This is a genomic window from Actinocorallia longicatena, assembly GCF_039534125.1.
GTDB lineage: Bacteria > Actinomycetota > Actinomycetes > Streptosporangiales > Streptosporangiaceae > Actinocorallia > Actinocorallia longicatena.
The window spans coordinates 1-85,679 of sequence record NZ_BAAAUV010000030.1 but is presented as its reverse complement, the minus strand read 5'-3'; the positions used below and the strand labels follow the sequence as shown (position 1 = coordinate 85,679).

The 85,679-nt window shown below is 71.4% G+C and carries 27 protein-coding genes, 1 tRNA gene and 1 pseudogene; 16 read left to right on the top strand and 13 right to left on the bottom strand.

The annotated features are described in order from the left end of the window. Positions 1-35 precede the first annotated feature (35 nt). From ABD785_RS35310 to ABD785_RS35295, 4 genes are all read left to right on the top strand, one after another. A complete protein-coding gene (locus ABD785_RS35310; RefSeq protein WP_344837374.1) occupies positions 36-41,447 on the top strand; it encodes a non-ribosomal peptide synthase/polyketide synthase in 41,412 nt (13,803 codons plus the stop codon). A 34-nt stretch (positions 41,448-41,481) separates the two neighbouring features. After that, positions 41,482-50,883 carry an amino acid adenylation domain-containing protein gene (locus ABD785_RS35305; RefSeq protein WP_344837371.1) on the top strand — a complete coding sequence of 3,134 codons (9,402 nt, stop codon included), beginning with the start codon at positions 41,482-41,484 and terminating at the stop codon, positions 50,881-50,883. A gap of 104 nt (positions 50,884-50,987) precedes the next feature. Continuing rightward, positions 50,988-51,200, top strand: coding sequence for an MbtH family protein (locus ABD785_RS35300; RefSeq protein ID WP_344837368.1), 213 nt, complete (start codon positions 50,988-50,990; stop codon positions 51,198-51,200). Positions 51,201-51,297: 97 nt separating this feature from the next. After that, entirely contained in the window at positions 51,298-55,092 is a 3,795-nt protein-coding gene (locus ABD785_RS35295) for an SDR family NAD(P)-dependent oxidoreductase (RefSeq protein WP_344837366.1), read from the top strand. Between the two features lie 113 nt (positions 55,093-55,205). Here ABD785_RS35295 and ABD785_RS35290 read toward each other — a convergent pair whose 3' ends face one another. The 3 genes from ABD785_RS35290 to ABD785_RS35280 form a co-directional block, all read right to left on the bottom strand. Next, complete coding sequence (locus tag ABD785_RS35290; protein WP_344837363.1) at positions 55,206-57,173, bottom strand: ABC transporter ATP-binding protein; 1,968 nt, start codon at positions 57,171-57,173, stop codon at positions 55,206-55,208. Positions 57,174-57,215: 42 nt separating this feature from the next. Further along, complete coding sequence (locus tag ABD785_RS35285; protein ID WP_344837360.1) at positions 57,216-58,019, bottom strand: alpha/beta fold hydrolase; 804 nt, start codon at positions 58,017-58,019, stop codon at positions 57,216-57,218. 79 nt (positions 58,020-58,098) lie between these two features. After that, on the bottom strand, positions 58,099-59,031 hold the full coding sequence (locus ABD785_RS35280; protein WP_344837357.1) for a TauD/TfdA family dioxygenase: 933 nt from the start codon (positions 59,029-59,031) through the stop codon (positions 58,099-58,101). Positions 59,032-59,250: 219 nt separating this feature from the next. Between ABD785_RS35280 and ABD785_RS35275 the strand changes: the two genes are divergently transcribed. Together ABD785_RS35275 and ABD785_RS35270 are read left to right on the top strand one after the other, a co-directional pair. Further along, positions 59,251-60,840 (top strand): MBL fold metallo-hydrolase, encoded by a 1,590-nt coding sequence (locus tag ABD785_RS35275; protein ID WP_344837356.1) that lies wholly within the window; start codon positions 59,251-59,253, stop codon positions 60,838-60,840. 199 nt (positions 60,841-61,039) lie between these two features. Further along, a complete protein-coding gene (locus ABD785_RS35270) occupies positions 61,040-62,011 on the top strand; it encodes a ParB/RepB/Spo0J family partition protein (protein ID WP_344837355.1) in 972 nt (323 codons plus the stop codon). A gap of 33 nt (positions 62,012-62,044) precedes the next feature. Here ABD785_RS35270 and ABD785_RS35265 read toward each other — a convergent pair whose 3' ends face one another. Next, entirely contained in the window at positions 62,045-62,974 is a 930-nt protein-coding gene (locus ABD785_RS35265) for a ParB/RepB/Spo0J family partition protein (protein WP_344837353.1), read from the bottom strand. 473 nt (positions 62,975-63,447) lie between these two features. On the opposite strand from ABD785_RS35265, the gene ABD785_RS35260 reads away from it, so the two are divergent. Then, positions 63,448-64,437 carry a ParB/RepB/Spo0J family partition protein gene (locus tag ABD785_RS35260; protein WP_344837351.1) on the top strand — a complete coding sequence of 330 codons (990 nt, stop codon included), beginning with the start codon at positions 63,448-63,450 and terminating at the stop codon, positions 64,435-64,437. Between the two features lie 69 nt (positions 64,438-64,506). Here ABD785_RS35260 and ABD785_RS35255 read toward each other — a convergent pair. Then, a tRNA-Leu gene (locus tag ABD785_RS35255) sits at positions 64,507-64,579 on the bottom strand. A gap of 273 nt (positions 64,580-64,852) precedes the next feature. Between ABD785_RS35255 and ABD785_RS35250 the strand changes: the two genes are divergently transcribed. After that, on the top strand, positions 64,853-67,105 hold the full coding sequence (locus ABD785_RS35250) for an aminotransferase class I/II-fold pyridoxal phosphate-dependent enzyme (protein ID WP_344837348.1): 2,253 nt from the start codon (positions 64,853-64,855) through the stop codon (positions 67,103-67,105). Between the two features lie 86 nt (positions 67,106-67,191). On the opposite strand, the gene ABD785_RS35245 is transcribed toward ABD785_RS35250, so the two are convergent. Further along, positions 67,192-68,145: a Rieske 2Fe-2S domain-containing protein gene (locus ABD785_RS35245; RefSeq protein ID WP_344837345.1), complete on the bottom strand. Its 954-nt coding sequence runs from the start codon at positions 68,143-68,145 to the stop codon at positions 67,192-67,194. Further along, complete coding sequence (locus ABD785_RS35240) at positions 68,142-69,251, bottom strand: NAD(P)H-dependent amine dehydrogenase family protein (RefSeq protein ID WP_344837344.1); 1,110 nt, start codon at positions 69,249-69,251, stop codon at positions 68,142-68,144. Before ABD785_RS35240 ends, ABD785_RS35245 begins: the two co-directional genes overlap by 4 nt. 49 nt (positions 69,252-69,300) lie before the next feature. On the opposite strand from ABD785_RS35240, the gene ABD785_RS35235 reads away from it, so the two are divergent. The 6 genes from ABD785_RS35235 (at position 69,301) to ABD785_RS35210 (ending at position 76,520) form a co-directional block, all read left to right on the top strand. Then, complete coding sequence (locus tag ABD785_RS35235) at positions 69,301-69,909, top strand: TetR/AcrR family transcriptional regulator (RefSeq protein WP_344837342.1); 609 nt, start codon at positions 69,301-69,303, stop codon at positions 69,907-69,909. A 31-nt stretch (positions 69,910-69,940) separates the two neighbouring features. Next, positions 69,941-70,549, top strand: a complete 609-nt coding sequence (locus ABD785_RS35230; protein WP_344837338.1) for a TetR/AcrR family transcriptional regulator — start codon at positions 69,941-69,943, stop codon at positions 70,547-70,549. Positions 70,550-70,852: 303 nt separating this feature from the next. Then, complete coding sequence (locus tag ABD785_RS35225) at positions 70,853-72,673, top strand: hydroxysqualene dehydroxylase (protein WP_344837336.1); 1,821 nt, start codon at positions 70,853-70,855, stop codon at positions 72,671-72,673. Positions 72,674-72,797: 124 nt separating this feature from the next. Then, positions 72,798-73,940 carry a PucR family transcriptional regulator gene (locus ABD785_RS35220; protein WP_344837334.1) on the top strand — a complete coding sequence of 381 codons (1,143 nt, stop codon included), beginning with the start codon at positions 72,798-72,800 and terminating at the stop codon, positions 73,938-73,940. A gap of 31 nt (positions 73,941-73,971) precedes the next feature. After that, entirely contained in the window at positions 73,972-75,135 is a 1,164-nt protein-coding gene (locus ABD785_RS35215) for an acyl-CoA dehydrogenase family protein (protein ID WP_344837331.1), read from the top strand. Between the two features lie 50 nt (positions 75,136-75,185). Continuing rightward, the gene (locus ABD785_RS35210) at positions 75,186-76,520 is read left to right on the top strand and encodes an oxygenase MpaB family protein (protein ID WP_344837328.1); all 1,335 of its coding nucleotides are present in this window, start codon (positions 75,186-75,188) and stop codon (positions 76,518-76,520) included. Between the two features lie 12 nt (positions 76,521-76,532). On the opposite strand, the gene ABD785_RS35205 is transcribed toward ABD785_RS35210, so the two are convergent. From ABD785_RS35205 to ABD785_RS35195, 3 genes are all read right to left on the bottom strand, one after another. Further along, a complete protein-coding gene (locus tag ABD785_RS35205) occupies positions 76,533-77,111 on the bottom strand; it encodes a hypothetical protein (protein ID WP_344837325.1) in 579 nt (192 codons plus the stop codon). 15 nt (positions 77,112-77,126) lie between these two features. After that, positions 77,127-77,789: a 2OG-Fe(II) oxygenase gene (locus ABD785_RS35200; RefSeq protein ID WP_344837323.1), complete on the bottom strand. Its 663-nt coding sequence runs from the start codon at positions 77,787-77,789 to the stop codon at positions 77,127-77,129. A gap of 114 nt (positions 77,790-77,903) precedes the next feature. Continuing rightward, positions 77,904-79,877 (bottom strand): cytochrome P450, encoded by a 1,974-nt coding sequence (locus tag ABD785_RS35195; RefSeq protein ID WP_344837320.1) that lies wholly within the window; start codon positions 79,875-79,877, stop codon positions 77,904-77,906. Between the two features lie 896 nt (positions 79,878-80,773). On the opposite strand from ABD785_RS35195, the gene ABD785_RS35190 reads away from it, so the two are divergent. After that, the gene (locus ABD785_RS35190; RefSeq protein WP_344837315.1) at positions 80,774-82,495 is read left to right on the top strand and encodes a hypothetical protein; all 1,722 of its coding nucleotides are present in this window, start codon (positions 80,774-80,776) and stop codon (positions 82,493-82,495) included. Positions 82,496-82,597: 102 nt separating this feature from the next. On the opposite strand, the gene ABD785_RS35185 is transcribed toward ABD785_RS35190, so the two are convergent. Then, on the bottom strand, positions 82,598-83,026 hold the full coding sequence (locus tag ABD785_RS35185) for a hypothetical protein (protein WP_344837312.1): 429 nt from the start codon (positions 83,024-83,026) through the stop codon (positions 82,598-82,600). 7 nt (positions 83,027-83,033) lie between these two features. Beyond that, the gene (locus ABD785_RS35180) at positions 83,034-83,912 is read right to left on the bottom strand and encodes an IS5 family transposase (protein ID WP_344837309.1); all 879 of its coding nucleotides are present in this window, start codon (positions 83,910-83,912) and stop codon (positions 83,034-83,036) included. A 245-nt stretch (positions 83,913-84,157) separates the two neighbouring features. Between ABD785_RS35180 and ABD785_RS35175 the strand changes: the two genes are divergently transcribed. Next, on the top strand, positions 84,158-85,369 hold the full coding sequence (locus ABD785_RS35175; protein ID WP_344837304.1) for an alpha/beta hydrolase family protein: 1,212 nt from the start codon (positions 84,158-84,160) through the stop codon (positions 85,367-85,369). Here ABD785_RS35175 and ABD785_RS35170 read toward each other — a convergent pair. Further along, a pseudogene (locus ABD785_RS35170) lies at positions 85,348-85,584 on the bottom strand (transposase family protein); the annotation flags it as partial. The gene ABD785_RS35175 and the pseudogene ABD785_RS35170 overlap by 22 nt on opposite strands. Between the last annotated feature and the right edge of the window lie 95 nt (positions 85,585-85,679).

The following is an 85,679-nucleotide window of genomic DNA, read 5'->3' as shown; positions in this document are numbered from 1 at the left end:
TCGGTGTGGCGACGACCGAGCTGACCGGCGGCACCGTGACGATCGGCCGCCCGGTGGACAACACCCGCCTCTACGTGCTCGATGACGGGCTGCTTCCGGTGGCGCCGGGCGTGGTCGGTGAGCTCTATGTCGCGGGCGCGCAGCTCGCCCGGGGCTATGTGGGCCGGGCCGCCTTGACCGCTCAGCGCTTCGTGGCCTGCCCGTTCGAGACGAACGAGCGGATGTACCGCACCGGTGACCTGGCCAGATGGACCGCCGATGGCCAGATCGTCTTCGCCGGTCGCGCCGACGACCAGGTGAAGGTGCGCGGCTACCGGATCGAGCCCGGTGAGATCGCGTCGGTCCTGGCCGGGCATCCGTCGGTGGCGCAGGCCGCGGTGATCGCCCTGGACGAGCGCCTGGTCGCCTACGTGGTGCCCGCGGAGAGCGCGGCACCCGTCGCGGACCTGCGCTCCCACCTGGCCGGGAGCCTGCCGGACTACATGGTCCCCGCCGCGATCGTCACCCTGGACGCCCTGCCCCTGACGGCCAACGGCAAGCTCGACCGGGCGGCGCTGCCCGATCCCGGCGAGCCCGCCACCACCAAGGCCGCGGACGAGCCCGCCAACGAGACCGAGACGGCCCTCGCGGCGATCTTCGCCGAGGTCCTCGGCCGCGACTCCGTCGGCAGGGACGACGACTTCTTCGACCTCGGCGGCCACTCGCTGCTGGCGATCCGGCTCCTGTCGCGGATCCGGGCGAGGCTCGGCGCCGACGTCCGGATCCGGATGCTGTTCGAGAGCCCGACCGTCTCCGCGCTGGCGGCCCGCCTGACGGGCACCGGCACGAACCCGTCCAGGATCGCCCTGCGCGCGGGGGTCAGGCCGGACCGGGTGCCGCTCTCCTCCGAGCAGCGGCGGATGTGGTTCCTGTCCCAGATGGACGGCCCGGACCCGACCTACAACGTGTCCCTGCTGATGCGCCTCACCGGCGACCTGGACGCCGACGCGCTCCGCGCCGCGGTCCGCGACCTGCTCGTCAGGCACGAGCCGCTCAGGACCGTGTTCGAGGTCGCCGACGACGGCGAGCCCTGCCAGCGTGTCCTCGACCCGGAAGGCCTGGACTGGGACGTCGAGTACACCGACGTCGCCACCGAGGACCTGACCGCAGCGGTCCGGCGGGCCGGCGGGCACGCCTTCGACCTGTCCGCGGAGATCCCGATCCGCGCGTCCCTGTTCCGGGTCGACCCGGAGACGCACGCGCTGCTGCTGGTCCTGCACCACATCGCCAGCGACGGCTGGTCGCGCGGCCCGCTGACCCGCGACCTGTCCGCCGCCTACACCGCCCGCAGGCAGGGCGGGGCTCCGGAATGGGCGCCGCTCCCGGTCCAGTACGCCGACTACGCACTGTGGCAGCGCGACCTGCTGGGCGACGAGAGCGATCCCGGCAGCGTCCTGGCGAAGCAGGTCCGCCACTGGCTCACGACGCTCGCCGGGGCTCCGGAGGAACTGAGCCTGCCCGTGGACCGGCCGCGCCCCGCGGTGTCGGCCCACCGCGGCCACCGGGTGCCGCTGCGGATCCCGGCCGAGGCGCACCGGCGGCTGCGGGACGTCTCCCGCGCAGAGGGCGTGACCGTCTTCATGACGTTGCAGGCCGCGCTCGCGGTCACCCTGTCGCGGCTCGGCGCCGGGACCGACATCCCGATCGGGACCGCGGTGGCAGGGCGCACCGACGAGGCGCTCAACGACCTCATCGGCTTCTTCATCAACACCCTGGTCATCCGCACCGACCTGTCCGGCGACCCGGAGTTCCGGGAGGTGCTCGAGCGGGTCAGGGAGGCCAGCCTCGGCGCCATGGCCCACCAGGACGTGCCGTTCGAGCGGCTGGTGGAGGAGCTGGCGCCGTCCCGTTCACTGGCCCGCCACCCGCTCTACCAGGTCATGCTGACCCTGCACGACGCCGAGCGCGGCACCCCGGAACTGCCCGGGCTGACCGTCACCGGCGAGTCGGTCACCGGCGACGGCACCGCCATCCCGGCCCGCTTCGACCTGGATGTCGCCCTCATCGAGACGTTCGACGACCAGGGCGACCCGGCCGGGCTCCAGGGCAGCGTCACCGCCGACGCGGGCCTGTTCGACGAGGCGACCGCGGAACGGATCGCGGACTGGTACGGCCGGGTACTGGAGACGGCCCTGGCGGCCGTCGAGATCAGGCTGCACGCCATCGATCTGCTCGACGCTCCGCGGCGCCGTCAGGTGCTGGAGGAGTGGAACGACACGGCCGCCGAGCTTCCGCCGGGGAACGCGGTGGAGCTGTTCGCGGCGCGTGCGGTGGAGGTTCCGGACGCGGTCGCGGTGGCCGCCGAGGGTGTCGAGGTGTCGTATCGGGAGCTGGATGAGGCCTCTGCCCGGCTGGCCCGTTTCCTGGTGGGTCAGGGTGTGGGTGCTGAGTCGGTTGTCGGGCTCTGTTTGCCTGCGGGTCGGGATCTGGTGACGGCGCTCCTCGCGGTCTGGAAGGCGGGTGCTGGTTATGTGCCGATCGATCCGCAGTATCCGGTGGAGCGGATCTCGTTCATGCTGGCCGACAGCGGTGCGGTCCTGCTGCTGACCGATGAGGAGACATCGGGGGATCTTCCCGTTTCGGGAGCGGCCCGGATGGTGTTGCTGGATGATCCGCTGACTGTGATGCAGGTGGGCGCGGAGCCGGTGACGGCTCCCGAGATCGAGGTGTGTCCGGACGGTCTGGCGTATGTGATCTACACGTCGGGTTCGACGGGGATGCCGAAGGGCGTCGCGGTCACGCATGGAGGTCTGGCGAACTACGTCTCTTGGGCTGCTGACGCCTACGGCATGGCGGCAGGCGGTGGATCTCCGCTGCACTCCTCGATCGCGTTCGACCTGACGGTGACCAGTGTCGTGGTGCCGCTGATCTCGGGTGCGGCGGTCGTGGTCGGTGCCTCCGGCGACGTCGAGGGCCTGGCGGATGTCCTGCGGGACGGCGGCGGGTTCGGCCTGGTGAAGGCGGTCCCCGCGCATCTGGCGCTGCTGTCGGAGTCGCTTTCCGATGACGAGGTGGCGAGTGCCGCCCGGACGTGGGTCGTGGGTGGTGAGGCGTTGCCGGGTTCGCTCGTGGCCTCGTGGTTGGGGCGGGCGCCGGGTTCGACGATTGTAAACGAGTACGGTCCGACCGAGACCGTGGTCGGTTGTTGTGTGTTCGAGGTGGTGGCGGGTCAGGAGCTGGGTGCTTCGGTGCCGATAGGCCGTCCGATCGCCAACACGCGTCTGTTCGTGCTGGACGAGGGCTTGAACCCTGTTCCTCCGGGTGTGGCGGGGGAGCTGTACATCGCGGGTGCTCAGCTGGCCCGGGGCTATGTCGGCCGTCCTGGTCTGACGGGTGAGCGGTTCGTGGCGAATCCGTTCGGCCCGGGTGAGCGGATGTACCGCACCGGGGACCTGGCGAAGTGGACCGCCGAGGGGGTGCTGGAGTTCCTGGGGCGTGCGGACGAGCAGGTGAAGGTCCGTGGATACCGGATCGAACCCGGCGAGATCGAAGCCGTCCTGACCGCGCATCCGGCCGTGGCACAAGCCGCTGTGATCGTCCGTGAGGAGAGGCTGATCGCCTACGCCGTCCCCGTCGACGGCGAGGACCTCTCCCTGGAGCAGGTGCGGGAGCAGACCGCCGCCCGGCTGCCCGAATACATGCGGCCATCGGCGTTCGTCGCACTGCCCGCCCTGCCGCTGACCTCCAACGGCAAGCTCGACCGGGCCGCGCTGCCCGCACCCGAGGCCGCCGCCGGGCAGGGCCGCGGACCGGCGACGGTGCTGGAAGAGCTGCTGTGCGGGCTCTGCGCCCAGATCCTCGGCGTGGAGTCGGTCGGCGTCGACGACAGCTTCTTCGACCTCGGCGGGCACTCCCTGCTCGCGGTGCGGCTGATCTCCAGGATCCGGGCCGTGCTGGGCGTCGAACTGCCGCTGCGGGCGCTGTTCGAGGCGCCGACCGTCGAGCAGATGGCCGCCCGGCTGAACGAGACCGGCGGGACCACGGCCAGGCCGGCCGTCCGGGCCGTGCCGCGCCCCGAGCGGGTGCCCCTGTCGTTCGCGCAGCTCCGGCTGTGGTTCCTGTCCCGGCTCGAGGAGTCGGGCACCACTTACAACCAGCCGACCGCGGTGCGGCTCGGCGGCGACCTCGACGAGGCCGCACTGAACGCCGCCCTGCGCGACGTCCTCGACCGGCACGAATCCCTCCGCACGATCTTCCCGTCCGCCGACGGCATGCCCTACCAGCGGATCCTCGCTCCCGAGGAGCTGGACTGGGCGGTCGAGACCGTCGAGGTGGAACCCGATGACCTGGCGGACGCGGTCGCCGCGGCCTCGGCGCACGTCTTCGACCTCGAACGCGAGGTGCCGATCCGCTCCTGGCTGTTCCGCGCCGGCGCCGGCGACGCCGTCCTGGTGGTGCTGCTCCACCACATCGCGACCGACGGCTGGTCAGCGGGCCCGCTCGCCCGCGACCTCTCCGCCGCCTACGCGGCGCGCTCGGAAGGCGCGGCCCCGGCGTGGGAGCCGCTGCCGGTGCAGTACGCCGACTACGCGCTCTGGCAGCGCGACCTGCTCGGCGACGAGGACGACCCGGACAGCCCGCTGTCCCGGCAGACGGCCTACTGGCGGGAGACGCTGGCGGGCGCGCCGGAGGAACTGAGCCTCCCGGTCAGCCGTCCCCGCCCCGCCACCGCGGGCAACCGCGGTCACCGGGTGCCGCTCGACCTGCCGGTCGAGGTCCACCAGCGGCTCGTGGACCTGGCCCGCGCCGAGGGCGTCACGACGTTCATGGTGGTGCAGGCCGCGGTCGCCGTGCTGCTGTCGAGGCTCGGCGCCGGCACGGACATCCCGATCGGCTCCGCCGTCGCCGGCCGCTCCGACGAGGCACTGAACGACCTCGTCGGGTTCTTCGTCAACACCCTGGTCATCCGCACCGACCTGGCCGGGGATCCGGAGTTCCGTGAGGTGCTGTCCCGGGTGCGGGAGACCACGCTGGGGGCGCTGGCCCATCAGGACGTGCCGTTCGAGCGCCTGGTCGAGGAGCTGGCGCCCTCGCGGTCGCTGTCCCGCCACCCGCTGTTCCAGGTCATGCTCACGGTGCAGAACAACGAGCGTCCCGTCGCCGGGCTGCCGGGCGTGCGGACCGATGAGGTCCCCTCCACCGGGGACGGCACGGTCGCCGCCCGCTTCGACCTCGAGGTGACGGTCGGCGAGACCTTCGACGAGCACGGCGGCCCCGCGGGGCTGCGGGGCTCGGTGACGGCCGGCGCCGACCTGTTCGACCTCGCCTCGGTGGGCGTGCTCGCCGAACGGCTGGAACGCGTGCTGGCCGCGGTCACCGCCGACCCCTCCGCCCGAGTGCGGGCGGTCCCCGTCCTGGACGGCGACGAGCGTGATCTTCTCCTGCACGGCTGGAACGACACCGCGGCCGACGTTCCGGCCGGGAGCGTCGCGGAGTCGTTCGAGCGTCAGGTGGCGTCCCGGCCGGACGCGGTCGCCGTCGTCGCCGACGGCGTGTCGCTGACGTACGCGGAGCTGGCGGGCCGGTCGGACCGGATCGCCGGACGGCTGCGGGCAGCGGGCGTCGGCGCCGAGACGATCGTGGGCCTGTGCCTGCCCCGTGGCGTTCGGATGGTCGCGGCGATCCTGGGCGTGTGGAAGGCGGGAGCGGCCTACGTGCCGCTGGACCCGCAGCTTCCGACGGAGCGCCTCGACTTCCTGGTCGCCGACAGCGGCGCCCGGCTCGTCCTCGCCGAGGAGGCCGAGCCGGTTCCGGTGACGGTTCCGGTCATCACCGTCGACGAGGCACTGACAGCAGATCCGGTGGCGCCCGTTCCGGTGCTGCCCGGCCAGCTCGCGTACGTGATCTACACGTCGGGGTCGACGGGTCTGCCCAAGGGCGTCGCGATCTCGCATGGTTCGCTGGCCAACCTCGCGTCCGTCTTCGCGGTGGAGCCTGGCGTGGGCGTGCTGCAGTTCGCGTCGTTCAGTTTCGACGCCTCGGTGCTGGACGTCGCGGTGGCGCTGAGCTCCGGTGCGTCCCTGGTCGTGGCGGGGGACCGGGAGCGTCAGGAACCGGGCCTGCTGGCGGAGCTCCCGGTGCAGGCGGCGAGCGTCGTGCCGTCGCTGCTGCGGGTGCTGGACGCCGCGACGCTGCCCGAGGTGTCGCGGCTGCTGGTGGGTGCCGAGGCCATCGACGAGGCGACGGCGCGGGAGTGGGCGCGGGGCCGTGAGCTGGTCAACACCTACGGGCCGACCGAGACCACGGTGATGGTGGCCTCCGGAGCGGTGGACGTGGACCGTCCGGGCACGGTGCCGTTCGGCCGCCCGATCGCCAACACCCGGCTGTACGTGCTGGACGAGGCGTTGCAGCCGGTCCCGGCGGGCGTGGCCGGTGCGCTGTACGTGGCCGGAGTCCAGGTGGCGCGCGGGTACGCGGGCCGTCCGGGGCTGACGGGCGAGCGGTTCGTCGCCTGCCCGTACGGGGCGGGGGAGCGGATGTACCGCACCGGCGACCTGGCCCGATGGACCTCCGACGGCCAGCTCGTCTTCGCCGGGCGCTCCGACGAACAGGTCAAGATCCGCGGCTTCCGGGTGGAGCCCGGCGAGATCGAGGCCGTGCTCACGGGCCATCCGTCGGTGGACCAGGCCGCGGTGATCGTCCGGGAGGACCGGCTGGTCGCCTACGTCGTCGGCGACGTGTCCGAGCTCCGCTCCTACGCGGCTCAGCGGCTGCCGGAGTACATGATCCCGGCCGCGTTCGTGGAGCTGGCGGTGCTGCCGCTGACCGTGAACGGCAAGCTCGACCGCAGGGCCCTGCCCGCCCCCGAGTACGACCGGCCCGAGAGCCGCGGTCCGGTGACGGTGCAGGAGGAGATCCTCTGCCAGGTGTTCGCCGAGGTCCTCGGCATCGATGCGGTGGGCGTCGACGACAATTTCTTCGAGCTGGGCGGGCATTCGCTGCTGGCGGTGTCGCTGGTGGAGCGGCTGCGGGTCGCGGGTGTGCCGGTGTCGGTGCGGGCGCTGTTCGAGGCTCCGACGCCCGCGGGTCTGGCGGGGGCGGCTGCTCCGGAGGCGGTGCCGGTTCCGGAGAACCTGATCCCGGACGGTGCCGGGCGGATCACGCCGGAGATGCTGCCGCTGGTGGCCCTGTCCCAGCCCGAGATCGACCGGGTCGTGGCCTCCGTGGAGGGCGGCGCGCCGAACGTCGCGGACGTCTACCCGCTGGCGCCCATGCAGGAGGGCCTGCTCTTCCACCACCTGCTGGCCGACGGCGGCGACGACGCCTACGTGACCGTGCGCGTCCTGGAGTTCGACTCCCCGGCCAGGCTGGACCGGTTCGCGGCCGGCCTCCAGCAGATGGTCGACCGGCACGACATCTACCGCACCGGTGTGGTGTGGGAAGGGGTGTCCGAACCGGTCCAGGTCGTCTGGCGCAGGGCCCTCCTGCCGGTGCGGACGGTCGAGCTGTCCGGCCCCGCCGAGGACAGGGCCGCCGCCCTGACGGCGGCCGCCGGAACGGTGATGGACCTGAGCCGTGCTCCGCTGATGGACCTGCACGTCGCGCCGCTTGGTGACGGCCGCGTCCTGGCCCTCCTGCGGATGCACCACATGACCCAGGACCACCTCGGCATGGACGTGCTCCTCGGCGAGCTGCACAAGGTCCTGTCCGGTCGCGGCTCCGAGCTCGCTCCGGCACGGCCGTTCCGGAACTTCATCGCCCAGGCGCGTGGCGGGGTGACCCGCGAGGAGCACGAACGTCACTTCAGCGCGCTGCTGGGGGACGTGACCGAGACGACCGCCCCGTTCGGCCTCGTCGACGTGCGCGGCGACGGCTCGGGCGTCGTGTCGGCGACCGCGCCCCTGCCCGAACGGGTCGAGGCGGACCTCCTGCGGGTGGCGCGGTCCCTGGGCGTCAGCCCGGCGACGGTGATGCACGTGGTGTGGGCGCGGGTGCTGGGATCGCTCTCCGCCCGCGACGACGTGGTCTTCGGGACCGTCCTGTTCGGCCGGATGAACGCCGGAGCGGGCGCCGACCAGGTGCTCGGCCCGTTCATCAACACCCTGCCGGTGCGGATGAGCACCCGGATCAGCGTCCGCACCGCGGTGGAGCGGATGCGCGACCAGCTCGCCGCGCTGCTGGAGCACGAGCACGCGCCGCTCGCGGTGGCGCAGCGGGCCTCCGGGCTCGTCGGCGACGCCCCCCTGTTCACCTCGCTGTTCAACTACCGGCGCGGCGACCGGCGCCGGGCGGAGGAGACCGGGCGCGAGAGCGTCGAGGGCATCCGCAGCGTGCTCACCGAGGACCGCACGAACTATCCGCTGGTCGTGTCGGTGAACGACGGCGGCGAGGGCATGAGCTTCACCGTCCAGGTGGCCGGCTCGATCGACGCCTCCGCGATCTGCCGGATGCTGTGCGCCGCGACCGAGCGGATCGTCTCCCTCGCCGAGCTCGCCCCGGACGGCGACCTGGACGGCGTGCCCGTGCTGGACGACGCCGACCGCGAGCTGCTGCTCCACGGCTGGAACGAGCGTGCGGCAGAGGCCCCCGGCGACGGCGTCGTCGAGCTTTTCGAGCGGCAGGCCGCGGCCCGTCCCGAAGCGGTCGCGGTGACCTCGGGCGAGGAATCGCTGACCTACGGCGAGCTGGACGGCCGGGCGAACCGGCTGGCCCGGCACCTGCGCGGGTCCGGCGTCGTCACCGGGTCACTGGTCGGCGTGGTGCTCGAACGCGGCCTCGACGTCGTCGTGTCGCTGCTGGCGGTGCTGAAGGCCGGCGCCGGGTACGTCCCGCTCGATCCGCGTTCGCCCGCGGGGCGGATCGCGACGGTCCTGGCGGACGCCGAGGTCACCGCGGTGATCACCCAGGAGAGCGGCGGGCAGGCGATCGAGGGCCCGGCGCCCGTGGTGGTCCTCGACGGCGAGGGGACCGCGGAGCTGCTCGCGGGGCTGCCGGACGGTCCGCTGTCCCTGCCCGTCGCACCGGAGCAGACCGCCTACGTGCTGTACACCTCGGGTTCGACCGGCACCCCGAAGGGGGTCATGGTCACCCACCGGAACGTGGTGGCGCTGCTGGCCGCGACGGAGGACACCTTCGCCCTGGACGCCGAAGACGTGTGGAGCTGCTTCCACTCCTTCGCGTTCGACTACTCGGTGTGGGAACTGTGGGTGCCGCTGATGCGGGGCGCCCGGGTGGTGGTCGTCTCCTACGAGGTGTCCCGCAACCCGGAGGAGTTCGCCCGGCTCGTGGAACGCGAGGGCGTGACGGTCCTGAGCCAGACGCCGTCGGGCTTCTCCCAGCTCCAGGCCGTCCAGGCGGGGCCGCCGCCGTCGGTGCGGCTCGTGGTGTTCGGCGGCGAGGCGCTGGAGCCGTCGCGGGTGGCCGGCTGGCGGACCGGAGCGGGTCCCCGGCTGGTCAACATGTACGGGATCACCGAGACGACCGTGCACTCGACCCACCGGGAACTGACCGGCACCGAGTCCGGCAGCGTCATCGGACGCGGGCTGCCGGGCACCGCGCTGTACGTGCTGGACGACCGGCTGCAGCCCGTCACGCCGGGCGTGGTCGGGCAGGTGTACGTCGCGGGAGCGCAGGTCACCCGCGGGTACATGGGCGAGGCGGGGCTGACGGGCGGGCGGTTCGTGGCCTGCCCGTTCGGCAGCGGGCAGCGGATGTACCGCACCGGTGACCTCGCAAAGTGGACCGCGGACGGGCAGCTCGTCTTCGCCGGCCGCGCCGACGACCAGGTGAAGATCCGCGGCTTCCGGATCGAGCCGGGCGAGATCGAGGCGGTGCTGGCCGGGCATCCGTCGGTGGAGCAGGCCGCGGTGATCGCGCGGGAGGACCGGCTGGTCGCCTACCTCGTTCCGGCCAGGGAGACGGTCTCCGTCGCCGACCTGTGGGAGCACGCCAGGCTGAGCCTGCCCGAATACATGATCCCGGTGGCCGCTGTGACGCTGCCGGAGCTGCCGCTCACCGTCAACGGAAAGCTCGCCAAAGCGCTGCTGCCCGCACCGGAGTTCCACCGGGCCGCGAGCCGGGGCCCGGTCACGGTGCGGGAGGAGATCCTCTGCCGGATCTTCGCCGACGTGCTGGGCCTCGACTCCGTCGGCATGGACGACAACTTCTTCGAGCTGGGCGGCCACTCGCTGCTGGCGGTGTCGCTGGTGCAGCGGCTGCGCGCCGCGGGCGTCCCGGTGTCGGTGCGCGCGCTGTTCGACGCCCCGACCCCGTCCGGGCTGGCCGACGCGGCCGCACCCGAGGCCGTGCCGGTCCCGGCGAACCTGATCCCCGAGGGCGCCGAGCGGATCACGCCGGAGATGCTGCCGCTGGTGTCGCTGTCCCAGCCGGAGATCGACCGCCTGGTGGGACTGGTCGAGGGCGGCGCCCCGAACGTGGCGGACGTCTACCCGATGGCGCCGCTCCAGGAGGGCCTGCTCTTCCACCACCTGCTCGCCGACGGCGGCGTCGACGCCTATCTGACCGCCCGGGTGATCGAGTTCGATTCCCGGACGCTGCTGGACGCGTTCGTGGCGGCGTTGCAGCAGGTCATGGACCGGCACGACATCTACCGCACCGGCGTGGTGTGGGAGGGGGTGTCCGAGCCGGTCCAGGTGGTCTGGCGCCGCGCCCGGCTGTCCGTGGACCTGGTCGAACTCGCCGATCCCGGCACCGACCCGGCCGAGGCGCTGAACAGGGCGGTCGGCTCGGCGATGGACCTGAGCCGGGCCCCGCTGATGGACATGCACATCACCGAGGCCGGCGACGGCCGGTGGCTGGGCCTGCTGCGGATGCACCACATGACCCAGGACCACCTGGGCATGGACGTGCTCCTCGAGGAACTGCGCGAGGTGATGCTCGGGCGCGGTTCCGAGCTGGCGCCCGCACGGCCGTTCCGGAACTTCATCGCTCAGGTCCGCGGCGGTGCGCCGGACGCGGAGCACGAGCGGTACTTCACCGGCCTGCTGGGCGACGTGACCGAGACGACCGCGCCGTACGGCCTGGTCGACGTGCGCGGCGACGGCTCCGGCGTCGTGTCGCTGACCGAGCCCCTGCCCGAGCAGGTCGAGACCGGTCTCCTGAGGGTGGCGCGGTCGCTGGGCGTCAGCCCGGCGACGGTGATGCACGTGGTGTGGGCGCGGGTGCTGGGCGCGCTGTCCGGCCGGGACGACGTGGTGTTCGGGACGGTGCTGTTCGGCCGGATGAACGCCGGTGAGAACGCCGACCAGGTCCTCGGCCCGTTCTTCAACACGCTGCCCGTGCGGATGGGGACCCGGCTCGGCGCCCGCGCCGCCGTGGAAGCGATGCAGGCCCAGCTCGCGGCCCTGCTGGAGCACGAGCACGCCCCCCTCGCCACGGCGCAGCGGGCCTCGGCCCTGCCCGCGAACGCCCCGCTGTTCAGCTCGATGTTCAACTACCGGCACGGCAGCCGGCGGCAGAGCGAGAACACCGGGCGCGAGAGCGTGGAGGGCATCAGGATGGTGCTCTTCCGGGAGCGCACGAACTACCCGCTGACCGTGGCGGTGAACGACGAGGGCGACAGCCTGAGCATCACCGTCCAGGTGGTGGACTCGATCGATCCCCACGCCCTGTGCCGGATGCTGTGCACGGCGACCGAGCGGATCGTGTCCCTGCTGGAGAACGAGCCGGACGGGCCCCTGCACACGGTCAGCGTGCTGGACGACGCGGAACGCGATCTGCTGGTGCATGGCTGGAATGACACGGCGTCCGGGGCTCCGGCCGAGAGCGTCGTGGAGGCGTTCGGGCGTCATGTGGTGGAGCGGCCGGATGCGGTGGCGGTGGTCGCTGATGGGGTGTCGGTGACGTATGCGGAGCTTGCCGATCAGGCGGATCGGATCGCCGGGTGGTTGGGTGCGGCGGGGGTGGGTGCGGAGTCGGTCGTCGGGTTGTGTCTGCCGCGTGGTGTGGGGATGGTCGCGGCGATTCTGGGTGTGTGGAGGGTGGGGGCGGCGTATGTGCCGTTGGATCCGCAGCTTCCTGCCGAGCGTTTCGACTTCCTGGTGGCCGACAGCGGGGCCGGTCTGGTCCTGACCGATCTTGATGAGGCGTTGGCGTCCGATCCTGCGGCGCCCGTTGCGGTGTTGCCTGGTCGGCTGGCGTATGTGATCTATACGTCGGGGTCGACGGGTGTGCCGAAGGGTGTCGGGGTGTCGCATGGTTCGCTGGCGAACCTGGCGGCGGTGTTCGCGGTGGAGCCCGGGGTGGGTGTGCTGCAGTTCGCGTCGTTCAGTTTCGACGCCTCGGTGCTGGACGTCGCGGTGGCGCTGAGCAGCGGTGCGTCGCTGGTGATCGCGGGGGACAGGGAGCGTCAGGAACCTGGTCTGCTGGCCGGGCTCCCGGTGCAGGCGGCCAGCGTCGTGCCTTCGCTGCTGAGGGTGCTCGACCCGTCCGCGCTGCCCGAGGTGTCGCGTCTCCTGGTGGGTGCCGAGGCGATCGACGAGGCGACCGCGCGGACCTGGGGTGAGGGCCGTGAGCTGGTCAACACCTATGGGCCGACCGAGGCGACGGTGATGGTGGCCTCGGGCGCGGTGGACGTGGACCGTCCCGGTGTGGTGCCGTTCGGGCGTCCGATCGCCAACACCCGGCTCTACGTGCTGGACGAGGCGCTCCTGCCCGTTCCGGCCGGTGTCGCGGGTGAGCTGTACGTGGCCGGTGTGCAGGTGGCGCGCGGCTATGTGGGCCGGGCCGCCCTGACGGGTGAGCGGTTCGTGGCCTGCCCGTTCGGTTCCGGTGAGCGGATGTACCGCACGGGTGACCTGGCGAAGTGGACGGCCGACGGGCAGCTCGTGTTCGCGGGACGGTCGGACCAGCAGGTCAAGATCAGAGGGTTCCGGGTGGAGCCGGGCGAGATCGAGGCCGTCCTGGCGGGGCACCCGGCGGTCGATCAGGTCGCGGTGATCGCACGTGAGGACCGGCTGGTCGCCTACGTCGTCGGCGAGGCAGCCGACCTGCGCGCCCACGCGGCGCTGCATCTGCCCGAGTACATGGTCCCGTCCGCGTTCGTGACGCTGGACGCCCTCCCGCTGACCGTCAACGGCAAGCTCGACCGGGCCGCCCTGCCCGCCCCCGAGCGCATCGGAGGCGGCGGCCGGGGACCGGAGACCGTCCAGGAGGAACTGCTGTGCGGCGCGTTCGCGCAGATCCTCGGCGTGGAGTCGGTCGGCGTCGACGACGGCTTCTTCGACCTCGGCGGCCACTCCCTGCTCGCCGTCCGGCTGATCTCGCGGGTGCGCGCGGTGCTGGGCGTGGAACTGCCGCTGCGCGTGCTGTTCGAGGCGCCGACCCCGGCCCTGCTGGCGGCGCGCCTCGCCGCGACCGCGGACGGCGGGCCCAGGGCCGCTCTGCGGGCGGCCCCTCGACCCGAGCGGATCCCGCTGTCGTTCGCGCAGCGCCGCCTGTGGTTCCTGGCCCAGCTCGAAGGGCCGAACGCCAGCTACAACAACCCGATGATGCTGCGACTGCCCGCCGACGTGGACGTCGCGGTGCTCGAGGCGGCCCTCCGGGACGTCCTCGGCCGCCACGAGGCACTACGGACGGTGTTCCCGCAGGTCGACGGCGAGCCGTACCAGCGGATCCTCGACCTGGACGAGCTCGACTGGGGCATCGAGCAGGTCGACATCGCCGCCGGTGAACTGGCCGGAGCGGTCGCGGAGGCGTCCCGGTACGCCTTCGACTTCGCGGTGCAGGTGCCGGTCAGGGCCTGGCTGTTCCGGCCGGGAACGGAGGACCCGACCCTGGTGCTGCTGCTGCACCACATCGCGACCGACGGCTGGTCCATGGCCCCCCTGGGCCGGGACGTGTCGGCGGCGTACGAGGCGCGCGGGCGCGGCGAGGCTCCGGTGTGGGAGCCGCTGCCCGTCCAGTACGCCGACTACGCGCTCTGGCAGCGCGACCTGCTCGGAGCGGAGGACGATCCGGACAGCCTGATCGCGGGTCAGCTCGGCTACTGGCGCGGCGTGCTCGCCGGGGTGCCGGAGGAGCTGAGCCTGCCTGCGGACCGGCCGCGGCCCGCGGTGGCGAGCCACCTCGGGCACAAGGTGCCGTTGCGGGTCCCGGCCGAGGTGCATCGCCGGATCGCCGACCTCGCTCGCGAGGAGGGCGTCACCGTCTTCATGGTGCTCCAGACGGCCCTCACCGTGATGCTGTCGCGGCTCGGCGCCGGCACGGACATCCCGATCGGCTCGCCTGTGGCGGGCCGTACCGACGAGGCGCTGGACGATCTGATCGGCTGTTTCGTCAACATGCTCGTGATCCGTGCCGATCTGTCGGGTGATCCGGACTTCCGGCAGGCGCTCGCCGTCGTGCGGGAGGCGAGCCTGGGTGCGATGGCCCATCAGGACGTTCCGTTCGAACGTCTGGTGGAGGAGCTGGCGCCGTCCCGCTCGATGGCCCGCCACCCGCTCGTCCAGGTCGTCATGACCTCCGCGGACACCGGTGTCCGGCGGGTCGAGTCGGAGCTGCGGGACGACCCCTCCGGTCTGGACGGCGCCGCGCAGACGATGGTGAAGTTCGACTTCTACGTGTCGGTCGCCGAGACCTTCGACGAGGACGGCCGTCCGGCGGGAGTCCGCGGCGCGGTCACGGTCGCAGCCGACCTGTTCGACGAGTCCACGGCCCGCCGCGCGACCGCCTGGTTCGTTCGGGTGCTGGAGGCGGTGGCCGCGGAGCCGGGGCTGCCGCTGCACCGGGTGCCGGTGGTCGACGAGGCCGAACGCGACCTGGTCGTGCGGGCCTGGAACGACACGGCCGCGCCGAGGCCGGACGCGAGCGTGGTGGAGCTGTTCGAGCGCCAGGCCGGGCTGCGTCCGGACGCGGTGGCGCTGGTGGCCGAGGGGCTGCCGGTCACGTACGCGGAACTGGACGTCCAGGCGAGCCGGCTGGCCCGGTACCTGACCGGTTCCGGGGTGGGCGCGGAGTCGGTGGTCGGGCTGTGCCTGCCGTCGGGCGCGGCGATGGTCGCGGCGATCCTGGGCGTGTGGAAGGCGGGCGCCGCCTATCTGCCGGTCGACGCGGAGCTTCCGGTGGAGCGGCTGGCGTTCCTGCTGGCCGACAGCGGAGCGTCGGTGCTCGTGGGGGCGGAGGAGGTCCTGGACGACCTGCCCGCAGGACGGATCCCGATGGTCGCCATCGACGATCCGATGATCCTGGCCGGTGGGGACTCCCGGCTCGCGGCGCCCGCGCTCGTGGCGGACGGCTTGGCGTATGTGATCTACACGTCGGGTTCGACGGGCGTGCCCAAGGGCGTCGCGGTGTCGCAGGGTTCGCTGGCGAACTATGTGACGTCGGTGTCGCAGCGGTTGGAGTGGACCGGATCGCGGATGCGGTACGGGCTGTTGCAGCCGCAGGTGACGGACCTGGGGAACACGGTGCTGTTCTCCGCGCTGGCGACGGGCGCTCAGGTGCACATCCTGGATCCCGGTGCGGTCGTGGACGCGGAGGCCGTCGCCGAGTACGTGCGGCGGGAGCGGATCGACGCGGTGAAGCTGGTGCCGTCGCATGCGATGGCGATCGGTGCCGAGCGGCTTCCGCTGGGGCATTCGCTGGTGCTGGGCGGTGAGGCCGCGCGTCCGGAGTGGGTGGAGGAGCTGGTCTCTGCCGGTTTCCGGGTGTTCAACCACTACGGCCCGACCGAGACGACCGTCGGTGTCGCGACGACGGAACTCACCGGCGGCACCGTGGCGATCGGCCGCCCCCTCGACAACACCCGTCTCTACGTGCTGGATGAGGGGCTGCTCCCGGTCGCGCCGGGCGTCACCGGTGAGCTTTACGTCGCGGGCGCCCAGCTCGCGCGGGGTTACGTCGGCCGGGCCGCGCTGACGGGTGAGCGCTTCGCCGCCTGCCCGTTCGGCTCCGGTGAGCGGATGTACCGCACGGGCGACCTGGCGAAGTGGACCTCCGACGGCCGGATCGTCTTCGCCGGTCGTGCCGACGACCAGGTGAAGGTGCGCGGCTACCGGATCGAGCCCGGAGAGGTCGCCTCGGTCCTGACAAGCCATCCCTCGGTGGCGCAGGCCGCCGTGGTCGCGCTCGACGAGCGGCTGGTCGCCTATGTGGTGGCGGCGGATGAGCTGTCGGCCGAGGCGGTCCGTGCCCATGTCGCGGAGCGGCTGCCGGAGTACATGGTCCCGGCCACGGTCGTCGAGCTGGAGGCGCTGCCGCTGACCGGCAACGGCAAGCTCGATCGCAAGGCCCTGCCCGCCCCCGACTACGCCGACCGGGGCGCCGTGGTGAAGCGGCCGCCGACCACTCCCGAGGAGACCGCCCTCTGCGAGGCCTTCGCCCTCGTCCTCGGCATCGAGGAGATCGGCCTCGACGACGACTTCTTCGACCTCGGCGGGCACTCCCTGCTCGCCGTGCGGCTGGTGTCGCGGATCCGGGCCACGCTCGGCCTCGAGATCGAGATCCGGCTGCTGTTCGAGGCGCCGACGGTGGCGCAGCTCGCCGTCCGGCTGACGGACGCCACGGAGCGGGCCCGGGTCGCGTTGCGCGCCATGGAACGTCCGGAGCGGATCCCGTTGTCGTTCGCCCAGCGCCGCCTCTGGTTCCTGACCCAGCTCGAAGGCCCCAACGCGACCTACAACAGCCCGATCCCGATGCGGCTGCCCGGTGACGTCGACACCGCCGTGCTCAACGCGGCCCTGCGCGACGTGATCGGCCGCCACGAGACCCTGCGGACGATCTTCCCGGCGGTCGACGGCGAGCCTTACCAGCACATCCTCGGGATGGACGAGCTCGACTGGGCCGTCGAGCAGGTCGAGGTGCCCGCGGAGGAACTGCACGAGGCAGCGGCCGAGGTGTCGCGGTACGCCTTCGACTTCTCCGTCGAGGTGCCGATCCGGGCATGGTTGTTCCGCTCGGGCGCCGAGGACCCGACGCTCGTGCTTCTCCTGCACCACATCGCCACGGACGGCTGGTCGATGGCGCCCCTGGCCCGCGACCTGTCCGTGGCGTTCGCGGCCCGTTCCCGGGGCGAGGCCCCGGTGTGGGAGCCGCTGCCCGTCCAGTACGCCGACTACGCGATCTGGCAGCAGGAACTGCTGGGCGAGGCGGACGACCCGGAGAGTCTCCTGTCGCGGCAGGTCGCCTACTGGCGTGAGGCGCTGGCGGGCTCGCCCGAGGAACTGAACCTTCCCGCGGACCGGCCGCGCCCGGCGGTGGCCGGCCGCCGAGGCCACCTGGCTCCGTTGCAGGTGCCCGCCGAAGTGCATCAGCGGCTGGCCGAGCTGGCCCGTGCCGAGGGTGTCACGATGTTCATGGTGGTGCAGGCTGCTCTGGCGGTGACGCTGTCGAGGCTTGGCGCGGGCACGGATGTTCCGATCGGTTCGGGTGTGGCGGGGCGTTCGGACGAGGCGTTGAACGATCTGGTCGGGTTCTTTGTGAACTCGCTGGTGGTCCGGACCGATCTGTCGGGTGATCCGGACTTCCGTGAGGTGTTGTCGCGGGTCCGTGAGACGACGCTCGGCGCCCTCGCCCATCAGGACGTGCCGTTCGAGCGCCTGGTCGAGGAGCTCACCCCGGTGCGGTCGCTGTCGCGGCACCCGCTGTTCCAGGTCGTCCTCACCCTGCAGAACGTCGACCGGGCCGTTCTCGACCTGCCCGGAGCGCGGGCCAGTGACGCGGCGGTCCTCGAAGCCGCGGTCCGCTGCGACGTGGACGTGATGGTCGGAGAGGTCTTCGACGCTCAGGGACGTCCGGCCGGGCTCCGGGGAAAGCTGACGGTGGCGGCCGACCTGTTCGAGCCGTCGATGGCGCAGCGGTTCTCGGACTGGCTCGTCCGCGTGCTGGCCACCGTGGCCGCGGAGCCCGAGACGCCGGTCCGTACGGTGCCGATGCTGGAGACCGCCGAACGCGACGTGCTGCTGCGGGACTGGAACGACACGGCCGCCGACGTCGCGGCGGGCACCGTGCTGGAGCTGTTCGACCGTCAGGTCGCGGCGAACCCGGAAGCCACGGCCGTGCTCTCCGACGGCGCGACGCTGACCTTCGGTGAACTGGACGCCCGGGCGAACCGGCTCGCCGGATACCTGCATCGTCTGGGTGTGGGCGCGGAGTCGCTGGTCGCGGTGGTCCTGCCGCGTGGTGTGGATCTGGCGGTGGCGCTGCTGGGCGTGCTCAAGGCGGGTGCCGCTTATCTGCCGATCGATGTGACGCTGCCCGCCGAACGGGTCGGGTTCATGATCGCTGATAGCCGGGCGATCGTGGTGGTGAGCACCGGTGATCTGCTGGACGATCTGCCGTCGGCCGGTGTGCTGATGGTCGACGTCGAGGATGTCTCCGGATCGGCGGAGGCTCTTGAGGTTTCCGTTCGCCCTGATGCCCTGGCGTATGTGATCTACACGTCGGGTTCGACGGGTGTGCCGAAGGGCGTTGCGGTTTCTCATCGCAGTGCGGTGAACCTCGTGACGGCTCAGACTGATCGTTTCGCGGTCGGTGTGGGGGATCGGGTGTTGCAGTTCGCCTCACCCAGCTTCGACGCCGCCGTCTCCGAAGTTCTGGTCACCTGGTGTTCTGGTGCTTCGCTGGTGGTCGCGGACGCCGATCGGTTGCTTCCGGGTAATGGTCTGGTCGAGGTGCTCGCCGGTTTCGGTGTCTCGCATGTGACGTTGCCGCCTGCTGCTTTGGCCGTGCTCGACCCGGCGGATCTAAGTTCGGTGCGGACCCTGGTGTCTGCTGGTGAAGCTCTTGATCCCGCTCTGGTGGGGCCGTGGTCTGAGGGCAGGCGTCTGATCAACGCCTACGGTCCGACGGAGACGACGGTCTGCGCGACCATGTCGCTGCCGCTGACAGCGGGCAACGCCCCCGTGATCGGCCACCCGATCGCCAACGGCCGGGTGTTCGTGCTGGATGAGGCGTTGCAGCCGGTTCCGGTCGGGGTGCCGGGTGACCTGTACATCTCCGGAGTCCTTCTGGCCCGTGGCTATGTGGGTCGTGCGGGTCTGACCGGTGAGCGTTTCGTGGCGTCTCCGTTCAATGCCGGTGAGCGGATGTACCGGACCGGCGACCTGGTGAAGTGGACCGCCGACGGGCAGTTGATGTTCGCCGGTCGCGTGGACGACCAGGTGAAGGTCCGTGGGTTCCGGATCGAGCCGGGTGAGATCGAGTCGGTCCTGTCGGCTTACCCGGGTGTGGTCCAGGCGGCTGTGGTCGTCCGTGACGAGCGGCTGGTCGCCTATCTGGTCGGCGAGGATCTTCCGGTCGATCTGGTGCGGGAGCACGTCGGCCGGCGGCTGCCGGAGTACATGATTCCGTCGGTGTTCGTCGTTCTCTCGGCGCTGCCGCTGACGAGTAGCGGGAAGATCGATCGTAAGGCGCTGCCCGCCCCTGACTACGTGGGTGCCGGTAGCGCGGGCGAGGGCAGGGCTCCTGCCACGGTGCAGGAAGAGCTGCTCTGCGACGCGTTCGCCCAGGTTCTCGGTCTGGAGTCCGTCGGTGTGGACGATGGTTTCTTCGACTTGGGTGGTCACTCTCTGCTGGCGGCGCGTCTGGTGTCGAGGATTCGTGCGGCGCTCGGTGTCGAGGTGGAGATCCGGACTCTGTTCGAGGCTCCGACGGTCGCTCAGCTCGCCGCGAGGATCGCGGAGAGCACGGCGCAGGCTCGGGTGGCGTTGAGCGCGGTGGAGCGTCCGGAGCGGATTCCGCTGTCGTTCGCCCAGCGCCGCCTGTGGTTCCTCGACCAGCTCGAAGGCCCCAACCCGACCTACAACAGCCCGATCCCGATGCGGCTGCCCGCCGACATGGACGTCACGGTGCTCAACGCCGTCCTGCGGGACGTGATCGGCCGCCACGAGTCCCTGCGGACGATCTTCCCCTCGGTCGACGGCGAGCCCTACCAGCGCATCCTCGGGATGGACGAGCTGGACTGGGCCGTCGACGAGGTCGAGGTGACCGAGGCGGACCTGCCGGCGGCGGTCGCCGAGGTGTCGCAGTACGCCTTCGACTTCTCCAGCGAGGTGCCGATCCGGGCATGGTTGTTCCGCTCGGGCGCCGAGGACCCGACGCTCGTGCTTCTCCTGCACCACATCGCGACCGACGGCTGGTCGATGGCGCCCCTGGCCCGTGATCTCTCGGTGGCGTTCGCGGCCCGTTCCCGGGGCGAGGCCCCGGTGTGGGAGCCGCTGCCCGTCCAGTACGCCGACTACGCCATCTGGCAGCGCGAGCTCCTCGGCGAGGAGTCCGACCCGGAGAGCCTGCTGTCGCGTCAGGTCGCCTACTGGCGGGAGGCGCTGGCGGGAGCCCCTGAGGAGCTGGTGTTCCCGGCCGACCGGCCGCGCCCGGCGGTGGCGAGCCACCGCGGCCATGCCGCACCGCTGCGGATATCGGCGGAGGTCCATCAGCACCTGGTGGACCTGGCCCGCGCGGAGGGCGTCACCACCTTCATGGTGATCCAGGCCGCCCTGGCGGTGACGCTGTCGAGGCTCGGCGCGGGCACCGACATCCCGATCGGCTCCGGTGTGGCGGGACGCTCGGACGAGGCGCTCAACGACCTGATCGGGTTCTTCGTGAACTCGCTGGTCATCCGCACCGACCTGTCGGGAGAGCCCGACTTCCGCGAGGTGCTGTCCCGGGTGCGGGAGACCACGCTGGGGGCGATGGCCCACCAGGACGTGCCGTTCGAGCGTCTGGTGGAGGAACTCACTCCTTCACGGTCCCTGTCGCGGCACCCGCTGTTCCAGGTCGTCCTCACCCTGCAGAACGTCGACCGGGCCGTCCTCGATCTGCCGGGCGCACGGGCCGGCGACGTCACGGCCCCCGACGCGGCGGTCCGCTGCGACCTCGACCTGATGGTCGGCGAGCTGTTCGACGCCGACGGCCGTCCCGCGGGCCTTCGAGGAAAACTCACCGTGGCGGCCGACCTGTTCGAGCCGATCATGGCTCAGCGGTTCTCGGACTGGCTGTCGCGCGTGCTGGCCCTGCTCGTCGCCCGGCCGGAGGCCCCGGTCCACACGGTGCCCGTGCTCGAGGCCGCCGAACGCGACGTGCTGCTGCGGGACTGGAACGACACGGCGGCGGCGCTCCCGGCCGCGACCGTGCTGGACCTCTTCGACGCACAGGTCACGGCCGCTCCGGACGCCCCGGCCGTGCTCTCCGACGGCGCGACGCTGACCTTCGGTGAACTGGACGCCCGCGCGAACCGGCTCGCCGGATACCTGCATCGCCTGGGTGTCGGCACGGAGTCGCTGGTCGCGGTCGTCCTGCCGCGTGGCGTCGACCTCGCGGTGGCGCTGCTGGGCGTGCTGAAGACGGGCGCCGCTTATCTGCCGATCGATGTGACGCTGCCCGCGGAACGCGTCGGCTTCATGATCGCTGACAGTCGGGCGATCGTCGTGCTGGGCTCTGCGGACGTCCTCGACGATCTGCCGTCGACCGGTGTGCTGACCGTGGACATCGCGGATGTCTCCGGCCCCTCGGATGCCCTCGAAGTGACCGTTCGCCCGGACGCCTTGGCGTATGTGATTTACACGTCGGGTTCGACGGGTGTGCCGAAGGGTGTGGCGGTTTCTCATCGCAGTGCGGTGAATCTGGTGGTGGCTCAGGCTGATCGTTTCGCGGTTGGTGTGGGGGATCGGGTGTTGCAGTTCGCGTCTCCGAGCTTCGATGCCGCCGTGTCCGAGGTTCTGGTGACGTGGTGTTCGGGTGCTTCGCTGGTGGTCGCGGATGCGGACAGGTTGTTGCCGGGCAATGGTCTGGTCGGGGTGTTGTCCGGGTTCGGTGTCTCGCATGTGACGTTGCCGCCTGCGGCTTTGGCGGTGTTGGATCCGGCGGATCTTAGTTCGGTGCGGACCCTGGTGTCCGCCGGTGAGGCCCTGGATCCGGGTCTGGTGGGTCCGTGGTCCGCAGGCAGGCGCCTGATCAACGCCTATGGTCCGACGGAGACGACGGTCTGCGCGACCATGTCGCTGCCGCTGACGGAGGGCGACGCCCCCGTGATCGGCCACCCGATCGGCAACGGCCGGGTGTTCGTGCTGGACGGGGCGCTACAGCCGGTCCCGGTCGGCGTGCCCGGCGACCTGTACGTCTCCGGAGTCCTTCTGGCTCGCGGTTACGTGGGCCGTGCCGGGCTGACCGCCGAACGTTTCGTGGCGTCCCCGTTCAACGCCGGTGAGCGGATGTACCGGACCGGCGACCTGGTGAAGTGGACCGCCGACGGGCAGTTGGTGTTCGCCGGTCGCGTGGACGACCAGGTGAAGGTCCGTGGTTTCCGGATCGAGCTGGGAGAGGTCGAGACGGTCCTGTCGGCTTACCCGGGCGTGGTCCAGGCGGCCGCGGTCGTCCGTGACGAGCGGCTGATCGCCTACCTCGTCGGCGAGGACCTTCCGATCGATCTGGTGCGGGAGCACAGCGGACGACGGCTGCCCGAATACATGATCCCGTCCGCGTTCGTCGTCCTGCCCGCCCTGCCCCTGACGAGCAGCGGAAAGATCGACCGCAAGGCCCTCCCCGCCCCGGACCACTCCGGGACCGGCCTGAACGCGAGCCGCGGCCCGATCACCGTGCAGGAAGAACTGCTCTGCGACGCCTTCGCCCACGTCCTCGGCCTGGACTCCATCGGCGTCGACGACGGCTTCTTCGACCTCGGCGGCCACTCCCTGCTGGCCGCCCGTCTCGTGTCGCGGATCCGGGCCACGCTCGGCGTCGAGGTCGAGATCCGGACCCTGTTCGAGGCCCCGACCGTCGCCCGGCTCGCCGCCAAGATCACCGAAGGCACGGAACGGGCACGGGTCGCGCTCACCGCGGTCGAACGCCCGGAACGGATCCCGCTGTCCTTCGCCCAGCGCCGCCTGTGGTTCCTCGCCCAGCTCGAAGGCCCCAACCCGACCTACAACAACCCGATCACCCTGCGCCTGGACGGCGACGCCGACATCCCCGCGCTGAACGCGGCCCTGCGTGACGTGATCGGCCGCCACGAGTCCCTGCGGACGATCTTCCCCTCGGTGGACGGCGAGCCCCACCAGCACATCCTCGGGATGGACGAGCTGGACTGGGCCGTCGACGAGGTCGAGGTGACCGAGGCGGACCTCCCGGCGGCCCTGGCCGAGGCGTCCGGGTACGGCTTCGACTTCGCGGCGCGGGTGCCGATCCGGGCCTGGCTGTTCCGCCCGGGCCCGGACGAGTGCGTCCTGTTGCTGCTGCTGCACCACATCGCGACCGACGGCTGGTCGATGGCGCCTCTGGCCCGCGACCTGTCGACGGCGTACGAGGCGCGCAGGCGCGGCGAGGCTCCCGTGTGGGAGCCGCTGCCCGTCCAGTACGCCGACTACGCCATCTGGCAGCGCGACCTGCTCGGCGACCCGGACGACCCGGAGAGCCCGCTGTCCCGGCAGACGGCCTACTGGCGGGAGACGCTGGCGGGAGCGCCGGAGGAGCTGACCCTTCCCGCGGACCGGCCGCGCCCGGCCGTGGCGAGCCACCGCGGCTACGTGGCCCCGCTGCGGGTGCCGGCCGACGTGCACGAACGGCTGGCGGACCTGGCCAGGGCCGAAGGCGTCACCATGTTCATGGTCGTGCAGGCCGCCCTGGCGGTCACCCTGTCCCGGCTGGGAGCGGGCACCGACATCCCGATCGGCTCCGGCGCCGCGGGACGCTCCGACGAGGCCCTGAACGATCTCGTCGGGTTCTTCGTCAACACCCTGGTCGTGCGCACGGACCTGTCGGGCGATCCGGAGTTCCGGCAGGTCCTGTCCCGCGTCAGGGAGGCGACCCTGGGGGCCCTCGCCCACCAGGACGTGCCGTTCGAGCGGCTGGTGGAGGAGCTGGCGCCGTCCCGGTCGCTGGCCCGGCACCCCCTGTTCCAGGTGATGCTGACCTTGCAGAACGTCGAACGGTCCGGAGTCGGCCTGGCGGGCGTCCGAGGCGCGGGAGCGCCGCGGGAGACCGGTACGGACGCCTCCACCTCGGTGAAGTTCGACCTCGAGGTGACCGCCGGCGAGGTGTTCGGCGACGACGGCCGTCCGGCGGGCCTGCGCGGATCGCTGACCGTGTCGGTGGATCTGTTCGACCGCCCGGCCGCCGAGGCGCTGACGCACCGTCTGGTGCGGGTGCTGGAAGCGGTCGCGGAGACCCCGGACACGCGCCTGACCGGCATCGAGATCGTCGACACCGACGAGCGCGCCCGGCTCCTCCACGCCTGGAACACCCCCGCCGCCGTCCCGGAGGCCACGCTCACCGAGCTGTTCGCCCGCCGGGTGGCGGCCGATCCGGGCGCGGTCGCGGTGACCGCCGACGGGACGTCACTGACCTACGCCGAGCTGGACGACCGGGCCGGCCGCCTCGCCGCGCACCTGCGTGACCTGGGCGTGGGCACCGGTTCCATGGTGGGCGTGGTGCTCGAACGCGGCGCGGACACGGTGGTGTCGCTGCTCGCGGTGGTGAAGGCGGGCGCGGCCTATGTGCCGGTCGATCCGCGGCTGCCGGTGGAGCGGGTCGGCGTGGTGCTGTCGGACGCCCGGGTCGCCGCGGTGCTGACCTCCCGGGCCTGCGCCGCGCTGGTGCCCGAGCACGTCCTGGCACCGATCGTGGTGCTGGACGGCGCGGCCCTGCCCGAGACGCCGCTGACGGTTCCGGTGCCGCCGGACGCGGCCGCCTATGTGATCTACACGTCGGGTTCGACGGGGACGCCGAAGGGCGTGGTGGTCACGCACCGCAACGTGGTCGGCCTGCTGGAGGCCGCCGGTGATCTGCTGTCGCTGGATTCTGCGGACGTGTGGAGCTGCTTCCACTCGTTCGGGTTCGACGTGTCGGTGTGGGAGATGTGGGGGGCGCTGCTGCACGGTGCCCGTCTCGTGGTGGTGCCCTACGAGGTCTCGCGCAGCCCGCGAGAGTTCGCGGATCTGATCGAACACGAGGGCGTGACGGTCCTCAGCCAGACGCCGTCGGCCTTCTACCAGCTACCGGCGGTGCCCGGGTCGGTGCGTCTCGTCGTGTTCGCGGGCGAGGCACTGGAGCCGTCACGCGTCTACGAGTGGCTGGACGGCCCTCGCCTGGTCAACATGTACGGGATCACCGAGACCACGGTCCACTCCACCCATTGGAGCCTGACCGGCGACGAGTCCGGAAGTGTGGTGGGGCGCGGACTGCCCGGCACGTCGATGCTCGTGCTCGACGAGCGGCTGCAGCCCGTCCCGCCCGGTGTGATCGGCGAACTCTACGTGGCGGGCGTGCAGGTGTCGCGGGGCTACCTGGGGCGTCCGGGCCTGACGGGTGAGCGGTTCGTGGCCCACCCGTTCGGCTCGGCCGGGGAGCGGATGTACCGTTCGGGCGACCTCGCGAAGTGGTCGGCCGACGGTCAGCTCGTGTTCGTGGGGCGTGCCGACGCGCAGGTGAAGCTGCGCGGCTTCCGGATCGAGCCCGGTGAGGTCGAGGCGGTCCTGGCCGCGCTTCCCGGGGTGGCGCAGGCCGCGGTGATCGTCCGTGAGGACGCGCCGGGGGACAGGCGCCTGGTCGGCTACGTCGCCGGCGAGGTCTCCGGCGAGCATGCACGGGCCGCCGTCGCCCAGGCGCTGCCGGAGTACATGGTGCCCTCGGCGGTCGTCGTGGTGCCGGTGCTGCCGCTGACCGTCAACGGGAAGCTCGACCGGCGGGCCCTCCCCGCCCCCGAATACGCAGGGGGCGGCGGCCGGCCGCCCGCGACCGTCCAGGAGGAACTGCTGTGCGACGTGTTCGCGCAGATCCTCGGCGTGGAGTCGGTGGGCGTCGACGACGGCTTCTTCACCCTCGGCGGACACTCGCTGCTCGCCGTCCGGCTGATCTCCCGGATCCGCGTCGTGTTCGGTGTGGACCTGCCGCTGCGGACCCTGTTCGAGGCGCCGACCGTCGCCCAGCTCGCCGCCCGGCTCGCCGGACCGGACGCCGTGGTGGCGCGGCGGGCCCTGCGCGCCGGGGCACGGCCGCGGCAGGTGCCGCTGTCGTTCGCCCAACGGCGCCTGTGGTTCCTCACCCAGCTCGAGGGACCGAACGCCAACTACAACAGCCCCATCACGATGCGGCTCCCCGGAGACGTCGACACCGCCGTGCTCAACGCCGCCCTCCGCGACGTGCTCGGCCGCCACGAGTCCCTGCGGACGATCTTCCCCTCGGTGGACGGCGAGCCCTACCAGCGCGTTCTCGGCCTGGACGAGCTCGACTGGGCCGTCGACGAGATCGAGGTGACCGGGGCGGAACTGCGTCCGGCGGTGGCCTCGGCCTCGCGCCACACCTTCGACTTCGCCGTCGAGGTGCCGGTTCGGGCGTGGCTGTTCCGGACCGGCGCCGAGGACCCGACCCTGGTGCTCCTGCTGCACCACATCGCGACGGACGGCTGGTCGATGGCGCCCCTGGCCCGCGACCTGTCCGTGGCCTACGCGGCGCGGTCGCGGGGTGAGGCCCCGGTGTGGGAGCCGCTGCCCGTCCAGTACGCGGACTACGCGATCTGGCAGCGTGAGCTGCTCGGCGAGGAGTCCGACCCCGGCAGCCTGCTGTCGCGGCAGGTCGGCTACTGGCGGGAGACGCTCGCGGGTGCGCCCGAGGAGCTGAGCCTTCCGGTGGACCGGCCGCGCCCGGCGGTGGCGGGCCACCGAGGCCATGTGGCACAGGTCCGGGTGCCGGCCGAGGCGCATCAGAGCCTGGTGGAGCTGGCCCGGGCCGAGGGCGTCACGATGTTCATGGTCGTGCAGGCCGCGCTGGCGGTGACGCTGTCGAGGCTCGGTGCGGGCACGGACGTTCCGATCGGAGCGGCCGTCGCCGGCCGTTCGGACGAGGCGCTCAACGACCTGGTCGGGTTCTTCGTGAACTCGCTGGTCATCCGCACCGACCTGTCCGGTGATCCGGACTTCCGTGAGGTGCTGGCCCGGGTCCGTGAGGCCAGCTTGGGGGCGATGGCCCACCAGGACGTGCCGTTCGAGCGGCTCGTCGAGGAGCTGGCGCCGTCGCGGTCGCTGGCCCGGCATCCGCTGTTCCAGGTGGTCCTGACGTTGCAGAACGTCGGCCGGGCCGTCCTGGAGCTGCCGGGAGCGCGGCCGAGCGACGCCTCGGTGGTCGAGGCGACCGTCCGGTGCGACGTGGACGTGATGGTCGGCGAGGTCTTCGACGCCGAAGGCCGTCCGGCCGGGCTGCGCGGCTCGATCACCGTCGCGGCGGACCTGTTCGACGCGACGAAGGCCCAGCGGTTCTCGGACTGGCTGGCGCTGGTCCTGACCGCCGTGGCCGCCGAGCCGGAGACACGCGTCCGTGCGGTGCCGGTCCTCGCAGCCGCGGAACGCGACCTGCTGGTGGAGGAGTGGAACGACACGGCGGCCGAGGTCGCGGCCGGAAACGTCCTGGAGCTGTTCGACGCCCGGGTCGCGGTCGCGCCTGAGGCGACGGCCCTGCTCGCGGACGGGGTGTCGCTGTCCTTCGGCGAGCTGGACGCCCGCGCGAACCGGCTCGCCGGGTACTTGGGGCGTCTGGGCGTGGGCGCCGAGTCGCTGGTGGCGGTGCTGCTGCCGCGTGGTGTGGATCTGGCGGTGGCGCTGCTGGGCGTGCTGAAGACGGGTGCCGCTTATCTGCCGATCGATGTGACGCTGCCCGCTGAGCGGGTCGGGTTCATGATCGCCGACAGTGGGGCGATCGTGGTGCTGAGCTGCGGAGACGTGCTGGACGATCTGCCGTCGGCCGGTGTGCTGACGGTCGATGTCGCCGATGTGTCCGGCCCGTCGGAGCCCGTCGCGGTGTCCGTTCGCCCTGACGCCTTGGCGTATGTGATTTATACGTCGGGTTCGACGGGTGTGCCGAAGGGTGTGGCGGTTTCTCATCGCAGTGCGGTGAACCTGGTGGTGGCTCAGGCTGATCGTTTCGCGGTCGGTGTGGGGGACAGGGTGCTGCAGTTCGCCTCACCCAGCTTCGACGCCGCCGTCTCCGAGGTCCTGGTCACCTGGTGTTCCGGTGCTTCGCTGGTGGTCGCGGATGCGGACAGGTTGTTGCCGGGCAATGGTCTGGTCGAGGTGCTGTCCGGTTTCGAGGTCTCGCATGTGACGTTGCCGCCCGCAGCGCTGGCGGTGTTGGATCCGGCGGATCTGGGTTCGGTGCGGACCCTGGTGTCTGCTGGTGAGGCCCTTGATCCGGGTCTGGTGGGGCCGTGGTCTCAGGGCAGGCGTCTGATCAACGCCTATGGTCCGACGGAGACGACGGTGTGCGCGACCATGTCGCTGCCGCTTGCCGCCGGTGATGCTCCGGTGATCGGTCAGCCGATCGCGAACGGTCGGGTGTTCGTGCTGGATGAGGCGTTGCAGCCGGTTCCGGTTGGGGTGCCGGGTGATCTGTACGTCTCCGGTGTTCTGCTGGCTCGTGGCTATGTGGGCCGTGCGGGTCTGACCGGTGAGCGTTTCGTGGCGTCTCCGTTCGGCACGGGTGAGCGGATGTACCGGACCGGTGACCTGGTGAAGTGGACCCCCGAGGGCCAGCTGGTGTTCGCCGGTCGGGTGGATGACCAGGTGAAGGTCCGTGGTTTCCGGATCGAGCTGGGTGAGGTCGAGTCGACCCTGTCGGCTTACCCGGGCGTGGTTCAGGCCGCGGCCGTCGTCCGTGACGACAGGCTGGTCGCCTACCTCGTCGGCGAGGAACTCTCCCTCGAAGCGGTACGCGAGCGCGCCGCCCGCCGCCTGCCCGAGTACATGATCCCGTCGGCGTTCGTCGTCCTGCCCGCCCTGCCCCTGACGAGCAGCGGGAAGATCGACCGCAAGGCCCTGCCCGCCCCGGACTACGCGGGCACGGGAGGTGCCGGTGCGCGCCGGGGCCCGATCACCGTCCAGGAAGAGCTGCTCTGCGACGCCTTCGCCCAGGTCCTCGGCCTGAACTCCGTCGGCGTCGACGACGACTTCTTCGACCTCGGCGGCCACTCCCTCCTGGCGGCCCGCCTGGTGTCGCGGATCCGTGCCGCCCTCGGTGTGGAGGTGGAGATCCGGACTCTGTTCGAGGCCCCGACGGTCGCTCAGCTCGCCGCGAGGATCGCGGAGAGCACGGCGCAGGCTCGGGTCGCCCTGGCGGCGGTGGAGCGTCCGGAGCGGATCCCCCTGTCGTTCGCCCAGCGCCGCCTGTGGTTCCTCGACCAGCTCGAAGGCCCCAACCCGACCTACAACAGCCCGGTCCCGATGCGGCTGCCCGCCGACGTCGACATCGCCGCGCTGAACGCGGCCCTGCGTGACGTGATCGGCCGCCACGAGTCCCTGCGGACGATCTTCCCCTCGGTCGACGGCGAGCCCCACCAGCACATCCTCGGGATGGACGAGCTGAACTGGGCCGTCGACGAGGTCGAGGTGACCGAGGCGGACCTCCCGGCGGCCCTGGCCGAGGCGTCGAGGCACGCCTTCGACTTCTCCGCCGAAGCGCCGATCCGGGCCTGGCTGTTCCGCACCGGCGCCGACGACCTGACACTGATGCTCCTGCTGCACCACATCGCGACGGACGGCTGGTCGATGGCGCCCCTGGCCCGCGACCTGTCCGTGGCGTTCGCGGCCCGTTCGCGGGGCGAAGTCCCGGTGTGGGAGCCGCTGCCCGTCCAGTACGCCGACTACGCGATCTGGCAGCGGGAACTCCTCGGCGAGGAGTCCGACCCCGGCAGCCTCCTGTCGCGGCAGGTCGCCTACTGGCGGGAGGCGCTCGCGGGGACCCCCGAGGAGCTGGTCTTCCCGGCCGACCGGCCGCGCCCGGCGGTGGCGAGCCACCGCGGCCATGCCGCGCCGCTGCGGGTCCCGGCCGACGTGCACCGGCAGCTCACCGAGCTGGCCAGGGCCGAGGGCGTCACCACCTTCATGGTGATCCAGGCCGCCCTCGCGGTCACCCTGTCCCGCCTCGGCGCGGGCGACGACATCCCCGTCGGCTCCGGTGTGGCCGGCCGTTCGGACGAGGCGCTCAACGACCTCGTCGGGTTCTTCGTGAACTCGCTGGTCATCCGCACCGACCTCGCGGGGGATCCCGACTTCCGTGAGGTGCTCTCGCGGGTCCGTGAGACGACCCTCGGCGCCCTCGCCCACCAGGACGTGCCGTTCGAGCGCCTCGTCGAGGAGCTCACCCCGGAGCGTTCGCTGTCCCGGCACCCGCTGTTCCAGGTCGTCCTCACCCTGCAGAACGTCGACCGGGCCGTCCTTGATCTGCCGGGCGCACGGCCCAGCGACGCGGCGACGCCCGAAGCGGCGGTCCGCTGCGACCTGGACGTGATGGTCGGCGAGGTCTTCGACGCCGAAGGCCGTCCGGCCGGGCTGCGCGGCTCGATCACCGTCGCCGCGGACCTGTTCGAACCGTCGATGGCCCAGCGGTTCTCCGGCTGGCTGACCCGGGTCCTGTCCACCGTCGTCGTGGAGCCCGAGACGCCGGTCCACAGGGTGCCTGTGCTCGGCGCCGCCGAACGCGACGTGCTGCTGGGCGACTGGAACGACACGGCCACCGACGTCGCCGCCACCACCGTGCTGGACCTGTTCGACCGTCAGGTCGCGGCGGACCCCGGCGCCCCGGCCGTGCTCGCGGACGGCCTGTCGCTCTCCTTCGCCGAGCTGGACGCCCGCGCGAACCGGCTCGCCGGTCACCTCAGCCGCCTGGGCGTGGGCATCGAGTCGCTGGTCGCGGTCGTCCTGCCGCGCGGCGTGGATCTCGCGGTGGCGCTGCTGGGCGTGCTGAAGACGGGCGCCGCCTACCTGCCCATCGACGTCACCCTGCCGCCGGAACGCGTCGGATTCATGATCGCCGACAGCAAGGCCATCGTGCTGCTGAGCACGGGGGACCTCCTGGACGATCTGCCGCCGGCCGGTGTGCTGACGGTCGACGTCGAGGACGTCTCGGGCTCCTCGGACGCCCTGTCCCCGGTGGCGCGACCGGACGCACTGGCCTATGTGATCTACACGTCCGGGTCGACGGGCGTCCCCAAGGGCGTCGCGGTCTCCCACCGCAGCGCGGTCAACCTCGTCGCCGCACAGGCCGATCGGTTCGCGGTCGGCGCGGGGGACCGGGTGCTGCAGTTCGCCTCCCCGAGCTTCGACGCCGCCGTCTCCGAGGTCCTGGTCACCTGGTGCTCCGGAGCCGCCCTGGTCGTCGCCGACGCGGACCGGCTCCTGCCGGGCAACGGCCTCGTCGAGGTGCTCGCCGGTTTCGAGGTCTCCCACGTGACGCTGCCGCCCGCGGCGCTGGCCGTGCTCGACCCGACGGACCTGGGCACCGTGCGGACCCTCGTCTCCGCCGGAGAGGCCCTCGACCCCGGCCTGGTGGAGCCGTGGTCCGCCGGCAGGCGCCTGATCAACGCCTACGGCCCGACCGAGACCACCGTGTGCGCGTCGATGTCCCTGCCGCTCGCGGCGGGCGACGCCCCCGTGATCGGCCTCCCGATCGCCAACGGCCGGGTGTACGTGCTCGACGAGAGGTTGCAGCCGGTCCCGGCCGGAGTGCCGGGCGACCTGTACGTCTCCGGTGTCCTCCTGGCCCGCGGCTATGTCGGCCGGGCCGGGCTGACGGCCGAGCGGTTCGTGGCGTCCCCCTTCGGCGACGGCGAGCGCATGTACCGGACCGGCGACCTCGTGAAGTGGACCCCCGACGGGCAGCTGGCGTTCGCCGGCCGCGCCGACGACCAGGTCAAGGTGCGCGGCTTCCGGATCGAGCCGGGTGAGATCGAAGCGGTCCTGGCCGCCCACCCGGGCGTCGTCCAGGCCGTCGCGGTCGTCCGCGACGACAGGCTGGTCGCCTACCTCGTCGGCGAGGAACTCTCCCTCGAAGCGGTACGCGAGCACGCCGCCCGGCGCCTGCCGGAGTACATGATCCCGTCCGGGTTCGTCGTCCTGCCCGCCCTGCCGCTGACCAGCAGCGGAAAGATCGACCGCAAGGCCCTGCCCGCCCCCGACCCCGTGGGAGGCGGAAGCACGGGAGCGAGCCGCGGCCCGATCACCGTGCAGGAAGAACTGCTCTGCGACGCCTTCGCCCAGGTCCTCGGCCTGGACTCCGTCGGCGTCGACGACGGCTTCTTCGACCTGGGCGGCCACTCCCTGCTGGCGGCCCGTCTGGTGTCGCGGATCCGGGCCACGCTCGGTGTCGAGGTGGAGATCCGCACCCTGTTCGAGGCCCCGACCGTCGCCCGGCTCGCAGCCCGCATCGCGGACGGCACGGGCCGGGCCAGGACGGCGCTCCAGGCCCTGGAACGCCCGGAACGCATCCCCCTGTCCTACGCCCAGCGCCGCCTGTGGTTCCTCACCCAGCTCGAAGGCCCGAACGCCACCTACAACAACCCGATCACCCTGCGCCTGGACGGCGCCATCGACGTCACGGCCCTGAACACCGCCCTGCGCGACGTGATCGGACGCCACGAACCGCTCCGCACCGTCTTCCCCGCGGTCGACGGCGAGCCCCACCAGCACATCGTGGACCCGGACGACCTGGACTGGACGGTCGAGACCGTCGAGGTCGACGCCGCAGAGCTCACCGGAGCCGTGTCCGACGTCGCCGGATACGCCTTCGACCTGTCGCGGGAAGTGCCGATCAAGGCCTGGCTGTTCCGCACGGAACACGACGCATGCGTCCTCGTGCTGCTGGTCCACCACATCGCGACCGACGGCTGGTCGACCGGCCCCCTGAGCCGCGACATCTCGGCCGCCTACACCGCCCGCGCTCAGGGCGAGGCCCCCGTCTGGGAACCGCTGCCCGTCCAGTACGCCGACTACGCGATCTGGCAGCGGGAACTCCTCGGTGACGAGGACGACCCGGGCAGCCTGCTCTCCCAGCAGGTCGCGCACTGGCGGCGGACCCTGGCCGGAGCGCCCGAGGAACTGACCCTCCCGGCCGACCGGCCCCGCCCCGCCACCATGAGCCACCGCGGATTCGGGGTACCGCTCCAGATCCCGGCCGAGGTGCACCGGCGGCTCGCCGCCCTGGCCAGGGCCGAGGGCGTCACCACCTTCATGGTCGTCCAGGCCGCTCTCGCGGTGACCCTGTCGCGGCTCGGCGCCGGAACGGACGTCCCGATCGGCACCAGCGTCGCCGGACGCTCCGACGAGGCGCTCAACGACCTCGTCGGGTTCTTCGTCAACACCCTGGTCGTCCGCACGGACCTGTCGGGCGATCCGGAGTTCCGGCAGGTCCTGTCCCGCGTCCGGGAGACGACCCTCAGCGCGCTCGCCCACCAGGACGTGCCGTTCGAGCGGCTGGTCGAGGAGCTGGCGCCCTCCCGGTCGCTGGCCCGGCACCCGCTGTTCCAGGTGATGCTGACGTTCCAGAACATCGAACGGGCCGTCGTGCGAGAGGACACCGGGTCGAGTGACACCGGGTCGAGTGACACCGGGCCGAGGGAAACCGGACCCGTGCGGGCGCCCGCGAAGTTCGACCTGGACGTGTCGGTCGGCGAGGTCTTCGACGACCAGGGCCGCCCCGCCGGACTGCGCGGATCGCTGATCGCGGCCGAGGACCTGTTCGACGCGGAGACGGCCACCCTGCTGGCCACCCGGCTGGCCAGGGTCCTGGACGCGGTCACCGCCGAGCCGGACGTCCGCGTCCGCGAGGTCCGGGTGATCGACACGGCCGAGCGGAACCTCCTGCTGCGCGGCTGGAACGACACGGCCGCCGAGACCCCGGCCGCCGGGATGCTGGAGCTGTTCGACGCCCAGGTGGCGGCCTCCCCGGACGCCGTGGCCGTCGTCGCGGACGGAATCTCCGTCACCTATGCCGAGCTCTCGGCGCGGGCGGATCGGGTGGCCGGTTCCCTGGTCGCGTCGGGTGCGGGGGCCGAGTCGGTCGTCGGGCTGTGCCTGCCGCCGGGTGTGCCGACGGTCGCGGCGATCCTGGGGGTGTGGCGGGCCGGCGGCGCGTATCTGCCGCTGGACGCCAGGCTGCCGGCCGAGCGCCGCGAGTTCATGGTCGCCGACAGCGGAGCGCTGCTGGTGCTCACCGAGGAACCGTCGGCTGACAGCGGGCCCGTGCCCGTCCTCCCGGTGACGGGGGCGCGGCTCGCCTACGTCATCTACACCTCCGGCTCGACGGGCGTGCCGAAGGGTGTCGCGGTCACGCACGGGGCGCTGGCGAACTACGTGACCTCGGTGTCACGGCGTCTGGAGTGGACCGGGGCGCAGATGCGTTATGGCCTGCTCCAGCCGCAGGTCACCGACCTGGGGAACACGGTGCTGTTCTCCGCGCTGGCCACGGGTGCGCAGGTGCACATCCTTGATCCGGATGTCGTCGTCGATGCCGCGGCCGTGGCGGAGTACGTGCGGCGGGAGCGGATCGACGCGGTGAAGCTGGTGCCGTCGCACGCCATGGCGATCGAGGCCGAGCGGCTTCCGCTGGGTCACTCCCTGGTCCTCGGCGGCGAGGCCGCGCGCCCCGACTGGGTGCGGGAACTGGTCTCCGGAGGCTTCCGGGTGTTCAACCACTACGGCCCGACCGAGACGACCGTCGGTGTCGCGACCACGGAACTCACCGGCGGCACCGTGACGATCGGCCGCCCGGTCGGCAACACCCGCCTCTACGTGCTCGACGACGCCCTGCAGCCGGTCGCCCCGGGCGTCACCGGCGAGCTCTACGTCGCGGGCGCCCAGCTCGCGCGGGGCTACGTGGGCCGGACCGCCTTGACCGGTGAACGGTTCGTGGCCTGCCCGTTCGGCTCCGGGGAGCGGATGTACCGCACCGGCGACCTGGCGAAGTGGACCGCCGACGGCCAGATCGTCTTCGCCGGTCGTGCGGATGACCAGGTGAAGGTCCGCGGCTACCGGATCGAGCCCGGCGAGATCGCCTCGGCCCTGACCGGGCACCCCGCGATCTCCCAGGCGGCCGTCGTCGTCAAGGACGAACGCCTCGTCGCCTACGTCGTCGCCCTCGCCGAACCGTCCACCGCCGCCATCCTCGAGCACGCCGCCCGGCACCTGCCCGAGTACATGGTCCCCGCCGCGATCGTCCTGCTGGACGCCCTGCCCCTGACGGCCAACGGCAAGCTCGACCGGGCGGCCCTGCCCGACCCCGAGTACGCCGGAAGCGGCGGCCGGAGCCCGGTCTCCGTGCGCGAGGAACTCCTGTGCGGCCTGTTCGCCCAGGTCCTCGGCCTGGACGCGGTCGGCGTCGACGACGGATTCTTCGACCTGGGCGGCCACTCCCTCCTCGCGGTCAGGCTGGTCTCGCGGGTACGGACGGTGCTGGGCGTGGAACTGCCGTTGCGGACGCTGTTCGAAACGCCCACGGTCGCGGGCCTGGCCCGCCGCCTCGCCGAATCGAAGATCGCCCGGCGGCGGCCGCTGCGCCCGGCCGCCCGGCCCGAACGCATCGCCCTGTCCTTCGCCCAGCGCCGCCTGTGGTTCCTGGGCGAGCTGTCGGGCCCGAGCGCGACCTACAACAACCCGGTCGTGGCCAGGCTCGGCGCCGACCTGGACATCCCCGCCTTCGACGCCGCACTGCGCGACGTGATCGGACGCCACGAGTCCCTGCGCACCGTCTTCCCCGCGCTCGACGGCGAGCCCTACCAGCACATCGTGGACCCCGACGACCTGGACTGGGCCCTCGAAGTGCTCGAGGTCGACGCCGCGGACGTGCCGCGGAAGGTCGCCGAGGCGTCGGCGTACGCGTTCGACCTGGCGCGGGAGACACCGATCAAGGCCTGGCTGTTCCGCTCCGGAGCCGACGACCCGGTGCTGGTCCTGCTGATGCACCACATCGCGACCGACGGCTGGTCCACCGGCCCGCTCGCCCGCGACCTGTCCACCGCCTACGCCGCACGCGCACGCGGCACGGCCCCCGAATGGGCGCCGCTGCCCGTCCAGTACGCCGACTACGCGCTCTGGCAGCGCGAGCTGCTGGGCGAGGAGGCCGACCCCGACAGCCCGCTGGCCGAGCAGGTGGGCTACTGGCGGCGCGCCCTCGAAGGCGCCCCCGAGGAACTCGCGCTGCCGGCCGACCGGCCCCGCCCGGCGACCGCCGGCTACCGCGGCCACCGGGTGTCCCTGGACCTGCCGGCCGAGGTGCACCAGCGGCTCGTGGACCTGGCCCGCGCCGAGGGCGTCACGACGTTCATGGTCCTGCAGGCCGCCGTCGCGGTGCTGCTGTCCCGCCTGGGCGCCGGTACCGACATCCCCATCGGATCGGCCGTCGCCGGACGCTCCGACGAGGCGCTCAACGATCTCGTCGGCTTCTTCGTGAACTCCCTGGTGATCCGCACCGACCTGGCCGGGGATCCGGAGTTCCGTGAGGTGCTGTCCCGGGTGCGGGAGACCACGTTGGAGGCGCTGGCCCATCAGGACGTGCCGTTCGAGCGCCTGGTGGAGGAGCTGGCTCCGTCGCGGTCGCTGTCGCGGCATCCGCTGTTCCAGGTGATGCTGACGGTGCAGAACAACGAGCGCGCCGTCGCGGAGCTGCCGGGCGCACGGGCCGACGCCCTGACGGCCGGTGGCGACGGCACGGTCGCCGCCCGCTTCGACCTCGAGGTGACGGTCGGCGAGACCTTCGACGAGCGGGGCCGCGCCGCGGGACTGCGCGGTGCCGTGACGGCCAGCCTGGACCTGTTCGACCTCGCCTCGGTGAGCATGCTCGCCGAGCGGCTGGAGCGGGTGCTCACCGAGGTGACGGCTGCTCCGGAGCTGCGGGTGCTGGCGGTGCCGGTGCTGGAGGAGGCCGAGCGTGATCTTCTCCTGCGCGGGTGGAACGACACGGCGTCCGAGGTTCCGGACGAGAGTGTCGTGGAGGCGTTCGGGCGTCATGCGGTGGAGCGGCCGGATCAGGCCGCGGTGGTCGCCGACGGCGTGTCGGTGACGTACGCGGAGCTCGATGGTCAGGCGGCCCGGATCGCCGGGTGGCTCGCTGCGGCGGGCGCGGGCGCCGAGTCGGTGGTGGGTCTGCGTCTTCCCCGTGGCGCGGGGATGGTCGCGGCGATCCTGGGTGTATGGAAGGCGGGAGCGGCCTATGTGCCGCTGGACCCGCGGCTTCCGGCCGAGCGTCTCGACTTCCTGATCGCCGACAGCGGGACCCGGCTGGTCCTGACCGATCTCGACGAGGCCCTTTCCGCCGATCCGGTCGTGGCCGCTCCGGTGTCGCCCGGTCAGCTGGCGTATGTGATCTACACGTCGGGGTCGACGGGTGTGCCGAAGGGCGTCGCGGTCTCGCATGGTTCGCTGGCCAACCTGGCGTCCGTGTTCGCGGTGGAGCCGGGTGTGGGCGTGCTGCAGTTCGCGTCGTTCGGTTTCGACGCCTCGGTGCTGGATGTCGCGGTGGCACTCGGTTCCGGTGCCGCTCTGGTGGTGGCGGGGGATCGGGAGCGTCAGGAGCCCGGTCTGCTGGCGGGGCTTCCGGTGCAGGCGGCGAGCGTCGTACCGTCCCTGCTGCGGGTCATCGAACCTTCCGTCCTGCCCGAGGTGTCGCGGCTGCTGGTCGGCGCCGAGGCCATCGACGAGGCGACCGCCCGGGCCTGGGCCGAAGGCCGGGAGCTGATCAACACCTACGGGCCGACCGAGACCACGGTGATGGTCGCCTCGGCGCCGGTCGACACGGAACGTCCCGGCACGGTGCCGTTCGGGCGCCCGATCGCCAACACCCGGCTGTACGTGCTGGACGAGGCGCTGCAGCCGGTCCCGGCCGGGGTGGCGGGCGAGCTCTACGTCGCGGGCGTCCAGGTGGCGCGCGGGTACACCGGCCGTCCGGGGCTGACGGGTGAACGGTTCGTGGCCTGCCCGTACGGGGCGGGGGAGCGGATGTACCGCACCGGCGACCTGGCGAAGTGGACGGCCGACGGGCAGCTCGTGTTCGCCGGGCGGTCGGACCAGCAGGTCAAGATCCGCGGGTTCCGGGTCGAGCCGGGCGAGATCGAGGCGGTCCTGACCGGGCACCCGGACGTGGCCGGGGCAGCGGTGCTCGTCCGAGACGAGCGGCTGGTCGCCTACGTCGTCGGCGAGGCAGCCGACCTGCGCGCCCACGCGGCGCTGCATCTGCCCGAGTACATGGTCCCGTCCGCGTTCGTGACGCTGGACGCCCTCCCGCTGACCGTCAACGGCAAGCTCGACCGGGCCGCCCTGCCCGACCCCGAATACACCGGGGCCGAACGCCGAGGCCCCTCCACGGTGCAGGAGGAACTGCTGTGCGGCGCGTTCGCGCAGATCCTCGGCGTGGAGTCGGTCGGTGTCGACGACGACTTCTTCGACCTCGGCGGGCACTCCCTCCTCGCGGTCCGGCTGGTGTCCCGCATCCGCGCCACCCTCGGCGTCGAGATCGCGATCCGCACCCTGTTCGAGACGCCGACCGTGGCCGGCCTGGCCGCGGGGCTGACCGGCGGCACGGAGCCCGGCCGGGCGGTCCTGCGGGCGGCGGAACGGCCCGAGCACATCCCGCTGTCGTTCGCCCAGCGGCGGCTGTGGTTCGTCGGGCAGCTCGAAGGCCCGAGCCCGACCTACAACATGCCGATGGTCCTGCGGCTCGGCGCCGACACCGACCCGGAGACCCTGAACGCGGCCCTCCGCGACGTCCTCGGCCGCCACGAGCCGCTCCGCACGGTGTTCGCCGTCGCCGACGGCGAACCGCACCAGCGGATCCTCGACCTCGACGCTCTCGACTGGAACCTCGACGTCGCCGACGTCACCGCGGCGGACCTGCCCGCACGGATCGCCGAAGCCGCCCGGCACGCCTTCGACCTGGAACACGAGGTGCCGATCCGCGCCTGGCTGTTCCGGACCGCGTCCGAAGGCCCCACGCTCGTGCTCCTCCTGCACCACATCGCCAGCGACGGCTGGTCGGAGGCGCCGCTGAGCCGCGACCTGGCCGAGGCCTACACGGCGCGATCCTGCGGCGAGGCCCCCACCTGGGAGCCGCTGCCCGTCCAGTACGCCGACTACGCGCTCTGGCAGCGCGAACTCCTCGGCACGGAGGACGACCCGGACAGCCTGATCTCCGGTCAGCTCGGCTACTGGCGCGGCGTGCTCGCCGGGGTGCCGGAGGAACTGAGCCTGCCTGCGGACCGGCCGCGCCCCGCGGTGGCGAGCCACCTCGGGCACACCACGCACTGGCGGATCCCCGCCGACGTGCACCGCCGGATCGCCGACCTCGCTCGCGAGGAGGGCGTCACCGTCTTCATGGTGCTCCAGACGGCGCTCACCGTGATGCTGTCGCGGCTCGGCGCCGGCACGGACATCCCGATCGGCTCGCCTGTGGCGGGCCGTACCGACGAGGCGCTGGACGATCTGATCGGCTGTTTCGTCAACATGCTCGTGATCCGTGCCGATCTGTCGGGTGATCCGGACTTCCGGCAGGCGCTCGCCGTCGTGCGGGAGGCGAGCCTGGGTGCGATGGCCCATCAGGACGTTCCGTTCGAACGGCTGGTGGAGGAGCTGGCGCCGTCCCGCTCGATGGCCCGCCACCCGCTCGTCCAGGTCGTCATGACCTCGGCCGACGCCGGAGGCAGGCGGATCGAGCCGGGCACCGGCGGCGACGTCGCCGAGACCCGCGACTCCGCTCCGGCCATGGTGAAGTTCGACTTCTACGTCCCCGTCACCGAGACCTTCGACGAGGACGGCCGCCCGGCCGGAGTCCGCGGCGCCGTGACGGTCGCAGCCGACCTGTTCGACGAGTCCACGGCCCGCCGCGCGGTCACCTGGTTCGTCCAGGTGCTGGAAGCGGTGGCCGCCGACCCCGGCCTGCGGCTCCACCAGGTGCCGGTCGTCGACGAGGCCGAACGCGACCTGGTCGTGCGGGCCTGGAACGACACGGCCGCGCCGAGCCCGGACGCGACCATGGTGGAGCTGTTCGAACGCCGGGCCGCGGAGCTCCCCGACGCGGTGGCCCTGGTGGCCGGCGGCGTGCCGATGACCTACGCCGAGCTGGACGCCCGGGCGAGCACGCTGGCCCGGTACCTGACCGGCCAGGGTGTGGGCGCCGAGTCGGTGGTCGGGCTCTGCCTGCCGCGGGGTGAGGAGATGGTCGCGGCCATCCTGGGCGTGTGGAAGGCGGGTGCCGCCTATCTGCCGGTCGACGCGGAACTCCCCGTGGAGCGGCTGGCGTTCGTGCTGGCCGACAGCGGTGCTTCGCTGCTGCTGGGTGCCGAGGAGGTTCTCGGGGATCTGCCCGCGGGACGGGTACCGATGGTCGCCATCGACGACCCCATGGTCCAGGCCTGCTCCGGCGAACGGACGCCCTCCCGGCCGATGCCCGCGGACCAGGCGGCGTACGTCATCTACACCTCCGGCTCGACGGGCGTGCCCAAGGGCGTCGCGATCACCCACGGGGCGCTGGCGAACTACGTGACCTCGGTGTCGAGGCGCCTGGAGTGGACCGGGGCGCAGACGCGGTACGGGCTGTTGCAGCCACAGGTCACCGACCTGGGGAACACGGTGCTGTTCTCCGCGCTGGCGACCGGCGCCCAGGTGCACATCCTCGACCCGGACACGGTGATCGACGCCGAGGCGGTCGCGGAGTACGTGCGGCGGGAGCGGATCGACGCGGTGAAGCTGGTGCCGTCGCACGCGATGGCGATCGAGGCCGAGCGGCTTCCGCTGGGCCACTCCCTGGTGCTGGGCGGTGAGGCGGCACGTCCCGAATGGGTGGAGGAGTCGCTCGCCGCCGGGCTGCGGGTGTTCAACCACTACGGCCCGACCGAGACGACCGTCGGTGTCGCGACCACGGAACTCACCGGCGGCACCGTGACGATCGGCCGCCCGCTCGGCAACACCCGCCTCTACGTGCTCGACGACGCCCTGCAGCCGGTCGCCCCGGGCGTCACCGGCGAGCTCTACGTCGCGGGCGCCCAGCTGGCCCGCGGCTACATCGGCCGGCCGGCCCTGACAGGACAGCGCTTCATCGCCTGCCCGTTCGGCACCGGGGAGCGGATGTACCGCACCGGCGACCTGGCGAAGTGGACCACCGACGGCGAGATCGTCTTCGCCGGTCGCGCCGACGACCAGGTGAAGGTGCGTGGTTACCGGATCGAGCCCGGAGAGGTCGCGTCGGTCCTGACCGGGCATCCCTCGGTGGCCCAGGCCGCTGTGATCGCCCTGGACGAGCGGCTGGTCGCCTACGTCGTCCCCACAGAGGACCTGACCGCCGAAGCGGTCCGCGAGCACGTCGCCCAGTATCTGCCGGAGTACATGGTCCCGGCCGCGATCGTCACCCTGGACGCCCTGCCGCTGACCGGCAACGGCAAACTCGACCGCAGGGCCCTGCCCGCCCCCGGCCACGTCGGCGAGACGGCGGAGAAGCGCCCCCCCACCACACCCGAGCAGGCCGCCCTCTGCGAGGCCTTCGCCCTCGTCCTCGGCATCGAGGAGATCGGCCTCGACGACGACTTCTTCGACCTCGGCGGGCACTCCCTGCTCGCCGTGCGCCTCGTCACCCGGATCCGTGCCGTCCTCGGCATCGACCTCGAGATCCGCACCGTGTTCGAAGCCGCGACCCCCGCACTGCTCGCCGAGCGGCTCGGGACCCGAAAGACCGCACGGCCGGCACTGCGTCCGATGCGCACAGACAACGACTGACCAGAGCGCCGAGCGCGGCGACGGGGAGGACCACGTGGCGGACACCGAAGTCGCGGACATCGAAGCCGGGACGCACGAGCTGATGGCAGGTCAGCTCGGCGTCTGGTACGCCCAGCAGCTCGCACCGCACAGCGACGCCTTCATCTGCAGCGAGTACCACGAGATCACCGGCGACCTGGACACCGGCCTCATGGTGCGGGCCGTCCAGCTCACCCTGGACGAGGCCCAGGCCTACCGGCTGCGGTTCCGGATCGTCGACGGTGAGCCGCGCCAGTACGTCGGCGGCGACGGCCATGACGAGATCCACGTGATCGACCTCAGCGACCGGCCCGACCCGGCAGCCGCCGCCAGGGAATGGATGCGCGACGACGCCGCCCGCCCGATCGACCTGCTCACCGGCCCGCTGTTCCGCCAGGCCGTCCTCCGTGTCGGCGAGCGGCGGCACTACTGGTACCAGCGCTTCCACCACATCGCCGTCGACGGCTACAGCAGCGCGGTGTTCGCCGCCAGGGTCGCCGCCCACTACACGGCCCTGACCGAGGGACGGGAACCGGCCGGCGCACCGCTGGAACCGCTGTCGGTCCTCCTCGACGACGACCGGTCCTACCTCTCCTCCGAGGACGTCGGCAGGGACCGCCGCTACTGGCTCGGCCGCCTGGCCGACCTGCCCGAACCACGGCGGACCGGCCGGCCGGCGTCCCGCCTCCTGCCCGCCCGGTCGCTCCGGCACACGTGCTCCGTCGAGGCCGGCGTCGCGGCGGAACTGCGGAAGGTCGCCGCCCGCAGCGGCACGAGCCTCGCCGGGCTGCTCGTCGCCGCGACCGCGATCTACCAGAGCCGGCTCACCGGCGAGCGGGACATCGTCCTCGGCGTCCCGGTCCTCGGCCGCACCCCGGGGACCCGGGAGCTGCGGACCGTCGGTGAGACCACGAACCTGATGCCCGTCCGGCTGGACGTGCGGCCGCGGGACTCCGTCGCCGACCTCGTCAGGCAGACCACCCAGACGGTCGGCTCGGCCCTGCCCCACCACCGTTACCGCTACGAGCAGCTCCTCCGCGACCTCGGACTGCCCGACGGCAGGGCGCTGTACTCGATGAAGCCCAACATCGTGACCTTCGACCATCCCGCGCGGTTCGGCGACTGCGTCTCCGTCGCCCGGAGCCTCACCGGCGGGCCCGTCGACGACATCGGCATCGACGTGCACGACCACACCGGGACCGGCGCCCTCCACATGGACGTCGACGTGAACCCCGGCCTCCACGACGCCGCCCACGGAGCGGAGGTGGCCCGGCGGTTCCTGCGCGTCCTGGAATCCGTCGCCGCCGCGCCCGCCGAGCCGATCGGCCGGATCGGGCTCCTCGACGACGGCGAGCGCCGCCGTGTGCTGACGGACTGGAACGCCACCGCCGCCCCGGTCCCCGCCGCGACCGTCCTGGACCTGTTCGACCGTCAGGTCAGGACCGCCCCGGACGCACCCGCCGTCCTCGCGGACGGGGAGTCCCTGACCTACGCGCAGGTGGCCGAACGCGCCGGACGGCTCGCCGGGCACCTGCGCCGGTCCGGGGTCGGCGCGGAGTCGCTGGTCGCGGTGGCGCTGCCCCGCGGAGTGGACCTCGTGGTGGCGCTGCTGGGCGTGCTGAAGGCGGGCGCCGCGTATCTGCCCGTCGACGTGACCCTGCCGGCCGAACGCATCGCATTCATGATCGCCGACAGCCGGGCGATCGCGGTCCTCGGCTCCGGCGAGGTCCTGGACGATCTGCTGCCGCCCGGCGTCCTGACGATCGACGCGGACGACGTGCGCGGACCGTCGGGGGAGCCGGAGGCGGAGGTCCGGCCGGGCCAGCTCGCCTACGTCATCTACACCTCGGGATCGACCGGCGTGCCCAAGGGCGTCGCGGTGACCCACGAGGGCATGGTCAACCTCGCGTCCGCCCAGGCGAGGACGCTCGGCGTGCGGCCGGGCGACCGGGTGCTCCAGTTCGCGTCCGCCGGCTTCGACGCGGCCGGCTGGGAACTGCTGATGGCCTGGTGCGCGGGCGCGGCCCTCGTCGTCACCGCGCCGGGCCGGCTGCTGGCGGGGGACGAGCTGACCGAGGTCGTGCGCCGGTTCGAGGTCACCCACGCCACGCTGCCCCCCGCGGTCCTGGCGGCCCTCGACCCGGACGCCCTCGCCACGGTGCGGACGCTGGTGTCGGCGGGGGAGGCCCTCGACCGGGACCTCGTGGCGCGGTGGTCGCCCGGAAGGAATCTGATCAACGCCTACGGCCCGACCGAGACGACCGTCTGCGCGTCGATGTCGGCGCCGCTGGCCGCCGGGGACGAGCCGGTGATCGGCGGCCCGGTGACCAACACCCGCGCGTTCGTCCTCGATGACGCCCTGTCGCCGGTCCCGCCCGGCGTCGCCGGCGAACTGTACGTGGCCGGAGTGCAGCTCGCGCGCGGGTACGTGGGCCGTCCCGGGCTCACGGGCGAACGGTTCGTCGCCTGCCCGTGGGGCTCCGGCGAGCGCATGTACCGCACCGGTGACGTCGTCTCCTGGACGCCCGGCGGCGATCTGACGTTCGGCGGCCGGGTCGACGACCAGGTGAAGATCCGCGGATTCCGGATCGAGCCCGGCGAGATCGAGGCCGTCCTGGCCTCCCATCCGGCGGTGGCCAGGGCCACGATCGTCGTCCGCCAGGACCGGCTGATCGCCTACGTCGTCCCCGCGCCCGACGCCCCGTCACTCGACGGCGTCCGCGAGCACGCGGCCCGCAGCCTGCCCGACCACATGGTGCCGTCCGCGATCGTCATGCTGACGGCCCTGCCCCTGACCAGCAACGGCAAGGTCGACCGGAACGCCCTGCCCGCGCTGGAGACGATGACGGGACAGGGCCGCGGCCCGTCCGGGGCACACGAGGAACTGCTGTGCGACGCGTTCGCCGACCTCCTCGGCCTCGACCAGGTCGGCGTCGACGACGGCTTCTTCGACCTCGGCGGGCACTCCCTGCTCGCGGCACGGCTGGTGTCGCGGATCCGGAGCACGTTCGGCGCCGAGATCGAGATCCGTACCCTGTTCGAGAACCCGACCGTCGCCGGGCTGGCCGGGCTGCTCACCGAGCCGGCCACCGGACCGGCCAGGGCGGTGCTCCGGGCGGGAGACCGCCCCGAACGGCCCCCGCTGTCCTCCGCGCAGCGCCGTCTGTGGTTCCTCGGGCAGCTCGAGGGCCCGAATCCGACCTACAACATGCCGATGATCGTGCGCCTGGACGCCGACCCCGACCTCGATGCGTTCCAGCAGGCGCTCCGCGACGTGATCGGCAGGCACGAGCCGCTGCGGACCGTCTACGCGATCGCCGACGGCGAGCCCTACCAGCGGATCCTCGACCCGGACGGCCTCGACTGGCACGCCGAGATCGTCGACGTGCCCCCCGGCGGCCTGGCCGGGGCGATCGCGGCCACGGCACGGCACGCCTTCGACCTGGCGACCGACCTCCCGATCCGCGCCTGGGTGTTCCGGGTGGCGGGCGGCGAGAGCGTCGCCGTCCTGCAGATGCACCACATCGCCAGCGACGGATGGTCGATGGGGCCCCTCGACCGCGACCTTTCGGCGGCCTACGCGGCGCGCCGCCGGGGCAGGGCGCCCGCCTGGGAGCCGCTGCCGGTGCAGTACGCCGACTACGCGCTCTGGCAGCGCGACCTGCTGGGCGAGGAGGAGGACCCGCAGAGCCTGCTGTCGCGCCAGATGCGGTACTGGCGGAAGACCCTCGCCGGGATCCCGGAGGAACTGGCCCTGCCGATGGACCGGCCCCGTCCGGCGGTGGCGAGCCACCGCGGCCACACGGTTCCGTGGCGGGTTCCGCCGGAGCTGCACGAGCGGATCGTCCGGCTGGCCCGCGCCGAGGGCGTCACCGCGTTCATGGTGTTGCAGGCCGCGTTGACCGTGGTGCTGTCGCGGTTCGGTGCGGGGACCGACGTCCCGATCGGTTCGCCGACCGCAGGCCGCACCGACGAGGCCCTGGACGGCCTGGTCGGCTGCTTCCTCAACACCCTGGTCATCCGCGCCGATCTGTCGGACGACCCGGACTTCCGGCAGATCCTCTCCCGGGTGCGGGAGGCGAGCCTCGGCGCGATGGCCCACCAGGACGTGCCGTTCGAGCGCCTGGTCGAGGAGCTGGCACCGGCCCGGTCACTGGCCCGGCACCCGCTCGTCCAGGTCGTCATGACCGACACCAGCCGCACCACGTCCGACGGCTTCACGGAGTTCGGCGAGGCCGCCGTCATCTCGGCGAAGTTCGACCTGTGGGTCCAGGTGGCGGAGGAGTTCGACGGCGACGGCCGCCCGGCCGGGGTCGACGGCACGGTGACGGTGGCCGTCGACCTGTTCGACACGGTCGTCGCCGACCGGGTCGCGGGCTGGTTCCTGCGGGTCCTGGAAGCGCTGTCCGCGGAGCCGGAGACACGGCTGGGCGAGGTCCGGCTGGAGAACGCGGAGGAGCGGGACCTGGTGGTGCGCGGCTGGAACGCCACGGCCGCCCCGGTCCCGGAGTCCAGCGTGGTGGAGCTGTTCGACGCCCAGGTCGCCGCGCGGGCGGTCGCCGATCCGGTGGCGGTGGCCCTGGTCGCCGATGGCGCTTCGGTGACGTACGCGCAGCTCGACGCTCACGCCAACCGGCTGGCCCGGTATCTGGTCGATCAGGGTGTGGGTGCGGAGTCGGTGGTGGGTCTGTGTCTGCCGCGGGGTGAGGAGATGGTCGCGGCGATTCTGGGTGTGTGGAAGGCGGGTGCCGCTTATCTGCCCGTGGACGCGAAGCTCCCCGTGGAGCGGCTGGCGTTCGTGCTGGCCGACAGTGGTGCTTCGCTGCTGCTGGGTGCCGAGGAGGTTCTCGGGGATCTGCCCGCGGGACGGGTACCGATGGTCGCCATCGACGACCCCATGGTCCTCGCCTGCGGGGATACCGCTCTGGCGACGCCACCGATCGACCCGGCGCAACTCGCGTATGTGATCTACACGTCGGGTTCGACGGGTGTGCCGAAGGGCGTCGCGGTCACGCACGGGGCGCTGGCGAACTACGTGACGTCGGTGTCGCGGCGTCTGGAGTGGACCGGACCGGAGATGCGGTATGGCCTGCTCCAGCCGCAGGTCACCGACCTGGGGAACACCGTGCTGTTCTCCGCGTTGGCGTCCGGTGGCCAGGTGCACATTCTCGATCCGGACACGGTGATCGACGCCGAGGCGGTCGCGGAGTATGTGCGGCGGGAGCGGATCGATGCGGTGAAGCTGGTGCCGTCGCATGCGATGGCGATCGAGGCTGAGCGGCTTCCGCTGGGCCATTCCCTGGTGCTGGGTGGTGAGGCTGCTCGTGCGGAGTGGGTGGAGGAGGCGCTTGCGGCTGGGTTGCGGGTGTTCAACCATTACGGTCCCACTGAGACCACGGTCGGTGTGGCGACGACCGAGCTGACCGGCGGCACCGTGACGATCGGCCGCCCGGTGGACAACACCCGCCTCTACGTGCTCGATGACGGGCTGCTTCCAGTGGCGCCGGGCGTGGTCGGTGAGCTCTATGTCGCGGGCGCGCAGCTCGCCCGGGGTTATGTGGGCCGGGCCGCCTTGACCGCTCAGCGCTTCGTGGCCTGCCCGTTCGAGACGAACGAGCGGATGTACCGTACGGGCGATCTGGTGAGGTGGACCGCTGATGGCAGGCTCGTCTTCGCCGGTCGTGCCGACGATCAGGTGAAGGTGCGGGGTTACCGGATCGAGCCCGGTGAGATCGCTTCGGTCCTGACCGGGCATCCCTCGGTGGCGCAGGCCGCGGTGATCGCCCTGGACGAGCGCCTGGTCGCCTACGTGGTGCCCGCCGACGACCTGTCGGCCGAGGTGGTCCGCGAGCATGTCGCCCAGTATCTGCCGGAGTACATGGTCCCGGCCGCGATCGTCGTCCTGGACGCCCTGCCGCTGACCGGCAACGGCAAGCTCGACCGCAAGGCCCTGCCCGCCCCGGACCTCACCGGCCACACCGACTCCGGCACCCGCCCGCCCAGCACCGTCGAACAGGCCCTCCTCTGCGACGCCTTCGCCCAGATCCTCGGCGTCGAGACCGCCGGCATCGACGACGACTTCTTCGACCTCGGTGGTCACTCCCTCCTGGCCGTCCGTCTCGTCTCGCGGATCCGTGCGGTCCTGGGCGTCGATGTCGACATCCGGACGATCTTCGAGGCGCCGACCGTCGCCGAGCTCGCCACCCGCCTGGCGGAGGCCGGAACGGGCCGGGCGGCGATCACCGCGGGAGAACGCCCCGAACGGATTCCGCTGTCGTTCGCCCAGCGCCGCCTGTGGTTCCTCGCCCAGCTCGACGGCCCGAGCGCGACCTACAACAACCCGATCACCCTCCACCTGCCCACCGGGACCGACGCCGCCGCACTGAACGCCGCCCTCCGCGACGTCATCGGCCGCCACGAGTCGCTGCGCACGGTCTTCCCGGCCGTCGACGGCGAGCCCCACCAGCACATCCTCCCCATGGACTCCCTCGACTGGGCCCTCGAGACCCTCGACGTCCCCGCCGCGGAACTCCCCGCCAGAACGGCCGAAGTGTCCCGCCACGCCTTCGACCTCGCCACCGAAGCGCCCATCAGGGCCTGGCTGCTCCGCTCCGGACCGGACCGGAACGTGCTGGTCATCCTTCTGCACCACATCGCGACCGACGGCTGGTCGATGGGACCGTTCGGCCGCGACCTCGCGACCGCCTGCACCGCCCGGCTGAACGGCGACGCCCCCGAATGGGAGCCGCTGCCCGTCCAGTACGCCGACTACTCCCTCTGGCAGCGCGAGCTGCTCAGCGACGGCGACGACCCCGGCAGCCTCCTCGCCCGCCAGGTCGGCTACTGGCGCCGCGCCCTCGACGGCGCACCGGAGGAACTGACCCTGCCCGCGGACCGGCCCCGTCCCGCCGTGGCGAGCCACCGCGGGCAGCAGATCCCCTTCGCCCTGCCCGCCGAGGCGCACCGGCGCCTGGTGACCCTGGCCAGAAGCGAGGGCGTCACCCTCTTCATGGCCCTCCAGGCCGCCCTGGCCGTCACCCTCTCCCGGCTCGGCGCCGGCACGGACGTCCCGATCGGCTCCGCCGTCGTCGGCCGCATGGACGAGGCCCTCGACGACCTCGTCGGATTCTTCGTCAACACCCTGGTCATCCGCACCGACCTGGCCGGAGACCCCGAGTTCCGCGAGGTGCTGTCCCGGGTGCGGGAGACCACCCTCGGGGCCCTGGCCCACCAGGACGTCCCGTTCGAGCGCCTGGTCGAGGAACTGGCACCCACAAGATCACAGGCCCGCCACCCGCTGTTCCAGGTGGTGCTCACCCTCCAGGACACCGATCGCCTGGTCGTCGACCTCCAGGGGGAGCGGCTCACCGGCGGCACCGCACTGGACGGCACAGGAACGGTCGCGGCCCGCTTCGACGTGGAGGTGGCCGTGGGCGAACTGTTCGACGGCGGCCTCCCCGCCGGGCTGCGGGGCTCGCTCGTCGCGAGCGAGGACCTGTTCGACCCCGGCACCGCCCGGGCGCTCGCCCAGCGCTTCGTCCGGGTGCTGGAGGCCGTCACCGAGCGGCCGGAACTGCGGCTCGGCGACGTGCCGGTACTGGCGCCCGACGAACACGACCGGCTCGTCCACGAGGGGAACGGCCCCCCGGCGCAGACCGGTGCTGACCACCTCGCCGAGCTGTTCGAGCGGCAGGCCGCGGCCACCCCCGAAGCCGTCGCGGTGGTCGCGGACGGGACGTCACTGACCTACCGGGAACTCGACGAGGCCGCGAACCGGCTGGCCCGCCGTCTCATCGAAGCAGGGGTCGGGCCGGAGTCGATGGTCGCCGTCGTGATGGAACGCGGCGCCGGCGTGGTCACCGCCCTGCTGGCCGTCGTGAAGGCGGGCGCGGCGTACGTGCCGATCGACCCGCGCTCGCCCGCCCGGCGGGTCGGCGCGGTGCTGTCGGACGCGGCGCCCGCCGCGGTGCTGGCCACGGCCTCCTGCGCGCCACTCCTCCCGCGGAAGGACCCGGCCCCGGTCATCGTGATCGACGACCCGGAGACGGCGGGGGAACTCGCCCGGCTCTCCGCGGCGCGGCCCGCACCGGCGGCGCGCGAACCGGAGCACGCCGCCTACGTGATCTACACCTCGGGCTCGACCGGCACCCCCAAGGGCGTCGTGGTCGGCCACCGCAACGTGCTGTCGATGCTGGCCGCGACCCGGGAGACCCTGCGACCGGCCGCCGGCGACGTGTGGAGCTGCTTCCACTCCTTTGCCTTCGACTTCTCGGTCTGGGAGATGTGGGGGGCGCTGCTGCACGGCGCCCGCCTCGTGGTGGTGCCCTACGAGGTCTCGCGCAGCCCGCGGGAGTTCGCCGACCTCATCGAACGCGAGGGCGTGACGGTCCTGAGCCAGACGCCGTCGGCCTTCCACCAGCTCCCGCGGATCCCGGAACCGGTGCGCCTGGTCGTCTTCGGCGGCGAGGCGCTGGAACCGTCACGGGTCAGCGACCGCCTGGACGGCCCCCGCCTGGTGAACATGTACGGGATCACCGAGACGACGGTCCACTCGACCCACTGGCAGGTGACCGGCGACGAGAGGGGAAGCGTGGTGGGCCGCGGCCTGCCGGGGACGTCGATGTACGTGCTCGACGAGCGGCTGAGGCCCGTCCCGCCCGGAGTGGTCGGCGACCTGTACGTGGCCGGACCGCAGGTCTCCCGGGGATACCTGGGCCGGCCGGGGCTGACCGGCGAGCGGTTCGTCGCCTGCCCCTACCGGCGGGGCGAGCGGATGTACCGCTCCGGCGACCTGGCCAGATGGTCGCCCGACGGGCGGCTCGTCTACGCCGGCCGGGCGGACGCCCAGGTGAAGATCCGGGGATTCCGGATCGAGCCCGGTGAGATCGCCGCGGTGCTGGCCGGGCATCCGGCCGTCGAGCAGGCGGCGGTGACCGTCCGGGACGAGCGGCTGGTCGCCTACCTGGTGCCCGCAGGCCCGGAACTGCCCGTCGGGGAGATCCGTGAGCACGCCGCCCATCGGCTGCCGGAGCACATGGTCCCGGCCGCGATCGTCGAGCTGGACGCGCTGCCGCTGACCACCAACGGCAAGCTCGACACCGCGGCCCTGCCCGCCCCCGACTACGGCCGCGGCAGGGCCGCGGTGAGACGGGAGCCCACCACACCCGAGCAGGCCGGGCTCTGCGAGGCCTTCGCGGAGGTCCTCGGCCTGGACGCGGTCGGCATCGACGACAACTTCTTCCATCTCGGCGGCCACTCCCTGCTCGTGGTCCGCCTCGCCGCCCGTCTCAGGACCACGCTCGGCGCCGATCTCGAGATCCGGACGGTCTTCGACCACCCCACCCCGGCCGAGCTCGCGGGAAGGCTCCGTACCGGGACGTCCGACCGTCCCGCGCTGCGCCCGATGCCCCGCGGCTGACCCCTCTGAGGGGCGTTCAACTGCATTGAACGAATGGTTGATGGGCCGCCGGGAATCGGTGATAGTTAATTCGGCCTTATAGCGGAGAGATAGGGGATGGTCCGGTGCCGAATCCGTTTGAGGATCCCGATGCGAGTTATCTGGTTCTGGTGAACGACGAGGGCCAGCATTCGCTGTGGCCCGTATTCATCGACGTTCCCGAGGGCTGGGCATCGGTATTCGGAGAGGCGTCGCGAGACGACTGCCTCGAATACATCGAGAAGTCCTGGACCGATCTGCGTCCGAAGAGCCTTATCGAAGCGATGAAGGCGCAGTAGCGACCGAACGCGCAAGCACGTGAGACGCCGGCGCCCCGCAGGGGTCGCCGGCGTCTCGCCGTTTCCAGCTTCGAGCACGCGATGACGGGAGAACGACATGACAGCATCCGATCCGGTCGGCCGGGCCCTGCTCGAGGACATCGCCGGCGCCGTACGGGACGTTCCGGGCGTCCTCGACGCGGTGGCGGTCGCCCGCAGACGCGTCCGGCCCCGGACCGCCCCGGCCGTCCCGGCGCCCCGGCCCGCCGCCGAGCACGACCCGGGCGGCCCCGCCGCCGACCTGGACGGCGGCCCGCTGGAGGTTCCGGAGGACTGGCCGGAGAACCTCCAGGAAGCGCTGCGGACGGCCGCCGAGCAGGCCCCGGGCAAGGGCACCGTCTTCATCACCCGCGACCACGACGACACCCTCCAGACCTACGCCGCGCTGCTCTCCGAGGCCGAACGGGTGCTCGCGGGCCTCCGCTCGGCGGGACTGCGCCCCGGCGACGCCGCGCTCTTCCAGTTCGACGGCAACCGCGCGTTCCTCACCACCTTCTGGGCCTGTGTGCTCGGCGGATTCGTCCCGACCCCGGTCGCCGTCGCCACGACGTACGAGGCCCCGAACGAGACCAACCGCAAGCTGCACAACGCCTGGACCCTGCTCGGCCGGCCGGTCCTGATCACCGAGGCGGCGACCGCCGGAACCCTCGCCTCCGTACGGCGGCTCTGGTCCGAGCCGGACGTGCGGATCCTCACCTTCGAGGAGCTGGCCGCCCACGGCCCGGACACCGCCTGGTACCCGGCGGAGCCCGGCACCCCCGTGCTCAACCTCCTCACCTCAGGCAGCACCGGCGTCCCCAAGTGCGTGCAGCACACCCACGCGAGCGTCACGGCCCGGTCGCTGGCCGTCGCGCGGCACTGCGGGCTCGGCCCGGACGACGTCAGCCTGATCTGGATGCCCTACGACCATGTGACCGTCGCCTTCTACAACGTCCGCGACGTGTTCCTGAAGTGCCTGCACGTCAACGCCAAGATCGAGCACTTCCTCGCCGATCCGCTGCTCTGGCTGGAGTGGGCCGACCGCTACCGCGCGACCGCCACCTGGGCGCCGAACTTCGCCTTCGCCCTCGTCAACGAGCACGCCGAGGCGATCAGGGAACGTCCCGCCTGGGACCTGTCCCGGCTGCGCGAGATCGTCAACGGCGGGGAACCGGTCATCGCCGCGACCGCCCACCGCTTTCTCGAGCTCCTCGCCCCGCATGGGCTCCCGGCCGACGCCATGCGGCCCGCCTGGGGGATGTCCGAGACCTGCTCCGGCGTCACCTACACCCGCCAGCACCGCGACGACCCGGCCGCGGGGACCGTCACCATCGATCCGGCGTCGCTCGGCGGGACGGTCCGCGAGGCCGCCCCGGGGGAGGAGCACGCGGTCGTGCTCTCCGCCGTCGGGCGGCCGATCCCCGGCGTCGAGATCCGCGTGGTCGCCGACGACGGCACCGTGCTGCCCGAGTACCGGGTCGGCGAATTGCTCATCCGCGGCCGCACGATGATGCGCGGCTACCACGCCAACGCCGAGGCCAACCGGGAGGCCTTCACCGACGACGGCTGGATGCGCACCGGCGACCTCGCGTTCGTCCGCGGCGGAGAGCTGGTGATCGCCGGACGGAAGAAGGACCAGATCATCGTCCGCGGCATCAACTACATGGCCCACGAGATCGAGCACGTCGCCGAGGGGGTGGACGGTGTCCGGGTCACCTTCGCCGCCGCCGCCGGGATCCGCGAGCCCGGCGCGGACTCCGACCGGCTCGCGATCTTCTTCGTGCCGGAGCGCTGGGACACCGAGGAACTGGACCGGACGGCCGCCGAGGTCCGCGCGACCCTGGTGACCGAGAGCGGGCTGGCCCCCGACCTGCTGGTGCCCGTCACCGAGGCGGAGTTCCCCAAGACCGGCAGCGGGAAGATCCAGCGGGCGGCGCTCGTCGCCGCGTTCCGCGAAGGCCGGTTCACCGACCGGGTGCTCGGGTCCGGCCCGCGGGAGGAGACCGACGGCTGGCTCTTCCGCCGCGAGTGGGCGGAGCTGCCGCCCGCGGCCGGGACCGCCGCCGCGGCCGGGGTGCGGCTCGTCCTCGCCGAGGACGAGGACCTCGAGCGGCTCGGCCTCGGCCCGTCCGTGGTGACCGCGCGCCGCGGCGCCTACGGCACCGACGGCCCCCGCCGTCACCGGGTCACCGCCGACGACCGCGGCGAGCTGCGGCGCCTGCTCACCGAGGTGACCGCCGCCCACGGCCCGATCACCGAGATCGTCTTCGCCCTGCCGCTGTCGCAGCCCGGCCGCACGCCCCTCGCCCGGCTGACGGCAGTCACCGCCGAGTTCTCAGCGCTGGTCGCGGCCCTCGAGGAGACCGGCCTGAGCCCGCTGCTGCTGACCCTGACGGCGGGCTCGGTGCACGTGAGTCCCGGCGACCGGATCGATCTCGGCTCCGCCGCCCTTCCCGGCCTGCTGCGGACCGCGGCCGCCGAGGCCCCGCGGCTGGTCCTCCGGCAGGCCGACCTGCCCGCGGACCCGGGCGAGTGGGCCGCCGCCGTCCAGGGGGAGCTCGCCGACCGCGACCACTCCGGCGTCGTCGCGATCCGGGCGGGACGCCGTCTGCGGCCCCTGCTGTGCCCGGCCGACGACGACGGCCCCGCCGCAGACCCCCCGGCGCTGGTCACCGGCGGCCGATACCTGGTCACCGGCGGTCTCGGCGGGATCGGCTACGAGATCGCCCGGCGCCTGCTGACCGAGGAGAAGGCCGTCCTGCTGCTGGTCGGCCGCTCACCGGCGGGCAGGGTCGCGGGCCGCCTCGCCGAACTGGCCGCGCTCGGCGACGTCGAGTACCACCGGTGCGACGTCGCCGACCTCCCGGCCCTGCGCGCGGCCGTCGACGCGGCGGAGGCCCGCTGGGGCGGACCGCTCGACGGCGTCCTGCACCTCGCGGCGGCGGACGCGACCGGGCAGTGGGCTCACCTCGACCGGCACATGATCGCCAGAGAGTCCGCGGCGACCTTCGCCGAGCAGTACCGCGCGAAGGTCGCCGGGACGCTCGCCGTCGCGGAGATCCTCGAGACCCGCCCGGACGCCTCGCTGATCCTCTTCGGCTCGGTCAACGGCGAGTTCGGCGGGCACTCCTTCGGCGCCTACTCCGCGGCCAACAGCTTCGTCGCGGGCTTCGCCGAGCACTGGCACCACGAACGCCGCCGGACGGTGCACTGCCTGGCCTGGAGCATCTGGTCGGAGGTCGGCGTGAACCACGGACAGCCGACCGAGCCCGGCCGGCAGCGCGGCTTCCGGATCATCGGCACGGCCGACGGCCTGCGGGTCTTCCGCGAGGCCCTGGCCCGGCCGGGCCCCTACACCCTCCTCGGCCTCGACGTGCAGAACCCGGCGATCGTCGCGGAGCTCGTCCCGGACCGCCTGCTCGTCGCCGAGGTGCTCGTCGCCTACACCGGTGCCGGAGCGGACGCCGAGAGGATCCGCGCCGCCGTCGCCTCCCGGACGGGCGCCAGCCCCGTCCCCGTCCGCGTGGCCGCCGTGCCGAACATCCCGCGTGACGCCCGGGGCGAGACCGACGTCGCCCGGCTCCTGCTGGAGGCGGCGCCCCGCAGGACCGGCCGGACCGCCGGGGAACCGGCCACCGAACTGGAACTGCGCATCGCCCGGATCTGGTCGGAGGCGCTCGACCGGCCGGAGGTGGGACGCGACGAGTCGTTCTTCGAGCTCGGCGGGAACTCGATCAGGGCGTTCCGGCTGATCGCCCTCGTCAACGACGAGCTGGGCACCAAGGTAGGGCCGCGCGAGCTGTACGAGAACCCGACCGTGGCGGGGATGGCGACGGCCATCAACGAGCAGGCCGGAGTCCCGGCGGAGAGGTGAGAGGCCGGCGCCGCCCGTTCAACTGGCCTCCGGGCCGCAGTCGAACGGGCGGCGCCCGGCCGTGGAACACGAAGACGCCGGCACCCCCCGAGGGCGCCGGCGTCTCCGTGTTCTCAGCGGTGGAGCTCGTCAGCGGCGCCCGCGCGGGCGGCCGGGGTCCCCGAGCCGTTCCCGTTCTCCCGGCCGTACTGGATGCCGTACAGGTCCGCGTAGAGGCCACCGGCGGCGAGCAGTTCGTCGTGGGTGCCGCGCTCCCTGATCTGGCCGCCGTCGACGACCAGGATCTGGTGGGCCTCGCGGATCGTGGACAGCCGGTGCGCGATCACCAGGGAGGTCCGGCCCGCCAGCGCGGTCTGCAGGGCCCGCTGGATCGCCGCCTCGGACTCCGAGTCGAGATGCGCGGTCGCCTCGTCCAGGACCACGACGGGCGACGACTTCAGCAGCAGCCGGGCCAGCGCGAGCCGCTGCTTCTCGCCGCCGGAGAACCGGTGACCGCGGTCGCCGACCACCGTGTCCAGGCCGTCCGGCAGTGACGCGATCACGTCCCAGATCCGGGCGGCCTCACAGGCCTCGGTCAGCTCCCGCTCGGTGGCGTCCTCCCGGGCGTACAGCAGGTTGGCGCGGAGGGTGTCGTGGAACAGGTGCGCGTCCTGGGTGACGACCCCGATGGTGTCCATCAGGGAGTCGAGGGTCAGGTCGCGGACGTCCTCGCCGCCCACCCGGACGGTCCCCTCGGTGGCGTCGTACAGGCGCGGCACCAGCTGGGTGATGGTGGTCTTGCCCGCGCCGGACAGGCCCACGAGCGCGGTCAGCTTGCCCCCGGGCACCCGGAAGCTCACGTCCCGCAGCACCAGGGCGTCGCCCGCGCCCTTCTCCGCCTCGCCGCCGGGCCTGCCGTTCTTCCTGCCCCGCCGGCCCGCCGACTCCAGGGACCGCAGGGAGACGTCCGCGGCGTTCGGGTAGCGGAAGGAGACCCGGTCGAACTCGATGTCGGGCGCGCCCTCCTCGCCCGGGGTCCGGGCCAGGGGACGGGCGCCGGGCTTCTCCTTGATGAGGGGCTGCAGGTCGAGCACCTCGAAGAGCCGGTCGAAGCTGACCAGCGCGGTCAGCACGCTGACGTGCATGTTGGTCAGCTGGTTGATGGGGCCGAAGACCCGGCCCAGCAGGCCGGCCATGGCCACGATCGTGCCGATCTCCAGCGTGCCGTCGATGGCGAGACGGCCGCCGAAGCCGTAGAGCAGCGCGGTGGTCAGGCCGGTAAGCACGGCGATCGAGATGCCGAGCACCTGCCCCCAGGCCATCATCGTGGTCGCGATGTCCCTGACCGCGCCCGCCTTGCCGGCGAACGTCTCCGACTCCCGCTGCGGCTGCCCGTACAGCTTCGTCAGCTGGGCCCCGCCGATGTTGAACCGCTCGCCCATCATCGAGGCCATCTCCGCCTCGGTGTTCATCCGCTCGCGGGTGAGCCGCTCCAGCTTGGTGCTGACCCACTTGGTGGGCAGCAGGAACAGCGGGATCAGCACCAGCACGGCCAGCGTGAGCTGCCAGGACAGCACGAACATCGTGCCGAGGACCAGGACGAGCGTGAGCAGCGTCGAGGTGGTCTGGGACAGCAGCGTCGTCACCGCCTGCTGGGCGCCGAGCACGTCGGAGTTGAGGCGGTTGATCAGCGCTCCGGTCTCGGAGCGGGTGAAGAAGGCCAGCGGCTGTTTCTGCACGTGCGTGAACACGGTGGTGCGCAGGTCGTAGAGCAGCCCCTGGCCGACCCTGTTGGACAGCCAGGTCTGCAGGAACATGACGCCCGCGTCGAGCACCACGATCGCGGCGATCAGCAGGGCCAGCAGGACCACGACGTCGTCTTTCTTCGGGACGATGCCGTCGTCGATGACGAACTTGAGCAGGAGCGGCCCCAGGGCGATCGAGGCCGCGTGCAGCGCCGTCAGCACGATCACCGCGAGCAGTTGCCAGCGGTACCGCCAGGCGTAGGGGACGGTCCTGCGTAACGTGCCCGCGCGGACCTTGTGCTTCTTGACCTCGGGCCCGCCGATCCGTACCGGACCCGGGCCGCCCATCATTGCCATGTGAATCCCTTCATCGCCGGAGCCCGGCGATGCGTCAGCGGGTCAGTGTTTGTCGAGGAACTCGAGGATCGCGGTGTTGACCTCGTCGGGCCGCTCGAGGAAGCCGAGGTGGCCGCAGCCGGAGATCTCCACGAAGTCGCAGCCGGGGATGGCGTCGGCGGTCTCGGCCGCGAGGTGCGGGGGAGCGACCCCGTCATCGGTGAACGCGATCACCCGGCAGGGTGCGGTGATCTTGGACAGGTCGGGCCTGCGGTCCTCGATGGTCTCCACCCAGGTCTGGCCGCCGGCCTCCGCGCCCGTCTCCGCGGCCAGCTCGAAGATCTCCAGCCAGGTGGAGATGGTGGCGTCGTCGCGCTGCGTCGCGGGCGACAGCATCTTCTGCACGGTGTCGACCGCCTGGTAGGCGGCCGGAAGCCGGATGCCCTGCTCGACCAGCGCACGGTCGGCGAGCGTCTGGGCCCGCCGGACGGCGTCCGCCCGGGGCCGGGTCGCCACCAGAACGGCGCTGCGCACGAGCGAGGGGCTGTGGATGGCGAGCTCCTCGGCGATCATCGCGCCGAGGGAGGCGCCGACGATCCGGCACGGCCCCAGGTCCAGCGCCTCGATCAGGCCGCGGGTGTCGGCCACCATGTCGGCGAGCGTGTAGCGTCCCGGCGGCGCCGAGGACGGGGCGACGCCCCGGTTGTTGAAGGTGGTGGTCCGGTAGCCGGCCCGGTTCAGCGCGGGTGTCTGGTGCATGTTCCAGACGTGGCCGGCGGCGTTCTGCCCCATGATGAGGAGCACGTCCTCGCCCTGGCCGGTGCGCTCGTACGACAGCCGGATGCCGTTGCTGTCTAAAAGGGGCACGATTCTCCTCCGCTGCGCAGATCAGGATGGAAACGAAGTATCGCCATGTCGGGCCGGAGGCTGTCAACGTCCTCCGGGATCAGTCCGACATCGCCACGAGCACGCGTCGCGCGCCGTCGAAGGGACGCCGTCCGTGGGCGACGAGGACGTTGTCGATCAGCATCAGGTCGCCCGGCCGCCAGGGCACGTCGACGGCCAGTTCCAGGGCGCGCGTCTGGATCTGCTTGATGTAGGCGTCGGGGATGGGGGAGCCGTCGTCGAACGTCGCGTGCTGCGGGAACTCGTCGGGCTCGAGGATGTCGTAGAGCTCGGCGGCGGTGCGGTCGCCGAGGCCGGCCGGATGGAACTGGTCCGCCTGGTTGAACCAGACCTCCGCGCCGGTGACGGGGTGGCGCACGGTGGAGGGACGGCGCTGGATGATCCGGATGCCCTCCGGGCCCCACTCCCACTCCGACCCGGTGCCCTCGAGGAACCGCTCGACCTCGGCCCGGTCCCCGGTCTCGAAGGTGTCCATCCAGCTCTTCCCGAACCCGAAGCCGTCGTGCAGGTTCTGCACGTAGCGGACGCCTCCGGCGAAGGCCTCGCGGATCTCGTCGTCGAGCGACTCCAGCCACAGCTCACCGTCCAGGACGGGCGTCGCCCCGCCGCACGCGGGCGCGATCTGGCAGAAGAAGACCAGGCGGCTCGGCCAGCGGCGGGCATAGCTCATCTCGTTGTGCAGCGAGATCGTGAACTCCTGCGGATACTCCGTGGAGGTGTAGAGGTTGCGGCTCACCTTGGTGCGCGGCGAATTGCCGTGGACGTAGGGGAGCCGGTGCGGGACCACCTGGTCGAGCACGGGCTCGATGGTCTCGGGGGTCACGCCGAAGCCGCGGAAGACCACCGCCTTCCGCTCGGCGAGCAGCCGGGAGAGCGCGTCCTGCCCCTGCCCGGTGAGCCAGCCGGTGAGGTCCGTGCCGATGGTGTCGCTGGTGATCTCGTACGGGGTCCAGGTGCCCGCCGTGGTTTCCATCGATTCCCCCATCGCCGGTCCGGCCACCTCGGTCGGCCGGACATTCCGGGGACGGTATTTTCCATCGTCGTCCCCGCTATCCCAAACACGCAGTTGAACAATGCGTTCAAGTGACATTCCGGGATGTTGGCACAGGGCGCCGCCTCCGCCATAGTGACGCCGGACGCGGTGGGGAATTGTTCACCGCACATTGGCTGACCACTCCCGGTTGGAGGGCTCATGAGTGTCAGTGACGACCCGGTATTCCTGAGATCAAATGCGATCATCGAGCCGCTCGTCGATCGCTTCTACGCCTGGATGCACATCGTGGCGCCGGCGCAGGCTTCGCTGAACCTGGCCAAGGTCCAGGTACCCATGCTCCAGTCGTATCTGCAGAACCCGCAGGTGCACGTGGCCGCCAGCGTCAATCCGGCCCTGCGCGGCGGCTACTTCGTCAACGTCGAGGAATCGCGCAGCAACGAGGTCGCCGCCCTGCTCGACACGATCAAACGCGACCGGGCGGACATGCTCGCGTTCGCCGGCGCCATCGCCGAGGCGGACGATCTGCTCCGCCAGAGCGCGACGGGCTTCGACCTCACCCCGCTCTACCCCAAGCTCCCGTCGGCCCTGAACGGGCTGGTGGAACTGGCGTACGACACCGGCAACCAGGCGTCCATGCACCTGCTCGAGCCGGTGCTGTACACGAGCCCGTACTACGACGTCCGGCGTCAGTCGGTCCAGCTCTCGCTGGAGACCGGCATCGAGCGTCCGTTCATCCTCAGCACCCCGCGCCTGCCCCAGCCGGACGTGCTCGACCTGGAGATCCCGTTCAACCACGCGGGACTCGACGAGTTCTTCGCGGCCAGGATCGCGCCCTCCACGGTCGGCAGGCTCCGCGAGGCGCTCGAACTGGACGACGCGCAGACGGTGCAGCTGCGGCGGCTCCTCACCGACAAGCCGAGCCTGTCGCCCGACCGCGGCATCGAGTCCGGTGGCCGGGTCCGGTACTTCGGCCACGCCTGCCTGGTGCTCCAGTCGGCCGAGGCGACGATCGTCACCGACCCGTTCATCAGCGCCGACAACCGGCACGGTGACCGCTTCACCCTCGACGACCTGCCCGAGTACATCGACCTGGTGCTCATCACGCACGGGCACCAGGACCACATCGTGCTCGAGACGCTCTTCCAGCTCCGCAAGCGGATCGGCGCCGTCGTGGTGCCGCGCTCCTCGCGCGGCAACCTGTGCGACCCGTCGATCGGGCTGTACCTCAAGGCCCTGGGCTTCACCGTCATCGAGGTCGACGACTTCGACGAGGTCCCGATCCCCGGCGGCCGTGTCGTGGCCACGCCGTTCCTGGGCGAGCACTCCGACCTGGACATCCGCGCCAAGTCGACGTTCTTCGTCCAGATCGCCGACCACAACATCTACATCGGCGCCGACTCCTCGGGCATCGACCCGGTCCTGTACCGCTACGTGCGCAACCATCTCGGCGAGGTCGACATGGCCTTCCTCGGCATGGAGTGCGACGGTGCCCCGCTCACCTGGCTGTACCAGGGTCTGCTGACCCGTCCGGTGACCAAGCGGATGAGCGACTCGCGCAAGCTGTCGGGGTCCAACGCCAAGCAGGCCGCGGCCATCATGACCGAGCTCGGCGCGACCAAGGGCTACATCTACGCCATGGGCGAGGAGAGCTGGCAGGGTCACGTCATGGCGACGACCTACAACGAGGACACCTACCAGATCAAGCAGATCGAGGAGTTCCTCGGCTGGAGCTCCGAGAACGACATCACCGCCGAACACCTCTTCAACAAGCGTGAATGGCGCTGGTAGATCCGCGATAGGGGTGGGGATAGGGGTCGGCTAGGAGTGGCCGGCCCCCGGGCCCGGTGTTAGCTTCTGAGCCCGGTGTCCGCTTCTGACGACGCCTGAACGTAGACCTGCTGCTCCCGCTGAGACGTGGAGCGGCAGGTCTGACTGCTTTCCACCCCAGGCAAGAGCGGATCGTGAGGAGCTGGCGTTGGAGCCCGGCATGGTGGACCTCGAACGGCAGCCGGTCGTCGAGGTGGAGATCGGGTCACTGTCGGTGGAGGGCTCGCCCCGCAGCACGGGCGAGGACCCCGACCATGTGGCGGCGCTCCTCGGGGTGGACGTCACGCTGCCGCCGATCCTCGTGCACCGGGCGACGATGCGCGTCATCGACGGCCGGCACCGGTTGCGCGCCGCGCTGCTCCTCGGCAGGACAGTGATCGAGGCGCGGTTCTTCGACGGCGACGAGGCCGAGGCCTTCGTGCTGGCCGTCAGGGTCAACGTCGCGCACGGCCTCCCGCTGGCGCTGGCGGACCGCAAGCACGCCGCGGAGCGCATCGTCGCGTCGCACCCGCACTGGTCCGACCGGATGATCGCGTCGGTCTCCGGGATCTCGGCGGGGACCGTCGCCGAGCTGCGCGCGCGGAGCGGAGACTCCGGCCGGGAGGAGAGCCGCGTCGGCAGGGACGGCCGGGTGCGCCCGGTCACCGGAGCCGAGCGGCGCCGCAGAGCGGGCGAGATCATCAGGGCGAACCCGGACTATTCGCTGCGCCAGATCGCGCGGGAGGCGGGCATCTCGCCGGAGACCGCGCGGGACGTGAAGAACCGGCTCCTGCGCGGGGAGGACCCGGTCCCGGCACGGCGCGGGGGATCGGCCGTGCGGGACGAGGCGGTGGCGCCGCCCCGGCCGCCCGTCGAGACCGTCGGGCCACCGGCCGGCCGGACCCCCGGGCGGGACTGGACCGCGGTGGTGGAACGGCTGAAGGCCGACCCGTCGCTGCGGTTCAGCGAGAAGGGGCGCGATCTGCTGCGCCTGCTCGCCCTCCACACGGCCACCGCCGACGCCTGGGACGACCTCATCGACAGCGTCCCGGTGCACTGCGGTCCCGTCGTCGCCTACCTGGCCGGGGACTTCGCCCGGCTCTGGACGGACCTCGCGACCGGCGTCGAGCTCAACATCCCCGAGACCGGCTGACGGAACTCCAGTCCGGTCCCGGGGAGTCGCAGCCTAGGCCGACTCGCTGTGGGCGCGTCGTTTCAGGGCGTCCGCGAGCTGCGCCCACTCCTCGGCGAGCCCGAGGGCCAGCTCGGCGATCAGGGGGACGCAGTGCGCCGGGATCTGGGGCTCGAGGCCCGCCCAGTCGCGGGAGCTCAGCGAGCGGGAGTTGAGCCAGCGCAGCAGCAGCCGCCCGTTGTCGTTCAGCCGCAGGGACGGATCCCGCTGGAGCTTCTGCAGGATCACCTCCGGGTCGGGGGCCTGCTTGTTCGGTCTCAGCCTGCCCACCGTCGGAGGGGCCGCGTCGTCCTTCCGCTCCGCCAGCGTGAGCTTGGCGGGAACGGGGTCGTCACCCCGGGCCAGCCGGTCGCGCACGTCCATGGCGGTCGCGGGGGAGATGCCGGCCAGCTCGGCGATCTCCCGGAGCGAGGCACCGGGACGGGTCGCGAACAGCTCCCCGGCCAGCCTGCGCCCGGCCGCGGCGTTGATCGGGCGGCTGCGCCCGTCCCGGCCGACCCTGACGTCCTGCTGCGCGGCGGCGTCGGCCGAGTGGCTGCGGATGCGGGCGACCGTGGTGGAGGCGAGCCCCGCGGCCTCGGCGATGGCCCGGTCCGACCACTGCGGATGCGTCCTGAGGATGCGCTCCGCCGAGGCCTCGCGGTCGGCGAGGGATAAAGGCAGGCCGTGGGAGATGTTGGCCCTGACCCCGGCCACGAAGGCATCGGGAACGGCGCCGTCGAAGTACTGCACCCTGATCTCGGTGCGGCCGTTCATGATGGCCGCCTGCAGCCGGTGCATGCCGTCGATGACGCGCATCGTCTCGCGGTGCACGAGAATGGGCGGGAGATCCGCGTCGGCCTCGGCGAGCGCCCGGATGTGCTCCGCGCTCTCCCCGTTGAGCCGGGGCGAGTCGGCATGCCGGAGCAGGCCGATCGGGACCATCACAGGTTCTTCCCGGAAGAAGGCTTCCAGTCGTTTCTCGACCGACATCCCCATTATCGCTCCTCGTTCGACCATTCCTTGATTCGGCGGCTCCCCGCACCCCGGGGGAGGGCCGTACCGATCAACCGCTGCGTCCAAGTGATGGAATTCGGCGGTTGGACACCGCGCCCCGGTCCCATGGGGGGCGCATAACCGGAATGGTGGCATCGTCCCGGGGTTTCCGCATCCGTCTAATTGGTCGGGGGCCCAATGATCTCGCCGGACGTGAATTCATTTCAGTTGTCCGGGGCTCCGGGACCAGGCGTCGGCGTCCGGAGCCTGGTCAGCCCGCGGGCGGGGTTGGGCGCGTGCACAGGTCCGGCGACGGTAGGGGTGCGCCTAGGGGGCAACTGGGGGTGGAGGGTCGCGATCTTGAATGTTAGCGTTTCGCTACAAGATCGTTCGGAAGTCTCGCCGGTGGTGAGGAGCTGGAGTTGGAACCCCACGGCATCGCCGTCGAGGATCAGCCGGTGACAGAGGTCGAGATCGGAGCGCTCTCCACGGCGGGCTCGCCGCGGAGCGGCGGCGAGGACGACGACCATGTCGCGGCCTTGACAGCGGCCGGTGCCGCGTGGCCGCCGATCGTCGTGCACCGGCCGACCATGAGGGTCATCGACGGCCGTCACCGGCTCAGGGCCGCCGCGGCGATGGGCCGCGCGACGATCTCCGCGGTGTTCTTCGACGGCCCCGAGCCGGACGCGTTCGTGCTGGCCGTCCGGGAGAACGTGACCCATGGACTGCCGCTGACCATGGCCGATCGCAGACGCGCGGCCGAGTGCATCATCGCGTCGCATCCGCGCTGGTCGGACCGGATGATCGCCTCGGTCGCCGGTCTCTCGGCGGCGACGGTGGCCGAGGCGCGGGCGCGGGCCGGCGGCGCGGCCGCGGCGGCGGAGAGCCGCGTCGGCCAGGACGGCCGGGTCAGGCCGATCAACGGAGCGGTGGGACGCGGCCGCGCCGCGGAGATCATCAGAGCGAATCCCGGCTACTCCCTGCGGCGCATCGCACGGGAGGCCGGCATCTCCCCGGAGACCGCCCGCGACGTCAGGAACAGGCTCCTGCGCGGCGAGGACCCGCTCCGGCCGTGGGAGCGGGCGGGCGCGCGGACCCGTGAGCAGGGCGCGTCCGGCGGCCGCCCCGAGCCCGACGCCAAGGCCGTTCCGCTGGGCCGGGGCACGACACGGAGCCGGAACGCGGTGGTGGAGCGGCTGATGGCCGACCCCTCGCTGAGGTCCAACGAGAAGGGGCGGGCGCTGTTGCAGCTGCTCGCCCTGCACGCGGCGATCTCCGATGTCTGGGACGAGCTCATCGAGAGCGTCCCCGCCCACTGCAGTCCCATCGTCGCCGACCTGGCCGGCGATCTCGCCCTGCTCTGGTCGGAGTTCGAGGCCCGGGTGGAGCTCAAATTCGCGGAGACCGGCTGAGGCCGTCCGGGGGCCCGGGCCGTGGAGGCCCGGGCATTCTCAGAGAATTCTCATGTACCGGCGGACAGGTACCCCCGGTCGGATTCGAACCGACACGGTGACCCTTTTAAGGGGTCTGCCTCTGCCATTGGGCCACGGGGGCGGAGCGTGCGATCAAATGGTCACATTTCTCGCGTTATTTGCCCACCCCGAATGGCGTCCGCCTTTTTGGACGCCGAATAGGTTGAACCGTCAAATGAATTGCGGGCGTCAGGGCGTGCCGGAGGCGAGGACCGCGCGCGTTCGACCATGCCGTGGACGCAGTTGAACAGGTGTCCGGAACGACCCGTCCAGGCGGAGGTTGTCCTGACAGGCCGGATGATGGCTGAATGGTCCCCTCTTGTCCGTCAGGGTTCCAGGGGAACGGGGGTGCGCCGTGGAATCAGCGCGCACGGTCGCCGACTACGCCACGCTCGCCAGGAAGCGGCTCGACGGCCGGGTCTGGGACTTACTCCAGGGGGACGAGGCCACCACCGCGACCAACCTGGAGGCGTTCGAGCGGCTCCGGCTGCGGCCGTCGGTGCTGGCGGGGGTGGAGAGTCCGCAGACCGAGGTCAAGATCCTCGGCCGGACCTGGACCGCCCCGGTCTGTCTCGCCCCGCCCGCCGTCCCGGACGGCGTCCACCCCGAGCCCGAGATGTCCGCCGCCGCCGGCGCCGCGGCCGTCGGGACCCTGCCCCTGGTGGTGTCGTCGCCCGCCGGCCGGACGGCCGAGGAGATCGTGGAGCGGTCGGGCGGCACCCCGCTCTGGCTCCGGCTTTCGCTGCTGCGCGACCGCGAGGCGGTCCGCGAGCTCATGGGCCGCGCCGAGGACGCCGGATACGAGGCGCTCGTGCTGGCGGCCGACGATCCCGCGCTCGACTGGTCGGCCGTGGAACGCCTGTGCTCGGTCAGCCCGCTGCCCCTGCTGCTGATGGGCGTGATGAGCCCGGACGACGCCGTGCTCGCGGCCGAGTCGGGCATGGACGGGATCATCGTCTCCAACCAGGTCGGACGGCGGCTCGGCGGCGTCGCGGCCGGGGTGGAGGCGCTTCCCGGTATCGCCGCGGCCCTGGCCGGACGGACCCCGGTCCTGCTCGACGGCGGGATCCGGCGCGGCCGCGACGTCCTGGCCGCGCTGGCGCTCGGCGCCGACGCGGTCCTGCTGGGCCGACCGGTCCTGCACGGGCTGGCGGCCGAGGGCGCGGCGGGGGTCCGCGGCGTGCTCTCCCTTCTCCTGGACGACCTGCGCGAGACGATGGCGCTGGCCGGTGTCGGAGCGGTGACCGAGGCGGCGCCCGCCCTCGTCGGAGCGGCGCCCGCGGCGGTCCGGGAGATCACGCCCGCCGTCCGCGGGGGCGGGCTGACGCGAGCCGACCTCCACGCCAGCGTCGCCGATCCCGTGCTCGACACGATGAACTTCCTCAACGAGATCACGCTGCGGCATCCGGACGCGATCTCCTTCGCTCCCGGCCGTCCCTACGACGGTTTCTTCGACACCGAGCAGATCTTCGGCTACATCCGCGGCTATCTCGACCATGTGGCGGCCCGCGGCGCCACCCCCGCCCAGGTGCGGGAGGAGGTCTTCCAGTACGGCCCGGCCGCGGGACGGATCCGGGAACTGATCGCGCACTCGCTCTGGGCCGACGAGCAGATCGAGGTCGCCCCCGGGTCGATCGTGGTCACCGTCGGCTGCCAGGAGGCCATGTTCCTCGCGCTGCGGGCGCTGTTCACGGGACCGTCCGACGTGCTCATGGTCTCGAGCCCCTGCTACGTGGGGATCACCGGCGCGGCCCGCCTGCTGGACATCGGGCTGACGGCCGTCGAGGAGCACACGGACGGCCTGTCCGTCGAGGCGCTGGAGGCGGCGATCCTCGCGGAACGGGCGAGGGGCCGCCGTCCCAAGGCCCTCTACGTCGTGCCCGACCACTCCAATCCGTCCGGCGCGACGATGCCGCTGCGCACCCGTTTCGAACTCCTGGACCTGGCCGACCGCTACGACTTCCTGATCCTCGAGGACAGCCCGTACCGGCTGCTCGGCCCCGGCACCCGGGTCCCGACCCTCAAGTCCCTGGACCGCGCGCACCGGGTCGTCATGTTCGGCTCCTACTCCAAGACGATCTTCCCCGGCGCCCGTCTCGGCTTCGCGGTCGCCGACCAGGAGGTCGCCACCCCCGGCGGCACCGTCCTGCTCGCGGACGAGCTCGCCAAGATCAAGAGCATGATCACGGTCAACACCTCCCCGCTGAGCCAGGCGGCGGTCGCCGGCGCGCTCCTGGCGTCCGAGGGGCGGATCAGCGACCTCAACCGCGAGGCCGCCGCCTACTACGGCGACGCCACCCGCCACACGCTCCACTGCCTGGAGCTGACCTTCCCCGCGGACGTCCGCGCGGACCTCGGCCTCTCCTGGAGCACCCCCGAGGGCGGCTTCTTCCTGACCCTGACCGTCCCCTTCCCCGCCGACGACGCCGCCCTCTCCCGCTCGGCCCGCGAACACCAGGTCATCTGGACCCCGATGTCCTACTTCCACCCCGGCGGCGGCGGCACCCACATGATCCGCCTCTCCACCAGCTACCTCACCCACCAGGAGATCGAGACCGGCATCACCCGCCTAGCCGCCTTCATCACCTCCGAACTCGCCCCCCGGTGAATCGCGAAAGTGAACTCGCAGGGCCCGCCCCCTCCACGGCCTTCGCCGCCGACCACAGGTGCGGCCTCTGGAACCACTGACGCCGTTCAGGAGGCGCCGGGCGCGGAGTAGAAGCGGTCGAACCAGCGGCGGTAGGCGGCGATCGGGCCGTCGACCGCGGTCAGGCGCGGACGATCACGGTAGATCTTGTTCTCCCAGAGGGGAACATCCTGCGTGAACTGGAGGTTCGTGACCTTGGCGTTGAGCTCGGCGACGCTCGCGGTGAAGGCGGCGTCCTCGAGGGCGGCCATCGAGAAGCAGATGGTGATCTCGCTGATCTCGGCGTCGACGGGCGTCTGGGTGATGTAGGTGAGCATGTCGAGGGAGCCCTCGCGCACCTCGACGGCCACGGCGCCCGGGCCGCAGACGGTGGTGCGGGTGCGGACCTCGTATCCGGTGTCGGCCAGCGCGGTGACCTTGATGTTCTGGTCGACGGTCATCACATGGTCGGTGAAGGTCACCTCGAACACGTCGTCGTCCGGGGGCACCATGTCGTGCACGGCGTAGAAGTGCGACCGGTCGATGATGTTCTCCGTCAGCTCCTGGACGTGGACGCGGACCCGGTAGGTGTCGACGCGCCAGGGCGTCCAGGCACCCTCGCTCCGGTAGTGCGGCAGCGCGTAGGCCGGCGGGGCGCCCCCGGCATGGTGCCAGACGAAGAGCCTGCCGTTGAGCTCGCACACCGGCCAGGTCCCGGCCGAGACCCGGGGCGGGCGGCGGTCGAGCCGGGGGACCTCGGCGAGGAGCCCGTCGCCGTCGAACCGCCAGCCGTGGAAGGGGCACACGATCCCGTCGCCGCAGACGCGCCCGCCGACGCCCAGATGGGCGCCGAGGTGGGGGCAGTGGGCGTCGAAGACCCGGGCCCCGCCGTCCTCCCCGCGGAAGGCGACGAGCTCCCGGTCGAGATAGTGGAGCGTGGTGACCTCGCCGGTGACCAGGTCCTCGGAGGCGGCGACGGCGAACCAGCCGTCCGGGACGGCGGGGAAGGGGTAGCGGCTCACGACGGCTCCCCGGCGAAGCGGCCGCCGAACGCGCGCAGCGGGAGGTCGGCGGCGGTGACGAGGCCGGGCGGCGCGGCGACGACGGCCCGGACGGCGTTGAGCGCGGGCAGCCCCGTGACGGTCATGCCGACGGAGGCGAACGCCTCGGGCGAGGAGAAGTCGGTGCCCGGCCTGGGGAAGATCAGGTGCTTGCTGTAGATGCACGGATCGCCGTCGATCTGGGTGATGTAGCAGCCCTGGACGTCCCAGCGCGGCTCGGTGGACGGCGTCATCTGCCATTCCAGCCGCATCTCGATCCGGGTCGTCCCGCCGGAGACGCCGAGGTACTTCAGCACGCAGCCGCCGAGCGAGCCCTGCGGCAGCCGGTACCAGCCGAGGTCGACGTCCTTGGTGCAGGCGCCGAACTCGTAGGTGAACCGGACCTCGTCGAGGGGCAGCCCGAGGCAGTCGGCGATCAGCCGCACCCCGTCCTCGAAGACGCGGGTGTACTGCTCGACCATGCCGGGCAGCTCGGGTGCGTCCACGGGCAGGCCGAAGCCGACGGCCTTCCAGGTGTCGACGGAGTGGTGGCAGGAGACGTCGACCGACTCGACGCACGTCACCTTCTCGATGTCGGCGACGTCGGTCGCGTGCACGATGGTGAGGATCTGCGCCAGGCCGGGGTTCATGCCGGTGCCGTAGAAGGTCGAGCCGCCCCGGCGGCAGGCGTCCGCGAGGATCTCCGACTCGGTGCGGCCCGACGGGTGCCGGTGGTTGGCGTCGCGGTGGTGGCCGGTGACCCAGTCCGCCGTGGTGACGATGTTGATGCCGGCCTCCAGCACCCGCTCGTAGAGGCCGAGGTCGGGGAAGACGCCGTGGAAGGTCACGCAGTCGGGCGCGGCGGCGATGATCTCCTCGACCGTCCCGGTGGCCGTGACGCCCACCGCGGGCAGCCCGACGATCTCACCGGCGTCCCGGCCGATCTTGTCCGCCGAGTAGCAGTGCAGGCCGACGAGCTCGAGATCCGGATGCCGGCCGATCCGCTTGACCATCTCCGCCCCGACATTGCCGGTCGCCACCTGGAAGACCCGGATCCTGTGCGGAACGTCGCTTTCGGGAAGCTGCATATAACACGTTATAGTCCAAGTGATAGTTCGAGGGAAGGGTCCTGCCGTCGTGACGCATCCGCTGCCCGCCGTGGAGAACGGCCGCACCATCATCAGCCTCAACCGGCGGCTGACGGCGCAGGAGAGGGTACGGCGGGACCAGATCCTCGACGCGGTGCGGGCCCTCGCCCGAGAGGGCGGATACCAGGCCGCCACCATCCGGCAGGTCGCGGCCGTCGCGGGCACCACGCCCGCGACCGTCTACCGCTACTTCCCCTCCAAGGACCACCTGCTGCACCACATGATGATCGAATGGTCGGTCCAGACCATGGCCGAGCTGGCCGCCGCCGCCTACACCGGGACCGTGGCGGACCGGGTCAGCGCCGGATTCCAGGACGTCATCACCTGGGCCGCAGACGAGATCGCCCTGCTCAGCGCCGGAATCAGCGCGGTCAGCTCACCCGACCTCAGCGGCGACGGCCTGGCCGTCTGGCGCGAGGTCTTCACCGGCCTGGTCCGCACCATCCTCGACGACCCCACCTGGACGGACACCGAGGGCAAGGCCTTCACCCTCGGCCACGTCCTGCTGGCCTGCCTTCTCGACCTCACCGCGACCCGCACCACCCCCGCCGAGACGCGTGACCACATCGCGACGGCCGCCCGGCTGATCTTCCGCTGACCGGCGGGGGCGGGGCGTGCAGAATGTGAACGTGAGCTCCGAGACCCCCCGGCCGCTGCCCGGCCTCGCCGAACGGCTGCCGCCCCCGCCGGGGCCCGAGCTGTGGCCGTTCCTGGACGCCGCCGGCGTCTGCCTGGCCCGGCACGGCCTGTCGCGTACGTCGATGGTCGACATCTCCCGCGAGATGGGCGTCTCGCGCAGCACCGTCTACCGGCAGCTCACCTCGGTGGAGAACGCGGCCTGGCTGCTGCTGTCCAAGGAGCTGCACGCCTTCTACGACGCGCTCCCGGAGATCTTCGCCACCACGACCGGCCCCGACGTGGTGCTGAGGCCGCTGGCCGCGCTGCTGCGCGGTGCCTGGGCCAGCCCCATCATCGCCAAGGTGATGCGCGACGAGCCGGACTTCGTCGGCCGCGCCGTCAGCTTCCACGCCGGCCCCATGCTCGACCAGGGGGCGGAGATGCTCGCGCCGCTCTACCAGTCGCTCATGGACTCCGGCGGTATCCGCCGCCAGGATCCGCAGGTGCTGGCCCACTGGCTGCTGCGGACCTTCATGGTCCTGCTCCTGGCTCCGCCGCCGGGCGACCTGGACGCCCTGCTGGAGGGCGTGCTCCTGCCCGTTCTCGCACCGCCTTCCTGACCAGGCAATAACCGACGTTCATGTCGGTAACCGGACCGTAGCAGATGGTCGAGCGGGCCGACAGGGCCCGCACCGAAGATTTTGGCACCCGATTTCCAGCCGGGCGACGGCGACGATTTCCAAATATCCACTGGTAGGGGCCTATAGGCCTCTCCGCACGCAGGAACCTGCGGCGAGACAGTTGGAAAATTCTGTCCCATTTGCTCGCCTCAGGCCCTTGACGCCCTGCGGTCGGCTCTTCATAGTTGGGGCCGTTAACCGACGAGCGTGTCGGTTGCGTCCACCCCCTCTTAGAGGAGCGTCATGGAGGAGCACAACCCCCCGTCCGCAACTCCGGATGACGGCAGAGAGACCATCGGCCGCCGTGGCTTCGTCACGGGCGCGCTGGCGACCGCCGGTGCCGCGGCCGCGGTCGGCTTCGGCTCGTCGAGCCCGGCCTCGGCCGCCTCCCGCCGGTCGGGCAAGGCCGCCGCGGGCAAGAAGGTCGCCGTGTTCGGCGGCGGCATGGGCGGCCTGACCGTCGCCCACGAACTGGCCGAGCGCGGCTACCAGGTCACGATCTACGAGCGGAAGGCCTGGGGCGGCAAGTGCCGCAGCTTCCCCGTGCCGAACTCGGCGTCCGGCGGGCGCAAGGACCTGCCCGCCGAGCACGGCTTCCGGTTCTTCCCCGGCTTCTACCAGAACCTGCCGGAGACGATGTCGCGCGTCCCGCGGCCCGGCGGCGGCACCCTGAAGGACAACCTCGTCAAGGGCAGCGAGGAGGTGGCGTTCTACAACGGCACGAAGCTGGTGCTGCCCGCGCGAGGCAGCATCATCGGAACGCTGAGCCCCGACTCGCTGCTGACCTTCCTGCAGACGGCCGTCTCGGTGGTCGCGAACGTCCCGGCGTGGGAGGTCGCCTACTTCCTGGAGAAGATGATCGTCTTCGTCACCAGCGGGAAGCAGCGGCGGCTGAAGCAGTGGGAGAACATGAGCTTCGCCCAGTACGTCAAGGTCGAAGGCAAGTCCAAGCAGTACAACGAGCTGCTCGTCGACATGTTCACCAGCACCCTGGTCGCGGCTAAGGCCGACAAGGCCAACGCCCACACCATGGGCCTGATGGCCGAGGCCTGGGTCTACGCCACGCTCGGCCTCGGCGGCTACGGCGCCCCCGACCAGGTGCTCAACGCCCCCACCAACGAGGCGCTCATCGAGCCGTGGGTCGACCACCTCAAGAGCCTCGGCGTGAACTTCCAGATGGGCGCGACCCTCACCGAGCTGAGCATGGCCGGCGGGCAGATCAGCGGCGCGAAGGTGACGGGCGCCGGTGGGACCGTAGGCGTGCAGGCCGACCACTATGTGCTGGCCGTCCCGATCGAGCGGGCGCTGCCGCTGCTCAACAACGACATCCTCGCCGCCGACCCCAACCTGCGCATCCTGTCGAACCTCACGACCGACTGGATGAACGGGATCATGGTCTACCTGAGGTCGCCGATCAACCTGAGCAAGGGCCACGTCGCCTACGCGGGCCAGCCCTGGGCGCTCACCTCGATCAACCAGGCCCAGTTCTGGCCGAAGAACTTCGCGAACACCTACGGCAAGGGCGACGTCCGCGACTGCCTGTCGATCGACCTGTCCGCCTGGGACGTCCCCGGCATCCTCTACGGCAAGGCCGCGAAGGACTGCACCCCCGACCAGATCATCAAGGAGGTCCTGGCGCAGCTCCGCAAGGCCATCCCGTGGGGGCCGCTGGTCCTCAACGACCTCAACATCCACTCCACCTTCATCGACCCCGCCATCACCGGCGCGGGCACCCCGCAGGTCGCCAACGACGAGCCGCTGCTCATCAACAAGCCCAGCTCGTGGAACTACCGGCCCGAGTCCGCGACGGCCATCCCGAACCTGTTCCTGGCCGCCGACTACGTCCGCGCCGACATCAACCTCGCCACCATGGAGGGCGCCAACGAGGCGGGCCGCAAGGCCGCCAACGCCATCCTCGACGCCTCCGGCGAGGGCGGCGGCAGGGCGAAGCTGCTGAAGCTCTACCAGCCCACGGAGTTCAACGGCATCTACGCCGACGACGACGCCCGCTTCGCCGCGGGCAAGGCCAACTTCTTCGACATCCTCGACCCCTACAAGCCCTGACGGGCCTCCCTCCAGGGCCGCCCGCGGACCGGGTCGATCCGCGGGCGGCCCGCCTGCGAGGCCGCATCACGAACAGTGGCGGGCCCGCTCCGCCTTCGGCCCTCTGTGGAGGAGGACATCCATCGTGACCGACACCCTCATCCGATCCCGCGCCCTGACCTCGCTCGAATCCACCGCCCCGGAGATCGCCGACGCCGCCGTGGATCAGGCGGCACTGACCTGGACCGTCCCGCCGGGCCTGCGGCACGCCCTGCGCGAGGCGATCAGCGGTCTTCTCGACCCCGCACCGCACGGCGGCGCCTGGGCGCTCGCGCTGTTCCAGCGGATGGGGGCGCGCAGCGCGAACGACGGCATCCCCCTGAGCGACGTCCACCGCTGCCAGCAGGCCGCCACCGGGACGGCCGTCGAACTCCTGATCCGGCGGCTCCTGGAGGCTGGCGCCCCGGCCGATCCGCACGCCGTCGGACGGCTGATGCAGCGCGTCCTGGACGTCGCGGCCGACCTCAAGGAGGCGACCACGACCGGCTACCTGGCCGCCTCGAACGCCGAGCCCCCGGCCCACCACCGCAAACTGCTGGAACTCCTGCTGCGGCCCGGTGTCGACCCGGCCCGGCTGCGCCGCACCGCCGACCAGGCGCGATGGCCGCTGCCGCGCGGGCTCGCGGCCGTCGCCCTCTGCACCAGCCCTGGCTCGGCCACGCTGCGCGTGCCGCCCGACGTGCTGGCCCATCCGAGCCGTCACTTCCTCATCCTTCCCGACCCCGACGGCCCCGGCCGGCGTGAGCTGTTCGGCAAGATGCTCGACGGCCGGCCGGCGGCGATCGGGCCGACCGTCGGCCCGCTCCAGGCGCCGGTGTCCCTGCGCATCGCCCGGCAGACCCTCGATCTGGCCGGATCCGGGGCCGTCACCGTGGACCTGCCCGTCCGGTCGATGGACCACGTCCCCGACCTGGCCATCATGGGCGACCCGGAACTGACCCGGCGCCTGGCCGAACGGCGGCTCGCCCCGATCGCCGACCAGCCGCGACGCAAACGGGCCGTCCTGCTGCACACCCTGCTCGCCTCCTTCGAGTGCTGCTTCGCCACCCCGGTCGTCGCCGACCGGCTGCACGTCCACACCCAGACCGTCCGGTACCGGGTGCGCCAGCTCGAAGCGATCTTCGGGCCGTCCCTGCACGACCCCGACCAGGCCCTCGACTACATGCTCGCTCTCCGCGCCTGGGTGCTCATGAGCTCGCCCGCCGGAACCGGCCTCTGGCAGTCCTGACCGCCCGGCACCCCTCGAAAGGATCCGCACCATGCCCGCAACCCCAGGTCCCGCGGCGGAGCCGCCCTGGTCGTCCGGCCCCGACCTGCGGCTCCTGCGCGCGACCGCCCGCAAGTTCCTGGAGACCGAGGCCGTCCCGCACCGCGAACGCTGGGAGGAGCAGCGGCACATCGACCGCGACTTCTGGCGCAAAGCGGGTGATCTCGGCCTGCTGTGCTGCGCGGTCCCCGAACAGTACGGAGGCGGGGGAGGGACGATCGCCCACGACCTCGTCGTGATCGAGGAGCAGGCCCGCGCGCTCGAACTCGGCTGGGGCAACACGGTCCAGAGCGGGATCGTCGCCCACTACCTGCTGGCCTACGGCACCGAGCAGCAGAAGAACCGGTGCCTGCCCGCCCTGGCCTCCGGCGAGGCCGTCGCCGCGATCGCGATGACCGAGCCGGGCGCGGGCTCCGATCTGAAGGCCCTCACCACCCAGGCCGTCCGCGACGGCGACGACTACCTGGTCACCGGCACCAAGACCTTCATCAGCAACGGCGGCTCCGCCGATCTGGTCGTCCTCGCCGCGAAGACCGACCCGGACGCGGGGGCCAAGGGCGTCACGCTCCTGATCGCCGACGTCCGGGACGGCCAGGGCTTCCACCGCGGCCGCACCCTGCGCAAGCTCGGCCAGCACACCTCCGACACCGCCGAGCTGCACTTCGACCAGATGCGCCTGCCGGCCGGCGCCGTCCTGGGCGAGGTCGGCCGGGGCTTCGCCCACATGATGGAGCAGCTCCCGCAGGAACGCCTGTGCATCGCGACGATCGCCGTCGCCTCCATCGAGCGCGCCGTGGAGCTGGCCGTCGAGTACTCCCGGCAGCGCAGGGCGTTCGGCGGCACCCTGTTCGACCTCCAGAACACCCGCTTCGAACTGGCCGAGTGCGCGACCCTCGCCCGCGCGGGACGCGTCTTCCTCGACGACTGCGTCGCCCGGCACCTCGACGGCGCCCTCGACACGGCCACGGCGTCCATGGCGAAGTGGTGGCTCACCGATCTGCAGTGCCAGATCGTCGACCGTTGCCAGCAGCTCTTCGGCGGCTACGGCTACATGTGGGACTACCCCATCACCCGGATGGCCGCCGACGCCCGCGTCCAGCGCGTCTACGGCGGCGCCAACGAGCTCATGAAGGAGCTCATCGCACGCTCCCTGTAAGTCTCTCCATCCGACCACACCCCTGACAGCAGGCACCTCCTGGAGCGCGCATGTCGACGACCGCATCTCCCGCGGCCCCCGTCCACGACCATCCCTTCGACTACTACTACCGCGAGGGCATGGCCCTGAGGCCGGGACCGGAGGCGGCGGTCCCCTCGCCGCTGTGGCTCACCAAGCCGCACCATCGGCTGTTCTCCCCCTGGCTCCAGGTCCTCGACGAGCCCGTCCCCACCCCCATGAACCGGCTCTTCGACGACCATCGCTGGCAGGGCGACGAGCTCATGGACGCCGTGGTGCGGGCGTTCAGCGAGATCGGCATGGCCCGCGGCCGCCGCATGTTCGAGCAGGCCCTCGCCTGGGGCGTGGACACCGTCCCCGGCGCCCCGCAGGCACTGGTGGACCTGTTCGCCCAGCTGGAGGCACCGCCCGACTGGTTCGACGCCGCCGTCTGGGAGCGGGGCCGCCGGCTGTGGATCAACGCCTCGCTCGCCGGCAAGCTCACGATGATGCTCAGCGACGCGATGGGCACCTTCGTCGGCGCCGAGGTCTCCGCCGCCACCGGCCAGACCCGCCGCTTCCTGGCGGACTTCCGCCGCCGCGAACTGGAGACGGTGGCGTGGTTCTACCAGGTCACCCGTCCCGGTGCCGCCGAACGGCGCTCGCCGGTGTTCGAGAGCATCGTCCGGGTCCGCCTCATGCACGCCCAGGCCCGCTACGCGCTCCGCCTGGCCTGGGGACAGGAGCACTTCGCCCGGCACGGCAACCCGATCTCCGCCTCCATGACCATGGGCGCCGCCGTCACCTTCGCCCTCCTGCCGATCCTCTTCGACCATGCGCACGGCCGCCGCCGCACCCCGGCCGACCTGGACGCCGTCCTCATGTACTGGTCCTACATCGCCCACCTGATGGGAGTCCCGGACGAGCTCGTCCCCCGCACGTCGGCCGACGCCCTGCACATGGCCCACCACATGATCCTCACCGCGGGCGGCCCCACCCCCTGGACCGCGACCATGGTCGACGCCGCCTGCGACCACGTCCTCACCCGCAGGCCGCTGCTCCGCCGACTCCAGATCCACGCGCTCACCCCGGTGATCGCCCTGGTGTCCGCGCTCACCGGCGAGTCCCTGGTCCGCGCCCTGCTCCGGTCCTCACCTCTGGCGCGGATCCGGCTCCAGCCCTGGCAGCGCGCCGCGGAGGCCCTCGCCCACCTCAACGCCCGCGCCCGCGACGTCACCGACCGCCTTCCCGGCGCCGCCCGCAGAGCCAGGCGCCGGGCCCGCCACGGCGACCCCTGGCAGGAACGGGCCCTCCGCCAGGCCACCACCCTGGCCCGCCGCTCCGGCATCACCGGCACCCCCTACGACCACCACGACCTCTCCGTTTGACGGGTGAGGACCTCACATCCGGATCGGCGGCGGAGGTGGAGGCGGGAACGGGGGAGGAGACAGTGGAGGTGGAGGAGGTGGAGGAGGTGGAGGTGGAGGTGGCGGCGGAAGAATGGAGTCGCGAATGAACGCGCCGAACGAGGGTGCGTATTTGTCCGACGCCTCCGTCCACATCTCCAGGAACTCCGGAATCGTGAAGTCGACCTCCAGGACCCGGTACCAGGCGGTCCAGATGTCCTCGGGGAGCTGCCCGGACCTGTAGCTCAGATAGTTCGCCTCGTGCATGTCGAACTTGGTCAGCGCGTAGAGCTTCATCTTGTTGCGCTCGTGCGACGAAGTGCTGTAACCGCGCGTCGCGAAGTGCCATTCGAGCAGTTCGGGATCGTCTTTGAAGAAGATCATGCGCGCGTCGTTGTGCCTGGTGAGCAACGACTGGTAAGCCGCTTGCTCCAAGGTCTCCGAGGCCGCCCTGGTCTGAACGGTGATCTCCTTGTACTGGCGTGCGACATACAGATTCTGCAACCCGCCGAACACCAGCGCACTGGCAACCGACGCGAGCGAGGCGACCTGGAGGAGGACGTTGATGCTCACGGACCGCTCCGGACGTCAGCCATCGCCGTAGAGATGATCGTCCATGTCGGTGGGGCGGGCCGACTCGGGACTGGACGGAGTGAAGAAGCACATGGTGGCGACGACTCTCAGCCCGTCCTCACTCGCCAGGCTCCGCACGTAGTGGGGGTGGCGGCGCGCGTCGAAGAGCAGCAGATGACCGGCGGTCGGATGGATGACCGTGGGGTGGCGCTCGATGTCCTCGATGCAGGCGGCGTCGAGGTCGCGGGCCAGGACGAGCTCGCCCCCGGCGCCGGGAGGGAGGGTCGTCGCGTAGAGCAAGCCCTGGATCGGATTCGTGTCGACATGCGCCTCGTAGCGCATGGAAGTGCCGCGCTGCACATTGAGATTGACGCCGATCTTGTCCCTCGTCGCCGTCGAGACGGGTTCGGGTGAAATGCGCGACGCGAGTTCCCTGAACTCGTTCTCGTAGAGCTCGAACAGCCACGGAGCCAGCGCCCGCACCGTCTCGCCGTTCACCGTCGAGACCGGTAGCTCCGTGACGTCCGATCCTTCACGCGAGGAGACCGAGCGAGGAACGATGTTGCGGTCATGCGCATTCCCGAGGGCGATCGCGACGATTTCTTCCCGCCACCCCTCGGGAAGAAGAGGTGTCGTGTCGTAGATGTGCCATCCGAACAGGGAATCAACATCACCCACTGAGCCGTCCTCGTGTCATGAAGACCGAACTACTCGAATCCCCTTCAGATTATCATTCGCCTTTCCTGGCCATGTGCCACGAGCCCGGTGTCTTCGTCGGCCCGTGAGGGGCGTTCACCAGGTGACGGAGAGTTCCTCCGGGCCTCGGACGAGGCCCTTCGACGTCCAGGTGACGTCGCGGGAGGGATGGGTGAGGGAGAGGCCGGGGAGGCGCCGGACGAGTTCGGCGAGTGCGGCCTGCATCTCCATGCGGGCGAGGCCGGCGCCCAGGCAGAAGTGGGGGCCGTGGCCGAAGGACACGTGCGGGTTCTCCGGCCGGTCGATGACGAAGGAGTCGGGGTCGGGGAAGGTCCGCGGGTCCCGGTTGGCGGCGGCGAGCGCGGGCACGACGGCGTGGCCCTGCTCGATCGGCCCGGAGTGAAGGGCGACGGGGCAGGTGGCGAGCCGGGGCATGGCCATCTCGGCGGGCATGCAGTAGCGGAGCATCTCCTCGACGGCCGCGGGGATCCGGGACGGGTCCCGCACGAGGGCGGCGTAGAGGCCGGGCTGGGCGAGCATGGTGAAGACGCCCGCGGCGAGGGTCTTGGCGGTGGTCTCGTGCCCCGCGGTGACCATGTTCTTGACGAGGCTGACGAGTTCGCCCTCGGTGAGGGAGCCGTCCTCGTCGCGGGCCTGGATGAGCAGGTCGATGAGGGCGTCGCCGGGCTCCTCCGTGCGGATCGCGACGAACCCGGCGATGTAGTCGAGGAACTCGCGGACCGCGGTGGCGCGCTCACCGGCGGAGGACGTGGCGGTCGACAGCGAGGAGTCGGCCCAGGCGCGGAAGCGGGGGGCGTCCTTCGCGGGGACGCCGAGCAGTTCGCTGATGACCGTCACCGGCAGCGGGAAGGTGAGGGCCTCGACCAGGTCGGCGGGGGAGCCGGCGGAGATCATGTCGTCGACGAGCCGGTGGGCGATCTCCTCGACCCGCGGGCGCCAGCTCTCGATCCGCTTGGGCGTGAACGTCTTCGCCACGATCCGGCGCAGCCGTGAGTGCCGCGGGCCGTCCATGTTGAGCAGTGAGTCGCGGTCGTCGTTGATGTCGGTGCCGGCGACGAGCCGGGGCGAGCCCGCGTGCCGGTACAGCTCGCGGGTGAAGGCGGGATCGGCCAGCACCTGCTGCACGTCGGCGTGCCGGGTCGCGAGGGTGACGGTGTCGCCGCTGGGCAGGCTGAGCGGGCCCAGCGGGTCGGCCTCCTCCGGCCTGGACAGCAGCGGACGGGGCGTGGCGACGGGCTTGCGGCCGACGCCGCACAGGTAGTACCGGTCGAGTTCGTCGTCCGGGCCGCGGTCGGCCCAGTCGGCTCCCGGCTCGGTCTCGGGACGCCAGCCCGACAGCGGGACCACCCCCGGCTCCAGCAGGTCGAGCCCGGCGAAGAACCGCCCGACCTGCTCGGCGGAGCGGTGCGCTATCCCGGTCGTGGTGCCGCGGTACACCTCGGCCGAGGCGGAGGTGAGCTGGTCGTCTCCGGTGACGTGCGAGATGACCAGATAGCTGCCGGGAGCGAGCGCCGCGAGCAGGCTGTCGACGATCTCATCCGGGCCCTCGTCGTCGGCGAGGCAGTGCAGGACCGAGTTCATGAGCAGCCCGACCGGCTGGTCGAGATCGATGAGATCGAGCACCCCGGGATGGGCCAGCAGCGGCCCGGGCTCTCGCAGATCCGCCTTGATCACGCGGACGAGCGTGTCGTCGCTCTCCAGGATCGCCCGCCCGTGCGCCACGACGACCGGATCGTTGTCCACGTAGACGACCCGCGCCCCCGGATCGACCCCATGGACGATCTCGTGCACGTTCCCGCGGGTGGGCAGCCCGGCCCCGAGGTCCAGGAACTGCCGGATCCCCCGCGCCGACAGGAACCGCACCGACCGCCGCAGGAACGCCCGGTTCTGCGCGGCCAGCCGCGGTGTGAACGGCGCGATCCGCAGAATCTGCTCGGCCGCCTCCCGATCAGCGGCGAAGTGGTCCTTGCCTCCCAGGTAGAAGTCGTACATCCGGGCGACATTGGGAGTCGTCAGATCCACCGGCTCCACAGCCTTCTCACCCTCCACGCACCGCTCCCCACCTAGCCGTCTCCCCCCAAGATCCTAGTTCGCCCCCCGCCACTTATCTCCGATCTCCCCTCATTCCCCGAAACTTCATCCCAGAAGGCTCATCGGCTTCTTCCTGGCACCCTCGGTCTTGGTCACCCGGACACCGAGGCGTCCACGAGAGACGCCGTCCGGTAGTCCGGAACAGCCAGTCCGGAACAGCCCGGACCACCGACACCACCCCCACCCCACGAGCAGAGACACGGCCACGAGCCCGCCCCCAGAAACAGCCCCCATCCCTTGCGCCCGCGAGCGCGCACACCCCCGTCCCGCCCACCCCCGGAATCCATGGTGTCCCCCTTCCGTCGCATCGCCCAGGTCCTCGGGCGACAGCCTGCCGACCCCAACGAGCGGCGCGTCAGGGCTTGCCCGTCACCTCATCAACCGGGTGCGGGAAACGTGGCGACCGCGTACGGCCGCCGTCCGCGCGTGACGTAGACCAGCGGGTGATGGATCGCACAGGACCTTACGGTCGCGTAGGCCCAACCTCGACAATCCGCACCCTAGACCAGGCCCTCATTACACCTCTACCCTGCGGACATTACGTTCCGAGGCCGAGCGGATGCGTTTTCTTGGTTCCCGAAGGCGGAGCTTAACCTCAGCAGCGACACATGGCGACACATGATCTTCGATACGCCTGGTCCCGGCGGCCGCGGAGCCCTGAACTTCGCGAGGGCCCGCAGTTTCAGAAGGGTTGGCGGAGTCCGGGAGCAAGCTCGCTCGCTGGTGCTTCAGGGGAACGGTTTGTCTAGGGTCCACTGCGTGGCTGTTCACGCCTGGATCACAGAAGATCGAACGTTGCCCCGTTCGCATCCATCTGGGCAGATGATCGGGCTATGCGCTTGGGAGATGCAGGGATGACCATCGCCAGTCTGGATGCCGCTGGGATCGTCCTTCCAGGACTGCAGCGGTTGACAGTTCGTGTTTCGCAGAAGCCCGGGCAGAAGGTCCACATTGCGGTGCCCAGGAGATCGATGAGCAGCTGCACGCACGCGCCCGAGGAAGGAGGCGAAGAGGCGGGCCTGCTCGCAGTCTTCGATCGAGCCTGCGCTCGGTGCCGTGGTCACATCGGCATGCGAGATGACCAGGATCTTGTCTGGCGATCCGCGCACTTGGTGGCGGCTTCCCGGCTCCGGCTTCTGGGTCTTCAGGATGCGATGGTAGAGGCGTCCTGGCTCGGCTACGCCAGGGCCGTTGACGATCGATCCCGCGAGTCAGACGCTGGCGGCATGGCCGAACTGGAGTGCGCGCAGCTCCACGGGGATCTAGAAGACGATCGCCGATCGATCCTCGAGTGCTGGGCTCGGATCGATGAAGATTGGACACGAACACTCGAGGCTTACCGGAAATCGGCCTTGGAACCAGCCGTTGCGAGCCTCTACTCGGCCGCATGCGGCCGCGTCGCCGGACGAAAAGATCATCGAGAAGAGAGTAAGAGACTCGCGACGATCACTGCGGATACCGCCGCCTATCGAAGAGACTACGACGTCCTCGAACTCGTTCTCAGCACCTGGAAAGCGGCTCGGATGAGCGGCGCCGCCCCAGGGGTGGCCCGAAAGCTCGCAGTGAAAGCCGCAAGATCGCACTATCGCGGGAAGAGCGTGCATGATGTTTCGGCTCTTCCCGAGCCGGCGCTGACCTCCTGGTCGGGGCACAGCTCACCGGCTGCCTGGGCCGATGACGAGTTTCTCGCCCTATGGGAGACGACTGTCGGCAAATGGCTGGACGAAGTAGAGGCAGAGGCGGTGGGAGCAGCAGAAGCTGAGGGCGGTCGCCAGCTCCTGTTGGTGAGGGGATGGCCTCTCACGCATGATCGCGATGCTGACCTTGCCTATCTGGCGGCTTTCCCACAGCTCGGTGCACCTGTACCTGACATCGCGCGTCCAATCGAGATCGGGTTCCTTCAATCGAGTCCTGCTTGGGCTGTCGTGCTGGCCGTTCCCCGGCTTGCAGCGGAGCACGCCGCGGCGCTGCCAGTTCCCGACGAATGCCCTGCACGCGTCGTAGCAGGGGCTGAGATCAAAGGAAACCCGAGTTCTGAGTCAGTAGACGAGCTCCTCCGCCTCGCTTACCCCTACCTGCCCGGGGACTCGGCAGCAGACGGACCGAATGCCAGCCCTTCCGCAGGCGTCATGGCGGCCAGAGCTGAATACTCCTCGAAAGTTTCGGAAAACCTCGCCAAGGCTAAGGCGGCAGGTACGGATCGCCTGGTGGAAGCGAGCGCAGAGGGTTGGAGGAGAGGGAACCGATGGTCGCCACCAGCTGGTGCCCCGGACTCGGGGGCCCGGGAGCTGGTGGCGCTCTTGGAGGCCTTGAACTTCAACGTCGATGTTGAAATCGAGGTGGAAACCGGAACTCCGAGCGAGCCAGGTCGTCATGTTCTCTACGGGACGATCACTGGACTCGACCAGACCAAACTGGACCTCGATTTCACTCCAGCAGGGCACCACCGCACCATCCCTGTGAGACTCCATCGAGTGATATCGATCGCCGGGTGTAACTACGAATCAGGTGCCGTGATCTGGAACGAACACGGAGATCGACCTAGATGGGAATCGTGGAAGCGCGTCAGGTGGTAAGCCATCCGTATAGACGGCCTCTTGATTAGTTAGATCGAAGATCAACACGTTGAAGGGCGGCACTGCCTCCGGCCGGGTGGCGCTGCCCGCGTGTGATAGGCCTTAGAGGGTCTTCTGTAAGTCCGTGACCTTGTTCGGGACGAAGAGGCCTGGTTGGGGCTCATGTGCGAGGTCGCGGCCGGCGAGGCGCTTGAGTTTTGCCCGGATGCCTTCGATGGTTTTGTGTTCTTCTGGGAGGCCGCGGGCGCGGCAGACCTCTTTGGGGCGAATGCCGTCCGGGGTGCGGGTGAGGAGGTCGAGGATCTCGGCGTAGCCGAGCGGGTCGCGGGCGCCGACTGGGTGGCGGGCGGAGATCTCCTCTTGGGCCTGCCGGGTGTGCTCCAGCCGCGCCAGGACGGCACGGGCCTCCTCCAGCCGGGCCGTGAGATCGGCGATCTGCGCCGTCAGGGCTGTGACGTCGGCGTCGGCCGCGGTGGTCATACCGTCGAGGGCGTCCGGAAGCAGTTCGGGCAGGAGCGGTCCGGGGTTCATGACAGGTTCACGTGGCGAGCAGGCCCGGCAGCGGCGCCGGGAGATCGTCACGCCATCGGCTGGTGGTGCGAGTCAAGCGGCGGCTCATCCGGTCGATCCCAGCCCAGTAGATCTGGGATTCGCTGCTTTCCGGTCGTTTCTCGTAATCGCGGGCGAGGCGGCGGTGGAGCATCAATGTCCCGAACGTCTGCTCCGATACCCACCGTTTCGTCACCGGGGTGAACCCGGACGCGCCGATGGGTGGGCTGGTCGTGACGACGTCGATGCCCAAGGTGCGGCCGTGGTCGGCGACGGCGTTCTTGAACCCGGCGTCCACCCACGCCTTCTTCACTGACGGGTTGTCGATCGCGACCCGGTTCAACAGCTCGATCCCGACTTGGTTGTCATGCACGCACGCCGCGGTCACGAACACGGCGATCACCAGGCCGAGGACGTCGACGGCGATCCCGCGCTTGCGGCCCCGCGACTTCTTGCCCGGATCCAGCCCCGTCGTCTCGGCCGGAACCCCGGCCGCGGCATGAACCGTCTGGGAATCCATCGCCACCGCCGACGGGTCCTCAGCGCGGCCGGCGACCTCCCGCACCCGGCACCGCATCAGCTCATGCAGCGTCTGCGCGGTCCCATCGTCCCGCCACAACGCGTAGTAGTAATACGCCGCTGACCGGGGCGGCAGGTCATGCGGCAGCAGATCCCACTGGCAACCCGTCCGCGACTGATACAAGATCGCGTTCACGATCTCCCGCATCGCGTAGCCACCCGAGTGCCCCGACACCGACGGATGCTTCGCCTTCCAGGCCGTCAGCACCGGCTCGACCAGCACCCACCGCTCATCGGAGATATCACTCAGATAGGACCTCCGGACGGCCCCGGACTCGAGATCGGTCATACCACTCAGGAAAACCCCGCCAACTACACAGAGTCAACGGACGCAACAGGAACCTCACCAGCACAACAGGCCACACCAGGACCGTCACTCTCGAAATACCCCCTCAGACCGACATGGGATGCGTCCTCGCCGACCTGCATTCGTAGACGGACGAGGGCAAGGAACTGAGACTCGGAGCGACACCCTCTCTTTTCGAACCTTTCGGCTGGGCCGAGGACTCCAGCGGCTTCTACCTGCGGACCACGATGTGGGGCGGAGAGTTCGGCGCGATCGGGTTCGTCTCGCTGAGTGATCCCGAGACCGTCATTCCAATCGTCACCGAGCCCTGGGATGTCGAGAACTTCACCGAGAGCGGCAGTCACAGGCTCTGGGTGGTGAACGAAAGAGGTAGATCAACGCTACGCCTGGCCCGCGAAGGCCTCGAGCCCGAGACCCTGGAGACTCCCAAGGGGGTGATCAGCTCACTGCTGCTTCCACCCGCTCGCCCTGCCGCGGCCGTCCTCATCCTCGAAGCCGCAACCCGCCCAGCAGAGATCGCCGTCATCGATCTGAAGACGGGAGACCTCCGCTACCTGACGGACAGTCGTCCCCCCGGACTGCTGAAAATCGCTCCCGTCGAGCCGCAGGTCGTCAACTATCCGTCGGAGAATGGCCGCCGGATAGACGCGCTGCTCTATCGGCCGCCGGGTGACGGTCCGTTCCCCGTGGCGATGATGGTCCACGGTGGTCCCCACGGCCAGGAACGACCCGACTACACCCGCTCCGGCCTCTACCAGTTCCTCACCACGCGACGCATCGCGCTCTTCAGCCCGCAGATGTCCGGTTCCTCCAGCTACGGAACTTCCTTCCAGCGGAGCATCTACCGAGACTGGGGCGGCATCGACCTCGAAGACTTCGCCGCGGCTCTCTGTTACCTGCAAAGTACAGACTGGGCCGACCCGCGCCGGGTCGCCGTCGCTGGCGGTTCCTATGGAGGCTTCGCCGCGCTGTCCTGCCTCTCCAGGCTGGACCACCCATGGGCCGCGGGTGTCTCACTCTACGGTCCGGCGAACCTCGTGACCTTCGCCCGAAACTGCCCACCGACCTGGCGTAGCTTCGTTGATACGGTCCTCGGTAACCCAGATCGCGACGCCGACTTCTTGCGTGAGAGATCACCGATCACCTACGCCGACCAGATCACTTCCCCCCTCTTCGTGATCCAAGGCGCCATGGACCCGCGTGTGCCGCAGAACGAAGCCGATCAAATCGTCACCGAGGTACGCGCGAGCGGCACCCCCGTCCGCTACGACATCTATCCGGACGAAGGGCACGGCTTCACCCGCCGCGACAACGAGATCCAGGCTTACACAGACCTCTCCAGCTTCCTCATCGACCATTTGACAGCGGCCAAGTCCGCACAACCGACCACCAGCAGGAGATCACCAGTGAGCCTTTTTCATCCTCGGGTGACCTCGTAGTTCTGAAGGACCGCGATGGCCTTGACGAGATGGCCGGCCTTGCAGGGGCTGCACCGTAGTTTCCGGAGGATCTTCCAGCTTTTGAGCTGGGCGTTCGCTCGTTCGCCGGGTCCGCGGAGCTTGGCGTGGGATCGGTTCGCCCGCTTCTGGGACTCCGGCTTCTTGCGGCCCTTGTACGGAGTGATGACGACCGATGCTTCGGCTCCCTGGTAGCCCTAATGGGTTCAGAACGGGCACGGGCCCGGTGGGGACTCCCTTGGTAGCCCTGGTCCTCGAGGCCTCTTAGACAAGGCTGGCGCCGCGCCGGGCC

Bases quoted from the DNA above. Each gene is read 5' to 3' on its own strand.
- ABD785_RS35290 (WP_344837363.1), bottom strand. From the start codon at position 57,173: ATGGCAATGATGGGCGGCCCGGGTCCGGTACGGATCGGCGGGCCCGAG.
- ABD785_RS35185 (WP_344837312.1), bottom strand. From the start codon at position 83,026: ATGAACCCCGGACCGCTCCTGCCCGAACTGCTTCCGGACGCCCTCGAC.
- ABD785_RS35210 (WP_344837328.1), top strand. From the start codon at position 75,186: ATGTCGACGACCGCATCTCCCGCGGCCCCCGTCCACGACCATCCCTTC.
- ABD785_RS35265 (WP_344837353.1), bottom strand. From the start codon at position 62,974: ATGGTCCCGATCGGCCTGCTCCGGCATGCCGACTCGCCCCGGCTCAAC.
- ABD785_RS35270 (WP_344837355.1), top strand. From the start codon at position 61,040: ATGGTGGACCTCGAACGGCAGCCGGTCGTCGAGGTGGAGATCGGGTCA.
- ABD785_RS35215 (WP_344837331.1), top strand. From the start codon at position 73,972: ATGCCCGCAACCCCAGGTCCCGCGGCGGAGCCGCCCTGGTCGTCCGGC.
- ABD785_RS35275 (WP_344837356.1), top strand. From the start codon at position 59,251: ATGAGTGTCAGTGACGACCCGGTATTCCTGAGATCAAATGCGATCATC.
- ABD785_RS35175 (WP_344837304.1), top strand. From the start codon at position 84,158: ATGTGGGGCGGAGAGTTCGGCGCGATCGGGTTCGTCTCGCTGAGTGAT.
- ABD785_RS35240 (WP_344837344.1), bottom strand. From the start codon at position 69,251: ATGCAGCTTCCCGAAAGCGACGTTCCGCACAGGATCCGGGTCTTCCAG.
- ABD785_RS35190 (WP_344837315.1), top strand. From the start codon at position 80,774: ATGACCATCGCCAGTCTGGATGCCGCTGGGATCGTCCTTCCAGGACTG.
- ABD785_RS35180 (WP_344837309.1), bottom strand. From the start codon at position 83,912: ATGACCGATCTCGAGTCCGGGGCCGTCCGGAGGTCCTATCTGAGTGAT.
- ABD785_RS35295 (WP_344837366.1), top strand. From the start codon at position 51,298: ATGACAGCATCCGATCCGGTCGGCCGGGCCCTGCTCGAGGACATCGCC.
- ABD785_RS35280 (WP_344837357.1), bottom strand. From the start codon at position 59,031: ATGGAAACCACGGCGGGCACCTGGACCCCGTACGAGATCACCAGCGAC.
- ABD785_RS35225 (WP_344837336.1), top strand. From the start codon at position 70,853: ATGGAGGAGCACAACCCCCCGTCCGCAACTCCGGATGACGGCAGAGAG.